Annotated in this window: 111 protein-coding genes (2 of these 111 cut by a window edge); 44 read left to right on the top strand and 67 right to left on the bottom strand. The window is 68.9% G+C overall.

What is annotated here, in order from left to right:
- The 6 genes in view from EV137_RS28805 to EV137_RS28830 are tightly spaced (at most 15 nt apart) and all read left to right on the top strand, a layout consistent with a single transcriptional unit that may run on beyond the window.
- On the top strand, window positions 1-82 hold the end of the coding sequence (locus EV137_RS28805; RefSeq protein ID WP_134131490.1) for a glutamate ABC transporter substrate-binding protein. The gene continues 914 nt to the left of window position 1, outside the view; only the last 82 of its 996 coding nucleotides appear in the window; its start codon lies off the left edge, out of view; its stop codon occupies window positions 80-82.
- Entirely contained in the window at window positions 79-1194 is a 1116-nt protein-coding gene (locus tag EV137_RS28810; protein WP_134131491.1) for a hypothetical protein, read from the top strand. The genes EV137_RS28805 and EV137_RS28810 overlap by 4 nt, the downstream gene beginning before the upstream one ends.
- Window positions 1191-3545 carry a serine/threonine-protein kinase gene (locus EV137_RS28815; protein WP_134131492.1) on the top strand — a complete coding sequence of 785 codons (2355 nt, stop codon included), beginning with the start codon at window positions 1191-1193 and terminating at the stop codon, window positions 3543-3545. Before EV137_RS28810 ends, EV137_RS28815 begins: the two co-directional genes overlap by 4 nt.
- Window positions 3530-4603, top strand: coding sequence for a PP2C family protein-serine/threonine phosphatase (locus EV137_RS28820; protein WP_134008846.1), 1074 nt, complete (start codon window positions 3530-3532; stop codon window positions 4601-4603). The genes EV137_RS28815 and EV137_RS28820 overlap by 16 nt, the downstream gene beginning before the upstream one ends.
- A gap of 15 nt (window positions 4604-4618) precedes the next feature.
- Window positions 4619-5896: a vWA domain-containing protein gene (locus tag EV137_RS28825; protein ID WP_134008844.1), complete on the top strand. Its 1278-nt coding sequence runs from the start codon at window positions 4619-4621 to the stop codon at window positions 5894-5896.
- The gene (locus EV137_RS28830; protein WP_134131493.1) at window positions 5893-6660 is read left to right on the top strand and encodes an FHA domain-containing protein; all 768 of its coding nucleotides are present in this window, start codon (window positions 5893-5895) and stop codon (window positions 6658-6660) included. Before EV137_RS28825 ends, EV137_RS28830 begins: the two co-directional genes overlap by 4 nt.
- Here the strand turns inward: EV137_RS28830 and EV137_RS28835 are convergent.
- Together EV137_RS28835 and EV137_RS28840 are read right to left on the bottom strand one after the other, a co-directional pair.
- On the bottom strand, window positions 6657-7118 hold the full coding sequence (locus EV137_RS28835; protein ID WP_134008840.1) for a hypothetical protein: 462 nt from the start codon (window positions 7116-7118) through the stop codon (window positions 6657-6659). The genes EV137_RS28830 and EV137_RS28835 overlap by 4 nt on opposite strands.
- A 75-nt stretch (window positions 7119-7193) precedes the next feature.
- On the bottom strand, window positions 7194-8126 hold the full coding sequence (locus tag EV137_RS28840; protein WP_134131494.1) for a GNAT family N-acetyltransferase: 933 nt from the start codon (window positions 8124-8126) through the stop codon (window positions 7194-7196).
- Between the two features lie 215 nt (window positions 8127-8341).
- On the opposite strand from EV137_RS28840, the gene EV137_RS28845 reads away from it, so the two are divergent.
- Together EV137_RS28845 and EV137_RS28850 are read left to right on the top strand one after the other, a co-directional pair.
- Complete coding sequence (locus EV137_RS28845) at window positions 8342-8755, top strand: guanyl-specific ribonuclease (protein ID WP_134131495.1); 414 nt, start codon at window positions 8342-8344, stop codon at window positions 8753-8755.
- A gap of 54 nt (window positions 8756-8809) precedes the next feature.
- Complete coding sequence (locus EV137_RS28850; protein WP_134131496.1) at window positions 8810-9760, top strand: glycoside hydrolase family 6 protein; 951 nt, start codon at window positions 8810-8812, stop codon at window positions 9758-9760.
- Window positions 9761-9937: 177 nt separating this feature from the next.
- Here the strand turns inward: EV137_RS28850 and groL (EV137_RS28855) are convergent, their stop codons facing one another.
- Window positions 9938-11563 carry a chaperonin GroEL gene (gene groL, locus EV137_RS28855; RefSeq protein WP_134008832.1) on the bottom strand — a complete coding sequence of 542 codons (1626 nt, stop codon included), beginning with the start codon at window positions 11561-11563 and terminating at the stop codon, window positions 9938-9940.
- Between the two features lie 235 nt (window positions 11564-11798).
- Between groL (EV137_RS28855) and EV137_RS28860 the strand changes: the two genes are divergently transcribed.
- Window positions 11799-12365 (top strand): GNAT family N-acetyltransferase, encoded by a 567-nt coding sequence (locus tag EV137_RS28860; RefSeq protein WP_134131497.1) that lies wholly within the window; start codon window positions 11799-11801, stop codon window positions 12363-12365.
- Here the strand turns inward: EV137_RS28860 and EV137_RS28865 are convergent.
- The 3 genes from EV137_RS28865 to EV137_RS28875 are packed head-to-tail and all read right to left on the bottom strand — an operon-like array spanning window position 12354 to window position 14061.
- Window positions 12354-12689, bottom strand: coding sequence for an MmcQ/YjbR family DNA-binding protein (locus EV137_RS28865; RefSeq protein WP_134131498.1), 336 nt, complete (start codon window positions 12687-12689; stop codon window positions 12354-12356). The two genes, EV137_RS28860 and EV137_RS28865, sit on opposite strands and share 12 nt — an antisense overlap.
- 35 nt (window positions 12690-12724) lie before the next feature.
- Window positions 12725-13573, bottom strand: a complete 849-nt coding sequence (locus EV137_RS28870) for a PASTA domain-containing protein (RefSeq protein WP_134131499.1) — start codon at window positions 13571-13573, stop codon at window positions 12725-12727.
- Window positions 13570-14061: a SigE family RNA polymerase sigma factor gene (locus tag EV137_RS28875; RefSeq protein WP_202871187.1), complete on the bottom strand. Its 492-nt coding sequence runs from the start codon at window positions 14059-14061 to the stop codon at window positions 13570-13572. Before EV137_RS28875 ends, EV137_RS28870 begins: the two co-directional genes overlap by 4 nt.
- Before the next feature lie 140 nt (window positions 14062-14201).
- Here EV137_RS28875 and EV137_RS28880 point away from each other — a divergent pair, with 140 nt between their 5' ends.
- Entirely contained in the window at window positions 14202-14543 is a 342-nt protein-coding gene (locus tag EV137_RS28880; protein WP_134008822.1) for a PspC domain-containing protein, read from the top strand.
- A gap of 75 nt (window positions 14544-14618) precedes the next feature.
- Here the strand turns inward: EV137_RS28880 and EV137_RS28885 are convergent, their stop codons facing one another.
- A complete protein-coding gene (locus tag EV137_RS28885) occupies window positions 14619-15584 on the bottom strand; it encodes a glycerophosphodiester phosphodiesterase (RefSeq protein WP_134131501.1) in 966 nt (321 codons plus the stop codon).
- A gap of 79 nt (window positions 15585-15663) precedes the next feature.
- Window positions 15664-16272 (bottom strand): lysoplasmalogenase, encoded by a 609-nt coding sequence (locus tag EV137_RS28890; RefSeq protein WP_134131502.1) that lies wholly within the window; start codon window positions 16270-16272, stop codon window positions 15664-15666.
- An 86-nt stretch (window positions 16273-16358) separates the two neighbouring features.
- Here EV137_RS28890 and EV137_RS28895 point away from each other — a divergent pair, with 86 nt between their 5' ends.
- Both EV137_RS28895 and EV137_RS28900 read left to right on the top strand, forming a co-directional pair.
- Window positions 16359-18080: an ABC transporter ATP-binding protein gene (locus tag EV137_RS28895; protein ID WP_134131503.1), complete on the top strand. Its 1722-nt coding sequence runs from the start codon at window positions 16359-16361 to the stop codon at window positions 18078-18080.
- Entirely contained in the window at window positions 18077-19813 is a 1737-nt protein-coding gene (locus EV137_RS28900) for an ABC transporter ATP-binding protein (RefSeq protein ID WP_134131504.1), read from the top strand. Before EV137_RS28895 ends, EV137_RS28900 begins: the two co-directional genes overlap by 4 nt.
- Before the next feature lie 241 nt (window positions 19814-20054).
- Here EV137_RS28900 and EV137_RS28905 read toward each other — a convergent pair whose 3' ends face one another.
- Window positions 20055-20597, bottom strand: coding sequence for a 23S rRNA (adenine(2058)-N(6))-methyltransferase Erm(C) (locus tag EV137_RS28905; protein ID WP_134008814.1), 543 nt, complete (start codon window positions 20595-20597; stop codon window positions 20055-20057).
- A 61-nt stretch (window positions 20598-20658) separates the two neighbouring features.
- Window positions 20659-21795 (bottom strand): CapA family protein, encoded by a 1137-nt coding sequence (locus EV137_RS28910; RefSeq protein WP_238175615.1) that lies wholly within the window; start codon window positions 21793-21795, stop codon window positions 20659-20661.
- A 77-nt stretch (window positions 21796-21872) separates the two neighbouring features.
- On the opposite strand from EV137_RS28910, the gene map reads away from it, so the two are divergent.
- Window positions 21873-22640, top strand: coding sequence for a type I methionyl aminopeptidase (map, locus tag EV137_RS28915; protein WP_134131505.1), 768 nt, complete (start codon window positions 21873-21875; stop codon window positions 22638-22640).
- Window positions 22641-22712: 72 nt separating this feature from the next.
- Here map and EV137_RS28920 read toward each other — a convergent pair whose 3' ends face one another.
- From EV137_RS28920 to EV137_RS28935, 4 genes are all read right to left on the bottom strand, one after another.
- Window positions 22713-23729: an Rv2578c family radical SAM protein gene (locus EV137_RS28920; RefSeq protein WP_134131506.1), complete on the bottom strand. Its 1017-nt coding sequence runs from the start codon at window positions 23727-23729 to the stop codon at window positions 22713-22715.
- Between the two features lie 32 nt (window positions 23730-23761).
- Complete coding sequence (locus EV137_RS28925; RefSeq protein ID WP_134131507.1) at window positions 23762-24685, bottom strand: SAM-dependent methyltransferase; 924 nt, start codon at window positions 24683-24685, stop codon at window positions 23762-23764.
- A 63-nt stretch (window positions 24686-24748) separates the two neighbouring features.
- Window positions 24749-25312 (bottom strand): DinB family protein, encoded by a 564-nt coding sequence (locus EV137_RS28930; protein WP_238175616.1) that lies wholly within the window; start codon window positions 25310-25312, stop codon window positions 24749-24751.
- Window positions 25313-25328: 16 nt separating this feature from the next.
- Window positions 25329-26162 carry an NmrA family NAD(P)-binding protein gene (locus EV137_RS28935; RefSeq protein ID WP_134131508.1) on the bottom strand — a complete coding sequence of 278 codons (834 nt, stop codon included), beginning with the start codon at window positions 26160-26162 and terminating at the stop codon, window positions 25329-25331.
- A gap of 71 nt (window positions 26163-26233) precedes the next feature.
- Here EV137_RS28935 and EV137_RS28940 point away from each other — a divergent pair, with 71 nt between their 5' ends.
- Window positions 26234-27028, top strand: a complete 795-nt coding sequence (locus EV137_RS28940; protein WP_134008806.1) for a TetR/AcrR family transcriptional regulator — start codon at window positions 26234-26236, stop codon at window positions 27026-27028.
- Window positions 27029-27139: 111 nt separating this feature from the next.
- Here the strand turns inward: EV137_RS28940 and EV137_RS28945 are convergent, their stop codons facing one another.
- The 8 genes from EV137_RS28945 to EV137_RS28985 form a co-directional block, all read right to left on the bottom strand.
- Complete coding sequence (locus tag EV137_RS28945; protein WP_134131509.1) at window positions 27140-28123, bottom strand: ArsR/SmtB family transcription factor; 984 nt, start codon at window positions 28121-28123, stop codon at window positions 27140-27142.
- A gap of 94 nt (window positions 28124-28217) precedes the next feature.
- Window positions 28218-29768 (bottom strand): glutamine-hydrolyzing GMP synthase, encoded by a 1551-nt coding sequence (gene guaA / locus EV137_RS28950; protein ID WP_134131510.1) that lies wholly within the window; start codon window positions 29766-29768, stop codon window positions 28218-28220.
- A gap of 363 nt (window positions 29769-30131) precedes the next feature.
- Window positions 30132-31220 carry a cytochrome P450 family protein gene (locus EV137_RS28960; RefSeq protein ID WP_202871188.1) on the bottom strand — a complete coding sequence of 363 codons (1089 nt, stop codon included), beginning with the start codon at window positions 31218-31220 and terminating at the stop codon, window positions 30132-30134.
- Complete coding sequence (gene bioD / locus EV137_RS28965) at window positions 31217-31873, bottom strand: dethiobiotin synthase (RefSeq protein ID WP_134008799.1); 657 nt, start codon at window positions 31871-31873, stop codon at window positions 31217-31219. Before bioD ends, EV137_RS28960 begins: the two co-directional genes overlap by 4 nt.
- Window positions 31870-32991, bottom strand: coding sequence for an 8-amino-7-oxononanoate synthase (locus EV137_RS28970; protein WP_134131512.1), 1122 nt, complete (start codon window positions 32989-32991; stop codon window positions 31870-31872). The genes bioD and EV137_RS28970 overlap by 4 nt, the downstream gene beginning before the upstream one ends.
- On the bottom strand, window positions 32991-34262 hold the full coding sequence (gene bioA / locus EV137_RS28975; RefSeq protein ID WP_445991798.1) for an adenosylmethionine--8-amino-7-oxononanoate transaminase: 1272 nt from the start codon (window positions 34260-34262) through the stop codon (window positions 32991-32993). The genes EV137_RS28970 and bioA overlap by 1 nt, the downstream gene beginning before the upstream one ends.
- Window positions 34263-34391: 129 nt before the next feature.
- Window positions 34392-35333, bottom strand: coding sequence for a zeta toxin family protein (locus EV137_RS28980; protein WP_134008789.1), 942 nt, complete (start codon window positions 35331-35333; stop codon window positions 34392-34394).
- Between the two features lie 2 nt (window positions 35334-35335).
- On the bottom strand, window positions 35336-35722 hold the full coding sequence (locus EV137_RS28985; RefSeq protein ID WP_134008787.1) for a hypothetical protein: 387 nt from the start codon (window positions 35720-35722) through the stop codon (window positions 35336-35338).
- Window positions 35723-35917: 195 nt separating this feature from the next.
- On the opposite strand from EV137_RS28985, the gene EV137_RS40790 reads away from it, so the two are divergent.
- Together EV137_RS40790 and EV137_RS28990 are read left to right on the top strand one after the other, a co-directional pair.
- Window positions 35918-36055, top strand: a complete 138-nt coding sequence (locus EV137_RS40790) for a hypothetical protein (protein WP_166680039.1) — start codon at window positions 35918-35920, stop codon at window positions 36053-36055.
- A gap of 110 nt (window positions 36056-36165) precedes the next feature.
- Window positions 36166-36360, top strand: coding sequence for a hypothetical protein (locus tag EV137_RS28990; RefSeq protein WP_134008785.1), 195 nt, complete (start codon window positions 36166-36168; stop codon window positions 36358-36360).
- Between the two features lie 61 nt (window positions 36361-36421).
- On the opposite strand, the gene EV137_RS28995 is transcribed toward EV137_RS28990, so the two are convergent.
- The 6 genes from EV137_RS28995 to EV137_RS29020 form a co-directional block, all read right to left on the bottom strand.
- Window positions 36422-37501: a hypothetical protein gene (locus tag EV137_RS28995; protein ID WP_134131514.1), complete on the bottom strand. Its 1080-nt coding sequence runs from the start codon at window positions 37499-37501 to the stop codon at window positions 36422-36424.
- A gap of 43 nt (window positions 37502-37544) precedes the next feature.
- Window positions 37545-37748 (bottom strand): hypothetical protein, encoded by a 204-nt coding sequence (locus EV137_RS29000; protein ID WP_134131515.1) that lies wholly within the window; start codon window positions 37746-37748, stop codon window positions 37545-37547.
- 72 nt (window positions 37749-37820) lie between these two features.
- Window positions 37821-38003, bottom strand: coding sequence for a biotin synthase auxiliary protein BsaP (gene bsaP, locus EV137_RS42140; RefSeq protein WP_134008776.1), 183 nt, complete (start codon window positions 38001-38003; stop codon window positions 37821-37823).
- Complete coding sequence (gene bioB / locus EV137_RS29010; RefSeq protein WP_134008773.1) at window positions 38000-38995, bottom strand: biotin synthase BioB; 996 nt, start codon at window positions 38993-38995, stop codon at window positions 38000-38002. The genes bsaP and bioB overlap by 4 nt, the downstream gene beginning before the upstream one ends.
- Window positions 38996-39512: 517 nt before the next feature.
- On the bottom strand, window positions 39513-41213 hold the full coding sequence (locus EV137_RS29015) for a GMC oxidoreductase (protein ID WP_134131516.1): 1701 nt from the start codon (window positions 41211-41213) through the stop codon (window positions 39513-39515).
- Window positions 41210-42802 carry a succinic semialdehyde dehydrogenase gene (locus EV137_RS29020; RefSeq protein ID WP_134131517.1) on the bottom strand — a complete coding sequence of 531 codons (1593 nt, stop codon included), beginning with the start codon at window positions 42800-42802 and terminating at the stop codon, window positions 41210-41212. The genes EV137_RS29015 and EV137_RS29020 overlap by 4 nt, the downstream gene beginning before the upstream one ends.
- Window positions 42803-42893: 91 nt before the next feature.
- Between EV137_RS29020 and EV137_RS29025 the strand changes: the two genes are divergently transcribed.
- Together EV137_RS29025 and EV137_RS29030 are read left to right on the top strand one after the other, a co-directional pair.
- Window positions 42894-44342 (top strand): hypothetical protein, encoded by a 1449-nt coding sequence (locus tag EV137_RS29025; protein WP_134008764.1) that lies wholly within the window; start codon window positions 42894-42896, stop codon window positions 44340-44342.
- A 46-nt stretch (window positions 44343-44388) separates the two neighbouring features.
- Window positions 44389-45297 (top strand): TIGR03086 family metal-binding protein, encoded by a 909-nt coding sequence (locus tag EV137_RS29030; protein WP_134131518.1) that lies wholly within the window; start codon window positions 44389-44391, stop codon window positions 45295-45297.
- 1 nt (window position 45298) lies between these two features.
- Here EV137_RS29030 and EV137_RS29035 read toward each other — a convergent pair whose 3' ends face one another.
- From EV137_RS29035 to groES, 9 genes are all read right to left on the bottom strand, one after another.
- The gene (locus EV137_RS29035; RefSeq protein ID WP_134008758.1) at window positions 45299-45697 is read right to left on the bottom strand and encodes a hypothetical protein; all 399 of its coding nucleotides are present in this window, start codon (window positions 45695-45697) and stop codon (window positions 45299-45301) included.
- Window positions 45698-45749: 52 nt separating this feature from the next.
- Complete coding sequence (locus EV137_RS29040) at window positions 45750-46460, bottom strand: acyl-CoA thioester hydrolase/BAAT C-terminal domain-containing protein (RefSeq protein WP_166680040.1); 711 nt, start codon at window positions 46458-46460, stop codon at window positions 45750-45752.
- Window positions 46457-47563: a GuaB3 family IMP dehydrogenase-related protein gene (locus EV137_RS29045; RefSeq protein ID WP_130384561.1), complete on the bottom strand. Its 1107-nt coding sequence runs from the start codon at window positions 47561-47563 to the stop codon at window positions 46457-46459. Before EV137_RS29045 ends, EV137_RS29040 begins: the two co-directional genes overlap by 4 nt.
- A 26-nt stretch (window positions 47564-47589) precedes the next feature.
- Window positions 47590-49104: an IMP dehydrogenase gene (gene guaB / locus EV137_RS29050; protein ID WP_133782225.1), complete on the bottom strand. Its 1515-nt coding sequence runs from the start codon at window positions 49102-49104 to the stop codon at window positions 47590-47592.
- Window positions 49105-49245: 141 nt separating this feature from the next.
- Window positions 49246-50691, bottom strand: a complete 1446-nt coding sequence (locus tag EV137_RS29055; protein ID WP_134131520.1) for a hypothetical protein — start codon at window positions 50689-50691, stop codon at window positions 49246-49248.
- Window positions 50684-51307 carry an RNA polymerase sigma factor ShbA gene (gene shbA, locus EV137_RS29060; RefSeq protein ID WP_134008749.1) on the bottom strand — a complete coding sequence of 208 codons (624 nt, stop codon included), beginning with the start codon at window positions 51305-51307 and terminating at the stop codon, window positions 50684-50686. Before shbA ends, EV137_RS29055 begins: the two co-directional genes overlap by 8 nt.
- Window positions 51308-51419: 112 nt before the next feature.
- Window positions 51420-51674 carry a GNAT family N-acetyltransferase gene (locus tag EV137_RS29065; RefSeq protein ID WP_202871189.1) on the bottom strand — a complete coding sequence of 85 codons (255 nt, stop codon included), beginning with the start codon at window positions 51672-51674 and terminating at the stop codon, window positions 51420-51422.
- A 238-nt stretch (window positions 51675-51912) separates the two neighbouring features.
- On the bottom strand, window positions 51913-53532 hold the full coding sequence (gene groL / locus EV137_RS29070) for a chaperonin GroEL (RefSeq protein ID WP_134008743.1): 1620 nt from the start codon (window positions 53530-53532) through the stop codon (window positions 51913-51915).
- Window positions 53533-53655: 123 nt separating this feature from the next.
- Window positions 53656-53952: a co-chaperone GroES gene (gene groES / locus EV137_RS29075; RefSeq protein WP_133782216.1), complete on the bottom strand. Its 297-nt coding sequence runs from the start codon at window positions 53950-53952 to the stop codon at window positions 53656-53658.
- A 264-nt stretch (window positions 53953-54216) separates the two neighbouring features.
- On the opposite strand from groES, the gene EV137_RS29080 reads away from it, so the two are divergent.
- Together EV137_RS29080 and EV137_RS29085 are read left to right on the top strand one after the other, a co-directional pair.
- On the top strand, window positions 54217-54831 hold the full coding sequence (locus tag EV137_RS29080) for a peptidoglycan-binding domain-containing protein (protein ID WP_134131521.1): 615 nt from the start codon (window positions 54217-54219) through the stop codon (window positions 54829-54831).
- A gap of 9 nt (window positions 54832-54840) precedes the next feature.
- The gene (locus tag EV137_RS29085) at window positions 54841-56010 is read left to right on the top strand and encodes a class I SAM-dependent methyltransferase (protein WP_134131522.1); all 1170 of its coding nucleotides are present in this window, start codon (window positions 54841-54843) and stop codon (window positions 56008-56010) included.
- On the opposite strand, the gene EV137_RS29090 is transcribed toward EV137_RS29085, so the two are convergent.
- On the bottom strand, window positions 55968-56945 hold the full coding sequence (locus EV137_RS29090; protein ID WP_134131523.1) for a zinc-binding dehydrogenase: 978 nt from the start codon (window positions 56943-56945) through the stop codon (window positions 55968-55970). The genes EV137_RS29085 and EV137_RS29090 overlap by 43 nt on opposite strands.
- Window positions 56946-56999: 54 nt before the next feature.
- Here EV137_RS29090 and EV137_RS29095 point away from each other — a divergent pair, with 54 nt between their 5' ends.
- Window positions 57000-57788 carry a helix-turn-helix domain-containing protein gene (locus EV137_RS29095; RefSeq protein ID WP_134131524.1) on the top strand — a complete coding sequence of 263 codons (789 nt, stop codon included), beginning with the start codon at window positions 57000-57002 and terminating at the stop codon, window positions 57786-57788.
- Between the two features lie 83 nt (window positions 57789-57871).
- On the opposite strand, the gene EV137_RS29100 is transcribed toward EV137_RS29095, so the two are convergent.
- The 10 genes from EV137_RS29100 to EV137_RS29145 all read right to left on the bottom strand — a co-directional run bounded on the left by EV137_RS29100 (window position 57872) and on the right by EV137_RS29145 (window position 66508).
- Window positions 57872-58582 carry a dienelactone hydrolase family protein gene (locus EV137_RS29100; RefSeq protein ID WP_134131525.1) on the bottom strand — a complete coding sequence of 237 codons (711 nt, stop codon included), beginning with the start codon at window positions 58580-58582 and terminating at the stop codon, window positions 57872-57874.
- Window positions 58579-59025 carry a GNAT family N-acetyltransferase gene (locus EV137_RS29105; protein WP_133782203.1) on the bottom strand — a complete coding sequence of 149 codons (447 nt, stop codon included), beginning with the start codon at window positions 59023-59025 and terminating at the stop codon, window positions 58579-58581. Before EV137_RS29105 ends, EV137_RS29100 begins: the two co-directional genes overlap by 4 nt.
- Window positions 59022-60074, bottom strand: coding sequence for a tRNA (adenosine(37)-N6)-threonylcarbamoyltransferase complex transferase subunit TsaD (tsaD, locus tag EV137_RS29110; protein ID WP_134008723.1), 1053 nt, complete (start codon window positions 60072-60074; stop codon window positions 59022-59024). The genes EV137_RS29105 and tsaD overlap by 4 nt, the downstream gene beginning before the upstream one ends.
- Complete coding sequence (locus EV137_RS29115; protein WP_134008720.1) at window positions 60071-60520, bottom strand: GNAT family N-acetyltransferase; 450 nt, start codon at window positions 60518-60520, stop codon at window positions 60071-60073. Before EV137_RS29115 ends, tsaD begins: the two co-directional genes overlap by 4 nt.
- The gene (gene tsaB / locus EV137_RS29120) at window positions 60517-61176 is read right to left on the bottom strand and encodes a tRNA (adenosine(37)-N6)-threonylcarbamoyltransferase complex dimerization subunit type 1 TsaB (protein WP_134131526.1); all 660 of its coding nucleotides are present in this window, start codon (window positions 61174-61176) and stop codon (window positions 60517-60519) included. Before tsaB ends, EV137_RS29115 begins: the two co-directional genes overlap by 4 nt.
- A gap of 1 nt (window position 61177) precedes the next feature.
- Window positions 61178-62104: a tRNA (adenosine(37)-N6)-threonylcarbamoyltransferase complex ATPase subunit type 1 TsaE gene (gene tsaE / locus EV137_RS29125; protein ID WP_134008714.1), complete on the bottom strand. Its 927-nt coding sequence runs from the start codon at window positions 62102-62104 to the stop codon at window positions 61178-61180.
- Between the two features lie 166 nt (window positions 62105-62270).
- Window positions 62271-63389: an alpha/beta fold hydrolase gene (locus EV137_RS29130; RefSeq protein ID WP_134131527.1), complete on the bottom strand. Its 1119-nt coding sequence runs from the start codon at window positions 63387-63389 to the stop codon at window positions 62271-62273.
- Between the two features lie 6 nt (window positions 63390-63395).
- Window positions 63396-64541 carry an alanine racemase gene (gene alr / locus EV137_RS29135; RefSeq protein ID WP_134131528.1) on the bottom strand — a complete coding sequence of 382 codons (1146 nt, stop codon included), beginning with the start codon at window positions 64539-64541 and terminating at the stop codon, window positions 63396-63398.
- 15 nt (window positions 64542-64556) lie between these two features.
- Window positions 64557-65198 (bottom strand): HAD family hydrolase, encoded by a 642-nt coding sequence (locus EV137_RS29140; protein WP_134131529.1) that lies wholly within the window; start codon window positions 65196-65198, stop codon window positions 64557-64559.
- Between the two features lie 65 nt (window positions 65199-65263).
- Complete coding sequence (locus EV137_RS29145; RefSeq protein ID WP_134008702.1) at window positions 65264-66508, bottom strand: GH12 family glycosyl hydrolase domain-containing protein; 1245 nt, start codon at window positions 66506-66508, stop codon at window positions 65264-65266.
- Between the two features lie 241 nt (window positions 66509-66749).
- On the opposite strand from EV137_RS29145, the gene EV137_RS29150 reads away from it, so the two are divergent.
- Complete coding sequence (locus EV137_RS29150; protein WP_238175617.1) at window positions 66750-67532, top strand: META domain-containing protein; 783 nt, start codon at window positions 66750-66752, stop codon at window positions 67530-67532.
- An 11-nt stretch (window positions 67533-67543) separates the two neighbouring features.
- Here EV137_RS29150 and EV137_RS29155 read toward each other — a convergent pair whose 3' ends face one another.
- From EV137_RS29155 to EV137_RS29175, 5 genes are all read right to left on the bottom strand, one after another.
- Window positions 67544-70474 carry a PIG-L family deacetylase gene (locus EV137_RS29155; RefSeq protein ID WP_238175618.1) on the bottom strand — a complete coding sequence of 977 codons (2931 nt, stop codon included), beginning with the start codon at window positions 70472-70474 and terminating at the stop codon, window positions 67544-67546.
- Window positions 70475-70567: 93 nt separating this feature from the next.
- Entirely contained in the window at window positions 70568-71998 is a 1431-nt protein-coding gene (locus EV137_RS29160; RefSeq protein WP_134131530.1) for an NAD(P)H-hydrate dehydratase, read from the bottom strand.
- Between the two features lie 2 nt (window positions 71999-72000).
- On the bottom strand, window positions 72001-72351 hold the full coding sequence (locus tag EV137_RS29165; RefSeq protein ID WP_130384581.1) for a holo-ACP synthase: 351 nt from the start codon (window positions 72349-72351) through the stop codon (window positions 72001-72003).
- Window positions 72352-72438: 87 nt separating this feature from the next.
- A complete protein-coding gene (locus EV137_RS29170) occupies window positions 72439-73443 on the bottom strand; it encodes a LacI family DNA-binding transcriptional regulator (protein WP_238175619.1) in 1005 nt (334 codons plus the stop codon).
- Window positions 73444-73474: 31 nt separating this feature from the next.
- A complete protein-coding gene (locus EV137_RS29175) occupies window positions 73475-75313 on the bottom strand; it encodes an alpha-glucuronidase (RefSeq protein WP_134131532.1) in 1839 nt (612 codons plus the stop codon).
- A 181-nt stretch (window positions 75314-75494) separates the two neighbouring features.
- On the opposite strand from EV137_RS29175, the gene coaA reads away from it, so the two are divergent.
- Window positions 75495-76448, top strand: a complete 954-nt coding sequence (gene coaA, locus EV137_RS29180) for a type I pantothenate kinase (RefSeq protein ID WP_166680041.1) — start codon at window positions 75495-75497, stop codon at window positions 76446-76448.
- A gap of 51 nt (window positions 76449-76499) precedes the next feature.
- On the opposite strand, the gene EV137_RS29185 is transcribed toward coaA, so the two are convergent.
- Together EV137_RS29185 and EV137_RS41570 are read right to left on the bottom strand one after the other, a co-directional pair.
- A complete protein-coding gene (locus EV137_RS29185) occupies window positions 76500-77360 on the bottom strand; it encodes an MFS transporter (protein WP_311136386.1) in 861 nt (286 codons plus the stop codon).
- 3 nt (window positions 77361-77363) lie between these two features.
- Window positions 77364-77612: a hypothetical protein gene (locus tag EV137_RS41570; RefSeq protein ID WP_238175621.1), complete on the bottom strand. Its 249-nt coding sequence runs from the start codon at window positions 77610-77612 to the stop codon at window positions 77364-77366.
- A 111-nt stretch (window positions 77613-77723) separates the two neighbouring features.
- Here EV137_RS41570 and EV137_RS29190 point away from each other — a divergent pair, with 111 nt between their 5' ends.
- The 6 genes from EV137_RS29190 to murQ all read left to right on the top strand — a co-directional run bounded on the left by EV137_RS29190 (window position 77724) and on the right by murQ (window position 85830).
- Window positions 77724-78284 carry a 4'-phosphopantetheinyl transferase family protein gene (locus tag EV137_RS29190; protein WP_202871190.1) on the top strand — a complete coding sequence of 187 codons (561 nt, stop codon included), beginning with the start codon at window positions 77724-77726 and terminating at the stop codon, window positions 78282-78284.
- 81 nt (window positions 78285-78365) lie between these two features.
- Window positions 78366-80939, top strand: coding sequence for a glycoside hydrolase family 3 N-terminal domain-containing protein (locus EV137_RS29195; RefSeq protein ID WP_238175622.1), 2574 nt, complete (start codon window positions 78366-78368; stop codon window positions 80937-80939).
- Between the two features lie 11 nt (window positions 80940-80950).
- A complete protein-coding gene (locus tag EV137_RS29200; RefSeq protein ID WP_134131534.1) occupies window positions 80951-82234 on the top strand; it encodes an exo-beta-N-acetylmuramidase NamZ family protein in 1284 nt (427 codons plus the stop codon).
- Window positions 82231-83955 (top strand): serine hydrolase domain-containing protein, encoded by a 1725-nt coding sequence (locus EV137_RS29205; RefSeq protein ID WP_134131535.1) that lies wholly within the window; start codon window positions 82231-82233, stop codon window positions 83953-83955. The genes EV137_RS29200 and EV137_RS29205 overlap by 4 nt, the downstream gene beginning before the upstream one ends.
- A 36-nt stretch (window positions 83956-83991) precedes the next feature.
- Window positions 83992-84879, top strand: coding sequence for a MurR/RpiR family transcriptional regulator (locus tag EV137_RS29210; RefSeq protein ID WP_131335130.1), 888 nt, complete (start codon window positions 83992-83994; stop codon window positions 84877-84879).
- Between the two features lie 66 nt (window positions 84880-84945).
- Window positions 84946-85830 carry an N-acetylmuramic acid 6-phosphate etherase gene (gene murQ, locus EV137_RS29215; RefSeq protein WP_134008677.1) on the top strand — a complete coding sequence of 295 codons (885 nt, stop codon included), beginning with the start codon at window positions 84946-84948 and terminating at the stop codon, window positions 85828-85830.
- Here the strand turns inward: murQ and EV137_RS29220 are convergent.
- The 7 genes from EV137_RS29220 to EV137_RS29250 all read right to left on the bottom strand — a co-directional run bounded on the left by EV137_RS29220 (window position 85822) and on the right by EV137_RS29250 (window position 93382).
- On the bottom strand, window positions 85822-86985 hold the full coding sequence (locus EV137_RS29220) for a low temperature requirement protein A (RefSeq protein ID WP_202871191.1): 1164 nt from the start codon (window positions 86983-86985) through the stop codon (window positions 85822-85824). The genes murQ and EV137_RS29220 overlap by 9 nt on opposite strands.
- Window positions 86986-86995: 10 nt before the next feature.
- On the bottom strand, window positions 86996-88441 hold the full coding sequence (locus tag EV137_RS29225) for a ketol-acid reductoisomerase (protein ID WP_134131536.1): 1446 nt from the start codon (window positions 88439-88441) through the stop codon (window positions 86996-86998).
- Between the two features lie 76 nt (window positions 88442-88517).
- The gene (locus tag EV137_RS29230; RefSeq protein ID WP_134008671.1) at window positions 88518-89609 is read right to left on the bottom strand and encodes a Gfo/Idh/MocA family protein; all 1092 of its coding nucleotides are present in this window, start codon (window positions 89607-89609) and stop codon (window positions 88518-88520) included.
- On the bottom strand, window positions 89602-90372 hold the full coding sequence (locus EV137_RS29235) for a ThuA domain-containing protein (protein WP_134008668.1): 771 nt from the start codon (window positions 90370-90372) through the stop codon (window positions 89602-89604). The genes EV137_RS29230 and EV137_RS29235 overlap by 8 nt, the downstream gene beginning before the upstream one ends.
- Before the next feature lie 23 nt (window positions 90373-90395).
- Window positions 90396-91199 carry a carbohydrate ABC transporter permease gene (locus EV137_RS29240; protein ID WP_134008664.1) on the bottom strand — a complete coding sequence of 268 codons (804 nt, stop codon included), beginning with the start codon at window positions 91197-91199 and terminating at the stop codon, window positions 90396-90398.
- Window positions 91200-91209: 10 nt separating this feature from the next.
- On the bottom strand, window positions 91210-92148 hold the full coding sequence (locus tag EV137_RS29245) for a carbohydrate ABC transporter permease (protein WP_133782148.1): 939 nt from the start codon (window positions 92146-92148) through the stop codon (window positions 91210-91212).
- A gap of 4 nt (window positions 92149-92152) precedes the next feature.
- Window positions 92153-93382 carry a sugar ABC transporter substrate-binding protein gene (locus EV137_RS29250; RefSeq protein WP_134008658.1) on the bottom strand — a complete coding sequence of 410 codons (1230 nt, stop codon included), beginning with the start codon at window positions 93380-93382 and terminating at the stop codon, window positions 92153-92155.
- Window positions 93383-93530: 148 nt separating this feature from the next.
- Here EV137_RS29250 and EV137_RS29255 point away from each other — a divergent pair, with 148 nt between their 5' ends.
- Window positions 93531-94595 carry a LacI family DNA-binding transcriptional regulator gene (locus EV137_RS29255; protein ID WP_134131537.1) on the top strand — a complete coding sequence of 355 codons (1065 nt, stop codon included), beginning with the start codon at window positions 93531-93533 and terminating at the stop codon, window positions 94593-94595.
- Here EV137_RS29255 and ilvY read toward each other — a convergent pair.
- Window positions 94519-95352 (bottom strand): HTH-type transcriptional activator IlvY, encoded by an 834-nt coding sequence (ilvY, locus tag EV137_RS29260; protein ID WP_134131538.1) that lies wholly within the window; start codon window positions 95350-95352, stop codon window positions 94519-94521. The two genes, EV137_RS29255 and ilvY, sit on opposite strands and share 77 nt — an antisense overlap.
- Before the next feature lie 349 nt (window positions 95353-95701).
- The gene (locus EV137_RS29265; protein ID WP_134131539.1) at window positions 95702-96571 is read right to left on the bottom strand and encodes a LacI family DNA-binding transcriptional regulator; all 870 of its coding nucleotides are present in this window, start codon (window positions 96569-96571) and stop codon (window positions 95702-95704) included.
- 73 nt (window positions 96572-96644) lie between these two features.
- Here EV137_RS29265 and EV137_RS29270 point away from each other — a divergent pair, with 73 nt between their 5' ends.
- From EV137_RS29270 to EV137_RS29295, 6 genes are all read left to right on the top strand, one after another.
- Window positions 96645-97853, top strand: coding sequence for an ROK family transcriptional regulator (locus EV137_RS29270; RefSeq protein ID WP_134008647.1), 1209 nt, complete (start codon window positions 96645-96647; stop codon window positions 97851-97853).
- Between the two features lie 136 nt (window positions 97854-97989).
- Entirely contained in the window at window positions 97990-99684 is a 1695-nt protein-coding gene (locus EV137_RS29275; protein WP_134131540.1) for an ABC transporter substrate-binding protein, read from the top strand.
- 13 nt (window positions 99685-99697) lie between these two features.
- Window positions 99698-100687, top strand: a complete 990-nt coding sequence (locus EV137_RS29280) for an ABC transporter permease (RefSeq protein WP_133789372.1) — start codon at window positions 99698-99700, stop codon at window positions 100685-100687.
- A gap of 12 nt (window positions 100688-100699) precedes the next feature.
- Window positions 100700-101611 carry an ABC transporter permease gene (locus tag EV137_RS29285; protein ID WP_134131541.1) on the top strand — a complete coding sequence of 304 codons (912 nt, stop codon included), beginning with the start codon at window positions 100700-100702 and terminating at the stop codon, window positions 101609-101611.
- Window positions 101608-102486 (top strand): ABC transporter ATP-binding protein, encoded by an 879-nt coding sequence (locus EV137_RS29290; protein ID WP_134008639.1) that lies wholly within the window; start codon window positions 101608-101610, stop codon window positions 102484-102486. The genes EV137_RS29285 and EV137_RS29290 overlap by 4 nt, the downstream gene beginning before the upstream one ends.
- Window positions 102483-103283, top strand: coding sequence for an ABC transporter ATP-binding protein (locus tag EV137_RS29295; RefSeq protein ID WP_134131542.1), 801 nt, complete (start codon window positions 102483-102485; stop codon window positions 103281-103283). Before EV137_RS29290 ends, EV137_RS29295 begins: the two co-directional genes overlap by 4 nt.
- A gap of 49 nt (window positions 103284-103332) precedes the next feature.
- On the opposite strand, the gene glmM is transcribed toward EV137_RS29295, so the two are convergent.
- Genes glmM through rplM form a run of 3 tightly spaced genes read right to left on the bottom strand, consistent with a single transcriptional unit; the run spans window position 103333 to window position 105687 of the window.
- Entirely contained in the window at window positions 103333-104679 is a 1347-nt protein-coding gene (gene glmM / locus EV137_RS29300; RefSeq protein WP_133789375.1) for a phosphoglucosamine mutase, read from the bottom strand.
- A 7-nt stretch (window positions 104680-104686) separates the two neighbouring features.
- Window positions 104687-105208: a 30S ribosomal protein S9 gene (gene rpsI / locus EV137_RS29305; protein WP_131286310.1), complete on the bottom strand. Its 522-nt coding sequence runs from the start codon at window positions 105206-105208 to the stop codon at window positions 104687-104689.
- 35 nt (window positions 105209-105243) lie between these two features.
- Entirely contained in the window at window positions 105244-105687 is a 444-nt protein-coding gene (gene rplM, locus EV137_RS29310; RefSeq protein WP_131286311.1) for a 50S ribosomal protein L13, read from the bottom strand.
- A 285-nt stretch (window positions 105688-105972) separates the two neighbouring features.
- Here rplM and EV137_RS29315 point away from each other — a divergent pair, with 285 nt between their 5' ends.
- From EV137_RS29315 to EV137_RS29350, 8 genes are all read left to right on the top strand, one after another.
- Window positions 105973-107259, top strand: a complete 1287-nt coding sequence (locus EV137_RS29315) for a citrate synthase (RefSeq protein ID WP_238157372.1) — start codon at window positions 105973-105975, stop codon at window positions 107257-107259.
- A gap of 153 nt (window positions 107260-107412) precedes the next feature.
- Window positions 107413-107991: an RNA polymerase sigma factor gene (locus EV137_RS29320; protein ID WP_238175623.1), complete on the top strand. Its 579-nt coding sequence runs from the start codon at window positions 107413-107415 to the stop codon at window positions 107989-107991.
- Window positions 107988-108821, top strand: a complete 834-nt coding sequence (locus EV137_RS29325; protein ID WP_134131543.1) for a hypothetical protein — start codon at window positions 107988-107990, stop codon at window positions 108819-108821. Before EV137_RS29320 ends, EV137_RS29325 begins: the two co-directional genes overlap by 4 nt.
- Before the next feature lie 76 nt (window positions 108822-108897).
- The gene (locus EV137_RS29330; protein WP_134131544.1) at window positions 108898-109899 is read left to right on the top strand and encodes a LacI family DNA-binding transcriptional regulator; all 1002 of its coding nucleotides are present in this window, start codon (window positions 108898-108900) and stop codon (window positions 109897-109899) included.
- 69 nt (window positions 109900-109968) lie between these two features.
- Window positions 109969-111237, top strand: a complete 1269-nt coding sequence (locus EV137_RS29335; RefSeq protein WP_166680042.1) for a sugar ABC transporter substrate-binding protein — start codon at window positions 109969-109971, stop codon at window positions 111235-111237.
- Window positions 111234-112085 (top strand): carbohydrate ABC transporter permease, encoded by an 852-nt coding sequence (locus EV137_RS29340; RefSeq protein ID WP_202871192.1) that lies wholly within the window; start codon window positions 111234-111236, stop codon window positions 112083-112085. The genes EV137_RS29335 and EV137_RS29340 overlap by 4 nt, the downstream gene beginning before the upstream one ends.
- On the top strand, window positions 112078-112917 hold the full coding sequence (locus EV137_RS29345; protein WP_134131546.1) for a carbohydrate ABC transporter permease: 840 nt from the start codon (window positions 112078-112080) through the stop codon (window positions 112915-112917). Before EV137_RS29340 ends, EV137_RS29345 begins: the two co-directional genes overlap by 8 nt.
- 9 nt (window positions 112918-112926) lie before the next feature.
- A protein-coding gene (locus EV137_RS29350) for a sulfatase-like hydrolase/transferase (protein ID WP_134131547.1) crosses the window boundary here: on the top strand, window positions 112927-113402 show its 5' portion. 865 nt of this gene lie beyond the right edge of the window; the window shows 476 of its 1341 coding nt (coding positions 1-476); the start codon lies at window positions 112927-112929; its stop codon lies beyond the right edge, outside the window.

The following is a 113402-nucleotide window of genomic DNA, read 5'->3' on the forward strand; positions in this document are numbered from 1 at the left end:
CGACAGATGGTTGGAGCCTGCTCTCGGTAAGGCGCCGGCGCCACCAGTAGCCCGTTACGGCCGACCGATTCCGCCGAAATGACCGTTCGTACGCCGATTGTTTCGGCGCCGGCGCCGCCGGGGCGGATGGGGAGCAGTGTTCCGGCTGCGGAGCTGCTTTCTTACCTCGGTGCGCTCGGGGAGTGGCGGGATCGGCGGAAGGCGGAGCTGGACGAGCTGGATCAGGCCGCCCTGCACTCGCCCGACGGGGATGCCCTCAATGCCGACATCGTGCTCAGCATGACGGTCTGGAAGGCGGTCTCGGACCGGTACGAGTTGATCCTGGTCACCTGGGACTCCGGCCGGGTCGGGCAGACCGAGACCGAGCGGATCTCCACGCTGATCTGGGGCGGCCTGGACGCCGGCGGCGCCGGTGGTTCGCTGCCCGTTTCGCTGCCCGAGGCCTGCAAACTGTCGGACGCGCTGGCTTCCAGCCTGCGCGCGAAGCTCGATCTCCAACCCGGCGACGCCGACCTGGCCGCCCGGCTGCGGCAGTTGCGCGCGCAGGTGGAGCGGATCAGCGACCTGGTCAAGCAGGAGCCCGCGAACGTACGCAACGACGCGCTCGCCAAGCATCACGACCTCGACCGCCGAGTGACGGACCTTGCCGAACGCAACAAACGCGGTGCCGACATCGGCGGGCTGATCGGCCCGCTGGACATGGACGCGGCGCGCACAGAGCGGGATCTGATCGTCGGCGCCGCCACCCGTAAGGAACGCGCCGCCGACGTTGCCCGGGCCCGCACCGTACGCAGCGAGCTGGAAGCTCAAGGAAAGGCGGTGCGCGCGTTGGCGGACAAGGCTGTCGCCACGGTCAGTCCGGCCCCGCGTCTCGCCGTACCGGATGTGACTGCGCTGGGGCCGGTGCCGAACACCCCTGCCGAGCTGGAGAAGTACCTGACCCGGTTGGACGCCGTACGGCGGGCGCTCGGTCAGGCGCAGGCGGCGTACGGCGCTGCTCTGCAACGACGTGACGAGCTGGCCCAACTGCTGGACGCCTATCAGGTGAAGGCGGCAAGTGTTGCCCCAGGCAACGAAGATCTCGCCGAGCTGTACCGGCGCGGCCGAGCGGTGATCGAGACCGAGCCGGTGGAACTGGCTCGCCTCGGCGCACTGGTAGCGGCCTACCAGGCCTACCTGGAAGGGACGAAATGACGACCAACACCGCCTGCACCCAGCCGGGCTGTACCGGCTCCATCGTGGACGGGTACTGCGACGTCTGCGGCTCCCCCGCCGCGGCGAGTGCCGCCGCGCCGGCTGCTGCTCCTGCGACTGGTGCGTGCACACAGCCGGGCTGCACGGGGACCTACGTCGACGGGTACTGCGACGTGTGCGGCTCGCCCGCGCCGGACGGCGGCACCGCGACGGCTGCCGAGCCGGACGCGCTGAGCACGGTGTCGACCGTCTCCCGCGCCTCCAACCGGCTGGCCTCCACGCCACTCGGCTCGGCGCGGGCGGCGCAGGCCGGCTCGAAGCTGACCCGCAAACTCGGTACGTCGTCCACCCGGCTGCGCGGCGCGCGGCTCGGCGCCGGACTGACCCACGTGCCGACGATCCCGGCGATCGACGCGAGCAAGGCGATCCTGGCCAACCCGATGGTCCCGGAGGACCGCCGGAACTGCCCGAACTGCGGCCACCCGGTCGGCCGCTCCCGCAACGGCCAGCCCGGCCGGACCGAGGGTTTCTGCCCGAACTGCCGCAACCGGTTCTCGTTCTCGCCGAAGCTGCAGGACGGCGACCTGGTCGGCGGGCAGTACCTGGTCCGCGGCTGCCTCGCGCACGGTGGCTTCGGCTGGATCTACCTGGCCCAGGACCAGAACGTGTCCAACCGCTGGGTGGTCCTGAAGGGCCTGCTGAACTCCGAGGACCCGGACGCGGTCGCGGCGGCGATCGCGGAGCAGCAGTTCCTGGCCCGCGTCGAGCACCCGCTGATCGTCGAGATCTACAACTTCGTCACTCACGACGGCGCCGGCTACATCGTCATGGAGTACGTCGGCGGCACCTCGCTGAAGACCCTGCTCAAGGAGCGGATGGCCGCCAACAACGGTCAGTACGACGCGCTGCCGATCGACCAGGCGATCGCGTACCTGCTGGAGATCCTGCCGGCGTTCTCCTACCTGCACGATCTCGGACTGGTGTACTGCGACTTCAAGCCGGACAACATCATCCAGGTCGGTGACGCGGTCAAGCTGATCGACCTCGGCGGTGTCCGGCGGATCGACGACCCGGACTCGGCGATCTACGGCACGGTCGGCTTCCAGGCACCCGAGATCGCCGAGGTCGGACCGTCGGTCGCCTCCGACATCTACACGCTCGGCCGGACGCTGTGCGTGCTCGCGATGGAGTTCCGCGGTTACCAGAGCCGGTACGTCGACACGCTGCCGCCGGTGGCCGAGGTGCCGCTCTTCCAGAAGTACGACTCGGTGTACCGCCTGCTGGCCAAGGCGTGCGCGAAGGATCCCGCGGACCGGTTCCAGTCCGCCGACGAGTTCCGCGTGCAGTTGCTCGGCGTACTGCGTGAGGTCGTCGCCGACAAGCAGGGCGTCAAGGCGGCACAGCACTCGGCGTCGTCGCTCCTGTTCGGGACGCCGGGTGACAGGGCCGCCGGACTGGGTGAGGCGGCCCAGCCGTGGCAGCAGCTGCCGTCGCTGGCACCGGACGACAGCGACAAGATGGCCGGCTGGCTCAAGACGGTCAGCGTGCCGGACCCCGTGAAGCGGCTCGAGTTGCTGGTCGACGCGCCGGAGCAGTCGCCGCAGACGCTGCTGGAGGTCGCAGAGGCGGCGCTGGAGGTCGGACCGGAGCGCTACGACATGGTCGACACCGCGGTGGCCGACCTGCTCAACGAAGACCCGTGGGAGTGGCGTGCGGTCTGGATGGCCGGACTGGTCGCCCTGGCCCGTGGCGACTCGGCAACGGCGCAGTCCGCGTTCAACGCCGTCTACGGCCAGGTGCCGGGTGAGCTGGCGCCGAAACTGGCGCTGGCGATCGCCTGTGAGCACAGTGGTGAGTTCGACGTTGCCGAGGGCCTCTACCTCACCTGTGCGCGCACCGATGCCAACTACATCGCGGCCTCGGCGTTCGGCCTGACCAACATCAGGACCTCCCGCAACGACGTGGACGGTGCGCTCAACGCGCTCGACCTGGTGCCACGGACCAGCGGCGAGTACGTGCGGGCCCGTCGCCTGCGAGCCGGTGTGCTGGCAGGATCGGGGCGTGGCCTTCCCGCGCTCGCCCAGGCGATGGACAGCATCGCGACGCTGACCATCGACCCGGTCGACCGGGCCAACCTGGCCGCGAACGTGTTCCGGACCGCGCTCGCCGAGGTCCAGCAGTCCGGTCCGCAGGAAGCTCTGCGGATCGACGGACGGGCAGCCACCGAGACCTCCCTGCGGGACGGGCTCGAGGCCACCTACCGGCTGCTGGCCGACCAGGCGCAGACCCGGCGGGAACGGATCGCCATGGTCGACCAGGCCAACGAGGTTCGAGGATGGACGTTGCGATGACGAGTACGACCGACACGGTCTGCCCCAGCTGCGGCGGGGCGGTGTCCGAGGCGGACCTGTTCTGCGAGGCCTGCGGCGCCGAGCTGAAGCCGGGGACCGCCCCGACCTCACCGGCACTGGACACCGACACCGAGCCGACCGTGGAGATCGGCGCGGTGGCCGGCCCGGAGGCTGCGGCCGCCGGCCCGTGCAGGTCGTGCGGCGGCACCGTCGGCGCGGACGGGTACTGCGAGACCTGTGGCACCAAGGCGGCCAAGCCGCGCGACCACTTCGAGGAGCAGCCTGCTCCGTGGGTGGCCGGGGTCTGCGACCGCGGCATCCGGCACAGCCGCAACGAGGACGCGATGGCGATCGCCGCGGACGCCGAGCCGGGCAGCCGGGCACTGCTGGTGGTGTGCGACGGCGTCAGCTCGTCACTCGACTCCGACGTCGCCTCGCTCGCGGCCGCCCGGGCAGCGCGTGAGGTGCTCGAAGCCGGTCACGCGCAGGGCCTGGGCACCGAGTCGTCGCGGGCGAGCGCGATCGGCGCCCGGCTCAAGGCGGCGGCCGACGCGGCGAGTGACGCCGTACTCGAGAACACGAGTCCGGACAGCCCGAACCCGGCGTCCTGCACGTTCGTCGCAGCCGTCCTGGAGAACGGCATGCTGGTGGCGGGCAGTGTCGGCGACAGCCGCGCGTACTGGTTCCCGGACGCGGGCGAGCCGGTCGCGCTGACGGTCGACGACTCGTGGGCAGCCGAGCTGATCTCCACCGGGGTCTCCCGTGAGGAGGCCGAGTCCGGTCCGCATGCGCACGCGATCACCCGCTGGCTCGGCAAGGACGCACCGGACCACACGCCACGGACCACGACGCAGCAGGTGAGCGGGCCGGGCTGGCTGCTGGTCTGCTCGGACGGCCTCTGGAACTACTGCTCCGAGGCGGCACCGCTGGCCGACCTCGTACGTCAGACTGCTGCGGACAAGGGCGGCGAGCCCTTGGCCACCGCGTCCGCCCTGGTTGACTGGGCCAACGCCCAGGGCGGTCAGGACAACATCACCGTCGCGCTCGCACGCATTTAAGGAGAGGGACCCGAGATGGCTGACTTCACCGCCTCCGTTTACCAGAACGAGTTCCTGCCGGACGGCGGGACCGACGTGCACGCCATCGTCACGGTGACCTGCACCGGTGCCGGCGCCGCAGGGCAGTCCGGCAGCGGCGACGCGGGCGAGATCATCATCGTCGACACCTCCGGCTCGATGGGTCGCGACGGTGTCCAGGCTGCCGCCTACGCCGCGCAGACCGCGCTCGACCAGATCCTCGACGGTGTCTGGTTCGCGGTGATCTCCGGCAACGACCGCGCGCAGCTGGCGTTCCCGCCGTCCGCGGAGCCGGTGATGGTCAAGATGGACCCGTACACCCGGCAGGCCGCCAAGGATGCCGTGTCCCGGTTCTACGCCGACGGCGGGACCGCGATGGGCACGTGGCTGCGGCTCGCGTCGCGGGTGTTCGCCACCGTGCCGTCGCTGACGCAGAAGCACGCCATCCTGCTGACCGACGGCGAGAACCAGCACGAGACGCCGGAGGCGCTGACCCAGACGATCGAGGCGGTGACCGGCCAGTTCCAGTGCGACACCCGCGGCGTCGGCGTGGCCTGGCAGGTCGACGAGGTACGCCGGATCGCGCAGGCCCTGCTCGGCACCGTCGACATCATCCCGGCGCCGGACCAGCTGGCCGCCGAGTTCTCCAAGCTGATCCAGAACGCGATGGGCCGTGGTGTCGCGCAGGCCGATCTGCGCGTGTGGGCGCCGCAGGGTGCGGAGGTGCTGTTCGTCCGGCAGGTCGCTCCGACGGTCGAGGACCTGACGTCCCGGCGTACGGCGATCAACCCGTTGACGGGGTCGTACCCGACCGGGTCGTGGGGTGACGAGTCCCGCGACTACCACGTGGCGATCCGGCTGGCCGCGAAGGCGGTCGGGCAGGAGCAGCTCGCGGCGCGCGTGCAGCTGGTGCTGGGCAACGAAACCGTCGCGCAGGGCCTGGTGAAGGCGCTGTGGTCCGCGGACGAGGCCCTCACCACCCGGATCAGCCCGGAGGTCGCGCACTACACCGGACAGACCGAGCTGGCGCAGGCGATCCAGGACGGTCTGGCCGCGAAAGCCGTCGGCGACACGGCGACGGCGACCACCAAGCTCGGTCGCGCGGTCCAGCTCGCGGCTCAGACCGGCAACGAAGAGGCGACGACGCGACTGCGGAAGGTTGTCGAGATCGACGACCAGGATACGGGTACGGTGCGGCTGAAGCGGACGGTCGAGAAAGCCGATGAGATGGCGCTCGACACGGCCTCCACCAAGACCACCCGGGTGCGGAAATGACCGTGAACTGTCCTAGCGGACACCCCTCCACCTCCACCGACTACTGCGACGTCTGCGGCCTCCCGATCCCCGCGGGGACACCCGCGGGCAGCACGGATCCCGCTGCGTCGGCGGCGCCCGCCGCAGCTGCTCCCGATACCTCGGCCACACCTGCTGCCTCCGGTGCGGCTCCAGCGGGACAGTTGTGCCCGAACTGCTCCGATGCGGCCTCAGCGGACGCTCTGTTCTGCGAGAGCTGCGGCTACGACTTCACCACCGGCACCATGCCGCGGCCGGCCTCGTCGCTCGACCTGTCCTCCGGTCCGGCTCGGGCGACACCACCGGCGACCCCGTCGGCACCGGCCGCGCTGGCCGAGTGGGTCGTCGAGCGCTGGGTCGACCCGGACTGGTACGCCGTACAGCAAAGCGACGACCCGTGTCCGTCACCGGGGTTGCCGACGGTGATCCCGCTGACCGAGAAGAGCCTGCTGATCGGCCGGCCGTCCCGCAGCCGCGGCATCTCACCCGAGATCGACTGTGGCGACGATACCGGCGTCAGCCGCCGGCAGGCCCAGCTGACCACCGACGGCCAGCGCTGGTGGGTGGAGGACCTGCAGTCCTCCAACGGCACGTACGTCGCGTCCGCCGCCGGACCCCTCCCGGAGACACCGATCATCCCGGGCCAGCGCCAGGAGCTGAACCCCGACGACCGCGTCTACGTCGGTGCCTGGACCCGTCTCGTGGTCCGCAAGGCAACCCCCGAAGAGCAGGCCGGGCAGGTCTAGGGTGTCGCGCCGGGCTGGGCCTGTCGGGTCCAGCTCGGCGACGGGTTGAAACACAGCCACTCGATCACGGCCGAACCGATCACGATCGGGAGCAGCCAGGCCCACCACTGGTGCGGCAGGGACACGACCGTGATCGCGGTCCACAGGGCTACCCAGCCGCCGCCGTACCCGCGCAGGACGCCGCGGTACCAGAGTCCCCCGGGCGCCTCGGCCGCGCGCTGGCCGAGGTACACGAACAGGTACGTCGCGATCGTGATCGGCCAGAAGTACCAGAGCCGGCCCCAGTCGTACGGGACCATCACGAGCGCGGTCAGGCAGACCAGCGCGAGCGTCCAGTGGTAGACCTCGCCCGCCCAGTTCAGCCCGCGGCGACGCAGCGTGAGCACGATCGCCACCGGGCCGAACACCACCGCGAGGACTCCGGCCAGGACATGCAGGATCAAAGCGATGTCACGCATCGCCCCGCTCCCCCGAACCTCTCTGACATGTCAGGGAGCATAGGGATTCGGGGCGTGCGCGTCTCTACCTCGCGCTCAGTTCGCCGGGAAGGCGAGAACTCGGCGTACGGCGAACTTGCGGTACCCCTGGCGCTCGAAACTCTTCGCCATCGGCACGTTGCCGAAGTCGGTGTCGGCCCGGATGTCCTCGGCGCCGGTCTCCGCCAGCTGATGCGTGATCTCGGCCAGCAGGTCGTCGCTCAGCCCCTGCCCGCGGTGCTCCGGCACGACTCCGAGGTATCCGACGACCGGCCCGCCCGCGTTGGCCGACGGGATCTCGAACCCGACCAGCTTGCCGTCACCGTTGTACGCGAGCCGCCACCAGTCCCGGTCACCCGGCATCGACTTGTAGATCGCCAGCTCTTCCCGCGCCGCGGCCTCGGCGCCGAGTCGCGCGATCTCCCGCGCGGTCCCGGAGTCCAGGCTGCCCTGGCTGACCCGCATGAACACGTCGACGAACGCCTCGTCGTCGGCCGGCTCGAACTTCAGCCGGGTGGACCGTTCCGGCAGGCCGTACGCCGGCTTCCACTCGTAGCGCAGCCGATCGGTGATCCCGGTCATCCCGACAGCGGCTGCCGCTTCGCTCCGGGCCTGCAGCGCCGCGACGACGTCCGGCTTGTCTTGCCAGTCGCTGTCCAGGAAGAAGTGGTACTCCGGCGGCTCCGCGTCGGCCGGCCGGGACGCGACGGCGTACTTCAGCAGCTCGGTCCACACCGGGACGGGGTCTCCGTCACCGCGGTAGTAGAGGCCGTCGATGCTGTACGGGTGGGTCTCGCCCGGGACGCCCCACCAGATCACGAGGGCCTGGATCGTGCCGTTCTCCTCGACGACCCAGTTCCAGTCGTGCTTGTAGTAGCCGCGGGCAACGTACTCGCGGTACCGCTCGACGGTGACGGTGTTGACGGACTTCTGCTCGATCAGAGCAAGGATGGTGTCGAGGTCTGCCTCGACGGTGTTGCGGATGGTCACAGATCCTCCAGCAGGAGGCGCGCCACTCCGCTCAGTGCGAGCTGTGCGAGCGGATCGGGCACGCCGGGAAACAAGTCAGTGTGTTCATCGGTGGCTCCTTCCGCTCCGGGATCTCTCTCGCCGGGCCAGACTTTAGGGGTACGGCGGGGTCATAGTCCACCTGTTATTCGCAGCTGGGATGTACCGGCGTCGTTGCGGGCGGGAAGCCTCCGGGCATGAGAACCCTCATCGCCGCCGTGACCCTCGCTGCTACCGCAGCCTTCGGCTCCACGGCCTACGCCGCCCCGACCCCTTCGCACACGTCGTCGTACGTCGCCTCGCCGTACGTCACCGCGATCGACACCTGCGCGCTCAGCTCGCTGCCGTCGCAGGCCGCCGACACCCTCGACCTCATCCACTCGGGCGGACCGTTCCCGTACGACCAGGACGGCACCGTCTTCTCCAACCGGGAAGGCATCCTCCCGGACGAGTCCAGCGGGTACTACCACGAGTACACCGTGATCACGCCCGGCTCACCCGACCGCGGCGCCCGCCGGCTGGTCGGCGGCGGCGCGATGACCACCCCCGACCACGTCTACTACACCGGCGACCACTACTCCTCGTTCTGCGAGGTCGACGAAGACAGTTGAGCTGGCTGCGAGTAATGTCGTCGGCACGTTGAGTGATCAGGAGGATCCTTCACGATGCCGACCACGCGTCCGGTTGTTGCCTTCCTTGTGCTGACCGCCGCGCTGCTCGTCTTCGGCCGGCCCGATTCCGGGCTGGCCGAGGCGACCGGCGATCCGTTGAAGCTGACCACCGGGTTCTACGTCGACCCGGCCTCGCCCGCGGTCGCTTACGTACGGCGGCATCCGGAGGACACCGAACTCGCGTCGAAGATCGCCGCGCAGGCGTCGGCGCGGTGGGTCGGCGCCTGGAGCGGGGACGTGAAGACGGGCGTCACGGCGTACACGACGGCAGCGGACACCGCGGACAAGTTGCCGGTGCTGGTGACGGACAACCTCCCGGGACGCCAGTGCGGGACCGGTGGCGGGGCCGCGACGGACGCGGCGTACCGGACCTGGATCGCGGCTGTGTCGGCCGGGATCGGGACGCGGCCGGCGGTCGTGGTTCTCGAGCCGGACGCGCTGGCGCGGCTCGACTGCTACCCGACGCCGGAGTGGGACGGGCGGATCGCGCTGCTGAAGTACGCCGTCGGCGTGTTCGCGGCGAAGAACCCGAACACGTGGACGTACCTCGACGCCGGGAACGTGACGTCCGGTGACGCGAAGGAGATGGCGCGCAGGCTGCGGCTCGCGGACATCGGCAAGGTCCGCGGGTTCGCCCTGAACACCGCGAACTACTTCACCACCGAGCAGTCGGTGTCCCGCGGCACCGAGATCCTGCAGGCCCTCGGCGGCGGCACCCATTACGTCATCGACACCAGCCGCAACGGCAACGGCTCCGACGGCAGCTCCTGCAACCCACCCGCCCGCAAACTCGGCACTCCCCCAGCGCGCACCTCCGCCCCCGTGGACCTCCACCTGTGGCTGCGTACGCCAGGCGAGTCCGACGGCCCCTGCGGCCTGACCCCGGACCTCCCAACGCGCACGTTCTCTCCGGTGCTCGCCCACCACCTGATCTCCGGCACCTGACCGCCGAGAGTCGGGGCAGCGCCCACGCGCCGGTGCCGTTGAACAGCTAGTAACCGGTGCACCGCCACCTCTTGGCGTACTGCGTGCTGTTGGACTCCCATCCCTACAACACAAAAGGTCCCGGGCGTTGGCCCGGGACCTTTTGTTCTTGCTGTGTGCTGTTGGACTACTTCTGAATCAGAAGTCCATGCCGCCCATGTCGGGCGCGCCGCCCGGAGCGGCTGCTGCCTTCTCCGGCTTGTCGGCGATGACGGCCTCGGTGGTGAGGAACAGGGCCGCGATGGACGCCGCGTTCTGCAGCGCCGAGCGCGTCACCTTGGCCGGGTCGATGATGCCGGTGGCGATCAGGTCGACGTACTCACCGGTCGCGGCGTTCAGACCGTGACCCGGCTCGAGGTTGCGAACCTTCTCCACCACGACGCCGCCCTCGAGGCCGGCGTTCACGGCGATCTGCTTCAGCGGCGCCTCGACGGCCTTGCGCACGATCTCCGCACCGGTCGCCTCGTCACCGTCGAGCTCCAGCTTCTCGAACGCCACCACGGACGCCTGCAGCAGGGCCACGCCGCCACCGGCGACGATGCCCTCCTCGACGGCCGCCTTCGCGTTGCGAACGGCGTCCTCGATGCGGTGCTTGCGCTCCTTCAGCTCGACCTCGGTGGCCGCGCCGACCTTGATGACCGCAACACCGCCGGCCAGCTTGGCCAGGCGCTCCTGCAGCTTCTCGCGGTCGTAGTCGGAGTCCGACTTCTCGATCTCGGCACGGATCTGGTTCACCCGGCCGGTGATCTGGTCCGCGTCGCCCGAGCCCTCGACGATGGTCGTCTCGTCCTTGGTGACGACGATCTTGCGGGCCTGGCCGAGCAGCTCCAGGTCGACGGTGTCGAGCTTGAGGCCGACCTCCTCGGAGATCACCTCGCCGCCGGTGAGGACGGCGATGTCGACCAGCATGGCCTTGCGGCGGTCACCAAAGCCCGGCGCCTTGACGGCGACGGCCTTGAAGGTGCCCTTGATCTTGTTCACGACCAGGGTGGCCAGGGCCTCGCCCTCGACGTCCTCGGCGATGATCGCCAGCGGCTTGCCGGTCTGCATGACCTTCTCCAGCACCGGGACCAGGTCCTTGATGCTGCCGATCTTGCTGTTCACGACCAGGATGTACGGGTCGTCGAGGACGGCCTCCATCCGGTCCGTGTCGGTCACGAAGTACGGCGAGATGTAGCCCTTGTCGAAGCGCATACCCTCGGTGAGCTCGAGCTCGAGGCCGAAGGTGTTGCTCTCCTCGACGGTGATGACACCTTCCTTGCCGACCTTGTCCATCGCCTCGGCGATGATCGAGCCGACCTGGGTGTCCGCGGCCGAGATGGACGCGGTCGCCGCGATCTGCTCGCGGGTCTCGACCGGCTTGGCCAGCGCCAGCAACTGCTCGCTGACGGCCTCGGTCGCCTTCTCGATGCCCTTCTTCAGGCCCATCGGGTTGGCGCCGGCGGCGACGTTGCGCAGCCCCTCGCGGACGAGAGCCTGAGCCAGCACGGTGGCGGTGGTCGTACCGTCACCCGCGACGTCGTCGGTCTTCTTGGCAACTTCCTTGACGAGCTCGGCCCCGATCTTCTCGTACGGGTCCTCGAGCTCGATCTCCTTGGCGATGGAGACGCCGTCGTTGGTGATCGTGGGGGCGCCCCACTTCTTCTCCAGAACGACGTTGCGGCCCTTCGGGCCGAGCGTCACCTTGACGGCGTCGGCGAGGGTGTTCATTCCCCGCTCGAGGCCGCGGCGCGCCTCTTCATCGAAAGCAATCAGCTTGGGCATTCTCCGCGAGTCCTCCCGCGTCGAGTCATTGGTGGTTCAGCCGGCCGGGATGCCCGCGACGGACGGCACCGACCCGCGACGCTCATGTCCCGCCGCGCTCCGGCACCTCATCGAGGCCGTCTTCTTGCACACTCCACCGGGCGCGAGCATTATCACTCTCACCCATGGAGTGCTAACCAAGTATTAGCACTCGACCCAACCGAGTGCAAGCCAGCCCTCGGGCTACGGTGCTCCCATGGTGCACGTACGCCCGGCCGGACCGGACTCCTGGCCCGACGTCGCGACCGTCATGGGCGAGCGCGGCGACCCGTCCCGCTGCTTCTGCCAGTACTTCCGCCTCCGCGGCAAGGCGTGGTCCGGCAGCAGCCCGGAGAACAACCGCGAGGCCCTCAGGAGTCAGGTCTGCGACGACGAGCAACCGCCAGGCGTTCTCGCGTACGACGGGAGCGCTCCGGTCGGATGGTGCGCTGTCGGACCGCGTACGTCGTACCCACGGGTGCTCGCCTCACCCAACTGGCGCACGGACCACCCGGACGCCTGGGTGATCACGTGCTTCGTCGTACCGGTAGGGCACCGCCGCCAGGGCATCGCCGGAGAGTTGGTCCACGGCGCTCTCGACCTGGCCCGCTCCCACGGCGCCCGCTCGGTCGAGGCATGCGCCGTCGACACCACGATCGCCGGCCGCATCCCGTCCGCCGACTTGTATCGCGGCCCGCTGTCCGTCTACCTGTCCGCGGGCTTCACCGAAGTCAGCCGCACCAGCCCGCAGTGGGTGCTGGTCCGCCGTGGTTCAGCTGGTTAGCTGGGCGATCAGGTACTTCGGGGCGGTGAGGCGCCAGGCTTCTGTGACCAGTTCGCGGAGCTCTTCCTCGTCGGCCAGGTCGACCTGGATGAGGAGCCAGGCAAAGCGGCCGCTCGCCCAGGACGGGGTGTAGACGTCCGGGTTCTCGGCGACGAGGGCCTCTTGCTCCTCGCGGAGTGCCTTCAGGTGCAGGCGGGTCTGGTCCTCGGACAGGTACGCGAAGCTCTTGTTGCGGACCTTGAAGACCGGCTGCCCCGCCCACCCTTCCTGCTCCTCGGCGCCCGGTAACCCCGCCATCACCTTCACCACCGCCTGCACGTCCATACCCAGCACGCTAGGCGGCCCCACCGACACTTTCCTCAGCCCGCAACCGTCACCGTCACCGTCGAGCCGACGGGCAGCAGCGTCCCGACAGCGGGCGAGACGCCGAGGACGGTGCCGTCCGGATAGCTGGGCGACATCACCCGCTTGTACTGCACCTTCAGTCCCGCGGCCGTCAGCAAAGGCGTGTAGCTGCGTGCGAGCGGTCCCGTTGGCGCGCCTCCGAGAGACGAGTAGCTGGGAACACCGGACCGGTCCCGCAGGATCTGGATCCGGTCCAGGATCCGATCGACGTCCTCGGCGCTCGTGGACGACTCGGCGTAGAACCACACCTTGAGCGACGGAATACCTACGGCACCGATGCACACCCTGGTGCCCTGCCAGCCGCCCATGCAGCTCGTTCGCTGACGCTCAGCCCGCACCCCGTCGACCAGGATCGTCTCGTCGGCGTGGTAGCCGAGGCTCGGCGGCACACCGGTCAGCTGCACGCTCTCGACACCCTTCGGCCGATCCGACTTACAGAGGTGCACTGCGCTGGGATCGTCTATCTGAACGGTGTCCTGGTACGGCGTGCCGCAGCTGCTCTTGTTGGTCGGCCAGGCGGCCGGGATGGCGATGGCTGCGTGGCCGAAGCCGACCAGGCGCATCGCCGGCGGTGGCGGGACTGGGGTCGGTGAGGTGACCGGAGCAGTCTGCGTGGGCGAGGTCAGCAGGCTCGAGCCGGCGATCACTGCACCCACTGCTACCACGGTCACCCCGGTGATTCCCGCAGTACGACGTCTGCGTCGGCGGGCGGCTCCGGCCCGGACGGCGGCCAGTGGCGGTGGGCCGACCGGGGTGTGGTCGGCGGTGTCTTCCAGCAACTCGGTCAGTTTGGTCTCGATCATCGGGGTTCTCGCAGTTCTGTCAGGTGTGGGTCCTGTGCCAGGGCCTTCACCGCGCGGGACAGTCGGCTCTTGACCGTTCCCGGGGCGATGCCCAGCACGGACGCCATCTGCTGCTCGCTCAGGTGCGCGTAGTACCGCAGTACGACGGCTGTGCGCTGGTCGCCCGGCAGGCGGTCGAGTGCGCGCATCACGGCGTCCGTGTCGTCGACCCCTGCCGTCTGGTCACCGCTCGGGGACTCCGGGAGCGACGCGGACGGCAGCTCGCCGTGCCAGCGACGTCTGCGGGAGGAGCGGAAGCAGTTGACCAGTACGCGGTGCACGTAGGCGTCACGGTCCTCGGCTGCCCGTACCCGGTTCCACTTCAGCAGGCAGCGCTCCAGCGCGGACTGCACGAGGTCCTCGGCTTCGGACGGCGTACAGCCGAGCAGAACCGCGGACCGCACCAGCGTGGGCCAGCGTGCGGTGACGTACTCGGTGAACTCGTCCATACCCCTCCTCATCCCCTCCTCACCCTTAGAGACAGGCTGGGGGACGCGGTGGGTTCCACGAAAGTCGTCGGGGTCGGCTCAGGGGTCGGTCGGTACCGATCCTGATGTGGCGCAAGGCCCCGGAGCGGGAGAGTAGAGCCATGACGAACTCCAACGCACCGTTCCAGAACCTCTCCGGCAAGGTCCTCCGTCGTTCCGCCAACCAGCGGATGCTCTCCGGGGTGTCCGGTGGCATCGCCGACTACCTGAACGTCGACGTGACCCTGGTCCGCCTCGGCTGGGTCGGCCTCACCCTGATCACCGGCGGCGCCGCAATGATCGGCTACGCGGTCGCCTGGATCGTGATGCCGGAATCCGACGGCAAGGCGGTCTGGCAGAACGTCCAGCAGTCGGTCAACCAGAACCAGACCCAGGACACCACCGAGAACGACATCGCCTCCCGCCTCTACGACGACACCAACAACAAGCCCCCGGCAGCGTGACGGTCCCTGCGCCCAGACCGGGCGCAGCTCCCCCAGCGGGGTGACCGCAAGCAGCGGGCACCCCGCTGCTGCTTGCTAGACGTTCAGCACCGATGGGCGGAGTGCTGCGACGGCCTGGTCCGGGTGGTCGGCGAAGATGCCCTGGAGGCCCAGGGCGGCGAAGCGGGTCAGTTCGGTCGGGAGGTCGGTCCCGGTCGGCAGGAAGCGGCGCTCGGCGCGGAACGTCCAGACCTGGACGCCCAGACCGGCGCGGTGGGCGTGGTCGACCAGGCGGGTGGGTTCCCCGAGGCAACCGTCCGCGCTCCGCGGCACGACCAGGTCCTTGCACGGCGCCAGCACCTGCGCGTACGTCGCGATCTCCCGGAGCCCCCGAGGCTCGATCAGGTCGGCGTACGTACGCCCGTCACCGGTCCGCAGGAAGTCGTTCGGCGCGCTCCCGGAGTCGACCAGCTGCACCAGCGGCACTCGCGTCATCACCGACAGCCGCCGCAGGCTCGTCGGCTCGAACGACTGGATCATGATCTCGTCCGGACGCAGCCCGAGCGCCAGGATGCGCTCGGTGAGCAGCTCCTCCAGCGGCAGGCCGAGCCGCCGGAAGTACGTCGGATGCTTGATCTCCGGCAGTACCCCGATCGGCCGTCCCAGCCGCGCCGACTCCCGGCGCGCGAGCGCGACCACCTCGTCGAAGGTAGGGATCTCCTCCAGCCCGTCGTACGCCGTGTTGCCCGCCCGGAGCGCGGGCATCCGCTCCCGGGCCCGGAGCGTCCGCAGCTCGGCGAACGTGAAGTCCTCGACGAACCAGCCGGTGACGGCGGTCCCGTCGACGATCTTGGTGATCCTCCGGTCGGCGAACACCGGGTGCTCCGCGACGTCCGTCGTACCGGAGATCTCGTTCTCGTGCCGGCAGACCAGGACGCCGTCGAGAGTGGCGACCAGGTCGGGTTCCAGGTAGTCGGCGCCCTGGGCCGCGGCCAGCCGGTAGGCCGCCGGCGTGTGTTCCGGGCGGTAGCCACTCGCTCCCCGATGCGCGATCACCAACATGGATCCAGGACAGGGGCCGGACATGACCCGGCGGGAACCCGTTGCCCAACGCAAGGTGAAGGTCTACCGACCGTCACCGTCACCGCGTGTGCTTCGCCCCCGGCAGCAGATTGCCGGCCAGCAGATACTGCGCGACGCAGTACGTCGCCATCACCAGATAGCCGCGTGCCGCGAAGTCATGCCCCGCCAGACCCGCGCCGATGAGCCCGTCCGAGATCAGGAACAGCGCACCGCCCAGTCCGGCCTGCCAACCGTTCCACCCGCTCGTGACAGCCGTGGCAGTGACCAGCAGCGAGTACACCGCCACTGGGATCCGGTTGTCCCCCAGACCAGGCCACAGCAGGACCAGTGCGCCCGCCCAGACCACGCCGTACGCCGTCAGCACGACCAGGGACCGTCGGCGCGCACGGCGTGCGTACAGCACCACGTAACAGACATGTGCCACGCCGAACGCCAGCATGCCCGGTAGCAAGTGGTCGATCTGCAGCAGGAAGTCACCGGCGAGTGACGCGGCCAGTGCGACCAGCAACGTGACCGGACCGCCGTTCAGCCGCGCCCAGACGGCCAGCGTCGGCATCAGCAGCACCTTGGTGATCGCCTGGGACCACGTCTCGCCGATCCCGATCGTCACCAGATGCGCCGCCGTCAGCGCGCCGTACGCGAGCAGCCAGCCCCGTCCCCTCGTCATGGCGTAGATGGTGCCGGTTCGGGGGGTCCACAGGTGCGATTAATTCGCATGCAACTGTCGGAGGCGGCACCTAGCCTGAGAAGGCTATGAGACAACTGCCGCTCGCCGATCCCGGCGTCCCGAACCATCGCTCGCCGGCTCGCTACCTGTGGTGGGTCGCGGGCGGTCAGGCACGCACGCTCGCGGGCGGGATGGCGTTCGGCATCCTGTGGATGGCGGCGCAGGCCTTCGTCCCGGCGATTCTCGGGCGGGCGATCGACGAGGGCATCGCGGCGCGCGACGGCGAGCGCCTGCTGCGCTGGACCGCGCTGCTGTTCGCGGTCGGCGTGGTGCAGGCGACGGCAGGCATCATGCGGCACCGGTTCGCGGTCACCAACTGGCTGACCGCGGCGTATCGGACGGTGCAGGTGGTGACGCGGAAATCGGCCGATCTCGGCGCGACGCTGCCCAAGCATCTGGCCACCGGCGAGGTGGTCAGCGTCGGCGCGGGCGACCTCGCGTACATCGGGAACCTGATGGAGGTCTCGGCCCGGTTCGCGGGCGCGATCGTCGCGTTCGCGGTGGTCGCGGTGATCCTGCTGTCGTCGTCGACCGTGCTCGGCCTTGTCGTGCTCATCGGCGTACCGGTCATGGTGTTCTGCCTGGGTCCGATGCTGCGGCCGCTGCACAAGCGGCAGTCCGCGCAGCGCGAGGCCGTCGGCGAGCTGAACTCGCTGGGCTCGGACATCGTGGCCGGACTGCGGGTCCTGCGCGGCATCGGCGGCGAGGAGTCGTTCTCGCGGCGCTACCGGAGCGAGTCGCAGCAGGTGCGGAAGGCCGGCGTACGGGTGGCCGGCATCCAGTCCGTGCTGGACGCGGCGCAGGTCCTGTTGCCTGGCATCTTCGTCGTGCTGGTGGTCGGCCTGGGTGCGCACTTCGCTCTGCGCGGTGACCTCAGTGCCGGCTCACTGGTCGCGTTCTACGGGTATGCGACGTTCCTCGTCCTCCCACTGCGTACGGCGACCGAGTTCGCCAACCAGCTGATGCGTGGACTCGTCGCAGCGGGCCGGGTCATCCGGGTGCTGAAGCTGGAGACCGACATCGTCGACCCGGCGACACCGGTGCGGCTGCCGGACCACGGCGACCTGGTCGACCCGGTCTCGGGCATCCGCGCACGCGACGGGCTGCTCACCGCAATCGTCTCCGCGGAGCCAGAACGCTACGACAAGCTCGCAGACCGCCTAGGTCGGTACGACGACGCCAGTGAGGTCAGGTACGGCGGTGTGACGCTGGCCAGTGCTACGCGGGCAGACGTCCGGGAGCGGATCCTGGTGAGTGACACGGGCTCCCAGCTGTTCACCGGTGTGTTGCGCACGGAGCTGGACCCATCAGGTCGCCGTACTGACGAAGAACTGATGGCCGCGCTCCGTACGGCGTCCGCCGAGGACGTGCTCGACGCGCTGCCGGACGGGCTCGACTCGGAGGTGGAGGAGAAGGGCCGCTCGTTCTCCGGCGGACAGCGCCAGCGACTGGTTCTGGTACGCGCACTGCTCGCGGATCCGTCCGTGCTGGTCCTGGTCGAGCCGACCTCGGCCGTGGACGCTCACACCGAGGCGCGGATCGCGGACCGGCTGCGCGACCACCGGTCCGGCCGCAGCACCGTCGTACTGACCGCGAGCCCGCTGCTGCTGGACCGCGTCGACGAGGTGATCTTCGTCGCCGGCGGCCGCGTCGTTGCCACCGGCAAGCACCGCGAGTTGCTCGAGAGCACACCGCAGTACCGCACGACCGTCACCCGCCAGACCGAAGAAGAGGAGGCCCTCCGATGAGGCAGATCCTGCCCGTGGCCGGGCCGGCCGAGATTCGGCGGCATGCCCGGCGACTGGCCCGGCGGCACCCGCGCAGCCTGATGATCGCGCTGGTGCTGCACGGGCTCGCGGCGGTGAGCGGGCTCGCGGCGCCACGGCTGATCGGCAACCTGGTGCAGGGCGTACAGAACGGCACGACCGCGGCCAAGGTCGACCTGGTGATCATCGTGATCGCCGGGTTCATCGTCGCGCAGTCGCTGCTGACCCGCTGGGCGCGGTACCGGTCGTTCGCGCTGGGCGAGCAGGTGCTGGCCGAGCTGCGCGAGGAGTTCGTCGACAACGCGCTCGCGCTCCCGATCGGCACGGTCGAGCGAGCCGGCACGGGCGACCTGCTGTCGCGGACGTCGCGAGACGTCGACACACTGTCCCGCACCGTGCGGTTCGCCGTACCGGAGACGATCATCGCGTTCGTCACCGTGATCTTCACCGTGGTCGCCACGCTGCTGGTCGGCGTCTGGGTGCTGGTGCCGATGGTCGCAATGGTCCCGCTGCTCTGGCTGAGCACGAAGTGGTACCTGCGCCGCGCCAAGGACGGGTACCTCCGCGAGAACGCGGCGTACGCGCAGATGACCAGCTCCCTCGCGGAGACGGTCGAAGGCGCGCGGACGGTCGAGGCTCTGCGCCGGTACGACGACCGCGTGCGGCGCGGTGACGCGGACATCCGCGGGAGCTATTTGGCCGAGCGGTACACGCTGTTCCTGCGCACGGTCTACTTCCCGGCCGCCGAGCTCGGGTACTTCGTGCCGCTCGTCGTAACGCTGCTGTTCGGCGGCTGGATGCACCTCAACGGTCACGCCTCGCTCGGCGCCGTGACAGCCGCCGTGCTGTACGTGAACCAGCTGCTCGACCCGGTCGACCGGTTGCTGTCCTGGCTGGACGAGCTCCAGTCCGGCGGTGCGGCGTTCGCGCGGCTGCTCGGCATCAGCGACGTACCGGACGACCGGACGCCGTCGGGGCGCGCGCCGTCCGGCGAGCTGGTCGAGGCGAAGGACGTTCGGTTCTCGTACGTCGAGGGCCGCGACGTGCTGCATGGTGTCGACCTGACGATCCAGCCGGGCGAACGGATCGCGATGGTCGGGCCGTCCGGTGCGGGCAAGTCGACGCTGGGTCGGCTGGTCGCGGGCATCCATCCGCCGCGGACCGGTTCGGTGACGGTCGGCGGTGTGGGGATGACTGAGCTGCCGCTGGACGAGCTGCGCAAGCAGGTCGCCCTGGTTACCCAGGAGCACCACGTCTTCGTCGGAACGCTGCGGGACAACCTGTCGATGGCTCGTCCGTCCGCGACGGACGCGGAGCTGCTCGACGCGCTCGGTGCAGTGGACGCACGTGAGTGGGCAGAGGCGCTGCCGGACGGGCTCGACACTCGCGTCGGGTCCGGACAGCTTGCGTTGACGCCGGCGCAGGCTCAGCAGTTGGCACTGGCGCGGCTGGTGCTGGCCGATCCGCACACGCTGGTGCTCGACGAGGCGACGTCGCTGATCGACCCGCGGGCTGCGCGGCACATGGAGCGCTCGCTGGCCGCCGTACTGGAAGGCCGGACGGTCATCGCGATCGCCCACCGTCTCTACACCGCCCACGACGCCGACCGGGTCGCTGTGGTGGAGGACGGCCGCATCTCGGAGCTGGGCAGTCACGACGAGTTGGTCGCCCGCCAAGGCTCGTACGCCGCCCTATGGAACTCCTGGCACGGCTGACAGCAACACACGCACCGATCACGACAACCCACCGCAACACACGCACCGGTCACGCGACAGCAACGCGTGGACCGGTCACGACAACCCACACCAACGCGCGCACCGGTCACGACAATCCACCGCAACGCACGCACCGGTCACGCCACAGCAACGCGTGGACCGGTCGCGGCGACCCACCGTGCTGGCGGCGGTCCTAACACCTCCCCCGCCCCCGAGCGAAGCGAGGGGGCGGGGGGTCTTTCTAGCGCTTGCGTAGTAGGAGAACTGCTGAATCGACATGCGGCGGTGGGGTGAAAGCTTTGCGGGGAAGGCGAAGTCCGAGCGACGGGTCGTAGTGGCGGAACCACCGGTTCGCCCCGGGTGCGTCACCGCGAACCCACCGATTCGCCACCTGCCGCTGCAGCACCAGATCCGCCGACACCAGGCGTGAACCCGGCGACAGCAAGCGCTTCAGCAACAAGGTAGAGATGTTGTACGGCGGACTCGACACCACCCGGAACGGCCGCGACGGCAGGCGCAGATCACCGGCATCGGCCCGGACGACCGTCACCGGCGCGTCCGCGAACCGCCGGCGCAACCGATCGGCACGACCGGGATGGAGTTCGACAGCGACCACCCGGGCGCCGGCCCGGACCAGCGGAGCGGTCAGCGCGCCGAGTCCGGCCCCGACGTCGAGGACGAGCTCGCCGGGCGTGATCCCGGCCGCGTCCACAACCCGTTGGGCCCAACGACTATCGAGCGGATGCCATCCCCAGGCACCCCTCGCCTGCCCGGAGGCGGGCACGACGGACCATCACGAAGTACGTAATCATGGGCCCGACCCTAGACCGCCGCGACGCCTTGACTCAAAGCATTTTCGGCGTCGCGCCCAGTGCCGTCACGGTCTCCGTCGTACGGCGCTGCGCCAGTTCGAGGCGACTACGCCGGGGCGTGTCCTTCGCGAGTTCCCGTCGAACATCGAGGACTCGCACCGGCAGGTCGTCCGTCATGAGCAGCGGCGCGTACTCGGCCGCGGTCGTCCAGCGGTCGCCGCTACGGGTGAACGTGAAGCGGGCCAGCTGACCTTCGGCCTTGGTGCTGTTCGGTTCGCGATGCGCTGCGACCAGGTTGCCGAGCCCGTACGCGACCCACTTGCCGTCGAACTCCTCCATCGGCTGCACGACATGTGCGTGATGCCCGATCACCAGGTCGATGTTGCTGTCGGCAAGCAGTTGCGGAGCGACCTCACGCTGCTGGTCGTTGAGCCTGTTCGAGTACTCCGTACCCCAGTGGCAGCTGACCAGCACGAGATCGGCGCCGCGGTCGCGAGCCTCTTGAGCCTTCAGCTTGATCGTCTTCGTGCTGATCTTGCCGGCCCGCCAGGTCTCACCGTTCGGGTACGGCAGCCCGTTGAAGCCGAAGGTGAAGCTGAGCGACGCGACCTTCACTCCCCCGACATCGACGATCGTGATCTGCTCCGCCTCGGCCCGCGATCGCGCCGTACCGGCATGCTTGAGTCCGACCTTGTCCAACGTGTCGAGGGTCCGGTCGATGCCGGCCGCGCCGCCGTCGAAGCTGTGGTTGCTCGCGGTCGTGCAGAGGTCGTAGCCGGTCTGCTTGAGCGCCGTGGCAATCTGCGGCGGACCTTGGAAGAGCGGGTAGCCGTGGTACGGACCGCCATCGCGAGCCAGCGGTGTCTCCAGGTGTGCGATCGCGAGATCCGCCTTCTGGACAAGGGGTTTCACGCTGCTCATCAGCGGCGCGAAGTCCCAGCGGCCGTTGTCGCCGTCGCGTTTCGCGGTGGTCCACAGGCGTTCGTGGAGCAGTACGTCGCCGGTAGCGACGACCGTGATCCGATCGGCCGGCTTGCTCTGCTTCGGTTGCGCACTCTTCGTCGGCTGACCGCCCGTGTCCGCGAACGTGTCCGCCATGCATCCGCTCGTCGCCACGGCCGCGGCTCCAGCGAGCATTCCCCCGAGCACCGCGCGTCGTCGTACTGCCATTCCCGTCCCCCAAAACCCTTGTTGTCGTTGAAGACGCTGCGCAGGTCCGGTTGGTTGGGGTTGTGGTAGAAGGAATCATGGTCGAGTTGAAGACCCCGGCGCAGATCGAGCAGATGCGCGCGGCCGGGCGGGTGGTCGGCACCGCGCTCGCAACGGTGAAGAAACAGGCCGCGGTCGGCGTCTCCTTGCGTGAACTCGACGAGGTGGCCCGCGAGGTACTGCGTTCCGCCGGGGCGGTGTCGTTGTTCGACGGGTACCAGCCCGGGTTCGCGACCTCGCCGTTCAGCGGCGTGATCTGTACGTCGGTGAACGACGCCGTACTGCACGGGCTGCCGTCCGATCAGCGGCTCGCCGACGGCGACCTGCTCAACGTGGACTGCGGCGCTTCCGTCGACGGGTGGTGTGCGGACTCGGCGATCAGCTTCTGCGTCGGTACGCCGCGGGCCGAGGACCTGGAACTGATCGCGACGACCGAAGAGGCGCTCGCCGCGGGGATCGCGGCCGCTGTCGAGGGCAACCGGATCGGCGACATCGGCGCCGCCATCGGAGAGGTCGGGAACCGGGCCGGCGTCGGCACCAACCTGGACTTCGGCGGCCACGGCGTCGGCCGCCGCATGCACGAGGATCCGCACATCCCCAACGGCGGCCGCCCCGGCCGAGGCCTCAAACTCCGCGCCGGCCACGTCTTCGCGATCGAGCCCTGGTTCTGGTCCGGCCCCGGATCCACCTACAGCATCGACGAGGACGGCTGGACCCTCCGCTCCGCCGACCGAACCCGCGGCGCCCACGCCGAACACACCATAGCCATCACCCCCGAAGGCCCCCAGATCCTCACCCTCCCGTAGCCGGACCCCGGCGGGTTGGGGAGGATTTTGTCCCCGATTCGGCACGAAATCCTCCCCAGGCCAGGTTGTACATCAGAACAACGGCTCCTGGGACGGTTTCGGAGGGTGCATGCCGTTGATGGGTCGGGTGCGGTGGGTGGAGCCTCGGGCGAAGCCGTGTTTGGCCAGTAGGGGGCGGAGCTTTTCTTCGAAGGCTTTGCGGTAGCTCGGGGAGGCGTTGGAGCCGTGGGCGTAGAGGGAGGTGTAGCGGCTGACGAGGTCGGGGTGGTCGTGGGCCAGCCATTGCATGAACCAGTCCTTCACGCCTGGGCGTAGATGCAGGACGAGAGGGGTTACACCGGTGGCGCCGGCCGCGGACAGTTGCTCCAACAGGTGGTCGAGCTGGTCAGGGGAATCGGTCAGCCACGGGAGGACCGGGGCAACCATCACGCCGCACGGGAGACCGGCCTCGCGGACGGCTCGGATCAGGTCGAGGCGGCCGCGGACCGAGGGGACGCCGGGTTCGAGGCGGCGCCGGAGTGCTTCGTCGCCGAGGGCGAGCGAGAGGCCGATGCCGACGTTGACCTCGGCGGAGGCCGCCGAGAGCAACTCCAGGTCGCGGCGGAGCAGGGTGCCCTTGGTGAGGATCGACAATGGCGTACCCGAGCCGGCGAGGGCCTCGATGATACCGGGCATCAGGCGGTAGCGCCCCTCGGCGCGCTGGTACGGGTCGGTGTTGGTGCCCAGGGCAACTTGTTCGTGACGCCAGGACGGACGGGCCAGCTCGCGGCGCAGGACGTCGGCGACGTTCGTCTTCACGACGATCTGCCGGTCGAAGTCCAGCCCGGTGTCGAGCTCGAGGTACTTGTGCGTCGGCCGCGCGAAGCAGTACCGGCAGGCGTGCGAACACCCGCGGTACGGATTGACGGTCCAGTTGAACGGCAGCGCCGTACCAGGCACCGAGTTCAGCGCCGACCGCGCCAGCACCTCGTGGAACGTGATCCCCTGGAACTCCGGCGTCGTCACCGACCGAACCAGCCCCGCAATCGACCCGAGCCCCGGCAACGTCCCCGGAGTCTCGGCATCAACCCGCTGCCCAGCCCACCTCATGCCTCATAGTCGAACACATGTTCCCACAACCGTCAAACGGCGGCGCGGGCGCCGAGGATGCCGCTGACGTAGAGCAGGCCGCCCATGCGCAACTCGTCACCCTCGAGGGATGGGAGGCCGTTGGCAGCGAGCAGGTCCCGGGTGCTGAAAGCATTCAGCACCCAGCCGCGATCCACGAGGTAAGGAGCTGCTTCGTTGCGTTCACCGAAGTAGCGGAGTCTCGCGTGGTCCAGGTCAAAGCCGCGCGCACGCCAGAGTTCGGAGATGCGATCCAGGCCCGCCTTCGTCCTGCGCTCGTCGCCGGGCCGTGGGTTTGGCCTGCTCTCGGTCGCCACGCGGCTTCCCGGCGCGCTGAGCTCGGTGATGGTGTCCAGCAAGCGGTCCTGCGCGTCGGGCGCCAGGTAGCCCAGCAACCCTTCGGCGCACCATGCGGCCGGCTGCGCCGGATCGAAGCCGGCGGCGCGAAGTGCGGTGGGCCAGTCGTCGCGCAGATCGACCCCGACCGCCCTGCGGTCAGCGGTTGGTGCAGCACCCAACTCGGCCAGTGCGCGGGTCTTGAACTCGATGACATCGGGTTGGTCGAGCTCGAACACCACAGTCCCGGACGGCCATGGCAGTCGGTACGCGCGGGAATCCAGCCCCGAGGCCAGGATCACAGCCTGCGTGATGCCCGCGTTCGTCGCGTCGAGGAAGAAGTCGTCGTAGAACTTGCCCCGTACCTTGGCCCCGTCGATCGTGGCCCGATCGACCAACTCGCCGGGAGGCTCTTCACCAGAAGCCAGCCGGGCGAGGAGGTCGACACCGACCGCCCGGACGAGCGGTTGGGCGAACGGGTCGTCGATGAGCCGACTGTCCGAGCGGGTCGCGATCGCCCGGGCCGTCGCGGCCAGGGTGGCGGTAGCGCCAACGCTCGATGCCAGGTCCCAGGTGTCTCGATCGTGCCTGGTGGAGTTCATGTTCCGCCTTCCGCGAGGATACGGAACAACACCCTTACACCCGTCGCCGACAACCCAGGAGCGTCAAACGGCGGCGCGGGCGGCCTCTTCGACGCGGGCGCGGTAGTTGGCCCACCAGGCGACGTCCTGTTCGGGGAGGTTCGAGTTGGTCGGGCTCAGGCCTGCCGTGCCGTCCAGTTGTTCGCGGAGGATGTCGGCATGGCCGGCGTGACGGCTGGTTTCGGCGAGGACGTGGACGAGGATGCCGTGCAGCGTCACTGTCGGGTTGCGCCACCACGGCACCTGGCCCTCCGCGTCCAGGTCGAGCGCCTCGATCGTCGCGTCGGCGTGCGCGCACGCCCGCTGGTACCGGTCGACGATCTCGGCGCGCGTCTCGTCGGCGGTCGCCCACATCTCGACGTTCGGTTCGGCGTCGTCGTCCCACCACGGCAGTTCTTCGGCGAACGGCCGGTCGAAGGTCTTCCCGAAGTACCAGGCCTCGACGATCGACAGGTGCTTGACCAGGCCGAGGAGGTTGGTCCCGCTGGGCGTCAGCGGCCGGCGGATGTCGTACTCGCCGAGTCCGTCGAGCTTCCAGACCATCGCCTCGCGGGCCTTACGGAGGTAGTCGTGCAAAGTTTCTTTCACAATCTCGAATCATGCCTCAGGAGAAGACCGCCGCGTTGGCCCGTGCCCATTCGCGGTACGTCGTACCCGGCCGGCCGGTGAGGTCGCGCACCGCCGGCTCCGGCTTCATCGGATGTTCGGCCATCATCCGGAAACCGTCCAGCAGCCACTGCGCCGTCTCACGTCCGATCACCGGCGCCAGCCCCTCGACGTACTCGTCCGGCGTCAGTTCCTCGAACCGCACCTCCCGCCCGATCGCCTCCGAGATCCACGCGACCTGCTCCGGCGGTGTGATCCCCTCCGGTCCGCTCATGGTGATCTTCTGCCCGCTGTACTCCTCCGACAGCAGCACCACCCGCGCCACGGCCGCGATGTCGGCGAGGTCGATCGGCGTCTGCACCGCGCCGGCGTACGGCGCCCGCACGACCCCGTCGGCCTTGATCGACGGAGCCCAGTCGAGCGTGTTGTTCATGAACTGCCCCGGCCGCAGGAACGTCCAGTCGAAGCCGCCGGCCTCGATCGCCCGCTCGATCCGGTAGTAGTGCCACGTCGACGGATCCCCTTGCGCCTCGTAGTCCGCAGGCTCCCCCGACAGTACGACGACCCGCCGCACGCCGGCGTCCCGCGCGCAGCGGACGAAGTCGTCGACGTACGCCGGAAGCGGCGCCAGGTACACGGTGTCGACGCCGGCGAGCGCCGCGGGCAGCGTCTCCGGCTTGCCGAGGTACCCGCGGGCGACCTCCACGCCGTCCGGCAGCGCGGCCCGGGCCGGCGTGTTGGTCAGCGCCCGCACCGGCGCGCCCGCTGCCACCAACTCGTCGACCAACAGCCGGCCGACGCTCGCGGTCGCGCCCGTCACCAGGATCGTCATCCCCAACTCCTTTCACCGATGAATTCCCGTAGGGTATACGAGAATTCAAGGAAGCGCCTATCGTTGGCCCCGTGAGCGAGCGGCGGAGTGGCGAGGGGCAGCCGGACAAGACGCTGGCGTTGCTGTGGCGCAACCACCGCCAGCCGACCGCGCTCGCCGACGAACCAGCGAGGAAGCGGGGGGCCGGCCGGCGGCCGTCCCTGAACGTCGACGACGTCGTCCGGACAGGGATCCAGCTCGCCGACGACCAAGGGCTGGCGGCGGCGTCCATGGGCGGGCTCGCGAAGGAGCTCGGCGTCGGCACGATGACGCTCTACACCTACGTGCCGTCGAAGGACGAGCTGCTCGACCTGATGGTGGACCAGGTGCTCGGCGAGCGCGAGCTGCCCGGGCCAGGCGAGCCGCGGCCGGACGACTGGCGGGAGCAGGTGGAGCTCTACTCCCAGCAGACCCGTGCGATGTTCCAGCGGCACCTGTGGTTGTCACAGGTCTCGACGATCCGCCCGCCGGTCGGTCCGGGCATGCTGGCCGGCCGCGAGTACCTCCTGTCCGCGTTGCTCGGTCTCGGACTCGGAGCGCTCGAGACGAATACGGCTGCGCTCGCAATCGCGACGTACGTCGACTCCGCGGCGAGCCTCGAGGCGGAGAGTCAACTGGTCGAGCGCGCGACCGGTCAGACCAACGACGCCTGGTGGTACGAGCGCAACGACCTGTGGGAGACGTACTTCGACGTCGACCGGCACCCCGCGATGACCACGATCTGGCACGCGGACGGCTACCAGTCGTCCACTCGCGAAGCCGCCGCCGAGTCCTACCGCTACGGCCTGGACCGCCTCCTCGACGGCATCCAGGCGATGAAGCCCTAGCCAGATCGGCAGCTCGACAGGAGGTGTCCGGCCGGCGCAGGCGCCGCCACGCTCAGCAGCACCGCCGACCAGGTGAAATCAGCCGACACATCCTGTCGAGCTGCAGGATTTTTAGGTCCGGGCGCCTGTCAGGACGTCGGCGCCGATCGGGTTGAGCATGTGGCGGACCGAGCTGCCGATGCGGTGTGTGGTGACCAGGCCGGTGTTGTGCAGGATCCGCGCGTGCTCGCTGGCCGAGGCCAGTGAGATCCCGGCCCGGGCCGCCAGCTCGCTGGTCGAGCATGCGCCGCTCGAGATGCTCTTCAGCACTCGTGCCCTGGTCTTCCCGAGCAGATCGGCAACGGCGCGATCGCGGTCAGCGTGGCGTACGACGGCCTCGGCCCGGTCGGCGTGCCGCACCGGGTACACCAGCACCGGTGGCAGCGCCGGATCGAGCAGCATCATCGGGTACTTCCTCCAGCAGAAGAAGGACGGCACCAGCCGCAGCCCACGACCGTTCAGGTACAGATCCCGGTCGATGTGCGGCAGGTCGACCGACAGCACCGGCGCCTCCCAGCGCAGCGTCGGGTGCAGCTGCGGGATCAGCGACTCGAACCCGTCGCCGGCGACGGTGCCGTTGTGCTTGGCAACCGTCGCCTCGATCGCCGGCGTGATCATCGGCATCTGCGGCGCGATCTTGGTCCGGTGGAACGACCGCAGCCCCTGCACGAGCCGGGTCATCACGCTGTTCTCACCGGCCGCGAGCCGCCGGCTCCAGGCCGGCAACCGCACGCTGTCCGACAACCTGCTCAGCTCGGATCTCAGCTGACCGGGCGGTGTGGCGGCGACCGCCGCCAGTCCCGCCTCGAGCCCTTGACCCGCGGCACGCGGTGTCAGGAAATCCGGTGAATAACCCACCGGCGGGGCCAGCGCGAGCAACTCCTGCTCCAGCGCGCTCAGCCGGGCCCTCGCCCGCTCCCGCCAGGTGCCGAAAGTCTCCGGCTCGTAGTCGGTCTGCAGGACGTGGAGACCCAGCAGGACCTCCCACAACGGATCGGGCTCCTGCGCGATCGTCGTCCTCGCCAGATCCGCACACTCGAAATGAACGCGGAACACCACGGTCTCCTCCCCCGAGGAAAGTCACCCGCCGTGGTCAACGGGCAACAGAACTACCGTAACAGCCCTCGGGGTCACTCACCGTGACGCAGAACTACTCCCACTCGATGGTGCCCGGGGGCTTGCTGGTGACGTCGAGCGTCACGCGGTTGACCTCGTCGACCTCGTTGGTGATACGGGTCGAGATGCGCTCGATCACGTCGTACGGCAGCCGGGCCCAGTCGGCGGTCATCGCGTCCTCGCTGGTGACGGGGCGCAGTACGACGGGGTGGCCGTACGTCCGGCCGTCGCCTTGGACGCCGACCGACCGTACGTCGGCCAGCAGGACCACCGGGAACTGCCAGATGTCGCGGTCGAGACCGGCCGCGGTGAGCTCGGTGCGCGCGATCAGGTCCGCGGCGCGCAGGATGTCCAGTCGCTCGCGGGTGACCTCGCCGATGATCCGGATGCTCAGACCGGGGCCCGGGAACGGGTGCCGGTAGACCATCGTCTCCGGCAGGCCGAGCGCCAGGCCGAGCTCGCGGACCTCGTCCTTGAACAGCGTCCGCAGCGGTTCGATCAGGCTGAACTGCAGGTCGTCGGGCAGCCCGCCGACGTTGTGGTGCGACTTGATGTTCGCGGCACCGGCACCGCCGCCGGACTCGACGACGTCCGGGTACAGCGTGCCCTGGACCAGGAACTCGATGTGCCGCTCGGCGTCCACCTTGCGCGCAGTCGCCTCGAAGGTCCGGATGAACTCGCGGCCGACGATCTTCCGCTTCTGCTCCGGGTCGGTGACCCCGGCCAGCGCGGTCAGGAACTGCTCCTCGGCGTCGATCGCCTCGAGCCGGATCCCGATCGCGGCGACGAAGTCCTTCTCGATCTGCTCCGACTCACCGGCCCGCTGCAGACCGTGGTCGACGTACACGCAGGTCAGCTGGTCGCCGATCGCCTTGTGCACCAGGGCCGCCGCGACCGCGGAGTCAACGCCGCCGGACAGCGCGCACAGCACCTGCTTGTCGCCGACCTGCTCGCGGATCAGCTCGACCTGCTCCTCGACGACGTTGCTCGTCGTCCAGTCGCCCTTGCAGCCGGCGATCTCGTACAGGAAGTGCTCGAGCACGGCCTGCCCGGCCTGCGAGTGCAGGACCTCCGGGTGCCACTGCACGCCGGCCAGCCGCCGGTCCAGGTCCTCGAACGCCGCCACCGGCGCGCCCTCGGACGCCGCGAGTACGGCGAACCCGGCGGGCGGCGCGTGCACCGCGTCACCGTGGGACATCCACACGTTGAGGTCCTCGGGGATGTCGGCGAGCAGCGTCCCTGCCTCGCTCACCGTGACCGGCGTCCGGCCGAACTCGCGCAGTCCGGTACGCCGGACCTCGCCGCCGAGCGTCTGCGCCATCGCCTGGAAGCCGTAGCAGATCCCGAACGCCGGTACGCCGGCCTCGAAGAGCCCGGAGTCGACCCGCGGCGCGCCCTCGGCGTACACCGACTGCGGGCCGCCGGACAGGATGATCGCCTTCGGCCCCTTCGCCAGCATCTCCTCGACCGGCATCGAGTGCGGCACGATCTCGGAGTACACCTTCGCCTCGCGCACGCGGCGCGCGATCAACTGCGCGTACTGCGCCCCGAAATCGACGACCAGGACCAACTCATGCTGCGTCACCTGGCAAAGCCTATCGGTGCAGGTCAGCAGGGCTGTAATCCACCGCTCGACCAGTCACCGCCAAGACCTCGCTGGTCACCTCCAGCCCCGGAAACCGCCGCCGCATCGCAGCCTCGTACCGAGCCGCACCCGCCTGGTCACCGATGTAGTCCGAAATCAGATGCACCCCGAACCACAACCGCACACGACACCGAGTCGGAAAGCTCACAACCCGACGCTAGCGACGCGAGTTGTCCGCCGTATTACGGAGAGTTACAACCCGAAGACACTTCAACTGTTCCGCAGGGATGCTTGGTGGTTCGGGGAGTCCTACCTACCTGAGAGGACCAGTAGAACTCCCCACTCGACCAGGCCAGCCGGAACTTACGGCGCCTTGTGGCGCGGAGCCACCAGCAACCGCGCCGGGGCGCGGAACGAGAGTAGGTCGATCATTGGTGGGGGTTCGGCGAGGTGCACGGTGATCAGTAGGTGCTGGGCGCAGTTGAGGGCTACTTGGGTTTCCATTCGGGCTAGGGCGGCGCCCAGGCAGCGGTGGATGCCTATGCCGAAGGCTAGGTCGGGTGGGCCGCCGTGGCCGGTCAGGCCGAGGAGGATCGGGGCGCCGGCCGGCAGCTCCACGTCCGCCAGGGTGGTTGGCTCGGCGGTGATTCGGCGCCAGGTCGGGACCGAGGACGCCTCTTGGAGGACCTGTTCCACTGTGGTGCCGGGGTCGTCCAGGCAACGCTGGAATGCGGTGGAGATGAGCTGGGTCGTGGTTTCCTGCCCGGCGATCAGCAAGAAGTAGCCGACCGCGCACACCTCTTCATCGGTCAGTCCCAGACTGACCAGCACACCAAACAGGTCGTCACCAGGCGCCTTCCGAGCGGCCGTCGTACGCGCGCGCAACCATGCGTAGAACTCGGCCGCGCTGTGCGCCAGCTCCAGCTGCCGGTCCTCATCGGGCCAGCCCCAGAACAGTTCCAGCGAGTCGAGACTCCAGGCCTTCAGCGCAGGTACGTCGACGTCCGTCAGGCCGAGCAGGTGCAGTACGACGAGGGCCGGCGGCTCCGCGGCGATCGCCTGCACCAGGTCAACCTGTTGGCCGTCAGCAAGGGCTTTCATGGCAACCGCAACTCGTGAGTCGTTGAGTTCTCGGGCCAGCGGTTCCGCAGCGGCGACGCGGGCGGGGCTGAAGAAGCGGGCGACGGCGGCACGGATCGGGCGGTGTGACTCCCCCGCGTTGTTGGCCAGCGTCGGCGGCAGCGCGAAGCCGACACCGGACAGGACGCGGAGCGCCTTCACGGACAGCGGCGTGTGGGCGAGTACAGCGTTGTCCGGGCGGAACGTCTGCGGGTCGAGCAGCACCTCCCGCGCCAGCGCCGGGTCGTCGACGACCCAGTACCCGAGGGTCTCGTCGTACCGGGCCGGGCAGCCGGCCACCGTCGACCCGTCACCGGAAGCGGAGGGCGTCACTCGAACCATCCCGGTGCGGCGGCCCGGAACTCCTCTCGGCTCCAGGCGCCGGCCCCGGCCGGGATCCGCCCGATCACCGGGACGCCGGTCGTCGCCGGAAGATCCTCGAGGTTGCAGCTCTCGGCGAGATCCGGCTCGGCCGGCCACGACCCGATCACCAGCCCCTCGACCGGCAGTTCCCGCGCGCGCAGCGCCTCGACGGTCAGCCCCGTGTGGTTCAGCGTGCCGAGTCCGGCGCGTGTCACCACAACGAACCTGAACGGTGACGTCAGGTGCTCCGCGAGATCCGCCAGGTTGTTGCCATCAGCATCGAGTCCGACGAGCAGTCCACCGGCGCCCTCGACCAGCACGGTGTCGTAGGTCCGGGCCAGGTCGTCGATCGATGCGGCGTACTCCTCGACCGACGGCAGCGGGATCCCGGCACGCCGGGCGGCGGTAGTGGGCGCGAGCGGTTCGGGCAGCCGGACGCCTTCATGCAGTGCGGTCACGCCGCTGAGGCGGACGACCTCGGCGAGGTCGCCCGGCTCGTCGGGGCCGACGCCGGTCTGGGCCGGCTTGACGACCGCGACCGACGCGCCGGCGCGCACCGCGAGCGCGGCCGTGACGATCGTCTTGCCGATCTCGGTGTCAGTCCCGGTGACGAAGGTGATCATGAAACCGTCCCGATCGCATCGACGATCACGGCGCAGGCGCGATCGAGATCGGCGGCCGACAGTCCCGCGTGCGCGGTGAGCCGGAGCCGAGAGATGCCGTCGGGGACGGTCGGCGGCCGGAAACTCCCCACGCGTACGCCGTTCTGCAGGCACAGCTCGGCCGCTCGGACGGTCTCGCGCGGTCCCGGCATCGGGACGGAGACGACCGCACCACGCGACGGCGGCACATCACATGCAGACGCCAACCGCGCCGCGGCCGCGTGAATCGCCGCAGGGCGGTCGGGCTCGGCCTGTAGAACCTGCAATGCCGCAAGAGCAGCGGCGCAGGCGGCTGGGTTCAGACCGGTGTCGTAGATGAAGGGACGTGCCCGGTTGACGAGGTGCTCGCGCAGCACGGACGGCCCCAGCACGACCCCGCCCTGCGAGGCCAAGGACTTGGACAGCGTCATGGTGACGACGACATGCTCCAGCCCGGCCAGACCCGCCCCATGCACGGAGCCGTGACCGTTGCCGCTGACCCCCAACCCGTGGGCCTCGTCGACCAGCAGTACGGCGTTGTGCGCGCGGGCGACCGCGGCCAGTTCGAGCAGTGGCGCCTCGTCGCTGAGCACACTGAACACCGACTCCGTCATCACCACCGCGTGCGGCTCGTTGCGCTCGGCAAGCATCTTCTCGACGGCCTCGACGTCGTTGTGCGGAACGATCTCGACCCGGGACCGCGCTAGGCGGCAGGCGTCCACCAGCGACGCGTGCACGTGTTCGTCGGAGACCAGCAAGGTTCCCGGTCCGCCGAGTGCGGTGACGACGCCGAGGTTGGCGAGGTATCCGGACGAGAACACCAGCGCGGACTCTTGCCCGGCGTACGCCGCCAGAGCGGATTCGAGTTCCTCGTGAAGTTCCGTCGTACCGGTGACGAGGCGGGACGCGGTCGAGCCTGTTCCCCAGATGCGTACGGCGTCGGCCGCGGCCGTCACCACCCGCGGATCGCGAGCGAGGCCGAGGTAGTCGTTGCCCGCGAGGTCGATCAGGTCACCGTCCGCGGCCCGCGCCCTGAGCCGCCGGGTCAGACCGCGGGCCTCCAGCGCGGCAGCCTTCGGGGCGAGCCAGTCCTCCAACATCAGCCGGCCTCCTCGACCGCGCCTGTGATTGCCGCGCCGATGGTGGCGATGTCGGCGTCGGTGCAGACGTACGGCGGCATTGTGTAGACGAGATCGCGGAACGGCCGGACCCAGACCCCGCGACGCAACGCGGCCTCGGTCAGCCGCGGCAGGTCCACCGGCCCACCGAGCTGTACGACGCCGACCGCGCCGAGCACCCGTACGTCCTTCACCGCAGGCAACTCGGCCGCTGGAGCGAGCCCCGCCGAAAGCCCCGCGGAAATCGCAGCCACCCGCGAAGCCCAATCCTGTGAGAGCAGCAGATCGATCGACGCGAGCGCGACCGAACACGCGAGCGGGTTCGCCATGAACGTGGGCCCGTGCATCAACGCACCACCCGGCCCGTTGGACACCGTGTGCGCGACGTCCGACGTACACAGCATCGCGGCCAGCGTCAGGTAGCCGCCGGTCAGCGCCTTGCCGACGCACAGGATGTCGGGGTCGACGCCCGCGTGCTCGGACGCGAACAACGTGCCGGTGCGGCCGAACCCGGTGGCGATCTCGTCGAAGATCAGCAGGAAGCCGTGCCGGTCGGCGAGCTCGCGGAGAACGCGCAGGCAGGCAGGGCTGTACGGGTACATCCCACCGGCTCCCTGCAGGACCGGCTCGACGATGATGCCCGCGATCTCACCCGCATGTCGCTCGGCCAGTGCCGCCAGCTCGCCGGCCCAGGCCTGCAGCTCGGGATCGGTGTCCGGCCGGTCGAAGCCGGCCGGCGGTTGCGGTCCGAACACCTGCTCCTTGAGCGCGCCGGTGAACAGCGAATGCATCCCGTTGACCGGGTCGCACACGCTCATCGGCGCGAACGTGTCGCCGTGGTACCCGCCGCGGACGGTCAGCATCCGCGTACGCCCATGGTTGCCGCGCGCAACCTGGTACTGCAGCGCGAGCTTGATCGCCACCTCGACCGAGACCGATCCGGAGTCGCAGAAGAACACGTGCCGCAACGGCTCCGGCGTGATCTCCACGAGCCGCTCGCCCAGCCGGACCGCCGGCTCGTGGGTCAGCCCACCGAACATCACGTGACTGAACTCGTCCACCTGGCGCTTCAACGCGGCGTCCAGCACCGGGTTCCGGTAGCCGTGGATCATGCACCACCAGGACGCCATCGCGTCGATCGCCTCGACCGTCCCGCCCGTACCGTCGTCAAGCTGCAGCCGTACGCCGTCCGCGCTCCGGACCAGCCGCACCGGCGAGGGCTCGGCCAGCGACGAGTACGGATGCCATAGCAACTCCGCGTCCCGCTGTAGCCACCCATTGACCGACTGTGACACCGCGCTCCTCCATCCTGAGGATCCCCAACGGTAATCGCTGCTTGCCGCGAAGGACGGCGCGGGTGGTCAGGATGTGGGCGACATCTCCTACTGCTGGGTGCCGGCAGTTGCGATGTGCAACGTCACCGCGTCGGGATGCAATCGCGGGCGAGCCAGCGCAGTGACCGTCTTCCCGCCCTCGACCGACTCGTCCCGGATCCACTGCACCGGCGCCGCCAGCCCGATCCGGGCGACCTGCGAAGTGGTGTCCAGGAAGTACCGCGACTCCACCACGGTCCACGGGCGGTCCCGCTCGTACATGATCGCCTCGGCGGTCCGGACCGGTCGCTGCCACTCACCGGCGGCAGCCCGCTGATTGCCGTAGAGCAGTTGGCCGTCCGGACGCAGTACGGCGATCCGGTCGGCCCACTCGCCGCCGTCGATCAGCTCGGCGGCCCGCAGTACACCTGCGTAGCCGGCATCGTGGACGCTCTGCGGGGCGAGCCGGCCGAAGCCGTAGGCCTCCAGTGCGCGTAGATGCCGCTCGAGCACGCCGAGGCGACTGAAAGCCTCGGGAACCGCAAGGATCGCGACCTCGACCTGGTAGCCGGCCGCCTTGAATCTCCGGGCCGAGTCCGCGAAGGCGTCGGGGTCGAGGAGCTCGGTCTCGACGATCCCGTCGTACCGCTGCTCGATCACGTGCGCCTCTGCCATCGCGTACCAGCGCCGGCCGTCGGCCTCGACGCCGGGGCTCGGTGTCGGAGGTACGTCGCTGATCGGCTGGTAGAAGCGTGGATGGTACGGCTCGTAGGCGGCCGGGTTGAGGACGACGGGGCGGCCGCGGTGGCGCAGGATCGCGGCCACCAGCGCGGTGATCGTGGCCTTGCCGTCGCCCGGCTGGCCCCCGACGAACACCACGACCGGATGCTCCTGCGGCCTCCCGGCGAGCTGGTCAGGCACGATCCGCTCGCGGAAGATCTGTGCGCTCTCCCCCGCATCCAGCGGTTCCCGATCAGCCCCCGCCGGCCCGATCCCCCACGGACTCGTCACGACTACTCCAGCGTCCCGTCGTCTTCGTCGTCTTCTTCGTCGTCCTCGTCGAGGTCGTCGTCCGCACCGGCCTCGTCGTCTTCGTCCTCATCGTCGTCTTCGTCATCGATGATGAGGAGGTCGTCGGCTTCTTTGCGGATCCGCTTGATCGCGCGACTGTCCAGTGGCGTGAGCTCCTGACCGCGCGCGGCCCAGGCCTCCTGCTCGGTCCGCCGGCTCGCGGCGGCATCAGGCTCGGCAGCAGCTTCCTCGGCCTCGATCGGCCGGGCGTAGAACCCGATCGCCTGCCGCACACCCTCCTGCGCGATCTCGTACGCCATCGCTTCCGTTCGCGACCAGCTCGCCTTACCGAGCTTGGTCAACACGTCCACGGCGGGGAGATCAACCACGCCGAAACGATAGCTGACGTGCCAGGTCACTACCCGAACGGCCCCGGCCCTGTGCGAACACACGATGAACCCCAGCCGTGGTTAGCCTTCCGATGCTTCAAACCACCGGGGAACCGGCCGGCGTCGATCAGCGTCTGCTGGAGAACAAACACCGATCAGCCGCGTTTCGCGGCTCTCGTCGACAGGAGCATCAGGGTGCCGTACGGCAGCAAGGACTCGAAGAACGAGAAGCCCAAGGCCAAGCCGGAGAAGGGCTCGAAGGCGACGCCGCCCAGGGACCTCCCGATCTTGACCCCGGCCCGCAAGCCGAGGGGTCAGGGCCAGGGCCGCTGACCTGCCACACCTTTGAACCCGCGGGGAACCAGCCTGCGGTTCTGAACGTCTGCTGCAAACACAACCGATCATGCGCCGCGTCTCGCGGCTTCGACAGGAGGAACGGGACCATGCCCTTCAGCAAAAAAGGCAAGCCGCAGGAACACACCAACAACCAGAGCCCGAGCAACGCGCCCCGGCACGAGAGGGGCGCGTCCCGGAAGCAGGCCGACCAGAATCGGTCCACGAACCCGAACACCCGTCGCGGACGCGAGAACGCCGCCCAGAAGAAGAACGAGAAGAAGAAGGGCAACGGCCGGGGCTAGGGCAACCGACCCGACGTGCCGGCGGCCGGGGAAACCGTTCAATCGGTTGCCCCCGGCCCCTTTATGTTCGGCGGCGGCGTGCCGCGTCGGGGCGGCTCGCTCCGGAGCGTTGGGGTTTCGGACGTCGCGGTGCGGCCTTCTGCTTCGGGTTCTTCGCCGCCGTCGGGGCCGGCGGCCGGGCCTCGAGGGCCTTCTTGACTGCGGTGAAAGCGTCGTTGGCGTTGCGGGCGGGCTTTACGCCGGTGAGTTTGGGGATGGCGGAGCGCTGGCGGCGGGTGTGGGTCTGGATGCGCTCGACGACGCGGGTGCGGACCTCGTCCAGGTCGGCGCCGGTCAGGTTCTCCACCGGTTTGCCGCGGTCCAGGGCGACGTCGAACCATTCGGTGTAGCCGTGCGTGTGGACGACCTGGTTCGGCGACTTCTGGCCGAGGCGGCGGTACTGCGTCAGTACGTCGTACCGCTCGTCGAGTCCGAGGACCTCGTCGCGGAGCCCGAGCTCGACCTGGCGGTCGTAGGTCGCGGCGACCCGCTGGTCGATCTCGGCGGCGGAACGGTCGACGGAGAACACGACCTGCCGGGTCGCCGGGGCGACGGCCCGTTCCGGATCGTTGCCCATGGCACGCGCCAGCGCGTTCACGATCGCGTCGTAGTTGTTCTCGTGGATCTTCGCGGCGGCCTTGGCGTCCAGCCGGCTCAGTACCGCGTAGGCGTCCTCGGCCATGCTGCGCGGGAAGTCACGCCGTACGGCGTTCCGCGCCTCCGCGACCGCGTCCACCTCCCAGCCCTCCAGCAGCGAACGCACGTACACGCTGGTGCCGCCGACCACGACCGGGACGCCACCCGCCTTCCAGCACTCGTCCATGTGCTGCCGCGCCTGCGCGACGAACGTCTCCAACTCGAGTTTCCGCACCGGCTCGGTGACGTCGATCATCGTGTGCGGGATCCCGCGCATCTCCTCCGGCGTGGTCTTGCTGGTGCCGATGTCCATGTACCGGTACACCTGCCGCGAGTCTGCCGACACGACCATCGGCGGCAGCCCGAGCTCGTCCCGGATCCGCAGGCACAGATCGACCGACACCGCGGTCTTACCCGCCGACGTCGGGCCGTACAGAGCGACCAGGAGCCGGGGCACGTTGGACATACCCCCAACCCTAGCCGGACCGGGCCCGACGCCGGCGCAGTCCTCAAACGCCGTGCTCGTTCGGCGCCCTCGGGGTCCGGCCCGCGAAGTTGCCGATCACCTTGCCCCGGGTGTCGCGAACCTTCCCGTCCTCACCGAGACGGCCGGCAACGGCCTCCTTGGCGGCCTTCCTCGCCTGGCGCCCCGTCAGCTTGCCGCCATTCGCCACCGCATCGCTGCGTGCCGCCTTCTTGCTTCCGAAAGCCATCGCGCTCACTTCCCTCCCGCGTCGAATGATGGAACGACGGTAGGACCACGCAGGGGCAAACGACCGTTCCAATCAGCTTGCGGTCAGGTTCCCGTGGACGGAGCATCGGGCCGACCAGCCCATGGGGTGGACCTGGACGATCATGCGGCGGCGGCAGCTCGCGCAGTACCTCGGCGGCTCGAGTTCGAGCGCGCGCCGGCAATCCTCGTGACTGCCGTCGGTCAGCTCGCGCCCGCATCTCCCGCAGTAGCTCATAGCGTCTTCTGGAGTTCCTTCACCGGCATCTTCAGCTCGGCGAGCAGGTCGAGGTCGGCGGTCGCCGGGCGGCCCAGGGTGGTCAGGTAGTTGCCGACGATCACCGCGTTGATGCCGCCGAGCAGACCTTCGCGGGTGCCGAGGTCGCCGAGGGTCAGCTCGCGACCGCCGGCGTACCGCAGGACCGTCCGCGGCATCGCGAGCCGGAACGCGGCGATGGTCCGCAGCGCGTCCTTGCCGTCCATGATCTCGAGGTCGCCGAACGGCGTACCCGGTCGCGGGTTGAGGAAGTTCAGCGGAACCTCGTGCGGGTCGAGCTCGGCGAGCTGCGCGGCGAGCTCCGCGCGCTGCTCGAGCGACTCGCCCATCCCGACCAGACCGCCGCAGCACAGCTCCATGCCGGACTCGCGCACCATCAGGCAGGTCTCCCAGCGCTCCTCGAAGGAGTGCGTGGTGACGACGTCGCCGAAGTAGGACCGGGCCGACTCGAGGTTGTGGTTGTAGCGGTGCACGCCCCACGACTTCAGCTCGTCGACCTGGTCCTGCGTCAGCATGCCGAGTGAGCAGGCGATGTTGATGTCGACCTCGGCGTTGATCGCCTCGATGCCGGCCTTCACCTGCGACATCAGCCGCTCGTCCGGCCCGCGGACCGCGGCGACGATGCAGAACTCGGTGGCGCCGGTCTTCGCGGTCTCCTTGGCGGCCTCGACGAGCTCGGGGATGTTCAGCCAGACCGCGCGCACCGGCGAGGTGAACTGGCCGGACTGGGAGCAGAAGTGGCAGTCCTCGGGGCAGCCGCCCGTCTTCAGCGAGATGATCCCCTCGACCTCGACCTCCTCGCCGCACCACTTCACCCGGACGTCGTGCGCGAGCGCGAGCAGTTCCGGCAGCCGGTCGTCGGGCAGGGTGAGGACCTCGACCAATTGCTCCTGGCTCAGCCCCGTGCCCTGCTCCAGAACCTGCTCACGTGCCACGTCCAGGATCTTGCTCATGGTTCTCCTGCCTCATCTCGACGGTCGGCCTCACAGTAGGTCAGACAGGTACGGCGGGGCTGCGGCGGGCGTCACGTGGAACACCTGCGGCCGAAGTGCCTCACCGCCACTCTCCGCACTCCCCGGAAAAAGTTTCTGGGTTTTTCTGCGGAACCTCGTAACCCCCTGTAGATGGGCTCGTTGATGTGTGCAGAGGCGGTTACCGCAAGGAAGACCGCCACCCGGTTACCAGGAGCTACAAATGCTGATCATTACGATCAGCACGCAGAGTGGTCACAAGCCCTGAAGCGCCTGGAAATCGGATGTAAGGTAGTAACCAAGAGCTCGGGTCGCCAGCCATGGTTGGCGATCCGATCCCAAAGCGCCGGGCGCCTCACCCCGGCTTGAGTGGGTCCCTCGGGAAACGATTTGGGCGGAAACGTTCCCGAGGGACCTGCTCCCTTTTCCGGACCTTTGCACAAAGCCTCAGCAACTTACTGCTGAGGCTTTTTCATTTGCGCAATTCTTCGCTGTTCCGTTACGAATCCGTCACAGCCTGCTTCGGGAAGATCGGGAGTCGCAGCGCACCCGGGGCATCCGTCGGGACGACCGGGTGCTCGGGCTTCACCGGCTGGATCCGCTGGTACGCCGTACCGACCGCCGGGCGCGGGTCCGCGGCACCCTTGTTCGGCCAGAACGAGAGCGCCCGCTCGGCCTGGGCGGTGATCGTCAAGGACGGGTTGACCCCGAGGTTCGCGGAGATGGTCGAGCCGTCGACGATGTGCAGGCCGTCGTACCCGTAGACCCGGTGGTACGGATCCACGACCCCCGACGACGGTGAGTCGCCGATCGCGCAGCCGCCGATGAAGTGCGCGGTCATCGGTACGTTGAACGGCTCCCCGATCGTGCCGCCCGGCGTACCGTTCATCAGCTTCGCCATCCGCCGGACCACCTGGTTCGCGACCGGGATCCAGGACGGGTTCGGCGCGCCGTGCCCCTGCTTCGACGTGAGCTTCCACCGGCCCAGCCGGTCACGCTTGCCGTACGTCGTGATCGAGTTGTCCGCGGTCTGCATCACCAGCGCGATCACGGTCCGCTCGGACCAGTGCTTCAGGTCGTACAGCTTCCGGATGTTCTTCCGTTGGACGCCGAGCTCGCGCAACCACGTCCGCCAGCGCGGCCTGTCACCGTCGCCGTCGGTCAGCACGGTCTGCAGCAGCGACATCACGTTGCTGCCCTTCCCGTACCGCACCGGCTCGATGTGAGTGATGTCGTCGGGGTGGAACGACGACGTGATCGCGACCCCGCGGCTGTAGTCGACGTCGGTGTCGCGGGAGATCGCGCCGAGCAGCGACTCCGAGTTCGTCCTGGTAAGCACCCCGAGCCGGTCCGACAGCCGGGGCAGTTTGCCCTCGTCACGCAGCCGGTGCAGCAACTTCGCCGTACCGAGAGCCGACGCGGCGAAGATCACCTGTCCCGCGGTGAAGCGGCGGGTGGCCTTCTTGTTCGACGTACGCCGGGTGTCGATCGCGTACCCGCCGTCCGGCAGCGGCTCGACCGACGTGACCGTGGTCAGCGAGTAGACCTCGGCTCCGGCCTTCTCGGCCAGGTAGAGGTAGTTCTTCGTCAGGGTGTTCTTCGCGTTGTGCCGGCAGCCCGTCATGCACTCGCCGCAGTCGATACAGCCGGTACGGCGGGGGCCCGCGCCACCGAAGTACGGGTCGTCGACCTCGACACCCGGCTCACCGAAGAAGACACCGACCGGTGTCGGGTGGAACGTCTCCCCCACGCCCATGTCCTCGGCAACCTGCTTCATCACCTTGTCGGCCGGCGTGAATCCGGGGTACGTCGTGACGCCGAGCATCCGCTTCGCCTGGTCGTAGTACGGCGCCAGCTCGGACTGCCAGTCGGTGATGTGCGCCCACTGGCGATCGGTGTAGAACGCGGGCAGCGGTTCGTACAACGTGTTCGCGTAGACCAGGCTGCCGCCGCCGACCCCGGCGCCGGACAGGATGATCACGTCGCGCAGCGCGCTGATCCGCTGGATGCCGTACCAGCCGAGCTTCGGCGCGAACAGGAACCGTTTCTTGTCCCACGAGTTCTTCGCGAACCCCGCGTCGTCGAACCGGGCACCCGCCTCGAGTACGGCGACCCGATAGCCCTTCTCGGTCAGCCGCAAAGCCGAAACCGACCCGCCGAAGCCGGACCCGACGATCACCACGTCATAGTCGAAACTCACGGGCGGCCGATCTTCTTCAGGATGCGTAGTGCGCCGGTCATCAGCTCCGCGAACTGCTCGTCGGAGAGGCCGTGCGAAGCGGCGATCGGGATCAGCCGTTGGGTGGCGATCGCCTGCGGTTCGACGTACCGGCGGATGCCCTCGACACCCTGCCGCCGGCCGAGACCGGACGACCGCATGCCGCCCATCGGCGTGTCGATCGAGCCGAACGTGGCGCCGTACCCCTCGTTGACGTTGACCGTGCCGGCCATCAGTTGCGCGGCGACCGCGCGACCTCGGCGGCCGTCGCGGGTCCAGACGCTCGCGTTCAGGCCGTACTCGCCCTCGTTCGCGCGCTGGATCGCCTCGGACTCGTCGGAGAACCGGTAGATCGAGACGACCGGCCCGAAGGTCTCGTTGTCGAAGCACTCCATCGCGGGGGTGACACCGGACAGTACGGTCGGCTCGTAGAAGAGCGGGCCGATGTCCGGGCGAGCCTTGCCGCCGGCAAGCACCGTGGCGCCCTGCTCACGGGCGTCCTCGACGTGCCGGGTCACCGTCTCCAGCTGCGCCTTCGAGATCAGCGAGCCCATGTCGACGTCCCAGCCGGTGCCGGCCGAAAGGCGGAGCTTCTTCACCCGGTCCACGAACGCCGTGACGAAGGCGTCGTACACCTGGTCGGCGACGTACAGCCGCTCCATCGAGACGCACAGCTGGCCGGCGTTCGCGAAACACGCCCGTACGGCGCCCTCTGCCGCTCGGTTGATGTCGGCGTCCCGCAGTACCAGCATCGGGTTTTTACCGCCGAGCTCGAGGCTGCAACCGATCAACCGCTCGCCGGCCTGTTTCGCCACCAGCCGGCCCGTCTTGGTCGACCCGGTGAAGCAGATGTAGTCGGCGTTCTGGATGAGCGCGCCGCCGACCGTCGGGCCGTCGCCGTTCACTGCGAGCCAGGCCTCCCGCGGCAGGCCGGCCTCGTACAGCAGTTCGATGCCGCGCAGGGCGGTGAGCGGGGTCTGGCTGTCGGGTTTGTGGACGACGGTGTTGCCGGCCAGGATCGCGGGCAGACCGTCGGAGATCGCCATCGTCAGCGGGTAGTTCCACGGCGAGATGATGCCGACGACACCCTTCGGGACGAACCGCTCCTCAGCGCGGGTGAGCAGCGGGAAGATGCCGAGCTTGCGCTGCGGCTCGAGCAGCTCGAACGCCTTGCGGCCGTAGTACCGCGCCGTCAGCGCGACGTGCGCGAGCTCCTCGAACGCCTGCTTCCGCGCCTTGCCGGACTCGCGGATGATCAGGTCGACCAGCTCGTGCCGGTGATCGAGAACGAGATCGTGGTATCGCAGCAGGATCGCCGCGCGCTCCGCGAGCGGCACCCGCCGCCAGGTCTGCTGGGTCCTCCGAGCGGCCCGGACGGCCGCGACCACGTCGTCGTCACTCGACACCGGCAGGTCCGCGATCGGCTGCCCGGTGGCCGGCGCGTACGACGTACGCGTGCCGGCCGTGGCGCGCAGCAGCCCCGACAACCGGCGGATGACCGACTGATCGGTCGCGTACGACGCGGTCGGGTCGAGCTCCGGATCCGCAGGAATCGAAGTCTGCTCGCTCATACCCGAAGGCTACCTGCCAGTAATAGCGGCTGTCAGTATCAAGAGACCGTTAAGCTGAGCGGCTGAACCTGCGAAGGGGTGGAACGTACAGATGGTGGACAGCGGGGGGCTTTGGACGCCTCCTGAGGACGAGCTCGGTGAGGCACTGCAGACAGCTCAGGTGCTGATCGAGGAGGGCCGCGCCGACGAGGCAGGGCCGTACCAGCAGCGGGTCATCGAGCTGGCCAGGGAGCGCGCCGAAGGGCACCCGAACCACTACGAGGCCAAGCACCTGATGGCCGCGACCCAGTACGAGCTGGCCGGATCACTGAACGCGTCCGGCCGCCACGAGGAGGCCCTCGCCGCGCTGCACGAGGCGCAGCTTGGGTACACCGAGCTCCAGGATGCCGGCGTACTCGACGCGACCTGCTTCCTGGCCGACGTCCGCGCCCGGCGCGCGATGACCCAGGCACACCGGGGTCACGGCGCCACCGCCGTACTGGAGATGGACGGCGCGGTGATCGCGTACGGCCAGCTCGTCGGCGGCGAGGACGGTCTCAAGCACCAGCCGGACTTCGCCCGGGTGCTCGCGATGAACGCGCTGATCCTGCGGCGGTACGGCGACCCCGCGCTGGCGGTCGCGTCCGCGGACGCGGCGACCCAGCTGTTCCTGCAGCTCGCGGACCAGATCAACGAGAGCCCCCAGTCACTGTCCTACGCGCGCTATCTCTGCACGGCGACCGCGGTGTCGGCCGACGTCCACGCTGCCGAAGGCCGGCTGGACCTTGCGCTCGAGGCGGACGAGATCGGACTGACGACAGCCGACACACTCGCCGACTCGGACTCGGCGACCGACATGCGCACGCTGGTCGCCGCCCTGGTCAGGAAAGGCAAGCACCTCGGCATCGTCGGCCGGTTGGAGGGCGAGGCCTGCTTGCGGACGGCGTACGACACCGATGCCGAGACGGCGGCCCGCGTGGTCGAGGAGCTGGACCGCGGGTTGCCGCTGACGCTGGTCGCGGCACTGGAGAACGCAGAGATCAAGCTCGGGCCGTTCGAGCAGTACCACCGGCTGGTGGCGCTGAGTGAGCCCGCGCCCGGGATGACGCTGGCGACCGTGTCGGGCCGGACCGACCCGGAGTCGGCGGCGCAACGCGCGACCGAGCTCGCGGAGTTGGTGAAGCCGCTGCTTTCGCAGGACGGCAACGCCGCGCTCACGCTGGGCATGGAGGCGCACTACCTGTTCGCGATCTCGTCCGAGCGGGAGTCGCACCGGATGCGGTTCCAGACCGAGATGTACGTACCGATCTGGGCGCAACTGCTGCTCGACATCTCCGAGGCATACTTCCAGGCCGGGCGGACCGACCTCGCGCTCGATCTCGGGGGCTGGTGCGCGGAGGTCGCGACCGCCCTGATCCCGTACGCCGACGACAACGCGCTGATGAAGGACCTGGCCGGCGCCTGCTACCGGCACCACGGCAACCTCCTGGCCGCCACCGGTGACCTGGCCGCGTCCCATCACGCCCACGAGGCCGCGGAGCAACTCCAGCTCGGCCGTTGACGTCCCGGCCTCCTCCGGCCCACGCTGACGCTGGGAGGGGGATGTCATGGACGTTGTGGAACTGCACAATCGCACGGTCGCCAACTTCGCGGACCTGGTCTCGGAGGTGCCGGCCGATCAGTGGTCGGCGCCGACACCGTGCTCGGACTGGGACGTCCGGGCGCTGGTCAACCATGTCGTCGGCGAGGAGCGCTGGACCGTGCCGCTGATGGCGGGCAAGACGATCGCCGAGGTCGGGGACACCCTCGACGGTGACCTGCTCGAGGACGATCCGGCCGCCGCGGCCTCGTACGCCGCGCGCGAGGCGGAGGTCGCCGCAACCTGGTCGATCGACAAGGTGCACCTGTCGTACGGCGACGAGGATCCGCACGAGTACCTGCGACAGCTCGCGGCGGACCACCTGATCCACGGCTGGGATCTGGCCGTCGCGATCGGTGCACTGCCGCGGATGGACCCCGAGCTCGTGGACGAGGTCGCGGACTGGTTCGCCAAGCGCGAGGACCTCTACCGGTCGGCCGGAATCATCGGCAAGCATCTGGAAGGCTTCACCGATCCGGCCGAGGCCCTGCTCGCCGCGTTCGGGCGGGATGCCCGGTGGACGCCGGCGACTCCGGTGCTCGAGCGGTTCGGGACCGCCTTCGACGAGGGCGACCTGGAGACGGCGATGTCGCTGGTCACCGACGACATCGTGTTCGAGTCCACGTCGCCGGCGCCGGACGGCGGGCGCTTCGAGGGCGCGGACGCGGTCCGGGCGGTGTGGGCGACGCTGTTCGCGGACACTGCCGACCCGCACTTCGAGACCGAGGAGACCGTGCTGCTCGGCGACCGGGCCGTCGTACGGTGGCGGTACTCCTGGCGCGAGCCGTCCGGCAACCGAGGCCAGGTCCGCGGTGTCGACGTACTGCGACTACGAGACGGCAAAATCGCTGAGAAGCTGTCCTACGTCAAAGGCTGAATCAGTCCTGCAGGTCGGGGCGGAGGGCGCCGACGAACAGGCCCGCTTCGGCCTCGGTCATGCCGGTCTCGCTGACGACGAGGGCGGTCGCCTGGTGGAGTTCGCCCGCGGCCTTGAGGGCGCGGGTGCGCTCGGCCAGGTTGGTACCCGGGCGGCGGACCAACGGCGTACCGGTCGTCGGCGGCACGTACCGCCCGAGGCGGATGTCGTCGACCAGCTCCTTGGACTGCCTGAGGTCGAGGCCGGTGCGGTCCCGGATCAGCTTGACCGCGTGCACCGCCTTCTTCGTGGTGATCAGGAACCGCACCTGATCGACGTCGTCCGGGGACAGTCGGCCTCGCGCTGCGGCGAGGGCAACATTGTCCGTGTCCTGGCTGCTCCGGCGGCTGAACAATCCCATGCGGCAATCCTTCCAGAACCCGTCAAACCGGGTGAACTCGACGCAAGTCGGCTCAAGCTCCGAGCAGTTCCAGGATCTCGGGCCACGCTCGGGCGCCCAACTCGCGGTCGGCTGCCTCGGTCCCGCCGCGCGCCATCCGCTGTCCCGCGGTCTTCGGCTCCTCCCCCGGCAGCACCGCACGATGCCCGGCGTCCGGGACCATCACGATCCGGGTCGTCTGCTCGGCACGACGCCGGGCGATCTCCTCCGCGAACTCGACCGCCGGCCACACCTTGTCGTCACCGCCGGCGATGAGAAGCACCTGGTTGATCCGCTCCACCGGGATCCGCGCCTGCTCCGGAGCACGCCGCAGGCTCTGGCGATACAGGCCGGTGTAGCTCGGCGGATCGTCCTCGGACTTCCAGTCCAGGTCGAGCGGTACGAACGGGAGGGGCTCTCCCTGCCAGGTCCAGGCCGACCGCTGGCTGCCGTCCTCCAGGTTTCGGCCCCACACGTAAGCGCTCGGTGCGAACGCGACCACCGCGTCGACCCGCTCGTCGAGCGCACCCAGCAGCAACGCGGCCTCGGCACCCCAGGAACTGCCCATCACAACCAGCCGATCGTGGTGCGCCAACTCAGCCAGCGGGAACGACTCCAACGGAACCTCATGCGTCACGTTCCATCGCGGCGCGAGTACGTCGTACCCCTCGGCCTCGAGCAGACGAGCCCGATCCAAGTCCGGCGTACCACTCGAACCGTGCAGGAGCAGTACGCCGGTACTCAACCTACGACGACCTCGACTCGCTGGAACTCCTTGAGTTCCGTGTAGCCGGTGGTGGCCATCGCGCGTTTGAGGGCGCCGACCAGGTTCATCGTGCCGTCCGGGACCCAGGACGGGCCGAACAGGATCTGCTCCATCGTGCCGGTGACGCCGACCTCGACCCGCTCACCGCGGGGCAGGTCCTGGTGCCAGGCCTCGGCGCCCCAGTGGTACCCGCCGCCCGGAGCGTCGCTCGCGCGGGCCAGCGGCGAACCGACCATCACGGCGTCCGCGCCGCAGGCGATCGCCTTCGCCACGTCACCGGACCGTCCGACCGAGCCGTCCGCGATGACATGCACGTACCGGCCGCCGGACTCGTCCATGTAGTCCCGCCGCGCCGCCGCCACGTCGGCCACCGCACTCGCCATCGGCACCGCCACCCCGAGCACCTTCCGCGTGGTGTGCGCCGCACCGCCGCCGAAGCCGACGAGTACGCCGGCCGCACCGGTCCGCATCAGGTGCAACGCCGCCTGGTGCGTCGCGCAGCCGCCGACGATCACGGGTACGTCGAGGTCGTAGATGAACTGCTTCAGGTTCAGCGGCTCCGCCTGGCCCGACACGTGCTCGGCGGACACCGTCGTACCGCGGATGACGAACAGGTCGACCCCCGCGTCCACGACGTGCTTGGCGAACTGCTTGGTGCGCTGCGGGGACAGCGCTCCGGCCACCGTCACACCGGAGTCGCGAATCTCCTGCACCCGCTGCGAGAGCAGCTCGGGCTTGATCGGCGCCGCGTAGATCTCCTGCAACCGGTGCGTGGCCTGCTGCGTCTCGAGGCTGGTGATCTCCTCGAGCAGGCTGGTCGGGTCCTCGTACCGCGTCCAGAGACCTTCGAGGTTCAGGACGCCGAGACCGCCGGCCTTGCCGATCGCGATGGCGGTGGCCGGCGACATCACCGAGTCCATCGGCGCGGCCAGGATCGGCAGCTCGAACCGGTACGCGTCGATCTGCCAGGCGACCGAGACCTCCTCGGGGTCCCGCGTGCGGCGCGACGGCACGATCGCGATGTCGTCGAACGCGTACGCCTGCCGACCCCGCTTCGCGCGGCCGATCTCGATCTCGGTCATCTGGTGTCCTTACAGGTAGCAGGCGGTCAGCGGCCCGAGTAGTTCGGGGCTTCGACCGTCATCTGGATGTCGTGCGGGTGGGACTCCTGCAGGCCGGCGGAGGTGATCCGCACGAAGCGCCCCTTCTCCTGCAACTCCGGCACGGTCCGGGCGCCCGTGTACCACATCGACTGCCGCAGGCCGCCGATCAGCTGGTGCGCGACGGCCGACAGCGGGCCCCGGTACGGCACCTGGCCCTCGACGCCCTCGGCGATCAGCTTCTCGTCGGAGCCGCCGTCGTGCTGGAAGTAGCGGTCCTTCGAGTACGACTTGCGCAGGCCGCCGGCCGACGACATCGCGCCGAGCGAGCCCATCCCGCGGTACGCCTTGAACTGCTTGCCGTTGATGAACACCAGGTCGCCCGGCGACTCCTCGCACCCGGCGAGCAGCGAGCCCAGCATGACCGTGTCCGCACCCGCGACGAGCGCCTTGGCGATGTCACCGGAGTACTGCAGGCCGCCGTCGCCGATCACCGGGACACCGGCCGGCTTGCAGGCCAGCGACGCCTCGTAGATCGCGGTCACCTGCGGCACGCCGACGCCGGACACGACCCGCGTCGTACAGATCGAACCGGGGCCGACGCCGACCTTGACGCCGTCCGCGCCCGCCTCGACCAGCGCCTGCGCGCCCGCGCGGGTGCCGACGTTGCCGCCGACGACGTCCACGCCGCGGGTGGCCGGGTCGGCCTTGAGCTTGCGGATGATCTCGATCTGGGCCCGGGAGTGACCGTGCGCGGTGTCCACCACGAGCACGTCGACACCGGCCTCGACCAGCGTCATGGCCCGCTTGTAGGCCTCGCCGAAGAAGCCGATCGCCGCGCCGACCATCAGCCGGCCGGAGCCGTCCTTGGTGGACAGCGGGAACTTGTCGCGCTTGACGAAGTCCTTCAGCGTGATCAGCCCGGTGAGCTTGCCGGCGTCGTCGACCAGCGGCAGCTTCTCCACCTTGTGCTTGCTGAGCAGCGCCATCGCGTCGTCGGCGGCGATGCCCTGCCGACCGGTGATCAGTGGCTGCTTGGTCATCACCTCGCGGACCGGCCGGGACAGGTCGGTCTCGAAGCGCATGTCGCGGTTGGTGACGATGCCGACCAGGACACCCGCGTCGTCCACCACCGGGACGCCGGAGATCCGGTACTGCCCGCAGAGCGCGTCGGCCTCGCCGATGGTGGCGTCCGGGCCGATCGTGATCGGCTGCGCGATCATGCCGGACTCGGAGCGCTTGACCAGGTCGACCTGCTGGGCCTGGTCCTCGATCGAAAGGTTGCGGTGCAGCACGCCGAGACCGCCCTGGCGCGCCATGGCGATCGCCATCCGGGCCTCGGTGACGGTGTCCATCGCGCTGGACACCAGCGGGATGTTCACCTCGACGTTACGACTCAGCCGGGACCGCGTGACGGCCTCGGACGGGATGACGTCGGACTCGTTCGGCTGCAGCAGTACGTCGTCGAAGGTGAGGCCGAGGACGGCGAACTTGTCGGGAACTCCAGCGGGGGTGATGTCCATGGGGAAAGCGAGCACCTTTTGTACGGCGACAACGGAACCCCATCCTATCCGCGCCGCCACCAGGCCCCGAATCCGCCGTCCACAGGCCACCACAAGCAACCGCCCGCCACGGTTCGCGGCGGGCGGTCGGTGGTCGAACGGTTACTTGATGGGCGCGTTCACGACGTCCAGGATCTGCAGCAGGCTGGCGTCGGTGGTCGAGCCGTACGTCCGGGCGATGGCGGCGTGCCTGCCCTCGGCGTACGCACCGCTGGAATGCTTGCCCTTCGGGTAGGCCTTGCGGACCGAGCCCGTGCTGACCGTCCCGCTCGCATGCTTCCCGGTCGCCTTGGCCGCCGCCTTCTTCGCTGTCGCCTTGCTCGTCGTGACGGACTTCGCCGTCGCGTCGGGTGTGCCGAAGAACCGCTCGGTGGTTTCGTTCGCGACCGGCTCACCGCTCGGCGTCGGCAGGACCGGCGCCACGATCGTCTCGACCACGTCTGCGATTTCCTTGACCTGGTCCGGGACCTGCGTGACATCGCTACCCGGCGTCTCACCGGCGCCGGAGGTGTCGGTGCCCGACGTGTCCGAACCGCTGGTACCGGCGGGAGTGGTGGTGCTGTCCGAGCCCGGCGTGGTCTCCCCGTCGCTCGTCTGACCCTCTCCGGAGCCGGCGCTCGGCGTCGACGTCGGCTCACCGGTCGACGTGTTGTTGTCGCCCGTGCCCGTGTCGCCCGTACCGGTGTCGACGTTCGTCGGCGGCGTCGTGGTGGTCGTCTCCGTCGGCGTCGGAGTCGGCGTGGTGGTGCCGGGCGGCTCGTCGGTCGGGGTCGTCGTCGGGGTGTCCGGCGGCGTCTCCGTCGTCTTCGTGTCCGTCGGCTCGGTGGTCTTGGTGTCGGTCGGCTCCGTCGTCTTGGTGTCGTCGGTCGGCGTCGGCGTCACCTCGGTCGTCGGCTTGACCGGGTCCTCGGTCGGCTCCGGCTTGACCGGGAAGGCGTCCTTGTCGCGGATCGCGAACGGCTTGTCGTCCGCCGGCAGTCCGAGCGCGTCCGGCTTCTCGGTGCCGTCCTGCGACAGTTCGCCGTCGCCGGCCACGTTGGTCTTGCCGGCGTTCTCGGCGGCGTGCTCGGCCTTCGCCTTCTCCTTGAAGTCCTTGCCGACCTTGACGATCTTGCTCCGGTCCACGACCGGCAGTCCGTCGAGGTCCTCCTTCGGGAAGCTGGTCTGCGGGCGGACCGCGTCGACCATCTTCTCGATGACCTTCTCGTACGGCGACAACGGGTCACCGGTGACGGCCGCGGCCACCCCGGAGACCGACAGCGCCGCCACCGCGGCAACACCGAACGCCAGACCGCGGGTCGCCACCTTACGGGCGAACGGGTCGGTGACCGGGTTGAGCGCGGCGCACCGCGCCAGGAAGCTCTCCGGATCGTCGATGGTCTCCACCGGGAGCTCGTCCTCGACCTCGACCGCCAGCCGTAGATCGGCCAGCAGTGCGACGGCCGGGTCGTGCTCGCCCGCCGCTCGGGCGGACTCCCCACCGGCGGCGAGCAGATCGAGCAGCGCGTCATCGGCCTCGATCGCGTCCAGGTCGAAACGGTCAGCCATGATGCCCCTCCCCTGCTCTTCCTCGTTCCAGCTCTGCTTCATGCCCCACAAACCCCCTGAGCGTGTTCAACGCCCGATGCTGTGCGACCCTCACCGCCCCCGGTGTCATCCCCAGTGCCCGGCCGGTCTCCTCGGCTGACATCCCCGCAACGACGCGAAGGCGCAAAATCTCCCGCAGTTTCTCCGGCAACTTGTCCAGCAGGCCCATGATGTGCTGGACCTCTGAGTGCCGAACCGCGCGCTCCTCCGGCGTCGGTGACTCGTCCGCGCCGTCCGGCAGGTCCGGCGTCGAGACGTCGGCGACCGCGAACGCACGCTGGGCATCGGCGACCTTGCGGGCCGCGATGCCGTAGACGAAAGCCTCGAAAGGCCTCCCCTCGTCACGATACCGGCCCAGCGCGCCGAACACCGCGACACATACTTCTTGTGCGACGTCGTCGACCATGTCGGCGCCGCCGGGATAGGTCCACAAACGGGACCGTACGTAACGGTGCGCTACTGCGCGCACCCTGGTGAGCAGGTCATTGAGAGCTGTACGGTCCCCGTCGCCGGCCAGCGCGGCAAGATCCCTGAGCTCGACCCGGTCGTGGGTGTCAGGTACTCGGACCTCTGTCACCCCTTGCCCCCTCGTGTTCGGACCGGTCAGCCGTGAAAGATGGTACGGCGCTCAACTCTCATTGCATAGTGGCAATTCGTGATCAAGCCCCCCAAATGATCACAATCTGTCACTACTGACCAGTTCGACCTACGCGGTCGAGCAGCTGCCGCCCGATCCCCTGCCGGGTCGCCCGCGGATCCACGAACAACCGCTCCACCTCGGCACCATCACCGACCGCCGTCAGCACCACATGCCCCACGACCCGCGCACCACTCACCGCGACCCAGCAACCCAGGCTGTTCTCCGGCGTCAGCCAAGTTCGGGGGTCGGCAGGCCAGTTGATCGGGTACACCGCCTGCTCGTGCACAGCCCACAACAGCTCCACGCAAACACCCAGATCCTCGTCACCCCGCGCCCGTACCAGCACCCACCCATCCCACCAGATCCCCCGACGTCCCCCGCCGTACGGGGGTGGAGACAGGCGCCGGGGACTGGGGACAGGCAATTGCCCGTTCCGACTCACCGGGGGCTATGCCCACATGTCTCGCCGTACAGCAGAGCACCGCCCGGCAGAGTCTGCCGGGCGGTGCTTGGTGTGCTGTCGAACTCTTAGTACTGAGGGATCAGTGGCCGTGGCCGTGGCCGTGACCGGCTGCGGCGGGCTCTTCTTCCTCGGGCTTGTCGACCACCAGGGTTTCGGTGGTCAGCAGCAGCGCGGCGATCGAACCGGCGTTGGCGAGCGCGGACCGGGTCACCTTGACCGGGTCCAGGACGCCCTGCGCCAGCAGGTCACCGTACTCACCGGTGGCGGCGTTGAAGCCGCTGCCGGACTCGAGCTCGGCAACCTTCGCCGTCACGACGTAGCCCTCGTAGCCGCCGTTCTCCGCGATCCAGCGCAGCGGCTCGACGACCGCCTTGCGGACGATCCGGACGCCGGTGGCCTCGTCACCGTCGAGCTCGAGGTCCTTGTCCAGCACGGTGGACGCGTGCACGAGTGCGGAACCGCCACCCGCGACGATGCCCTCCTCGATCGCGGCCCGGGTCGCGGACACCGCGTCCTCGATCCGGTGCTTCTTCTCCTTCAGCTCGACCTCGGTGGCCGCGCCGACCTTGATGACGCAGACGCCGCCGGCCAGCTTGGCCAGCCGCTCCTGCAGCTTCTCGCGGTCCCAGTCGGAGTCGGTGCGCTCGATCTCGGACTTGATCTGGCTGACCCGGCCCTCGATGTCCTCGGCCTTGCCGGTGCCCTCGACGACGGTCGTGTTGTCCTTCGAGACCACGATCCGGCGTGCCGAACCGAGCACCTCGAGGCCGACCTGGTCGAGCTTCAGCCCGACCTCGGGGGCGACGACCTGCGCGCCGGTGAGCGCGGCCAGGTCCTCCAGCATCGCCTTGCGGCGGTCACCGAAGCCCGGCGCCTTGACGGCGACCGAGGTGAAGTTGCCGCGGATCTTGTTGACCACCAGGGTCGACAGCGCCTCGGCCTCGACGTCCTCGGCGATGATCAGCAGCGCCTTGCCGGACTGCACGACCTTCTCCAGCAGCGGCAGCAGGTCCGCGATCGCGGAGATCTTGCCCTGGTGGATCAGGATGTACGGGTCCTCCAGCACCGCTTCGCCGGCCTCGGCGTCGGTGATGAAGTACGGCGAGATGTAGCCCTTGTCGAACTGCATACCCTCGGTGAACTCGAGCTCGGTCCCGAAGGTGTTCGACTCCTCGACGGTGATCACACCGTCCTTGCCCACCTTGTCGAACGCGTCCGCGATCAGGCCGCCGATCTCGGCGTCCCGGGCGGAGATGGTGGCGACGTGGGCCATGTCGCCCTTGTCGTCCACCGGCCGCGCGGTCTCGACCAGCTTGGCCGACACGGCCTCGACGGCCGCCTCGATACCGCGCTTGAGGCCCATCGGGTTGGCGCCGGCGGCGACCGCCCGCAGGCCCTCGTGCACCAGAGCCTGCGCCAGCACCGTCGCGGTGGTGGTGCCGTCACCGGCGATGTCGTTGGTCTTGGTGGCGACCTCCTTGGTCAGCTGCGCACCAAGGTTCTCGAACGGGTCGTCCAGCTCGACCTCACGGGCGACGGTCACACCGTCGTTGGTGATGGTCGGGGCGCCCCACTTCTTGTCCAGGACGACGTAGCGGCCCTTCGGGCCCAGCGTCACCTTCACCGTGTTCGCGAGCTTGTCGACGCCACGCTCCAGCGCGCGCCGCGCGTTCTCGTCGAACTCGAGGATCTTCGGCATGAAGAAAACCAGTCCTTTTCCGTATGTCTCTCGTTGCAGGAGCGAGGCCCGCTGTCCCGGACCCACTCCGCCCCGGCGCCAGAGGGCTCCGGGGCGGTGTCAGTCAGGAACAGCGGGCGTTCGTCACTTGCTGACGACTGCGAGGATGTCGCGGGCGCCCAGGATCAGGTAGTCCTGACCGTCGTACTTGACCTCGGTGCCGCCGTACTTGGAGTAGATGACCTTGTCGCCGACGCTGACGTCCAGCGGGACGCGGTTGCCGTTGTCGTCGATCCGGCCCGGGCCGACGGCGAGGATCTCGCCCTCCTGCGGCTTCTCCTTGGCGGTGTCCGGGATCACCAGGCCGGACTTCGTGGTCTGCTCGGCTTCGAGCGGCGCGACGAGGACACGGTCCTCGAGCGGCTTGATCGTGACCGACACTTGCTGACCTCCACGGTCGAATTCGCTTGTCTGTGACATGTGGTCGCGCTCCCCTGCCGTCGCGGGGGTCAGGAGGCCGGACCGTTGGCACACTCACACCGAGAGTGCCAACACCGAATCTAGGCCGCGATTAGCACTCGGTCAACTCGAGTGCCAAACAATCTCGGCAACCCGGTGATCGGGCGGGTACGGAATGTGGCCGAACGCTGGGCCGGACCCGCCGGCACGTGCGACCGTTCTCTCAGAGCGATCAGAGGAGGGGCCATGGCGTTCAAGTTACCGGCGCTGCCGAAGCCGTCGGGGCGGACGATCGCGCTACTGGCCGCGGTCGGCGCGGTCGTCGTCGGGGCCGTCGCCGCCAACGCGTCGAAGAACCCGTCACCACCCGCCGCAGCGCCGGTGTCCACAGCGCCGGTCTCCGAAGCGCCGGCGGCCAAGGCGCCGGCCGACCAGCCTGTCGCCCACGACGCCACGGCCGCCGAGCTGAAGGCAGCAGCCGCTCTGCCGCAGTGCAGGTCCGCGCGCCTCGTGCCGGTGAACCGCAGCTGGGGCATCCCGATGCCGTCGATCCTGGGCAGCACCAGCACCACCTGCAACCTGATGTACGGCGACGACCCGTACCGCGGCTCCAGCCGGACAGGTGACCCGGAGACCGCGATCCAGGTCCTCCAGCGCAACCTGAACTTCTGCTACGGCTCCAAGCTCGCCGTCGACGGCATCTACGGCAGCAACACCCGCGCGGTCGTCAAGACCGTCCAGCGCAAGCACCACCTGGTAGTGGACGGGATCTACGGCCCGAAGACCCGCTCTGCGATGAACTGGCGGTTGTACTCGATGGCAACCCGTAGCTGGAGCAGGAGCTGTTCGAGCCCCCTCTAAAGTTGCGGGGTGAGTGTCACCGCGCTGCTCGAGGGTCCGGGCGCTGAGGTACTGGCTGCTGCCTGCGCCGAGTACCGCCCTGGCAACGAGCTCCAACTCGTCGAGAAGCTCAGACGCCGGTACGACGCACCGCTTGTCACGACTGCGGTCACCCAAGCCGCACTACGCCACCGCGCCGTCGCCAAGTTCGGACCGGACGCAGAACGCATGTACTTCACCCCAGACGGCCTTGAGCAAGCCACCCGCACCACGGTCAGCACCCACCGAGCCGCACGCCTCGCAGCCACCCTGCCCGGCGCCCGCGTGGTCGATCTGGGATGCGGAATTGGCGGCGACCTCATCAGCGCCGCACGCGCCGGACTGCACGTCACCGGAGTCGAACGCGATCCAGAGACGGCAGCCACCGCCCGCGCCAACCTGTCCGCACTGGGGCTGTCCGGCGAGGTACTGGTAGGCGAAGCCGAGTCCACCGACCTCACGCCGTACGACGTGGTTTTCGCGGACCCCGCGCGCCGGGCCGATGGACGGCGCGTGTTCGACCACAACGCCTACTCGCCGCCGTGGTCGTTCGTCACCCAGCTCCTCCAGCGGACTGCATGCGTGAAGGTCGCGCCCGGCATCCCGCACGACGCGATCCCCGAAGGTGTGGAAGCCGAATGGATCAGCGACTCCGGTGAGGTCAAGGAGGCCGCCCTCTGGTCGGGGCAGCTCTCCCCAGGCACGTCCCGGCGGGCCACGCTGCTCCCCGGCGGTGCGAGCGTCACCGACGCACCGGAGGCCGACAGCGGTCCGGTCGGCAAGTACATCTACGAGCCCGACGGTGCAGTGGTCCGCGCTGGTCTGGTCACCGCCGTCGCCGCAGCGGTCGACGGTTGGCTGCTGGATCCCCGCATCGCCTACGTCACGGCGTCGACGTACGTCCCGACGGCGCTAGCCTCGGCGTACGAGGTGCTGGAAGAGCTGCCCTACAAGGAGAAGGCGTTGCGCTCCTGGGTCCGCACCCAGGGCATCGGGACCCTGGAGATCAAGAAGCGCGGCGTCGACCTCGACCCGGCCCAGCTACGCAAGAAGCTCGCACCGAAGGGATCGGCGTCGGCGACCCTCGTCATCACGCGCATCGGCCGCGACGCCGTCGCCTACTCGTGCCGCAGGGTGACGACCAGCTTCCCGGTCGCCTGATCGTCCTCCATGTACCGGTGCGCCGCGACGATCTCGTCCAGCTCGAAGACACGGTCGACGTTCGGCCGGTAGACGCCGCCCTCGACCTCGCTCACGATCCGCTGCAGCACGTCCGCGCGACCCTTCATCGTCTCGCTGTGGAACGCGGTCAGCCGAGTCCCGGACGGGATCATCGCGATCGGCTCGAAGTCCTGGATCAACCACCCACTGAGTGAACCCGCCACGCACACCGTGCCGCCGCGACGGACGAGCCGCAGCGAGCCCACAGCCGTACGCGCGCCGACCAGGTCCAGAACGTACTCCGGTCCGTCAGGCCAGATCTCCCGCAGCGATCCGCCCAGCGATTCACCGGCGTCGACCACCACATGGTCTGCGGTCAGCGCATCGACCTTGCTCGCCTGCCGCGTCGTCACCGCGGTCTCGACCCCGGACCCGGCCGCGATCGCCGCGGCAGCCATCCCCACCGACGACGTACCACCGCGAATCAGCAGCCGGGCGCCGCGCTCGATCCCCAACGCGTCCAACGCGCCCTGCGCCGTCAGGTACGTCTCGGGCAGCGCGGCCAGCACGTCCCACGGCAGCGTCGTGGCCACCGGCATCAACGTTGCGTTCGGCAACAATGCGTACTCCGCATAGCCGCCGTCGTACGCGCGGCCCATCTCCCCCATCACCGCCGCGACCGTCGTCCCTTCCGGTACGGCGGGATCGGTCGAGGCAGCCACAACGCCGACACATTCGATCCCGAGGACCCGCGGGAACCGCACCGACGGCGAATGCCCCTGCCGGGTCCGCAGCTCCGACCGGTTCAGACCGGCTCCGTGTACCCGCACCAGACTCCAGCCGTCCCGAACCGCCGGCACCGGTAGCTCGCGAAGCTCCAGTACTTCGGGACCACCCGCCCGGACACACACCGCGGCACGCATCGTCGCACTCATGCCTTCACTCTCGCCGCAGAGCGGCATGGCCGACCACCGATAGAATGCCAAGCTATGCCCGTTAGCCGCCAACCTCTCCGCTCGGAACTCTTCCCGTCCGCCGGCGCCCACCACTGGGCCTCGGGCGGCACCAGCTCTGTGCAGACGCACGACGAGGGACACCTGGTGTACGCCGCCCGCGGCGTCCTGGCCGTGCAAACCGATCGGGGTACGTCGATCGTGCCCGCCAACCGGATCGCCTGGACGCCGGCCGGGTTCACCCACCAGCACCGCGCCCATGGCGAGACCGACATGCGGATCGTGTTCCTCCCCGCACCACTGGCCGAGAGCATCCCGGACCGTCCGGCAGTGTTCCTGGCCTCCGGTCTCGCCCGGGAGGTCGTACTCGCCCTGACGAGCCGCCACCTCGAGCCCGACGCCCGCACCCGCCTCCAGCACGTTCTCGTCGACGAACTCCACGAGGCGACGGAGCAGCCACTGCAGCTACCGGAACCGCGGGACGACCGCCTGCGCAGCATCGCCGAACTCCTCCGCGAGAACCCCGCGGACAACACACCCCTAGCCGAATTGGGGCGCAAGGCCGGAGCCGGCGCCCGCACTCTGAGCCGCTTGATCCGCAACGAGCTCGGCATGACGTACTACGAATGGCGCACGCAGCTCCGCATCTACCACGCTCTCGTCCTGCTCGCGGACGGTCACGACACCACGTACGTCGCACACGCCTGCGGATGGGCGAACCCGAGCGGCTTCATCGCAGCCTTCGCCGCTGTCGTCGGCACCACACCCGGCCGCCATCGCGCCCAACAATCAGGACTTGCGTTCGCCGCACATTCGAACATATGATCGATCTCGCGAGCGGGTCTCCGGGCGACAAGCCGGCGGGCGAGGTGCTGCGTCCGCTGCCGCAACTCCCCGGAGACCCGCCACTAACCTGCCCGGAACCGTTCCTTCACGGCCATCCGGAATCGAGCGATCGCGATCTCGCCGATCGCCGACGCCGTCTGATCGCGCACCGTCGGCAAGTGCTCGTCGCCACCACCGGCAGGGATCCCGGCGACGAACTCGGCCACCAGCCGGTTCCAGTCCTTCGGCCGCCGCAGCATCGCGTGCCCTTCCCCGGCGAGCGAGTACGTCGTCACCGCTGTCCCGGCCGCACGCAACCTCTGCACGTACGCCGTCGTGCCCTCGGGAGACGTGATCGTGTCGTCGGTCCCGTGCACGAACGTGACGGGCGGGCGAAGCGCGACGAGCGGCTCGTCGCGCGGCAGCCACGGCGCCAGCGCCAGGACGCCCGCCACCCGCGGATGATCGCCGCCGGCGACTACGGCTCGCCCGCCCATCGAGTGCCCGATCAGTAGCACGCGCGAGATCACCGGCGGCAGCTCGTCCAGGACGGTCCGCAGATCGGTCGCCGCGTCGCCGGCGTCGTTCCAGCCGCGGAAGCGATACCGGAGGAACCCGATGGCGGCGTTCGGCGCGACCGACCGCGCGGCCCGCGCGAACGGCCACAACCGCAGCACCGCGGGGCGCCACAGGTGCGGGTCGGCGAGCGAGTGCTCCTCGCCGCCGTGCGCGAGCAGCACCAGCTCGGTCGCTCCCGCCGGGTGCCGGACGAGATCGACACCCGGACGCCTCACGGCCGCACGTACAACTCGGCCGGTTCCCTGCGGATCGCCATCATCCGTCCAGGCGGCGTTTCGCTGAAGCCGTACGACCGGTAGAGCTCGTGCGCGTCGGCGGTCGCCAGCAGGATCTGCCGCAGGCCCTTCAAGTCCGGATGCTCGAGCAAGGTCGACACGACGAACCTCCCGAGGCCGTGCCCACGGTGCGATTCCAGCACGAACACGTCGGCCAGCCAGGCGAACGTGGCCCGGTCCGTCACCATCCGCGCGTACGCGACCATCGCACCGTCCGCGCCGTACACGCCGAGGTTCAGCGAACCGGCGATCGCTCGGTCCACCACCTCCCGCGGGATCCCCTCGGCCCAGTACGACGTACTCAGGAAGCCCTGCACCACATCGACGTCGATCCGCTCGGCGTCGTCGTCCGCCTCGAAGCCGTCCGGGCCGGTCCACCTCATTTGTTCAGTACCTCCGTGATCGGCATGGACGAGTCGGCGGGAAGATCGAGGGGCGACGGGGCCTTCCCGGACCGGACCAGCTCCGAGCCCAGCGCGGCGACCATCGCGCCGTTGTCGGTACACAGGCCGGGCCGCGGCACCCGTACGGCGATACCCGCCGCGGACGCACGCTCCTCGGCCATCGCCCGGAGCCGCGAGTTCGCCGCGACACCGCCGCCGATCAGCAGGTGCTCGAAACCGCGGTCCTTGCACGCGTCGATCGCCTTGCGGGTCAGTACGTCGCAGACCGCTTCCTGGAACGCCGCCGCGACATGGTTCACCGGCACGTCCTCGCCGTCCCGCCGCCGAGCCTCGACCCAGCGCGCGACCGCGGTCTTCAACCCGGAGAACGAGAAGTCGAACCGGTGCCGCTCGAGGTCCCGCTGCGACGTCAGCCCGCGCGGGAACGTCACGTACAGCCGGTCCCCGCCGTCGCGCGCCGCCTTGTCGATCCACGGCCCGCCCGGGAACGGCAGCCCGAGCACCCGCGCCACCTTGTCGAACGCCTCACCGGCCGCGTCGTCGATGGTGCTGCCCATCGGTACGACGCCGTCGGTGATGTCCTCGACCGCGAGCAGCGACGAGTGCCCACCGGACACCAGCATCGCGACGCAGCCCTTCGGCAGATCGCCGTGCTCCAGGGTGTCCACCGCGACATGCGCCGCGAGATGGTTCACGCCGTAGATCGGCTTGTCCAGCGACAACGCCAGCCCCTTGGCCGCTGCGACACCGACGAGCAAGGCGCCGGCCAGGCCAGGCCCGCTGGTCACCGCGACTGCGTCGACGTCGGTCGGTTTGACACCGGCCGTCTCGCAGGCGCGCCGGATCGTCGGCACCATCGCCTCGAGGTGCGCCCGGCTGGCCACCTCGGGGACGACCCCGCCGAACCGTGCGTGCTCCTCGACGCTGGACGCGATCGCGTCGGCGAGCAGCGTCTGCCCGCGCACGATCCCGACCCCGGTCTCGTCACACGACGTCTCGATCCCCAGAATCAGGGGCTCTGTAGTCACTGTTCCTCCCGCCACCGCATGATCACCGCATCCTCGCCGGCGCCGTAGTACCCGCTGCGCCGGCTGATCTCCTCGAAGCCGAAGCCCCGGTACAACCCGATCGCCGATTCGTTGCTCGCAGCAACTTCCAGCAACACCGTCCGGCCGGCACACCGGTCCAGCGCCGCCGTCAGCAACTGCCCGCCGATCCCGGTACGGCGCTCTGCCGGGGTCACCGCGATCCGCAGCACCTCGACCACATCAAGCGCGACCGGAGGCAGCAGCAGGACGACGTACCCGACCAGCGCGCCCTCGTCCGCGACCAGGACGACCCGGTCCTCGCTCAGCCGGTCGAACTCGTCCGCCCAGGCGCCCGCGCTCCAGGCAGCCGGGCCGAAGCACAGCTCGTCCAACGCGACCAGTTCAGCCTGGTCGTCCGGACGCGCCGCTCTGATCGCAGGTCTCACAGCACGCTCTTCGGCCCGCTGGACATGGTCACGTCCGGCCGGCGCAGGTACAGCGGATCCGGCGCGACGACCTCGAGCGTCCCGGTTGCCACGCCCGTCGCCAGCACATCGGCCGACGGGTACTCCGGGACCTCGACAGCGGTCACGCCCAGCGCCTCGGCGTACAGCACCGCGCCGCGGCCGATCACGGGCAGCCCGGACAGCACGTGGGCGACCTCGGCAGGCTTGTCGACCGCAGGTCCCTCGAGCCGCCGACGGCTGCCGTCCGCGGCCGGGCCGTCGTACAGCGCCCAGTAGATCTCCTTGCGCCGCGCGTCCGTCGCGACCGCGACGGGCAACGTCAGCGTCGACTGCCGCGCGATGATGTCGAGGCTGCACACGCCGGAGACCTCGATCCCCAGCACTTCGCCCATCGTCCGGGCCGTCACGAGTCCGACCCGCAGCCCGGTGAACGGACCCGGGCCGACGCCGACCGCGATCCCGGTCAGGTCGCGCGGCGTGACTCCTGCCGTTTCCAGCGCCGCTGCGATCGCGGGCGCGAGGAGTTCCCCGTGGCGCAAGGCGTCGACGGTCGTCGACGAGGCGACGACCTCGCCGGCCGGCGTGGCCAGTGCGACGGTGACAGCGGCACTCGAGGTGTCGAAGGCAAGCAACATGTCAGTTCTTCTCCAGTACGGATACCTGGACGCCGGATGCGGCCCATCGCGGACCCACCGGAGTGATCCGCAGCGACCGCGTCTCGTCGGTGTCGTCGTCCCCACGGGTCACCACGATGTCCAACCGATCGGGCGCCAGCGCCTCGGCCAGCCCATGACCCCATTCGACCACTGTGACCGCGTCCTCCAGGCTCGCATCCAGGTCGAGATCGTCGAGCTCCGCGAAGCCGCCGATGCGATACGCGTCGACGTGCACCAACGCCGGGCCGCCGGACAGCGACGGGTGCACGCGCGAGATCACGAACGTCGGCGACGTGATCGCCCCACGCACCTTCAGCCCGACGCCGAGTCCTTGCGTGAACGTGGTCTTGCCCGCGCCCAGGTCGCCGGACAGCACGAGTACGTCGCCCGCCCGCAGCTGACCGGCCAGCTCCTCGCCGATCGCCTGCATCTCGTCGGCGGTCGGCACGGTCAACTCGATCGGCATCGCCTTGGCGAAGGTCAGGTTGTGCGCCTGCTGGTCGACGACGGAGTACCCCCGCCGCCTCCAGAACTCCACGGTGTCCGGCAGTTCGACCCGCGCGATCAGGTTCACCCGGCTGAGCCCCCGACGTACGGCGACCTCCTCCGCGCAACCGACCATCGCCGAGGCGACGCCACGGGCTTGGTACCGGGGGTCGACGGACACCCGGCGCAGGTTCAGGACGTCACCGACCTGCTCGAACAGCACTGCCCCGAGCGGAACGCCGTCGCTCAGCACCAGCAACCCGCCGTGCTCGGCGATCGCCGCGGCCACGGTCGTCGCGTTCTCGGACAACGCCGTCGCCGGCGGGTCGAGAACCCGGCGCGCGGAGAAGGCGTGGTGGATCACATTGACGATGTCGTCGACGTGTTCCTGGGTGGCGTCGACGACGTGCAGATCTGTCATCAGGAGGGTCCTAAAGGGGGTGTCTGATGGTTCCACGCCGTCGCGAGGAGGTGCTCGGTGCGGTGCATCGGCGTGCGGGGGCGAAGGTCTCGATGCGGAGCATCGTGGCCTTTGCACCCGTGCGGCGAGGTGCCGTGCCGAGTGCCCCGCAGTAGGCGGGGAACCATCAGACACCCCCTAACGATTGTTCGGCTCGCTCGATCATCCCAAGGAGGGCCGCGGTGAATTCACGGTGGTGCTCGATCAGGCCCAGATGACCGCAGTTCTTCACCTCGACCAGCTCGGCGCCGGGGACCCGCCGGACGATCTCCTCGGCGTGGGCGAACGGTGTCAGATGGTCCTTGTCGCCGCCGACGACCACGCACTCCACCTTCTGCAGCGGCTCCAGGGAGTCGTACTTGTCGTGCAGCGCGAAGATCGGGTAGAACTCCGCGATCACCTCGATCGGCGTCGCCGCGATCATCTCGTTGACGAACTCGGTGAACGCCGGCGGCACCTCGGACCCGAACGAGTACTTCCGGGTCAGCAGGTAGCTGATGTCCGTGCCGGCCTTCCGGCTGCGCTCGACCACGTCCGGGATCCGGGCCAGCGCGGCGACCGTCGGCGTCGCGAGCGCCCGCGCGAGCATTCCGACCTTGCCCGGGAACACGATCGGCACCTGGTCCAGCCCGCCGGCGCTGGTCGAGCACAGGCCGACACCGATCACCCGGTCGCCGAACAGCTCGGGATGCTGCTCGGCGAGCGCCATGATCGTCATACCGCCCATCGAGTGACCGATCAGGATCACCGGCCCGGTCGGCGCGAACCGCTCGATGATCCCGTACAGGTCCCGGCCGAGCTGGTCGATGCTGACGTTCGCCTTCGCGGACCGGCCGGAGCGTCCGTGCGAGCGCTGGTCGTAGAACACCATCGTCCCGATGCCGGCCAGGTCACGGCGCTCGAAGTGCCAGGCGTCCATGTTCAGGCCGTAGCCGTGCGCGAAGATCACGGTCAGGTCCTCGGGCGGCAACGGCAGCTTCCGGCCGAGCCGGCGCTTCGGCGGTGGTGCGGGTCGCCGTGAGCGCTTCAGCTCGTCTACTTCGACATACAGCTCGACACCGTCGTCGGCGGTGAAGATGTACGGCGTCCCGCGCTGGGACCCGAACGGCTCGGCCTCGAGCTGTTTGCGTTGCCCTGAGCGCCGGCCGATCACCTGGCGCTCGACCGCGACCCCGGCCGCGGCTCCCGCGGCCAGCACTCCGACCGCGGCCCCGATCAGACCAGCAGTCCGCCCTGCTTTGGACATGCCGGTCTACCTTTCGCTGTCGATGTACCTGCGTGGGATCCGGACGCCCAGGCGAGTGACGATCTCGTAGTTGATGGTCCCGGCCGCGTCGGCCCAGTCGTCCGCGGTCGGCTCGCCCGACGCACCCGGGCCGAACAGCACGACCTCGTCGCCTGCCGCGGCCTGGTCGTCCTCGAGGTTCACGACGCACTGGTCCATACAGATCCGGCCGACGATCGCACGCCGCGCGCCGTACGCCTGGACCGGTCCGCCGTTCGAGGCGTGCCGCGGCAGCCCGTCGCCGTACCCGAGCGGGATCAGGCCGAGCGTCGACGGCCGCGGCGCGGTCCAGGTCAGCCCGTACGAGACGCCGGCGCCGGCCGGCACCCGCTTCACCATCGCCAGCCGCGCCTTCAGCGTCATCGCCGGCCGCAGCCCGAGCTCGGACGACGGCAGCGCATGCCCGAACGGCGACAGTCCGTACGTCGCGACGCCCGGACGGACCAAGTTGAAATGGGTCTCCGGCAACGCCAGCGTGGCACCCGAGTTCGCGAGGTGCTTGAACTCGGCGTCGATACCGAACGACTCGGCGACCTCGATCGCCTCGGTGAAGGTCGCCAGCTGGGACTCGTTCGCCGGGCTCTTCGGCTCGTCAGAGGAGGCCAGGTGCGACCAGATGCCCTTGATCTCGATCTGCCCGGTCGCCTGCGCGCGGACGGCGGCGCGGATCAGCGCCGGCCACGCCTCCGGTACTGCGCCGCCGCGGGACATCCCGGTGTCGATCTTGAGGTGCACCCGCGCCGGGCGGTCCCGCACCCCGGCGACGACCTCGTCGATCTCCCAGGGCGCACCCGCGGACAGGTCGATCCCGGCCTCGATCGCGTCGGCCAGCGGCTCGCCCGGGGTGGTCAGCCAGCAGAAGATCGGCCCGGTGTCACCGGCCGCGCGCAGTCCGAGCGCCTCCTCGAGAACCGCGGCGCCGATCCAGTCCGCACCGGCCTCGCGGGCAGCCCGGGCGACCGGGACCATCCCGTGCCCGTACCCGTCGGCCTTGACCACAGTCATCAGCTGCGCACCCTCGGCACGGGCACGCAGCGTGCCGACGTTGTGACGAATCGCAGCCAGATCGACCACGGCCTCAGCACGGACCGGACGTGACTCAGGAGTAGACATGGTCATTCCAGTGTCTCAGGCTCCGTCGATCAGGGCCGCGAGGGCCGTCATGTTGTGGAAAACCGTGTCGGCTTCGGAGAGTTTCGCGGGGTCGGTCATACCGGCGTACCCGAAGACCTTCATGCCGGCGGCGACCGCGGCGGCGACGCCCAGCGGGCTGTCCTCGACGACCAGGCAGTCGGCCGGTTTCACGCCCATCGAGGCGGCCGCGTGCAGGAACAGATCCGGGGCGGGCTTGCCGTGCGCGACGTCCTCGGCGCTGAAGATCCGGCCCTCGAACCGGTGCAGGAAGCCGACCGCGGTCAACGCCGTACGGATCCTTCGATGGGTGCCCGAGGAGGCGAGGCAGTACCTGACGCCGCGCTCGTCCAGGTGGTCGAGAACGGCCTCGACCCCCTCGATCGCCTGCAGGTTCGCAAAGCCGTCGAACAGCCGCTGGTGGTACCGGTCCTCGAGATCCGCCGGCAGCGGCCGCCCGAGCTGAGCCTCCGCCTTCTGGCGCATCGACGCCATGGACCCGCCCATGAAGTCCCGCACCGCCTCCTCGAAGGTGTACGGCAGCCCGGCCTCCGTGAGCAGCTCGGCCAGAATCGTGTTGGCCAGCCGCTCGGAGTCCACCAGCACACCGTCGTTGTCGAAGATCACGAGTCCCGTCACACCGAAACCCTAAGCGGCCACCGCGTGAACGCGGTGGCCGCCGGGGTCTGCGAGAGCGAGCTGGGTCAGGACGTGGTGAGCGAGTAGTCGTCCAGCCGGAAGGTCTGCGGGCCGTTGGTGGAGGAGATCTCCACGCCGTACTCGATCGCGCTGACCTTGTCCGTGCCGGACAGCCAGCCCTTCGAGACCAGCCAGTCGAAGACCGCCTTCAGGTCGACGGAGCTCACGGCCTTCTGGTCGGTCATCGCGAGCGCGATGTACCTGCTGCCGACGGCGCCGCGCTTCCAGGCGGTGAACGTGTGGCCGCCGATGGTCGCGGTCGCCTTGTCCTGCGCGTCACCAGGCGGCAACGAGCCGGGGTACCGGTAGTTCGTCCAGATCATCAGCTCTTCGTTGCCGAGTCCGTTCAGCCAGATGTCGTAGGACCAGTTGTACTCGCCGGACGACGGGGCGGACTGGGAGTTCGCGTACGTGCTCTTGATGCTCCCGAACGAGCTGATGGCCTTGTCGGGGAAGTTCTTCTGGGTGTCCGGGTAGGTCTTGACCGATCCCGGGTTGCTCGCCAGCTCCTTCTGGTCCGAGGTGACGTACCAGCTGTTGAACCCGCAGGCGTGGATGCTCTGCGGCCCGGCCTCGCCTTCGTTCCACTTGTTGTTGTTGACCAGGTAGCCGCTGGTGTTCCAGGTCCCGAAGGCGTCCGAGGACGACCAGACCGGGTTCTTGCAGGTTCCGGCCGCCGGCGGGGCGGTTGTCGTCGGCGCCGTGGTCGTCGGGGCGGACGTCGTCGGCGTCGTGGTGGTCGGAGGCTTGGTGCTGGTTGTCGTGCTGGTCGGCGTCGGCGACGGCTTCGGGGTGCTTGTCGTCGGCGCACTGGTCGGCGCTGTGGTCGGGGCCGGGATGGTCGGCTGACCCGCTACGGCGGCGAAGTCGTAGTGGACGGTGTAGCTCAGCTTGGTGCCGGCCTGGTACCTCTGGCCGTCGTAGCGGAGCGCGCGCAGCCGGTAACTCTGATCGGTGGTGCGGCGCGGGTCGATCGACAACATAGCGGGGCCGGAGGCGGTCGCGGTGATCGCGACCGGCTTCTGTCCGAAGCCGTGCAGGACGGTGCACCCGGAATAGGCATCGAGGACGCAGGTCTCCACGCGTCCGACGTTGGGCAGGGCTGTCACCGTGCTGTCCGCGGCGTTCGCGGTCGCGACCGGCGAGTCCTTGGACGCGTGTACGACGATCGGTACGGCGACCAGACCGGCGACAGCGACGAGGGCCGCAGGCAGAATCGCGCGACTCCGGGCAGTTCGGGTGAGGGGCATGCGAAAAGTTTCCTTTGTGTGCTCGACGGGTCGCGCTGCATGCCCCAGAACTCCAGCGCGGCCCTCAACTGATCGATTGGACGGATCCCCAGAAGGGCCAGTTCGACTGGCCTTGTCGTGCTGTTCGCTCTCGCGTACGGCGGTGACGTTATCGAACCGTGATCAGATCTGCCAACTCCGGCCCCTGAATTAACGAACCCTTCACCTGCAACGTTAGCGTCCCAGGCGGCGTCCTGTAGTTGTGAACAAACGGATGATCGCGCTTGCCGCGACGGTTCTGCTGGCCCTGACCGCCTGCGGCAACGAGTCCGCGGCCCGGCCCGACTCGGGCGCGTCGTTGACCGGGCGGACGTTCCTGTCCACGTCGGTCACCGAGAACGGGAAGCCGCGACCGCTCGCCGCGAATACCCGGGTCCGGCTGCAGTTCACCAGCGGCCGGATCTCGTGGAACGCCGGCTGCAATTCGTCGGACACCACGGTGTCGGCGTCCGACGGCCGGCTGAGCCTCGGCAAGGAGATCACGTCGACGGCGATGGGCTGCATGGGTGCTCTGCAGAACCAGGACACCTGGATCGGCAGGGTTCTCCTGTCGAAGCCGACCTGGAAGCTGGACGGCGACAAGCTCGTACTCAGCACCGAGACCACGACGATCTCGCTGCTCGACAAGGAGACCGCGGAGCCGGACCTCGCTCTCGACGGAACGAAGTGGAAGCTCACCTCGATCGTGTCCGGCCAGTCAGCGTCGTTCCCCGCCGGCTTGGAGAAGGTCTGGCTGACGCTGAACGGCGAACGCGTCACCGGATCGACCGGTTGCAACGAGTTCCAAGGCGTGGTCGCACGCGCCACCGGCAAGGTCACCTTCGGCGAACTGGCCACCACACGCCGGGCGTGCGCCGGGGACGCCGCTACGATGGAATCCCTTGTCCTGAAGGGATTGAAGGGCGAGCTGACCTACCAGATCGACAGCTCGACACTACAGCTGCGCTCCACCGCCGGCGGCCTGGACTTCACCGCGGCCCGCTGACAGTCGACCCGCTACGCGATGCGGATGTCGAAGGCTTGGACCTCGTTCTTCGCTGTCTCGTAGGAGATGAGCAGGTGGCCGCGGTCCTTCAGTTGCTGCTGTTGGGTCGCGGTCAACGGGATCGTCCAGTGCTGCACGCCGCGGGTGACCTGCCGCGTCGCCTGCTTCACCAGGTGACCACTCATGTCCGGTGACCACGGCGGCGTCGCGCCGTCGGTGATCGCACACGGCGTGAACCCGTAGTCCGGAGGCGGGTCGGTCGTGCACGACGTCGTCCACACCAGGATCGCGCCGAGCTCACCACTGGTCAGGAAAGCGCGAGCAGTGCCGTTTCCCTTCGACGACGTGACGAGGTGTACGGCGTCGCCACGCACGGCGGAGGACAGAATCTCGAGGTCGTCGGTCGGCACCCGGCCGGAGATCGGTACGCCGTTGCGCGCGGACTGCGCAATCGTTTGCGGCGACAGGACGCCGTTGAGGTTCGGGTTCGACACGTCCGGCGGCGCCGGCGTGGTCGGGCGGTCCGCCGGCGGTGTGTACCCGGGCAGCGTGGCGAGCCCCCAGCGGTACGGGTCGGACTGCACGGAGCCGAGCGCCGACCACCCGAGTCGCGTACTCATGTCGATATGCCGCAACGTCGTCGTACCGGCAGCCGAGGTGTCGTCGTTGTCGTACGGCGTGATGTTCAGCCCGAGCCGTGCCGGGTCGACGGCGGACGGGAGGTCGGCGAGCGGGATCTTCACCTCGAGGTCGTAGCCTCCGCCGGCGTACGCGTGCGGGACCGTGGTCTGGTTGCTGCCGACCCACTGCGCGGTCGACGCAACCTGCACGCCGGGCGCGTTGCCGGTGTCGAGGGCGCCGCTCGAGTAGCCCTGGTGGTTGTCCGCGTCGCGTTCCCAGCACGGGCCGCCGCTCTGGCTGAACGGGAAGATGCCGAGCTTGAACGTGTTCGCGGTGTCTTTCAGGTCCTGGGACGCGGTGCCGCGCGGGTCGAGCAGGATCTCGACCGAGTCGGCCTGCCAGTGACCGACGCATTCGGCCGGCGTCACGGCGTACGACTGGTAGTCGTCGCGGACGTGGATGAAGAAGTAGAGCGCGTCGCCGGACCAGCTGACCTTGGCCGTATTGCCTTCTCCTGTTGACGAAACGCCACAGTCGTCGACGCCGGTGCAGGTGCTCGCGCCCTGCCAGATCCGGCCGAGGTCGAGCGTCGGGCCCGGGTACTCACCCGGGTTCGCCTTGCCGTCGACGACCGGCGTCGCCTGCTGGATCACCGTCGTCGGAACGAGCGTGAGGGTCAGCGTTTCACTCCCGGTCGCCGTCCGAATGGGAATGCCGACGTTCTGCTGGGCGGGCAAGGTCGTATCGGTGTTGGTCAGCTTGAACGTGACGGTGGCGTCCGCGCCCGGTGCGAGGTCGTACGGCTTGGCCTGCGCGTCGACGGTGAAGTTGGCCGGGAGGTCGAGGGACACGGCGCCGGTCTGCTGCTCGGCGGACCAGTTGTGGACGACGACCGGTACGTCGATGGTCTGGCCGATGCCCATCGACTGGATCGCCTGCGAGCGGCCGAGACGGTTCGCCTGCGGTGCGGTGTTCCGCAGCCACTCGTCGTACTCCTGCCAGTTCCCCCAGCGCTGGAAGCGGCCTTCGGCCGCGGAAACGATCCGTACAACGTTTTCCGTGTAGCCGGTCGCGTGGTCGGTGGTGGTGTAGAGCGCGGAAACCTTCGCGTTCTGGTCGACGGTCGCGGTAGCGGCAGGGGTGACCGTGAAGGTGATGTCGGCGCTCGATCCCTTGCTGACCGGTTTCGGGCCGTCGGTCGACCAGCCCGCCGGCACCGTCAGCGCGACGTTGCCCTTGGCAAGCTTTCCGCGGAGATGCACGGTGGCCTCGAAGGGTTCACCGGCGACGTTGTAGAACCTTTCGAAGGTCAGGTACTCGAGCGTCCCGAGCGGCAGTCCGCCCGGATCGGGTTTGGTCGCTCCGAACAGGATCGCGTCGTCGCGGCCCGCTGCCGCGTTGCTGTTCGGCTGGAACGGCACGAACGACTCGGTCATGCCGAACCGCGGACAGGCGGGAACCGACGTGCCCTTGTACATCACGCGGCTCTGGGTCGGGTACGCCGCGCGGCCCTCGTCCGCGACCTGCTGCCAGATCTTCGGCGTACCAGCGGTCTGCCCTTGCGTGTTACCGGCCGGCCAGGTGTACGGCGAGTTGTAGCCGGTCCACACGCCCGCGACGGTATCCAGGCCGGTCGGGGTGAATCCGGTGGTGCAATTGGCCGAGGTCGTCGTACCGCCGGTACCTGCGGTGGCTCCGCCGGAGAAGACCTTCTTCACCTGCCAGGTGCTGAGCGCGTCCGGACCCTTGAGTTGCTCGGGGAACATGTTCGGGTCGGCGGCCGCGAGTACGCCTTCCCAGATCAGCCGGCCGGCCTGCTGATGGTTTCCGTGGCCGGCCGCGAGGGTCGGGGTGAAGCCGATGTAGATCTCCGGCTGCGTCTCGCGGATCACCCGCGTGACCCGCCGGAGCGTCTCCTGCTCGTCCCAGAAGTACTGCGTCAGCGGCGCGCTCTGGTTGTAGAAGAAGTCGATCCGGTCCAGGTTGAAGATGTCGACCGTGCCGGAGCGGTAGTGCGCGACGCGGTCCTCGTTCTCGCGCCGCAGACCGAGCTCGGGCCCGAGTTCGGGGCCGGTCGCGTTGCCGCCGCCTTCACCTCGGGTCACCATGATCACGCCGCACTTGACGCCGTACTGCTGATGCCAGACACCGCACGGCCCGATGATGCTGGTGTCGTCGTCCGGATGGGCCCACTCCCCCATCACGTCGATCTTCGTCTGCCGATCAGCCACGTACGGCTGGGTCGTCTGGGATGTGGCCACGGCCGGCACCGGCAGCGCGGCGAGCAGGACAAGCATCACGAACCCGGCGAATCGCTTCACGTGCACACTCCCAAGGCGGCGGAGGCAACGCTCCAGTCCTACGTCCGCACCACAGAGCCGCGCAACCGCTTACCGCGCGTCCCTCTGCTGGGTTCAGCTCAGGAGGCGGCGGGTTGCTTCGGGGAGGGCTTGGGCGACGGCGATGGCAGTGATGGGTCCGCCGCCGGATGCGAGGTTGGCCGCGGCGGCATGCAGGTACGCGCCGACGCTTGCCGCGTCGAGCGCGGTCAGGCCGCCGGCGAGGAGAGCGCCGCAGAGTCCGGCGAGCACGTCGCCGGCACCTGCCGTCGCCAGCCATGGAGTGGCGTTCGTGTTCACCCGGACCTCGCCGTCCGGACCGGCGATCACGGTGGTGGAGCCCTTGAGCAGGACGGTCACGTCGAAGGTCTCGGCCGCGAGCCGCGCGTACTTCAGCCGCTCGGCCTCGACGGTCGCGCGATCGACCCCGAGCAGACGAGAGAGCTCGCCGGCGTGCGGTGTGATCAGTACGTCGACGTGGTCGCCGGAATCGTCGAGCGCTTTCAGACCGTCCGCGTCCAGGACCACGGGCTCCTCGGCGTCGAGCAGCTCGCGGATCCGGGGGACGTCGAGCTCGTCGCCGAGTCCGGAGCCGATGGTCCACGCCTGCACCCGGCCGTCGCCGACGACCTCCGGGTGAGCTTCACGGACGGCGCTCGCCACCGCGTCCGGACCGACGTACCGCACCATGCCGACGGGGCCGGCGAGAGCGCCCGCAGTGGCGATCACCGCAGCGCCTGGGTACTGAGCGGAGCCGACCATCAGGCCGAGTACGCCGCGGGAGTACTTGTCCGACTCGCCGTGCGGGACGGGATAGAGCGCTTTGATGTCCGCGGCTTGGAGCGCCTGCACTTGCGCGGGTGGGAGGTCGAGTCCGATGTCGACGAGGTGAACCGGGCCGCAGGCCGTGGCGGCTGGGTCGACGAGATGGCAGATCTTGTGCGTGCCGAACGTCACGGTGAGCGCGGCGTTCACGTGCGGCTCGGGCGTCTCACCCGTGTCCACGTCGACACCGGACGGCGTGTCAACAGCCACGATCGGTACGCCGTACCGCTCGGCAACCTGCACCACAGCAAGCGCCTCAGGCCGAAGCCCCGGCCGCCCACCGATCCCCACAATCCCATCCACCACAACGTCAGCCCCGGCAACAGCACTCTGGGCGGCCGTGGTGCCGTTGGAGGCGGAGGACGCGGTGACGGGGATCGCTTGGCCGCCCGCTGTTTCGAGGGCGGCGAGGCCTGCTGCGTGCGGCTTGTCCGACAGCAGGACGGCGGTGACCTGGGCACCGCGGCGGGCAAGGTACGCGCCGGCGTACAGGGCGTCGCCGCCGTTGTCGCCGGAACCGATCAGGAGAACCACGCGGGCGCCGTACGTGCCGCCGAGGAAGTTGCTGATGGCAACCGCCAGCCCGGTCGCCGCGCGCTGCATCAGCGTGCCCTCCGGGAGCCGCGCCATCAACGCCGCCTCAGCCGCCCGAACCTGCTCAACGGTGTGCGCGTGACGCATGGTCAGCCCTCCAGGACGACTACTGCGGAAGCGATGCCGGCGTCGTGGCTCAACGAGAGGTGCAGGCTCTGTACGCCGAGTTTGGCTGCCTGCGCCGCGACGGTACCGGTGATCTCCAGCCACGGCCGCCCGGTCTCGTCGGTCTGCACCTCGGCGTCGTGCCAGTGCATGCCCGCGGGCGCCCCGAGCGCCTTCGCCAAGGCCTCCTTGGCGGCGAACCGTGCCGCCAGCGACGCCGGCGGCTTCACCGCCTCCACGGCGGTGAACACCCGATCCCGCAACCCCGGCGTACGCTCCAGCGTCCGCATGAACCGATCCACGTCGACCACATCGATACCCACGCCGACGATCATGCAGCCCACCCTAACCGCCCCCTTCGCCCCGCACCTTCCGGGTTGGGGAGGGTTTCCCGCCCGATTCGGCACAAAACTCTCCCCAACCTAGCTAGAGGGAGACGCTGTGGACTGGCGGATTCGCAGGTCGACCGCCAGGTCCAGGCGGAGGGCGGTGGGGGTGCGGCCTCGGGAGAGATCGAGTACGACGCGGGTCGCGAGTTCGGCCATCTGCTGCAGGGGCTGGTGGACCGTGGTGAGGGTCGGAGTCACCCATTGCGCCACCGGAAGGTCGTCGTACCCGACGACCGACAGGTCCCGCGGGACCTCCAGCCCGAGTTCACGGGCAGCCTGGTAGACGCCCAAGGCCTGCATGTCGCTGCCGGCGAAGATCGCGGTGGGCCGGTCGGGGAGCCGGAGAAGGGCAAGCGCCTCGCGATGGGCGCCGGCGACCTCGAAGTCGGCCCACCGGATCAGCCCCGGATCCACATCGACACCGGTCGACCGCAGCGCATCGGTGTACCCGTCGACGCGTTGCCGCGAGCACAGCGTCTCGATCGGACCGCCGATCATCCCGATCCGGGTGTGACCGAGCGTCCGCAGATGTGTCGTCGCCAGGCGGCCGCCGTTCCAGTTCGCGGAGCCGATCGACGGTACGTCGTCCCCCACGTCACCGACCGGATCTACGACCACGAACGGGATCCGCCGCGCCTCCAGCTGCGCACGCTGGTCGGCGTCCAGGTCCGAGAACACCATGATCACGCCGAGCGGCCGCCGGTTCAGCACCGACTCGATCCATTCCTGCCGCGGCCGGAGCGTCCCGCCGCACTCGGACAGCACGAGCTCGACGCCCTCGGAACGTACGACCTCCTCGACGCCGCGGATCAGCTCCATCGCCCACTCGCCGCCGAGCTGGTTGAACACCAGGTCGATCATCGGGCCGGCAGATGTACTCGAGCTCCGCCGCCGGTACCCGTGCTCCTGGATCAGGCTCTCGATCCGGGCCCGGGTCGCCGCCGCCACGTCCGCGCGCCCGTTCAGCACCTTGGAGACGGTCGGCACCGATACCCCGGCCTGCTCCGCAATTTTCGCAATGGTCGGCCGCTCGGCCACGACGCCTCCCGATCCGAAACTTTCGAACAGCCTACCTATGGATCGTGCGGCCGTCGGCATCCGGTACGCCGGAAAGCCGGTAGAAGAACGTGTTGACCTGGTCGCGCCACTCACGGGCGTTCGACAGCTGGGCCTCGAAGCGGGCGGTGATGTTCGCGCGGATGGCCGGCTCGAAGCGCTCGGCGATCACCTGCCAGCGCGCGACCATCGCCTCTACCTCGGCGTACCCCTGGAAGTGGGTGTCGTAGATGTGTTGCAGCACGGTGCTGCCGCTCTGCAGCACGTGGTCGTAGGGCACGTGGTGGAAGAACAGCAGCAGCTCGTCGGGGCAGGTGTACACGTCCTCGTACAGACTCGCGAGGGGTTCCGGGTACTGCCCGGTGAACCCCGATCCCGTCTTGACCGTCCGGTCCACGCCGACGCCGTACCGATCCGCGAAGTGGTACGTCCCCGCGCCCGAGTACTCGTACCCGTTCACGCTCGGCCCGTAATGCGTTCCCGGCGTCACCATGAACCCGACGCCGAGCGGTGCGGTGTACCGCTCGTACGTCTGCCACGACCCGGACAGGATGGTCACCAGCTCGCTTCGGGTCCGGTCGTCCATCGCGAAGGTCGCGGCCACCCACTCGTGCAGCAGGCTGATCGGGTCCGCGGCCGGGTCCCACGCCAACCGGCCGAACGCGTAGAGGTTGCTCTGCGCAAGCTTGTGCCCGGTCCAGTTGGGGTCGTCGCCGACGTTCGACACGGCAACGATCGCACCGATGCGGTCGGCAACGGTCACGCCCCCGCCACCGGTCGTGTCGAACTGCAGGATCTCCCGCCACCAGGGCCCCAGGTAGCAGAGGTCCTGCTGCTGGCCGGAGTACTCCTGCGTGACCTGCAGCTCGACACCGAAAACGGTTTCCTGGAGTTCCCCGAGCAGCGGGGCGACCGGCTCCCGGACCTGGAAGTCCAACGGCCCGTGTTTGACCTGCAAGACAACGTTTTCCTCGAACCGCCCGTCCAGCGCGATGAACGAGTCGTACGCCGCTCGCGCCCGATCCGCCCGCCGATCCCGCCAGTCCTGTTCGGGCTCCGCGCCGGAACATCGCCAGAAAACGCTTCCGCCGTACGGCGCCACTGCCCGCGCCAGCAGGTTCGCGCCCTCGGGATCACGGGCCGTCCGCACGACGAGACCGCCGAGATCCGGTACGACGTCGTACACCCGGGCGATCGTGGCGTCCCACCAGCGCGCGACCCGCTCGTCGCGCGGGTCGTCGATGAAGTCGACCGCGAGGCTCAGCGCGATCCCGTACTCACGGAAAGCGCCGGCCAACCGCGCCACGTCGGGCAGTTCGGCGGTGGCGAGCGCGACCGCGTTGATCCCGATCGACGCCAGCAACCGCGCGTACGCCCGAACCCGTGTGAGGTCAGGTACCACCGCACCGTCGCGGAAAAAGATCGATCCGCCCGCGTATCCGCGCCGTACGACACCGGACAGCTCGTCCCAGTGATCCAGCATCCGGATCGGTACGGCGGGCTGCTCGACGACGGTGAAGTCGCCGCTCATCCACTCGAAGTACCGCAGCACGTAGAAGTACCCGTACAGCAAGCCGTGCCCGCCCTCGGCCGCGACCACGAGATCGTTGCCCCGTCGCACCACCACGAACCCCTCGACGCCCAGCCCGTGCTCGGGAACCGCGGCCTCGACCTCCTGCCAGAGAGCCGTCTCCCGGACCCGGGTCAACGTGCACACTGCGATCTGTACGTCGGTGCGGAAACGACGGATCTGCCGGACCTCGGCGCGGATCGTCTGCGCGAGCACGCCCGAGGCATGCACGGTCACCTCGGGCAGGCGTTGCGTACCAAGCCAGGCGGAATCGGCGGTCATCGAAGGGTGATACTTACACACCACACGGTCACGACCTGGTGACCGAAAGTTTCGAGACCGTACCGTAGCTGAGACACACTGAGACACACCGGGACACACCGGGACACTCCGGGACACTCTGAGACCAAGGCCACGCCCTCCCGATGTGGTGCATCCGGCGCCGATGGGAAGAATGGGCCACATGCTGCAGCCGTCGCGGGAGGTGACTCCCTACACCGAGCTCGACCGGGCCACCTGGGCGCAACTGGCCGAGACCACCGTCTCCCCGCTGACGGCGGACGAGGTCGAGCGGTTGCGCGGTCTCGGGGACGAGATCGACATGGACGAGGTCCGCGAGGTGTACCTGCCGCTGTCGCGGATCCTCTCGCTCTACGTCCGGCACGCCCGCGCGCTGCACGCCGACACCGAGAGCTTCCTCGGCAAGCAGGTCGAGACCCGCACCCCGTTCGTGATCGGGATCGGCGGATCGGTTGCCGTCGGCAAGTCCACGACCGCGCGACTGCTGCGCGAACTGCTGGCTCGCTGGCCCGAGCACCCGCGGGTCGCGCTCGTCACCACCGACGGGTTCCTCTGGCCGAACGCCGAACTCGAACGCCGCAACCTGATGCAGCGCAAGGGCTTCCCGGAGTCGTACGACCGCAAAGCCCTGCTGCGTTTCGTGGTCGAGGTGAAGTCCGGAATGGACACGGTCGAGGCGCCGGTCTACTCCCACCTGCACTACGACCGGATGGAAGGCGTACGGACAACCGTCGAGCAACCGGACATCCTGCTGCTCGAGGGCCTGAACGTCCTGCAGCCCGCGCCCCGGCACGCGGACGGCAAGAGCGGTCTCGCGGTCAGCGACTTCTTCGACTTCTCGGTGTACGTCGACGCGGCCGCCGACGACGTCCGCTCCTGGTACGTGGCCCGCTTCCTCAAACTCTGGGAAACGGCGTTCCGCAACCCCGAGTCGTACTTCGTCCGGTACGGCGAACTCAGCCGCGAGGAAGCAATCAAGAAAGCCGAGTCGCTCTGGGACGGCATCAACGGCCCGAACCTGCGCGAGAACATCCTCCCCACCCGCTCCCGCGCCACCCTCGTCCTCCGCAAAGGCCCCGACCACGCCGTCCGCTGGGTCAGACTACGGAAGCTCTGACTACGGAAGCTCTGACGGCCGGTACGACGGCCAGTGCTACGACCGCGGCGGTCAACGCGAACGCGATGGGATAGCCGGTGCCGCCGACGATCGCGCCGAAGGCCAGTGCGCCGAGGCCCCAGCCGCCGTCGTACGCGAGGTTCCAGAGGGCGCTGACCTGGTCTGGCCGTAGCGGGAGCGCTCCACGCGGTTGTACATGAGGGTCAGCGTCAGGTTCTGCGCCGCGCCGAAGCCGGCGCCGAAGCAGGTGGAGCCGATCAGGATCGCGATCGGGCTGGGCAGGAAGATCAGCGATCCGGCCCCGACGGCAGCGAGCAGGAGGGCAGGCGCGAGGAGCTTCGCGGGACCGATGCGGTCGGCGTACCGACCGGCCAACCAACGCGCCGCCGGCGCCGCGATCGCCTGCAGCAGAAGGGCCGACGCGACCATCGACTGCCTGTCCCCGGCAACGGCCAGCGGCAGGAACGTGACGCTGATCCCAGCCGCGACAGTCACCGCGGCAAACACGAGAGTCGGCATCAACAGCCCACTCCGCCGTACGCCGCCCAGCACCTTCACGTGCTGCTCTTCGACAGCGATCCGCGCCGGCAGACCGACCAGCATGACCAGCCCGGCGAGCGAAGCGACGGCCGCCAGCACGAACAGCGCACCGAACCCGATCACGTCGATGAGGTAAACCCCGAGCGGCAGCCCGATCACCGCAGGCACACCAACGGCCACGCCGTACACCCCAAGCGCCTCACCCCGCCGAGCCGGCGGCGTCAGGTCGGCAACCAGCGCAACCGCCCCAACCACCAGAATCGCCAGCCCCGCACCACGCACGATGCACACAGCCAGCACAACCGGAAGCGACGCAGACCCCAGCAGCACAAGCGAAGGCGCCCCCAGCAGAACCAGCCCCAACCCCAACACAACCTAATAACCCCGCCGCGCCAACATCCGCGGCACCACCAACTCAACCCCCACCGCAGCAAACATCATCGCCGCAGTAGACAGCCCCGCCCCCACACCCCCAGACCCGTTGGCCGCCAGATACATCGGCACCACCGAGGTCAGCAGATACATGCTCAGCCCCGACCCAAACACCATCACCAACAACCGCACGAACTGCCTACTCAGAAGCGGGCTAACACTGACTGCAGGAACCTCGCACACGGTGGCCATACCAAGAAGCTAAAGCCAAACCGGTACGCCCCACAGATCCAGTTCCCCACCACCAGACAGGACCAGTTACCACATCACTTTGTCGACATGACGCTCAGATACGCTCTTCTCGTGGGACGTCCCGTCCAGGTGTGGCTGGCGCCGGTCGGTGCTGAGCCGCGGCTCGCAGCCCACAACCTGCTGCGCACGCTCGGGAGCACGCTCGTCGACAACCCGACCCTCCGTCATGACCAGAGCGGCCGACCACACATCCCCGGGTTGGCGGTGAGCATCTCGTACTCCCGCCACCTGATCGCTGTTGCTGCGTCGTACGGCGGGCCGGTTGGGGTGGATGTTGAGGAGGTCCGGGCGAGGGATGTCGCGGGGCTTGCTGGGCGGTGGTTTGCCCCGCGGGAGTTGGAGTGGATGGGGCGGCAGGACGACGAGTTGGTCGCGTTTCTTCAGTTGTGGACGGGTAAGGAGGCTGTGGGGAAGGCGCTCGGGGTTGGGCTTGGGGAGGCGGGGTTGCGGCGGGAGATGCCGCTCGGCGGTGGTGCGGTCGAGTCCGTGCCTGGGCTGGTGGTGACACACCTGCGCTGGCCGGATGCGGTGCTCGCCGTCGCGGCGCCGGCGGGCGAGGTGGAGGTCAGCCGGCGGTCACCGACTCTTGACCCACCGTGCGCGCGTGGGTAACTTTCGCGTCGCGGGGGAATATCTGTAATTCAATTACCTTGGCGCTCGCCCACGCCCGCCCGGACTGAGTTGGGGACACCGATGGAACTGACCCGACGCCAAACCCTCGGACTAGCGGCGGCCGCCGTCGCTGGATCGACGGTCGCAGGCACCATGACCGCAAACGCCCAGCGCGACCCCTGGGTCCGCGACACGCTGAGCCGGCTGACACTGGAGCAGAAGGTCGGCCAGTTGTTCGTCTGCTACGCCTACGGACCGACCGCCGACACAGCCGACGCCCGCAACACCAGCCTGTACGGCGTGGCCACGCCGGCCGAGGTGGTGGCGAAGTTCAACCTCGGCGGCGTCATCTACTTCGCCTGGACCGATTCGGTCCGCGACCCGGACCAGATCGGCCGGCTGTCGAACGGACTGCAGGCCGCCTCGCTCGCCGCCAGCGGCGTCCCGCTGCAGATCAGCACCGACCAGGAGTACGGCGTCGTCTTCCGTTTCGGACCGCCCGCGACCCAGTTCCCCGGCGGGATGGCGCTCGGCGCGACCCGGTCGGCGGCCTTTGCGCGATCCGCGGGGCGGATCGGCGGCCGGGAGATGAAGTCGGTCGGCATCACCACCGACTTCGCACCGGACGCCGACGTCAACGTGAACCCGCTGAACCCGGTCATCGGGGTCCGCTCGATCTCGTCCGACCCGGCGCTGGTCGCCGAACTCGTCGCTGCCCAGGTCAAGGGCTACCAGCGCGACGGCGGGATCGTCTCGACCGCGAAGCACTTCCCCGGGCACGGCGACACCGACACCGACAGCCACGTCGGCATCCCGGAGATCCACCACACCCGCGAGGAGTGGACCCGGATCGACCTGCCGCCGTTCCAGGCCGCGATCCGGGCCGGGATCCACTCCATCATGACCGCGCACATCGTCGTACCGGCACTCGACCCGTCCGGTGACCCGGCGACGCTGAGCAAGCCGATCCTGACCGGGATCCTGCGACAGCAGCTCGGGTTCGACGGCGTGGTGATCACGGACTCGCTGGGGATGAAGGGGGTCCGCGACAAGTACGGCGACGCGGAGATCCCGCTCCGGGCGATCGAGGCCGGTGTCGACCAGCTCCTGATGCCGGTCGATCCGGGGCTGGCGTACAACTCGGTCCTGAACGCCGTCCGCGGCGGCCGGATCAGCGAGGCCCGCATCGACGAGAGCGTCGCGCGCATCCTCTGGCTCAAGCGCGCCACCGGCGTCGTCGACGCGCCGTACGTCGACCTGTCCCGGATCGCCACCGTCGTCGGTACGCCGGCCAACTACGCCGAGGCCCAGCGGATCGCGGACCGCAGTATCACGCTGCTGCGCAACGACGCGGACCTGCTCCCGCTCTCCCCCGCGCCCCGCACGATCGTCGTTGCGGGATACAGCCCCAAGACGCTGGCGACCGCACTGCAGAGCCGGGGCGCGACCGCGATCGTGAAGGACACCGGCACGACGCCGACCGATGCCAAGATCGCCGACGCGGTGGCCGCCGCCGCGAACGCCGACCTGACCGTCGTCCTCACCAACAAGGCCTGGGACACCACGGTCACCGACAAGCTGGCGAAACAGCAGAAGCTCGTCAACACGCTGCTCGCCACCGGCCGTCCGGTGATCGTGGTCCCGGTCCGCGACCCGTACGACGTCGCGTACTTCCAGACCGAACCGCCGACGTCGCTCGTCACGTACGGCAATGCGGCCGTGTCGATGGAGGCCGTCGCCAAGGTCCTGTACGGCGAGATCGCGCCGGCCGGAAAGCTTCCGGTGGAGATCCCGGCCAAGCCGGATCCGAACCGTCCCGGTCCGGCTCCCACGCTGTACCCGTTCGGCCACGGGCTCACCTTCGACCCCGAGGTCACCCGGCTGACCGTTGCCTCGTACAACATTCATGCCGGCGCCGGCGAGGACAACGTATTCGACCTCGACCGGACCGCGCAGGCGATCAAGGCGCTGGACGCGGACATCATCGGGCTGCAGGAGGTCGACGTGCACTGGGGCGACCGCAGCCAGTGGCTGGACACGCTCGCCGAGCTGGCCGGCAAGCTCGGGATGTACCCGGCGTTCGCACCGATCTACGACCTCGACCCGCCTGCAGCCGGTCGACCGCGGCGCCAGTACGGCGTCGGCGTGCTCTCGCGGTTCCCGCTGGTGCGCTTCGAGAACCATCCGATCACACGGCTCTCCACCCAGGACCCGAACCCGGTCCCCGCGCCGGCACCCGGTTTCCTCGAGGCGGAGGTCGATGTCCGCGGCCGCCGGCTGCACGTGTACTGCACCCACCTCGACTATCGCGCCGATCCGTCGGTCCGGCGGGCCCAGGTCGACGACACCCTGAACATCCTCGCCGCCGACAGCCGTCGCGACCTGCAGGTCCTGGTCGGTGACTTCAACGCCGAGGCCACCGCACCGGAGCTCGCCGGGCTCTGGACCCGGCTGACGGACTCGTGGACCGCTGCCGGTAAGACGAGCGGCGGACCGAACACCTACCCGGCGGTCGCCGCGAACAAGCGGATCGACTTCGTCACCGTCGGCAAAGGCCTGACCGTGCGGAGTGCCGAAGTACCCGCCGAGGTCCCGGTCGCCGAGGCAGCCAGTGACCACCGTCCGATGATCGCCGACCTCTCGTTCCGTCCCTGAGGAGACCTCTCATGAAGCGACGCAGTTTGCTTGCCGGCGCCGGTGCAGTCGCCGCCGCCCCGCTGATCGACATACCCCAGGCACACGCTGGGCAGGCCGTGACCAGCCGGAAGGTGATGACCGGCGCCGAGGTACTCGCGAACGACGGCTGGGGCGCCCTGGCCGGCCAGAAGGTCGGCGTGATCAGCAACCCGACCGGGATCCTGCCGGACTTCACGCACATCGTGGACACCATGCACGCATCCGGGAAGGTGAACATCGTCGCGGTGTTCGGTCCAGAACACGGTTTCCGCGGCAGCGCGCAGGCCGGCGGTTCGGAGGGCGACCACGTCGACCCGCGCACCGGGATCATGGTGTACGACGCGTACGGCGCGAACGCCGACAAACTGGTGAAGCTCTACACCCAGTCCGGTGTGGAAACCGTTGTGTTCGACATCCAGGACGTCGGCGCCCGGTTCTACACCTACATCTGGACGATGTTCGAGGCGATGCTCGCCGCGGTCCGCACCGGCGCCCGCTTCGTGGTCCTCGACCGCCCGAACCCGGTCGGCGGGTACGCGCGCGGCCCGATGCTGAAACCCGGCTACACCTCGGGCGTCGGCAAGAAGGAGATCCTCCAGCAGCACGGCATGACGGTCGGCGAGCTGGCCCGGATGTTCGACGCCGAGTACCTGCCGCTGGAACCGAACGGCGGCCGGCTGAAAGAACTGACCGTCATCGAGACCAAGAACTGGAAGCGCGACCAGCTGTACGACGACACCGGCCTCACCTGGGTGATGCCGAGCCCGAACATGCCCACCCCGGACACCGCGCTGCTGTACCCGGGCCTGTGCCTGTTCGAGGCGACCAACATGTCCGAGGGCCGCGGTACGACGCGGCCGTTCGAGCTGATCGGCGCGCCGTACGTCGACCACCGCTGGGCGGAGGCGCTGCAGGCCCGGAACATTCCGGGCGTGGCGTTCCGCGAGGCGTACTTCACGCCGACGATCAGCAAGAACGCCAACGTCCTGTGTGCCGGCCTCCAGGTGCAGATCCTCGACCCGCACCAGGTCGAGGCGATCACCGTGGCGACGCACATGATCGTCGAGGCCCGTAAGCTCTACCCCGGATTCACCTGGCGGGCGGAGACCCCACCCGGCCGGTGGATCGACCTGCTCACCGGGTCCGATCGGTTCCGCACCATGCTGCTGGCCGATGCGACCGCGGAGGAGATCGTCGCCGCCTGGAGGTCCGAGACCGACGCCTGGACGGCCCGGCGGGCGAAGTACCTTCTCTACAAGGGAGCGCACCGATGAAGCGGTGGGCTGCGGTCACGACGACGTCTGCGGTGATACTCACGATGGCTTCCCCTGCTGTTGCTAGCGGCAACAACTCCGGCCGGTTCGACCAGCCGTACGACGGCTATGCGCCGAAGACCACGCTGCTGCGCGACGCGACCCCGGCGAAGGCCGGCCTGGACCCCGCGCCGATCGACGCCGCGCTGGCCCAGGTCGCGGCCTGGACCCAGCCGAGCGGAGCGACGAAACCGCTGTACGCCGGCGCCGTCACGCTGCTCGGCCACAACGGGAAGATCGTCACCCGGACGGCGACCGGCCTGGCGCTGAAGTACGCCGACGGGCAGGGTACCGAGCTGCCGCCGGACCAGCAGCTCCCGATGCGCACCGACACGATCTTCGACATGGCCTCGGTGTCCAAGCTGTTCACGTCGATCGTCGTGCTGCAGCTGGTCGAGAAGGGCAAAGTCGACCTGGACGCGCCGATCGCGACCTACATCCCGGAGTTCGCGGAAAACGGCAAGGAAACCGTAACCGTGCGGCAAGCACTTACGCACACGAGTGGATTTCCGTCCTGGCTCCCGCTGTGGAGCGCCCAGCCGGATCCCGCGTCCAGACTGCATATGGCGCTGACCGCGAAACTGCAGAACCCACCGGGTTCGACGTACCTCTACAGCGACCTGAACCTGATCGCGCTCGGCGAGCTGGCGCACCGGGTGACCGGGAAAACGCTGGACAAGCTGGTCGCCGACGGGATCACCAAACCGCTGCAGATGCGCGACACCGGCTACAACCCCGACCCGAAGAAGAAGCAGCGGATCGCCGCCACGGAGTACCAGGCCTCGCCGCCGCGCGGCATGGTCTGGGGCGAGGTGCACGACGAGAACGCCTGGTCCCTCGGCGGTGTCGCCGGCCACGCGGGCGTGTTCAGCACGGCCGACGACATGGCCGTGCTGGCGCAGACGTTCCTGAACGGCGGGAGCTACCGCGGCGCCCGGATCCTCAAGGAATCCTCGGTGACCGCGATGATCACGAACTTCAACCAGGGCTTCCCCGGCAACGACCACGGCCTCGGCTTCGAGCTGAACCAGCGCTGGTACATGGGCGGCCTGTCCGGACCCCGCACGGCCGGCCACACCGGCTACACCGGTACGTCGCTGGTGATCGACTTCGACTCCCGCTCGTTCGCGATCCTGCTCAGCAACCGCGTGCACCCGAGCCGCAACTGGGGCAGCAACAACCCGGCCCGCCGTGCGGTTGCCCAGGGCCTCGCACTCGCCCTCGGCGTCGGCCCGCGGCACGGCAAGGACGCCTGGTTCTCCGGTACGACGGACAACGCGACCAGCACGCTCGACGCGAAGGTCGCCGTACCGGCCGAAGGCGCGAAGCTCGCGTTCGACCTGTTCGTCGACACCGAGGTCTCCAATCTGCTGTACCTGGAGACCTCCACGGACGGAACGACCTGGACGAAGGTTCCGTTCTCGGTGCGCGACCGGGGCTCGGTGATCGACACCGACGGCTCGATCAGCGGCTCCGGTGACCGGCACTGGCACCAGGTCACCGCCGAGCTCCAAGCCGGCGAGCAGACCGTTCGCTGGCGGTACACCTCCGACCCGCTGTACCAGGGCCGCGGGGTGTACATCGACGGTGTGAAGATCACGAGCGGGGCTGGTCAACTTCTCGACGGTGAACGATCGCCGGAATCATTTACCGCAACAGGTTGGAGACTTTCGCGTCGATGACCCCATCTCGTGCATAGTCGCCGTACCGTGGCTGCCATGAATTCAACAACCTCTCCAGAACCCACGGGGCCGCTGCTGGTCCGGGTCCGCGCGGTGATGCCCGCGCTGGCGCCGGCCGAGCAGCGGGTTGCGAACGCGGTCCTCGCGGACCCGGGCGGAGTGGCGGCGATGACGATCTCCGAACTGGCCGAGGTGGCGTCCACCTCGGAGACCACGGTCATCCGGTTCTGCAAGCAGATCGGCGTCCCCGGCTATCCGCAGCTCCGCCTGCAACTGGCGGCCCAGTCGGCGCAGGAGAGCATCCGGCCGGAGGTCGGCGGGGACATCGAGCCGGGCGACTCGCTGGCCGACGTGGTCAGCAAGGTCGCGTTCGCCGACGAGCGCGCGGTCCGCGAGACCGCGCAGCAGGTCGACGTGGACGCGCTGGCCAAGGTCGTCGACGCGGTGGTGAACGCTTCCCGGGTCGACCTCTACGGTTTCGCCGCGAGCGCGTTCGTGGCCCTTGACCTGCAGCAGAAACTGCACCGGATCCGCCGGGTCGCGTTCGCCTGGTCGGACGTGCACATCGCGCTGACGAGTGCCGCGCTGCTCGGCGAGGGCGACGTCGCGATCGGCATCTCGCACACCGGCACCACGGTCGAGGTCGTCGAAGCGCTCGAGGAGGCGGCCAAGCACGGCGCCACCACGGTCGCGGTGACGAACTTCCCGCGCTCGCCGCTGGCCCGTACAGCGGACCTCGTCCTCACCACGGCCGCGCGCGAGACGACGTACCGATCGGGCGCGATGGCCAGCCGGATCGCGCAACTGACGGTGATCGACTGCCTGTTCATCGGAGTCGCGCAGCAGGTGCTGCCGGACGCGCGGAAGGCCCTCGAGGAGACCGCCAGCGCGGTCCGCGGGCACCGGCTCAAGGGATCCGACTGAGGTCGATCAGTTCCGTCAACGATGAACGGAATTGAAAAACCTTCAGTAGAAAACTAACATAATCTCGTGACCTCACCGACCGAGCAGCGCAACCCGAGAACGCTGGCCATCGATGCGGTGGGCACGTCCGAGATCCTCCAGTTGCTGAACAACGAGGACGCCCTGGTCGCCGGGGCCGTCAGCGCGGTGATCCCGGAGCTGACCAAGGCCGTGGACGCCGCCGTCGAGGCGGTCCGTGGCGGTGGCCGGGTGCACTACTTCGGCGCCGGTACGTCGGGACGCCTGGCGACCCTGGACGCCGCCGAACTGCTGCCCACGTTCCACGTCCCGGACGGGCTGGTGGTCGCCCACCACGCCGGCGGCACGGAGGCGTTGCTCCGCGCGGTCGAGAACGTCGAGGACTCCGAGGAGGGCGGCGCCCGGGACGCGGCCGCCGTCACCGGTCAGGACCTCGTCGTCGGCCTCGCTGCTTCCGGGAGCACGCCGTACGTCGCCGGTGCCCTGAAGGCCGCCCGCGCGGCCGGGGCGACCACCGTGCTGGTCACGTCCAACCCGGACGCCCCGCTGGCGCCGCTGGCCGATGTCGTGATCGCCGCGGACACCGGCCCCGAGGTGATCGCCGGCTCGACCCGGCTGAAGGCCGGCACCGCGCAGAAGATGATCCTGAACGCGTTCTCGACGACGCTGATGATCAAGCTCGGCCGCACCTGGTCCAACCTGATGGTCGACCTGGTCGCCACCAACAAGAAGCTCCGCGGCCGGATGCTCCGCATCCTCGCCGAGGCCACCGGCGCCGACGACGCCGCCTGCGAAGCCGCCCTGGCCGAAGCCGACGGCGAACTGAAACCCGCGCTCGTCCACCTCCTGACCGGCACTCCCATCCCCGCCGCCCGAGCCGCCCTGGAGGCAGCTCACGGCCGAGTAGCGACCGCCCTCGCCGAACTAGGCTGACCGCTCCACCGGTGGTCGCAGGACCAGGGTGACGACGATCAGGGCCATGAAGACTGCGGTCAGCGCGAACGGGACCGGGATCAGGGGGTCCAGCAGCACGAGTACGGCGCCCACGGGTACGACGATGTTGACCACGCGGTCCGCGTTGTCGCGCAGGGCGATCCACCAGATGCCGAGGACGAAGATCGCGATCGGGATCGTCACCGTGTAGGACGCGGCGAGCTCACTCAGCTCGGTGTGGTGGGTGATGCTGTCGATCTCCACCTCGATCCCCGCCGAGAACGCGCCGGCCGCGGCGAACACGAAGTAGTGCACGTACCCGTAGCGGATCGAGCGGGCGAACGACGTGATCGCGGTGTGGTGCGGCGGCCAGAAGTAGATCCACCAGAGCGCGGCGGTGACCACCAGCATGAGCACCGACAGCGCGATCAGCTCGCCGAGGTGCTCGTGCTCATGGACGGCGTCGAAGATCGCGTTCGCCGAGGCGAGCAGGCTCTCGCCGAGCAGGATGAGCGTGAACAGGCCGTACCGCTCGGTGATGTGGTGCGGGTGCCAGGGTGTCGTCCAGCGTCGCTCCGCCACCACCGGTACGGACAGCTCGGCCAGCACGAACACGAACCAGGCGACGACGACGATCTTCTCGGACATCACCAGCGTGGTCAGCCACAGCACCTGCACGATCGCGATCCCGGCGGCGTACCGGAGGGTCGCCTGCCGGCTCTCCCCTGCCGTGTGGGAGGCCCGCAGCCACTGGGCGATCATCGCGACCCGCATCACGATGTAGCCGAACACCACCACGGTGAAGTCGCGGTCGGTGAAGACCGGCTCGATCCCGGCGGCGAGCACCAGGACACCGCTCATCTGCACGATCGTGAGGACCCGGTACAGCCAGTCGTCGGTCGCGAAGGACGTGGCGAACCAGGTGAAGTTCATCCACGCCCACCAGATCGCGAAGAACACCATCCCGTAGGACAGCAGGCCCTCGGCGATGTGCTTCTCGGACAGCGCGTGATGGAGCTGCGCCGCGGCAACACTCACCGCGACCACGAACACCAGATCGAAGAACAACTCCAGCGACGACGCGGTCCGTCCAGGCTCCTGCGGATCCCGAGGCCGCATCGGAACCAGCCGCAACCGCGTCGTAGAGGGCGTCATGGCGCCTAGGCTAAACGGAGATGTCCACGGATGGGCGGAGCTCGGCCGCCGCGGCGAGCGCTTCGTGGGCGGGATTCTCCAAGAAACCCTTCATGAGCTCAGGATCGGCGGGGTGGTCGAGGTTCGGGAGGGTGAGCTGTTCGTACGCCGCCTGGAAACGGGGCCCCCAGCGGCGGGTGCCGAGGCGGGCGGTGCGGGAGCAGTTGTCGACCATGTAGGCGACGTCGCGGGCGTGCATGTACGGGAGGAGCGAGTCGACGGCCTCGATGACCGACTCGTTGACGATCTCGGACCACGCGTGACCGCGGGCCGCGAACTCGTCCACCTGCGCCGTCATCGTCGCCACGAACAACCCGGCGGTCAGTGGATCGATGCGGGCCGGCGCAGTACCCCGGCGGGCGTGGGCCTCGGCGCTGTGCGACCACATCGGACTGCCGCCGATCTCGGTCATCGGACGGGTGGCGAGTCGGCGTTCGGCGAGGATCACGCTGCGCAGTTCGGTGCCGTCGGCAACCTCGTCGTACACCTCGGCGACCAGGTCACGGGCCGGTCCGTACGCCGCGGAGTACGCCCGGTCGAACAGCTCCTCGTCCCCGCTTGCCGCCCGCACGGCCGCGAGACCTTCGGTCGAGATGGTCCGCGCGATCGGCCCGGTGATCGCCTCGGTGGACCGCTCGTACGCCGTCACCGGGTCCGCGCCCTCGATCCGGAAGTACCGGTACAGCGCCTCCACCAGACCGTGCACCGCTCCGAGCAGGATCGCCCGCTCACCGACGATGTCCGACAGGTACTCGGACCGCAACGTGGTCGCGAACGTGTACGGCGACCCGAGCCCGATCGACCACGCGAGCGCCCGGTCCCACGCGTGCCCGTCCGGATCCGCATGTACGGCGATACTCGCGTTGATCCCGGCCCCGTTGACAGTGGCGCCCTGCTGGTACAGGCGCCGTACCGAGTCCCCCATTCCCTTCGGGCACACCGCGACGACCGGATGCCCGTCAGGGAAGGCGCTGCCGATCGAGGTCAGATGACCCAGCAGGAAACCGTGGGACAGGCCAACGGTCGCCCCGGGCTTCAGGACCGCGAAGATCTCCTCGTGATGTGCCGCCAGCGCCGCGTCCGCGATCAGCAGGATCACCAGGTCCGAGACCGCGGCCACCTCGAGCCAGTCCCCCAGCGTCCCGTCGTCCTCGCTGAACCCATGCCTCCGTGCGTCCTCCGCCGATGCCGACCCCGGCCGCAGACCGACCGACACGACCAGACCGGTCCCTTCCAGCGAGTCCCGCAGATTCAGCGCCTGCGCGCGTCCTTGCGGTCCCCAGCCGAGGACGCCGATCCGCTCCACATCGTGCAACGCCGCAGGCAGCAGACCGAACAGGTCCCGCCCGCCCCGCACGATGTCCTCGGACCCGCCCGGCACCTGCATCTGCTCAACCCGAAACACCGAACTCTTCATGCCCACCAGTCAAAGGGCGGCGCGCACATTGCAGCAAGCGCAATGTCCGCACCGCCCCGTTGCAGGAACTGAAAGATCAGGGTTCCAGGCCGACTGCCTTCAGCGGATTGGGCCACGCCGTGAGCGCCGCGTGCAGCGCTGCGTCCTGGGTGGTTGCCAGGGCTTCGGTGTAGGCGGCGGCGATGACGTCAGCGATACGGACGGGTACGCCGGTGTTGGCCGAGAGTACGGCGGCCTCGACCATGGCGATGCTGACGACGTTGGAGTGCACCTCGGACTGCGGGATCGTCGAGCTGCGGACCGCGTCGACGAACTCGACCAACGAACCGGCGATCTCCTGTGGTTCGTCGGCCATCACCGCGGGCAGTGCCTCGCCGGACGCCAGTTCGGCGACCGGTCCGTTGTCCCCGTCCCAGGTCGCCGTACCGCCGGGGGTGCTCGCGCGCCAGCGGCCGTTCCACGATGTCTCCAGTCCCGCCGCGCACCAGCTGCCGGTGAAGGAGAAGCGGGTGCCGTCGGCGTACCTGAAGATCGCGGACGCGGCCGCGTTGCCGTCGAACCAGCTCCAGGACGGGTTGTACGACTCGCAGTACACCGACACCGGCTCCGACCCGATCAGCTTGCGGGACAGGTCGAACTGGTGGATCGCCATGTCGACCAGGAGCGGCTCGGCCATCCGCTCCCGGAACCCGCCGAAGTGCGGAGCCTTGTAGAACTCGCACGACAGCGTCCCGATCGGGCCGAGCTCGGCGAGCTGACGCTGGAACGCCGCGACGGCCCGGAAGTACCGGCGGGACTGCGAGACCATCAGCAGCTTGCCGCTCACCTCCGACGCCGCGACCATCTGCAGACACTCGCGCACCGTCTCGGCCAGCGGTTTCTCGCAGAGCACCGGAAGCCCACGCAGCAAGGCGTCCACGCTGACCTTCGGATGCGCGAGCGGAACTGTCACGTCGATGACCGCATCCGCCCGGTCGGCCAGCTCGCCGAGCGAGGCGGCCACCGGTACGTCGCCGAACCCGTGCTCGTCGGCCGCGGCCCGGGCCACGTCGACGTCGAGGTCGACGAGTCCCGCGAGGACGACGTCCGGGTTGGCGGCGATGGTGCGCAGCCAGGCGCGCCCCATCCCGCCGGCGCCGACCTGCAGCAGTCGCAAGGGTTCAGGCATCGGCAGGCTCCTCGATGGGTCCGGTGTACCCATGTCCGTTGAAGAAGTCGCCGGTCTCGTAGCGCAGCAGCGTCGGCACCGCGCGCTCGGGCCGGTCGGAACGGGCCCAGGCGACGCCGTTCGCAATCACCTTACGCACGTCCTTGTGGTGATAAACCGGGTAGTCCTGGTCACCGGGCGAGAAGTAGAAGATCTTCCCGTGCCCGCGGCGGAACGTGCAGCCGGAGCGGAACACCTCACCGCCGGAGAACGACGACACGAAGACCAGTTCGTCCGGGACCGGGATGTCGAAGAACTCGCCGTACATCTCCTGCTGGTCGATCACGATCGGGTGCGGGACGCCCTGCGCGATCGGGTGGGTCGGGGCGACCGTCCAGACCAGTTCGCGGTCCCGTTCGCTGCGCCAGCGCAGGGTGCACGTCGTACCCATCAGCTTGCCGAAGATCTTCGACCAGTGCCCGGAGTGCAGCACGATCAGGCCCATCCCGGCCAGCACGTGCTGGTACACGCGGTCGACGACCTTGTCCTCGACCTCGCCGTGCGCGGCGTGGCCCCACCAGACCAGTACGTCGGTTTCCGCCAGCACCTCTTCGGTCAGACCGTGCTCGGGCTCGTCGAGGGTGGTCGTGGTGACAGTCGCCTCGAGGTTCTCGCGGATCCCGGCGGCGATGGTCTCGTGCATGCCGTCGGGATAGATCTCCCGGACATGCGGTTCCACCTGCTCGTGCCGGTTCTCGCCCCAGACGAGTACGCGAATCGTCATAGTTCTTCCTTGTGTGTAAAGGGTTATTTGACGGCTCCGCCGATGGCACCGGCGGCGATGTACTTCTGCGCGGCGATCAGCAGCACGATGGCCGGGACCGCCGAGAGGACCGCGGTGGCCATCACCGCGTTCCAGTTCTGCACCTGCGTGCCGAGGTACTGGTAGATCCCCAGCGTGACCGGCCGGACGCCGCCCTTCGTGGTCAGCGTCAGCGCGAACAGGAAATCGCTCCAGGAAAACAGGAAACTGAACAACCCGGCCGTGATCAGCGAGTTCTTGCTGATCGGCAGCACGATCGCGACGAACGCCCGGAACAACCCGGCGCCGTCGACCCGCGCCGCCTCCACCAGCGACGGCGGCAGCGAGAGCATGAACGACCGCAGGATCAGGATCGCGAACGGGATCCCGTTGCTGCAGTTGGCGACGATCAGCCCCGGGATCGAGTTCAGCAGGCCGATCCGTTCGTATGCCGTGTACAGCGCGTTCGCGATCACGATGCCCGGAATCATCTGTGAGATCAGGATCGCGAGCAGCCCGACCGACACCCAGCGGGACCGGAACTGCGACAACGCGTACGCACACGGGGTCGCGATCGCCAGACTCAGCACCACGGTCCCGGCCGCGATGATCAGGCTTGTGACGAGGTTTCCGCCCTGCTCGTCGAGGGCGCGTTTGTAGCCGGAAAACGTCGGATGCAGCGGCAGGAATCCAGCAGTGAGCGTGTTTCCGGACGGCTGCAGCGAGGCGTTCAGCATCCAGTAGACCGGGAACAGCATCACGCACAGGATCAGTACGCCGATCACGGTGTACGCCGTACGTCGCATCATGCTCTTCCCCCTACTCGTCGACGGCACGACGGGTGCCGCGCAGGTAGAAGATCGCGAACACGAACGAGATCGCGATCAGGATGTTGGACAGCGCCGCACCCTGGCCGAACTTGAAGTCGACGAAGGACTTCTCGTACGACTGGGTCGCCAGCGTCTGGGTCGCGTTCGCCGGTCCACCGCCGGTCAGACCGAGGATGATGTCCAGGACCTTGATCGTGTAGACGACGCCGAGCATCAGCACCACGCTCGCGACCGACCGCAGGTTCGGCCAGGTGATGTGGAAGAACGCGCGCCAGCCGGTGGCGCCGTCGAGCTGGCCGGCCTCGTAGAGCTCGTCGGGGATCTCCGCGAGACCGGAGTACAGCAGGGTCACGTTGAACGGGATGCCGATCCAGATGTTCACGCCGATCACCGCGATCAGCGCGACCGACGGCGAGTTCAGCCAGGGCACCGGATCGCCGATCAGGTGCAGCTTCAGCAGCGTGCGGTTCAGGATGCCGCTGTCCTGTTCGAGGATCGACCGCCAGGTCGCGCTCGACACGATCAGGGGCAGCAGCCACGGCAGCAGGAGCAGCGAACGCAGCAGACCGCTCAACGGGAACTTCTTGTGGAAGAACAGCGCCAGCCCCAGCCCGATCACGAACTGGAAGGCGATCGACCCGATGGTGAACAGCGCGGTGTTCACCATCGCGTCCGAGAACAGCTTGTCCGTCACGACCGTGCTGTAGTTCTTCAGCCCGACCCACGGCGCGACCCCGGTGAAGAAGGTCTTCAGCCCGTAGTCCTGCAGGCTCATCAACAGGTTCTTCACCACCGGGTAGCCGAACAGCGCCACCATCGCCACCACGGCCGGCAGGACGAACAGGACCTTGGTGAGGGTCTCGCCCCGGTGGCGCCGGCCGCGCGTCTTCGCGCGGCCGGCCACCGTCGTACGTGTGAGCGTCACCATGCCGTCAGCCGCCGGAGGCCTGCTTGAAGGCGTCCTGGGCCGAGGCCTTACCGGTCAGCGCCAGCTGGATCGCCTGGTAGATCACCTTCGCGGCGTCCGGCCACTTGTCACCCAGCTTGCCGGTCCGGGCCCGGGCCGTCTTCACCTGCTCGGCGAACGCCTTCATCGACGGCACCTCCTTGGCGTACTGGTCCAGCAGCGCCGTCTTGGTCGGGAGGGTGAACCGGGCCTTCGCCCAGGCCAGCTCGTTCTCGTCCGAGTTCAGGCACTTCACGAAGTCCGCGGCCTTCTGCTGCTTGGCCTGGTCCTTGTTCAGCGGGACCGTCCAGGCCTCACCGCCGAGCGGCGCGACCGGCGTCTGGTCCGGCTTGTTCAGCGGGAACGTGACCACGTCCCACTTGACGTTCGGGACCTTCTCCAGCGCCGGGATCTGCCACGGGCCGTTCACCATCATCGCGGCCTTACCCGCCGCGAACTGGTCCTTCGCGTCGCCTTGCGTCCAGTTGATGACGCTCTTGGACGCCGACCCCGACTTCACCAGATCGACCCACAGCTGCAGGGCTTCCGCCACCTGCGGGCTGGTCAGATCGGTCTCGTCACCGCCGTTGGTCCACATCGCCGGCAGGAACTGCCAGGAACCTTCGTACGTCGCGTTGGCGTTGAACGCGATCCCGTACCGGCCGGGCTTGGTGAGCTTCTTCGCCGTGGCCTTCAGCTCGTCCCAGGTCTTCGGCGGCTGGACGCCGGCCTCGGCGAGCATGTCCTTGTTGTAGAACAGCGCGATCGTGTTCGTCACCGGCGCGAGTCCGTAGAGCTTGCCCTGGTACGACGTCGCGTCGACCATGCCCTGAATGACGCCGTCGGCGTTCAGACCCATGTCGTTCAGGGGCGCGAGCGCACCGGTCGCGGCGATCTGCTGTACGTCGGGATTGTCGAGCATGAGCACGTCGGGAAGCGTCTTGGACGACGCCTGCTGCAGCACCTTCTGGATCAAGGTGTCACCAGGCACCGTCTCCCGCTGGATCGTGATGCCGAGCTTCGACGCGCAGGAGTCGAGTCCCTTTTGCACAAGGGACTTGTCCGGGTCGTTGTTGTAGTAGTCCAGGATCGTGAGGCTCTTGACGCTGTCGCCGGACGAGGCGGGCGACTGGCCGCCGTTGTCACCGCAGGCGACCAGCAGGAGCGACACCGTCGTCGCACCCGCCAGCGCGGCGGCGATCCGCTTGCTGATCATGACATCGGACTCCTTCAAAGCGTTTAACCGAGGAACGTGCGGACTGCAGAGAAGCTTGTGGATTGTGCGGTAAACCGCTTAACTGAGGCGTTGAAGGACTATGTTCCGTACGTCACACCGCTGTCAAGAGTTCGGAGGGGGTCGATCGATGGTCACGATGAAAGACGTCGCTCAGCGGGCCGGGGTCTCGATCGCGACCGTCTCGTTCCTGCTCAACGACACCAAACCGGTGACGGCGGCGACCCGGGCGCGGATCGAGCAGGCGATGCTCGACCTCGGGTACCGCCGCAACATGGTCGCCCGCGCGCTGGCCAGCCGGCGGACCCACATCATCGCGATGGCCTACCCGGCGCTCGAGCACCGGTTCGGGATGTCGACCTCGGAGTTCTTCACCAGTGCGGCCGAGGCGGCGCGCAAGGACGACTACCACCTGGTGCTGTGGCCGGTCGGCAACGACGGCGTCGAGCTACGCGAACTGCTGGGGCAGGGCCTGGTGGACGGCGTCGTACTGATGGAAGTCCAGTTGGACGACCCACGGATCGACGTACTGCAACAGGCCGGCACGCCGTTCGCGCTGATCGGGCGTACGACGGAGCTCGAAGGGTTGTCGCACGTGGACATCGACTTCGACACCACGGTCGAGGACGCGGTCAGGCACCTGCGCGAGCACGGGCATCACGAGCTCGTGCTGATCTCCGGCGATCTGGACGATCCGCGGTTCCACGACTACGGCCCGTGGGTCCGCACCGAGGAGGCGTACCGTCGCGTGGTCGCGTCGTACGACCTGCCGATCAGGATCATCCCCTGCTCCGACACCACCCAGGCCGGCAAGGCCGCCGCCGCGCGAGTGCTGACCGAGTACCCGGAGGCCACGGCAATCCTGGTCCTCAACGAGTACGCCGCCCTGGGGGTCGTCGCCGGCCTCAAGCACACCGGTCACGACATCCCCCGCGATTTCTCCGTCTTGTCCCTGCTGACGGTCCCCGAAACCGCCGCGATGGCCGATCCCGAACTCACCATGATGCGCACCCCCGGTCCCGAACTCGGCCAGCTGGGCACGCAGGCCCTCCTCCGCCAGCTCGAAGGCGACGACCCGCTCCCGCCGCAACTCGTCCCCGCCAAGCTCTGCCCCGGCGCTACGGTCGCAGGTCCCAGAGCGCCGCGATCAAAGGGCGGTGCAGGTCGGCGCGGCGCGCGCAAAGCCCGATCGTGAGCGGTTTCAGGTCAGCCGGCAGTTCGGTCAGCTGATCGCGTACGGCGGACGACTCGAGCACCAGCCTCGGGACCACCCCGGTTCCGCAACCCAACGCCACCAGCGCGAGCAGCGCCTCGTGCCCGTCCGGCTCAGCCGCGATCACCGGCTTCACGCCAGTCTTCCGGAACCAGCGGAACGCAGCTTCGCGAACCAGCCCCCGAGCAGGTACGACGTACGGCACGTCGGACGGGCTCTCCCGGGCTTTCACCAGGACGAGGTCGGTGACTGCGACGGGCCGGCTCACCAGGGTCTGCGGGAGGCGCTTGGGAATGCCCGCGACCGCGGCATCCACCTCACCTTCGTCCAGGCGGGCAAGGGCGGCGGCCGCATCACCGGTGCGGATGTCGAGACGAATCTGCGGATGTTCTTCACGCAGCGGCGCCAGCAGGTCCGGCAACAGGGTCTGACAGGCGGTGACAGTGGCGAAGATCCGGAGCTCGCCGCTGAGACCGGTCGGTTCGGCGGAGCCGGATCGGTAGTCCGCCCACAGTTCCAGCGCTTGCTCGGCGTACGCCGAGAAGCGTCGCCCCTCCGCAGTCAGCACGACGCCCCGCGGCCCGCGATCGAGCAACTGCGCACCGGCCCGGGTCTCCAACCGCTGGATCGTCCGAGTCAGCGTCGCCGCACTGACATGACACTCCAGACTGGTCCGCCCGTAGTTGAGCGTCCGAGCCAGATGCAGAAACAAGTCCAACTCACGATGCTCTGCACTCACGTCAGGGTCACCTCTGGCCTCGACCTTCACGCGGTCCTGCCGACACGCGCACCAGCATCGTCGCAGCCACCCAGATCGCACCGAACACGAGGGGATATCCGGCTGTGCCCAGTCACCAGCGCCTGTCCCCACTCCCCACCATCGCCCCGCGTCGAGCAGACGACGGGTTATCCGGCCGTTGCTGTCCTGCTCGGTGTGTGGGCGATTCAGGTGTGCAGTTTGGACAGGAGGTGTCGGGTGGCGGGGTAGTGCACCTGAGCGTGAACGTGTCCGTGCGTACAGCGTCTCACCGGTGCACTACCTGTCGACCGTGCACATCACACAACCCGCGACGAGCACGACCAAGCCGTCACGCATCTGCCGGGAGTCGTGTCCCCGGCTCCGCGGTTGACTGAGCAAGCCGGATCGTCGGTTTCGGGACCTGGTACGTCGTGACCTCGCCGCCCTCCATGACCGTGAGGATCGCCTCGCCGACGATCGTGCCGAGGCCGTGGACGTCGACGGTGACGACGCTCAACGGCGGATGCGCCAACCGGGCGACGGCCGTGTCGTCCCACGCGATCACGGACAACTGATCGGGGATGCGGACGCCCAGGTCCTTGGCCGCGGCGAGACCGCCGATCGCCATCAGGTCGTTGTCGTACACAACGGCCGTCGGGACCTGGCTGCCGGTCAGCAGCCGTCTGGTCGCCTCCCGGCCCGCGTCCTCGGAGTAGTCGCCTTCGATGACCCGGCCCTGCACGTCCCGCTCCGCACACGTCTCCATGAACGCGTCGTCACGCGCCTGGCAGTGCAGCATGTCCCGCGGACCGCTCACCCGGGCGATGTCGCGATGCCCGAGATCCGCGAGCGCGCGAACGGCCGCCCGGGCGCCCTCGGCGTTGTCGACGAGCACGTTCGTGATCGGCGCCTGCAGTTCCGGCCCGCCGAGCAGCACGGCCGGCACCCCCAGCCGCTCGAGCTCGGCGAGCCGCGCGTCGTTCGCCCGGAGGTCGACCATGACGATGCCGTCGACGTGGTCATTGGCCACCCAGCGCTGCCAGGTCGCGATCTCGTCGGCGATATCGGCCGCGAACTCGATCAGCAGACTCACCCGCCGCCCGTCGAAGACCTCCTCGATCCCCTGGACGACGTCGGCCATGAACGGCTCCATCCCGAGCAACCGCCCGGGACGCGCCAGCACCAGCCCGGCGATCCGCTCCCGCGTCACCTGCTGCATACACTGCCCTCCAAGGCCATCTGAGCCACTATATTCACAGACCTAACAAACTCGGCAGAGAGCGGATGTCCCGATGCAGCAGGTCAGCGACGCTTCGCGGTCACCGGGTTACGACCCGGCGCCGACGAACAGCCGTGCCCTCATTGTGGACAGCATCCGCTCCGCGGGCACGGTCAGCCGGGTGGAACTCACCCAGATCACCGGCCTCACCGCCCCCTCGGTCACCACGCTGGTGCGGCGCCTGATCGACGACGGGCTGGTCGACGAGGCCGGTCGCGGCTCGTCCACCGGTGGCAAGCCTCGCACGATGCTGCGGATCAGGGCAGCAGCCCGGTACGTCGTCGGCGTCCATCTGAGCGCCGACAGCCTGACGTACGTGCTGGTCGACTACGCCGGCGCGGTCGTGGCCCGCTGGCGGCGCGCCGGGCCGGGCGAGGACAGCGATCCGGAGCAGGTCGTGGAGCGGATCGCGACCGAGACCACCGAGCTGATCGAGCGCTCGGGCATCGACCCCTCGCTCGTCCTCGGACTCGGCTTCGTGTGTCCCGGGCCGCTGATCCGCAACCGCGGCGTCACGTCCGCGCCGCCGTCGATGACGCACTGGGTCGGCTTCCCGATCCATCGGCGGCTGGAGGAACGGCTCGGCCTGCCCGCGCTGCTCGAGAACGACGCGACCGCGGCCGCCGCGGGCACCCGGCTCACCACCAGCCACGACGTCTCGGTGATGGCCGCGCTGTTCATGAGCGAGGGCATCGGATCCGGCCTGCGGCTGAACGGCAACGTCTACCAGGGTGCCCACGGCAACGCCGGCGAGGTCGGGCACATCTGCGTCCAGATCGGCGGTCCGCAGTGCTGGTGCGGGAGCACCGGCTGTCTGGAGGCGATCGCCGGTCCGGCCACGGTCGTCGCCAAGGCGCGCGCGGCGGGGCTCGATCTCGGATCACCACGGCGTACCGGGGTCGCGGCCTTCGCCGCCATCGCCCGGCTGGCGCTGACCGGCGACTCCCGGGCCGAGGCGATCCTGCGGGACTCCGCGTCCTGGCTCGCGCTCGGCGCGCAGACGATCACCAACATGTACGACGTCCAGCTGCTGGTGCTGACCGGGCCGGCGTTCGCCGTCGCCGGGACGATCTACCTGCCGATCATCCAGGAGCGGATCCTGAGCTCTGCGTTCGGGCGTGCCGTGGACACCGAAGTGGTGCTCGACGAGCGCGGTCACGACGCCGCCGCGATCGGCGCGGCACTGATGATGCTGCGGTCCGAGCGCGCGATCTCGGCCTGATTCCACACCCTTCGCTGTCGAACCGTTACTGGTCTAACCCTTGCGCCTTGTTTATTAGGCGAACTAAGTTACGGCCAGCTTCCCTGGCGGGTGCCGGGGCACGCGTTCGACGACCGCGTTGGAAAGGAATCGATCAATGCTCCGGAACCCGACGAACCGCCCACGGGTGCGGCGCCTGGTGAGCGCCGCAGCCGCTGCGACCGCCACGGCGCTCCTGCTCGCCGCCTGTGAGGGCGCCGCGGCCGGCAACCAGACCGCCAACAAGGACGCCTCGATCACTGTCGCGGCCGGCGACATCACCACCGAGAACTTCAACCCGTTCAGCAGCACCGCGCTGCAGCCGACGCTGGGCGTCATCTACGAGCCGCTCTACTGGTACAACTTCGCGAAGCAGTCCGACCCGACGCCAGTGCTCGCCACCGGCTTCTCGTGGAACGCCGCCGGGACCGAGCTCACCATCAAGCTCCGGCACGATGTGAAGTGGAACGACGGCCAGCCGTTCACGGCGAAGGATGTCGCTTTCACGTTCAACCTGGTCGCGAAGACACCGGCGCTGAACCCGTCCGGCCTCGCCGCGACCGCGAAGGCGACGTCGGACGACACCGCCGTACTGACCTTCAAGACGAAGTCCCTGATGCAGGAGCCGGCCGTGCTCGCCAACCAGGCGATCGTTCCCGAGCACATCTGGAAGGACATCAAGGATCCGACGACGAACCTCAACAAGAACCCGGTCGGCACCGGTCCGTTCAAGGTGAAGTCGTACACGCCGCAGAGCTTCGTGCTGACGAAGAACGAGCAGTACTGGGAGGCGGGCAAGCCCACCATCAAGGAGGTGCGCTACCTCCCGGTGACGTCCGCGGACGCAGCCAGCGCCGCACTCGTCGCGGGCAAGGTCGACTGGGCCAGTGCCTACCTGCCCGGCATCGACAACATCATGAAGTCCGGCAAGAACCTCACCTACGTGAACACGCCGGTGATGACGACCGTCGTCGTGACGTGTTCCAACGCGGCCCTGGGGTGCACCGGGCCGCAGACCGATCCGGCCGTGCGCAAGGCGATCTACCTGGCGATGAACCGCGAGCAGCTCGCGAAGCTGGCCGGCGGTGGCGTCGCGGGTGTCGGCTCGCCGACCATGCTGCTCCCGGGCCGCGACGACAACTGGATCGCGGACGCCGGTACGGCGAAACTGCCGCAGAGCGCGAACGCGGACGAGGCCGGCCAGCTCCTCGACGCGGCCGGGTGGACGAAGGGCAGTGACGGCGTACGGGCCAAGGACGGCAAGCGGCTGTCGCTGACCGTCCAGACCGTCACCGGGTGGAGCGACTACATCCTGATCAACGACACCCTCAAGCAGCAGCTGGCCGCGGTCGGCATCGAGCTCAAGCCGAGCCAGGTGTCCTGGAACGAGTGGAACGCCGCCCAGACCAACGGCAAGTTCCAGCTGTCGCTCGACTCTGTCGGCCTCGGCGCGTCCACGAACCCGTACTTCACCTACGACAGCAAGCTCGCCACGACGAACACCGCCCCGGTCGGCAAGTCCGCATCGGCCGGCAACCAGTCCCGGTTCTCGAACCCGGCCGTGGACGCCGCGCTCAAGACGGCCGCCGGTACGACGGACCAGGCCGCGCAGAAGGCGGAGTACGCGAAGATCCAGTCGATCATCGCCGACCAGCTGCCCTACATCCCGGTCTACGTGAACTCGATGCTCACCGAGTTCAACACCTCGCGCGCGACCGGCTGGCCGACCAAGGACAACATGTACGTCCTGCCCGCGGCCTGGAAGGCGTGGGACGCCGGCATCGTCCTCAAGACGATCAAGCCCGCCAGCTGAGCGCGGGGCGTCTGTGCGCTATCTGCTGCGGAAACTCGCCTTCTACGTGGTCGCCCTCTGGGCGGCCCTGACGCTGAACTTCCTGGTTCCCCGGCTGATGCCGGGGAACCCGGTCGACCTGATGCTGTCCAAGCTCGCGACCAAGGGCCCGGTCACGCCGACCACCCGGAACGCGATCGAGGCTCTGCTCGGCACGGACACTCATTCGTCGCTGTGGAACCAGTACTGGACCTACCTGCACCACCTGGTCACCGGCGACCTCGGTACGTCGATCGCGTACTTCCCGGCGCCGGTGTCCCAGGTCATCGGCCAGACACTGCCCTGGACCGTAGGCCTGATCGGTCTCGCGACGGTGATCTCGTTCGCGATCGGCATCCTGCTGGGACGCGCCGCCGGCTGGCGGCGCGGTTCCTGGGTCGACAACCTGATCCCGGTCACCACGATGCTGCAGTCGGTGCCGTACTTCTGGCTCGCCCTGCTGCTGCTCTTCCTGCTCGGCAGCACCTGGCCGGTCTTCCCACTGAGCGGCGGGTACGACGTGTACTCCGTGACGCCGGGCTGGAGCCTGCCGTTCGCGCAGTCCGTGCTGTACCACGGAGCCCTGCCGGCGTTGACGATCGTCATCTCGTCGGTCGGCGGCTGGATGCTCGGGATGCGCAACATGATGGTCTCGACGATGTCCGAGGACTTCGTCGTGACCGCCGAGGCGAAAGGTCTGACCCCACGCCGGATCCGGTCCCGGTACGTCGCCCGGAACGCGGTCCTGCCGTCCATCTCCGGGTTCGCGATCTCCCTCGGTTTCGTGGTCGCCGGCTCGATCGTCACCGAGGCGGTGTTCTCGTACCCGGGAATCGGCTCGGCACTGCTGCTTGCCGTCGGCAACAACGACTACGCGCTGATGCAGGGCGTCTTCCTGATCATCACGCTCGCGGTCCTCGGCGCGAACCTGCTCGTCGACCTCCTGTACGGCGTCATCGACCCACGCACCCGTGCGCGGTCCTAGAGAGGGGCGACCATGACAGCAACCACTGAAGGCGCAGTCGCCGTGGCGGCGCCGATCCGCCGCCGGTCGTTACCGCCGATGACGCTCAAGCTGGCCGTCGGTCTGGGTATCGCCGGCCTGATCATCCTGTTCGGGGTGCTCGGTCCGCTGCTGGTCGGCAACCCGTCGACGGTGCGGGACGTCGGCCTGACCGGTCCGGGGAACGGTTTCCTCCTCGGCACCACGCAGAGCGGTCAGGACGTGTTCGCCCAGCTCGCCTACGCGACCCGCGGCTCGCTGATCATCGGCGTCGTGGTCGGCGCGATCACGCTGCTGCTGTCGTCGTTCTTCGGCGTCGTCGGCGCATTCATCGGCGGCTCGACCGACGAGGCGTTCTCGCTGTTCACCAACATCATGCTGGTGATTCCCGGTCTGCCGCTGGTGATCGTGATCTCCAGCTACGTACCGAACAAGTCGATCTGGCTGGTGGCGGCAGTCCTCGCGATCACCAGCTGGGCCGGGTCCGCGCGGGTTCTGCGCGGCTTCACGCTCAGCGTGCGCAGCCGCGACTACGTGCTCGCTGCCCGCATCGGCGGTGAGAAACGCTGGCGGATCCTGCTCGTCGAGATCCTGCCGAACCTGATCCCGCTGCTCGCGTCACAGGTGGTGTTCGCGGTGATCTTCGCGATCCTCGGCGAGGCGGGCCTGTCGTTCCTCGGGCTCGGTGCGTCCGGATCGTTCACCTGGGGCACGATGCTCTTCTACGCACAGAACGGGCTCGCGCTCCGGCTCGGCGCCTGGTGGTGGTTCGCGCCGCCCGGCCTGGCGATCGCGCTCTTCGGCGCGGCGCTGTCGCTGATCAACTTCTCGATCGACGAGATCATCAACCCGAAGCTTCGCGCGCAGACCCGTGCCGAACGCAAAGAGTGGAGCGTGAAGGCATGAGTGTCCTGAGTATCGAGAACCTGAGCATCGACTACCGCGCCGAGACGACCGTGCACGCCGTACGCGAGGTCTCGCTCACTCTGGAACGCGGCGAGATCCTCGGCCTCGCGGGTGAGAGCGGCTGCGGGAAGTCGACGCTGGCGTACGGGATCACCCGCCTGCTCAAGCCGCCGGCGGCGATCACCGGCGGGCGCGTCGTGTTCTCGTCCCGCGAGGGGTACGACATCGACCTGTCGACCCTGGCCGGCGACGACCTGCGCGCGTTCCGCTGGGACAAGATCGCGATGGTCTTCCAGGGCGCGATGAACTCGCTCAACCCGGTACTGCGGATCTCCGAACAGCTCGAAGACGTGTTCATCACCCATCGGCCCGAGCTGAGCAAGGCAGAGCGGCGCATACGCTGCGGTGAGCTGCTCGAACTCGTCGGCGTCGACCGGAACCGGCTTCGCGCCTATCCGCACGAGCTGTCCGGCGGGATGCGGCAGCGCGTGATGATCGCAATGGCACTGGCCCTCGATCCGCAGGTGCTGATCATGGACGAGCCGACCACGGCGCTCGACGTCGTCGTACAGCGGGAGATCCTCCGGGAGATCACGCGGCTGCGGTCGGAGCTGGGGTTCGCGGTCATCTTCATCACCCACGATCTGCCGCTGCTGCTCGAGATCAGCGACCGGATCGCGGTGATGCGGGCCGGGCTGATCGTCGAACTGGACGACGCGCTGACGCTCTACACGAAGCCCAAACACCCGTACACGAAGCGATTGCTGTCGTCCTTCCCCAGCCTGACCGGCGAGCGCGGCGGCTTCGTACGGACCGGCGAGATCGCACTCGACGTCGCCTTGGACGAGACCGATCAGACCGTGGAGGCACTATGAGCGTGCTGGAGATGCGCGATGTGGTGAAGGAGTACCGGCTGCGCAACGGTCTGCGGAGCACGCGGCTGCGCGCCGTCGACAAGGTGAGCTTCGAGCTGACGCCGGGCCGGACGATCGCGCTGGTCGGACAGTCCGGGTCGGGCAAGTCGACGATCGCCAAGTTGCTGATGCAGCTCGAACGGCCGACGTCCGGGGCGATCCTGGTGGACGGCGAGCCGATGCGTTACCACGGTGCGCCTGCCGCGGCGTACCGGAAGGCTGTGCAGATGGTGTTCCAGGACCCGTTTGCGTCGCTGAACCCGTACCACACGATCAGCCATCACCTGGAACGGCCGGTGAAGCTCCATCACCCGGACTTCACCCGCGAGCAGGTCGGCGAGCGGGTGCTCGAACTGCTCCGCCGGGTCCGGCTGGACGAGGACTTCGCGCACCGCAAGCCGCACGAGTTGTCCGGCGGTCAGCGGCAGCGCGTCGCGATCGCCCGGGCGCTCGCCCCCGAACCAGCGATCCTCGTCGCGGACGAGCCGGTGTCGATGCTCGACGTGTCGATCCGGCTCGGCGTACTCAACCTGCTCGGGACCCTGCAACGCGAGGAGAACCTCGGCGTCCTCTACATCACCCACGATCTCGCGACCGCACGGCACTTCAGCGACGAGATCATGGTGCTGTACGGCGGTGTCGTGGTCGAACACGGTCCGGCGGACGACGTGATCCTGAACCCGCAGCACGAATACACCCAACTTCTCGCCGAAGCCGCCCCGGCCCCGGAACGCCGCCTGGCCGAACTACACCCGTGAACAACAAGTACGCCGGAGAGGATGACCTCTCCGGCGTACTCTGCTGTCTTCAGAGCTTCAGCGAAGAAGCGACAACGTCCGCGAGCGAGTGCGCGATCTCGTCGGCCGTGTCCGAGGACTCGGCCTCGACCATCACCCGGACGAGGGGCTCGGTGCCCGACGGGCGGAGCAGCACCCGGCCGGTGTCGCCCAGGCGCGTGGTGGCCTCGGCGACGGCGGACTGCACCGCGGGGTCGGTGCCCGCGCGGGACTTGTCCACGTTCTTCACGTTGACCAGGACCTGCGGGAGGCGGGTCATCGCACCGGCCAGATCGGCCAGGGTCTTGCCCGTCTGGGCCACCCGGGCGAGCAGCATGACCGCGGTCAGCGTGCCGTCACCGGTGGTCGCGTGGTCGGACAGGATCACGTGCCCGGACTGTTCACCGCCGAGCTTGTGGCCGCCGGCCTTCATCGCCTCGAGCACGTACCGGTCGCCGACCTTGGTCTGCTCGACCGCGATCCGCTCCCGGACCATCGCCTGCACGAAGCCCAGGTTGCTCATCACGGTCGCGACCACGGTGTCGTTCGACAGCCGGCCGCTGTCCCGCATCGCCAGCGCCAGGATCGCGAGGATCTGGTCGCCGTCGACGAGCTCGCCGTTCGCGTCCACCGCCAGGCAGCGGTCCGCGTCCCCGTCGAGCGCGATCCCGACATCGGCGCGGTGCCCGACGACCTCGCGCTGCAGGCCCTCGATATGCGTGGACCCGCAGTTCAGGTTGATGTTCAGCCCGTCCGGGGCGGCGGCGACCGTGATCACCTCGGCGCCGAGCCGGCGCAGTGCCTCCGGCGCGGTCTGCGAGGCCGCGCCGTTCGCGCAGTCGATCACGACCTTGAGACCGTCGAACCGGTTCGGTGCCGAGCGGACCAGGTGCGAGACGTACGTCTCGAAACCCTGCCCGTCGTCGGTCACCCGGCCGACGGACGCGCCGGTCGGGCGCTGCCACTCCTCGCCCATCCGGGCCTCGATGGCGTCCTCGATCACGTCGTCGAGCTTGATCCCGCCGCGGGCCAGGAACTTGATGCCGTTGTCCGGCATCGGGTTGTGGCTGGCCGACAGCATCACGCCGAGATCGGCGCCGGTCGAACCGGTCAGGTGCGCCACGGCCGGGGTCGGCAGCACGCCGAGCCGGACCACATCGACGCCGGCGCTGGCCAGGCCGGCCACCACGGCGGCTTCCAGGAACTCACCACTGGCACGCGGATCCCGGCCCACAACGGCGCGTGGCCGGTGCCCTTCGAAGGCACCGGCCTCGCCGAGTACGTGAGCTGCCGCGACCGAGAGGTCGAGCGCCAGCTCCGCGGTCAGGTCCACGTTCGCCAGGCCACGGACTCCGTCCGTGCCGAACAAACGCCCCATCAGGTGATCAGCGCTTGCTGTACTGAGGCGCCTTACGGGCCTTCTTGAGACCGGCCTTCTTGCGCTCCTTGATCCGCGCGTCGCGGCTGAGCAGACCGGCCGACTTCAGGCCCTTGCGGTTCGCCTCACGGTCGGCGTCGTTCAGGCAGCGGGCCACGCCGAGCTGCAGAGCGCCGGCCTGGCCGGTGATGCCGCCGCCGTTGATCCGGGCGATCACGTCGTACGAACCCTCGAGGCCCGCGACGACGAACGGCTCGTTCACGTGCTGCTGGTGGACCTTGTTCGGGAAGTAGACGTCGAGGTCCTTCCCGTTGATCTTCCACTTGCCGGTGCCCGGGACGATCCGAACGCGAGCGACGGCCTCCTTGCGACGGCCGGTGGCGCCGGCCGGGTTGATGACCGCGACCCGACCCGTCTCGGCGCGCTGCTCCGGAGCCGGGTTCGTCTCGGAGGTGTAGGCGACCGGGCCCTCGGTGTCGATGGGGACCTCGGTGTCGAACTCTTCGGTCTCGGTGGTGATGTCGCTCACGCTGTGAATCCTCGTTTACCTGGTTCGTCGATCGCTTACTGGGCGATCTGGGTGATCTCGAACGGCTTCGGCTGCTGCGCCGTGTGCGGGTGCTCCGGACCGGCGTACACCTTCAGCTTGGTCAGCAGCTTCCGGCTCAGGCGGTTCTTCGGGAGCATGCCCCAGACGGCTTTCTCGACGGCCTTGCGCGGGTCCTTGTCGAGGATCTCGCCGATCGGCGTCGCCGTCAGACCACCCGGGTGTCCCGAGTGGCGGTACGCCAGCTTGTCGGTCCGCTTGGTGCCGGACAGGGCCACCTTGGAGGCGTTGACGACCACGACGAAGTCGCCGCCGTCAACGTGCGGAGCGAACGTCGGCTTGTGCTTGCCGCGCAGCAGGGTGGCGATCTGGACGGCGAGCCGACCGAGCGTGACGTCGGTGGCGTCGATCACGTGCCACTCGCGAGTGACGTCAGCAGGCTTCGGGCTGTACGTGCGCACGGTCGTTGACCTTCGTTTCTCAGAGGTTGAACAAAACTGGACGTCGGCGAGCGGTCAGCCGACAAGACAGTGTCTGTACCGGACCTGGAACGCACAACAGCAGCCCAGAATACCGGCGCGGCCACGTTCGGGTCAAAGCGAGCCCACACGCCGAGGGGCCCCCGGCTTGGAAGCAGCTGAGGACAGCACTAGTTTAGCGGTGAAGATTGCAGTCCGAATCGCGTCCCGCCGGCTGATCTACCCTCATTCATCCAGGCGATGACGCCAGCTTCCGAAGAGGGCATTGTGACCGAACAGTCGCTCACCGTCCGGGACAACCGGACCGGCAAGGACTTCGACCTTGCCATCACCGATGGCACCATCCGTGCCGCAGACCTCAAGCAGATCAGCGCATCCGACGGCGACGGTGGCCTGGCCACCTACGACCCCGGCTTCGTCAACACCGCGTCCTGCCGTTCCTCCGTCACCTTCATCGACGGCGACAAGGGCATCCTGGAGTACCGCGGGTACCCGATCGAGCAGCTCGCCGAGCAGTCGAACTACCTCGAGGTGGCCTACCTGCTGGTGAACGGCAAGCTGCCGAACAAGGCGGAGTACGAGGCCTGGGCGCACGACGTGACGTATCACACGTTCGTGCACGAGAACCTGAAGACCTTCATGCAGGGCTTCCGGTACGACGCGCACCCGATGGGCATGCTGCTGGCCTCGGTCGGCGCGCTGTCCACGTTCTACCCGGAGTCGCGCAACATCTTCGACGAGGAGTCCCGGGCGCTGCAGATCCGGCGGCTGATCGCGAAGATGCCGACCCTCGGCGCGTTCGCGTTCCGGCACGCCCAGGGCAAGCCGTACGTCTACCCGGACAACGAGCTCAGCTACACGGCGAACTTCTTGTCGATGCTGTTCAAGATGAGCGAGCCGAAGTACGCCGCCGACGACCGCCTGGTGCGGGCGCTGGAGATCCTGTTCATCCTGCACGCCGACCACGAGCAGAACGCCTCCACGAACGCGGTCCGCGCGATCGGCTCGACCCAGGTCGACCCGTACACCGCGGTGGCCGGCGGGATCGGCGCGCTCTACGGCCCGCTGCACGGCGGCGCCAACGAGGCGGTGCTGAAGATGCTCCGCCGGATCGGCTCGATCGACAACGTGCCGTCGTTCATCGAGGGCGTGAAGGCCGGCGAGGAGCGGCTGATGGGCTTCGGCCACCGGGTCTACAAGAACTACGACCCGCGGGCCAAGATCATCAAGAAGGCGGCCGACGACGTCTTCGAGGTCACCGGCATCAACCCGCTGCTGAAGATCGCCGTGGAGCTGGAGAAGATCGCACTGGAGGACGAGTACTTCGTCTCCCGCAAGCTCTACCCGAACGTCGACTTCTACTCCGGCCTGATCTACGAGGCGCTGCAGTTCCCGCCGGACATGTTCACCGTGCTGTTCGCGATCCCGCGGACCTCCGGCTGGCTGGCCCAGTGGCTGGAGATGCTCGGCGACGGCGACCAGAAGATCGCCCGCCCGAAGCAGATCTACACCGGCGCCCGAGGCGTCCAGTACGTCCCGATGGGCGACCGCTGACCCCGGAAGAAGATCTCGACCAGCCGCCGCGAAGCGCACCTGCTTCGCGGCGGCTGTTTTTTGCGGCCGCGGAGAAATGCCTGTCCGACCGGGAACCCGCCCGCTCGCACCGACACCTAACGATCGCAAGGGCCATCGTGAGGGGAGTGCTGAGTGAGCGGCATACGGGCTTTGCCTGTGGTCTCGGACCGGGTTCTGTGGGATCAAGCCGCGGCCGGCGACTCCGAGGCGTTCGCGCGGCTGTACGACAGGCACGCGCGGGCGATCTACAACTTCCTGCACCGCCGGACCGGGTCCTGGAGTGACGCGGAGGATCTGACGTCCGCGGTGTTCCTCCAGGCCTGGCGGCGACGGGCCGACGTCGTACTCGATCGTGACTCGGCCTTGCCCTGGCTGCTGCGGACGGCCGACTACACCGTCCGCAACGAGTGGCGGAGCAAGCTTCGCTACCGGCGCGCGCTGGCCGCCGCGCATCTCATCCACAGCGAGGTCGAGGACCCCGCGGACAACGTGGCGCGGCGCCTCGACGACGACAGCCGCATCCGGGCGGTCCAGGCGGCGCTGAAACGCCTGCCCAGACAGGAACGCGAGATCGTCGAGCTGTGCGTCTGGGCAGGACTCGATCAGGCCGCGGCGGCGGTAGCGCTCGACGTACCGATCGGCACGGTCAAGTCGCGGCTGTCCCGCGCCCGCAAGCACCTGCGCGCACTCGATCTGGAGACCCAGGCATGAACATTTTGCTGCCCGACGGCGACCTGCGCCCGTCGACCCGCGACCGTCAGCGTGACGAACTGATCGCGATCCTCGAGAGCGAGTCGGGTACGCCGTCACGCCGCCGACTGCTCGTTCCACTGGCCGCGGTCGCGGCAGTCGCCCTGATCGTGGCTCTCGGCTTCGCTCTGAGGAACGGCAAGCCGCGCGTCGAGGAGGTTGCGTCGGCACCCGCGGTCGAGCCGTTGAGCGCGGCGGAGAAGGCGCATCTCGGTCAGCGCTGCCTGGTCAGGTACAACCTCGCGACGTCCACGGGCCACGCGGTCCTCGACGGCTTCCGGTTCGTGAACCCGCCCAGCGACGCCGCTGTCCGGACGTGGGTCGTGGGCTACGGCGACGGTCTCTGGGTGAACTGCGGGTTCGACCAGGCAGGAGTCGTGGTCTCGGGCACCGCGGCCGCACCGCGGCTGGGGTTGTTCAACGAGGTGCAGGCCGGTGGGCAGGGCAGCGGCGCCTACGTGAAGTCGATCGCGCGGATCACCGTCACGCCGGTCGGCAGCAGCCCGGTCGAGGCCGTGCTCCGCAACGGCTTCTACTACGCCCCGGTCAGGGCGGTGCCGGCCGGCAAGGCGCCTGCCGGCAGCAACCCCCGCCCGTACGTCGTTCGCGGGTACGACGCAGGAGGGAACCTCGTCTACGCCAGCGCCGAGACCGAGGCCGACCGCAAGGCCGAGCAGATCGCCTGCCGCGCCGACCCGAAGGGGCGTACGTACTCCTGGATCGGCTCGGAAAGACCCCTCCCCGCAGCCAAGGACTGCCGTCCCAACCTCCCCTGGACCTGGCTGCCCTGACCTGCTGGTTAATGTCTAGCAAATTAACCAACTATGGGGTGTTGACCGGTTGTGGGACCAGGTTAATGCTTTCACCATGAGCAGGGAAGGTCGTACGACGCTTCGGGACGTGGCTGAGGCCGCGGGGGTCTCCGTCGCGACGTGTTCGTACGTGCTGAGCGGGCGGGCGGACCGGACCACCCCACTGCCGGAGCCGACGCGGCGGCGGGTCGAGGAGGCGGCAGGGCGGCTCGGCTACAAGGGCAACACCGCCGCCCGGAGTCTGCGGCGGCAGCGCTCGGAGCTGGTCGCGATCGTCTACGCGCCACCCGTCGGACCGTGGCTGGACCACCTCACCGCGCAGTCCGAGGACATCGCCGCCGCCCACGGCTACTCGGTGATCGGAGTTCCGGTACGCCGCTTGGACCGGGCCGCCCAGTCGCTCCGGGTCATCACCCGCGGCCACGTCGACGGCGCGATCTTCGTCGGCGGACTGAGCGACGAGCTCGACCTCACCGCGGCCCGCCGGTCCACCCGTGCCCTGATGGCCTTCAGCGACACCCTCGAGATGCCGGGTGTCGACGTCGTCCGGAACAACGCCCGGACAGCGCTCGCGGAGGCCACCACCTACCTCATCGACGCCGGCCGGACGCGCATCGCGTTCCTCTCCCACACCGGCGCCCAGGAGGACCGCTACCTCGGGTACGTCGACGCACTGCGGCGCGCCGGCCGCGAGGTGGATCCGGGTCTCGTGCGGATCGGTGCCGCCGCCCGTGAGGACGCGGTCCTCGTCGTGCGCGAACTGCTCGACGCACCGAATCCCCCGGACGCGATCGTCTCGGAGTCCGACCGCGGTGGATTCGCCGCGCTGCAGGCCGCCGTCGACCGGGGCGTCAAGGTGCCGGACGACCTGGCCGTGATCGGTACCGGCAACACCCGGGAGGCGTCGTACTCCCAGCCGCCGCTGACCAGCGTCGGCATGCATCAGCTCGACTTCACCGAGATGGTCGAGGCGCTGTTCGCGCGCATCGACGATCCCACGCTGCCCGCCCGGGAACTGAACATGTCCTGGGTGCTGAACCACCGCGCATCCGCGTAGCTCGCGCCCGAGCCTGCGCCGTGTCCGCCGTTCGAAAGGTTTGTCATGCCCCCTGTCATGCACCCAGCCATGCCCTCTGGCACGCCCACGTACAACCGCCGCTCGTTCCTCCGGCTCGGCCTCGGCGTCACCGTGCTCGGCGCGGTCGGGGCGGGCTGCGCACCTGCCAAGCCCGCCTCCAAGAAGGCGGACAGCCGGACGTTCACGATCTACTGGAACGCCGGCCACGGGTACCAGGCCTACAAGGAAGTGATCGACCAGTTCGGCAAGGACCACGACCTGCAGATGAACTGGCAGAAGTTCCAGTGGCCGGACCTGACCACGAAACTCACCGCGGATTTCCGTTCCGGAAACGTTCCGGACCTCGTCGAAGAAGTTTCCGCCGGCACCGGAACGCAGTACGGACTGGCTGGCAACGTGCTGGCCCTGGACGACTTCGCGGCCGCGGACAAGGAATTCGGTTTTCCGGGTGATTTCCTGGACCAGGCGGTCGTCGCCCGCCAGTACGAGGGCAAGACCTACTCGATCCCGCTGCACCTGACGGCGAACGGGCTGCTGTTCTACAACAAGGCGATGGTCGAGACGCCGCCGGCGACCTGGGACGAGTTCCTCGAGGTCGCGAAGTCCACCACCAAGGACAAGGTGTCCGGCTGCGCGCTGAACTCGGACGCCAGCTACGCCGCGCCGTACTACAACCAGCAGAAGGTCGACTTCAGCGATGTCGCCGCGAAGCAGTTCCTGCAGCCCGCCGACGCGGCACTCCAGGCCATGCAGTGGATGCAGGACCTGGTCTACACCCACAAGGTCTCCCCCGCGCCGGTCGCGACCACCGACTACTCCGGCCCCCAGAAGTTGTTCTCCGCCAAGCGGGCCGCGATGTTCGTCTCCGGACCGTGGGACATCGGACCGATCCGGCAGGGCAGTCCGGACATCGAGCTCGGTCTCGCCGTACCACTGACCGGCGCCGTGCAGTCCGCCGCGATGGCCGGGTCGGGTCTGATGATCCCGGCGAAGGCCAGGGACCCGAAGCTGTCCTGGGAGCTGATCACGAAGCTCGCCGCCGTGAAGGTCGAGCTCGCCGCGACCAAGGAGGCCGGGATGTCGATGCCGCGCAAGAGCTGGGCCGCCGACCCGTCGGTCGCCGCCGATCCGAACCTGGCAGTCATCGCCAAGGCCCTTGCCGTGGTGGCGAAACAGGACGTCGCGCTGTCCGCGAGCGGGAAGGCCGCCCAGATCAACGAGCTGTGGAAGAAGGCCTACCAGCAGATGATCATCCAGCACGCGCCGGTCGGGCCCACGCTCGACGACTTCCGCAAGCAGGCCGGGGCCGCGCTGTGATCCGTCGCCGGCAGGCGCTGACCGCATGGCTGTTCCTCACCCCGGCAGTGCTGTTCTTCGTCCTGCTGTTCTTCCTCCCGATCGGCAACCAGCTGCTCACCGGGCTGTACGACTCCGACGGCGCCTCCTTCGCCGGGCTGGGCAACTTCAGCCGGGCGTTCCGCGATCCGGAGGTCCTGCACTCGTTCCTGATCACGCTCGCCTACGCGGCCGGCACTCTGGTCGTCGGTACGGCGGTAGGCCTCGGGCTGGCCGTGATCCTCAACCAGTCCCTGCGCGGCCGCACGGTGTTCCGCTCGGTGCTGCTGATCCCGTACCTGACGTCGGTGTCGATCATCGGCCTGCTCTGGCGGAACATCCTGGACCCGCAGGTCGGCATCCTCAACCGGCTGCTCGAGGCGGCGGGCCTGCCCGGGCAGACCTGGCTCAGCACGCACCCGCTGGCCACGATCGTCGGGATCACGGTCTGGTCGGGCGCCGGCTACACGATGGTCCTGTTCCTCGCCGGGCTGCAGGGCATCCCGGGCCTGTACTACGAGGCCGCGCGGATCGACGGCGCCGGGCCGTGGCGCCGGTTCTTCGCGATCACGCTGCCGCTGCTCGCCCCGACCACGGTCTTCGTCTCGATCATCGGGCTGATCAGCACGCTGCAGCAGTTCGCGCTGCCGTACATCGTCACCGGCGGCGGTCCCGGCAACGCGACCTCGCTGTACGCGCACCGGCTGTTCCTGGTCGCGTTCAACGACAACGACTTCGGGTACGCGTCGGCGCTGTCGCTGCTGCTGCTGATCGTCGTACTGATCCTGTCCCTGGTGCAGCTGCGGATCGGGGACCGGGCCCATGCATGAACAACTGCGTGAACGACTGTTCCCCGGCGACCGCGTCGCGGCGTACGTCGTGCTTGTCGTGCTCGGCCTGGTCACGGTGCTACCGCTGCTGTACATGATCGTGCTCGCGCTGCAGAGCGACGGCGAGGTGCAGTCCGGCGACCCGGTGCTCTGGCCGGATCACCTGCAGTGGCAGAACTTCAGCCGGTTGTTCGACGCGGCGCCGTTCGGGCGCTTCTTCGTGAACAGCTTCGTGATGGCCGGTGCGATCACCGTCTCGCACCTGATCTTCGACCCGCTGGTCGGCTATGTATTCGCGAAGCTGGACTTTCCCGGCAAGCGGATCGCGTTCGTCGCGGTCCTGTCGACGCTGATGGTGCCGTTCTTCGTCCGGATGCTGCCGATCTACTCGATCTTCGCGAGCCTGGGGTGGATCGACAGCTACCAGGGCCTGATCGTGCCGTTCCTGATGGATGCCTACGGCATCTTCCTGATGCGGCAGTTCATCCGGCCGCTGCCGGACGAACTGATCGAGGCGGCCCGGGTGGACGGCGCCGGCGAGTTCCGGATCTACCTGCGGGTGATCCTGCCGCAGTGCAGGCCCGCCCTGGCGGTGCTCGGCCTGTTCACGTTCGTCTTCCAGTGGAACGAGTTCCTCTGGCCGCTGATCGCCACCAGCCGCACCGAGATGCGCACGCTGCCGATCGGTCTGACCCTGTTCAACCAGGAGTACTTCACGCAGTGGAACCTGACGGCGGCCGGCGCGCTGATCCTGTTCGTGCCGACCGCGATCTTCTTCGTGATCACCCAGAAGTTCCTGGTGGAAGGCATCGCCCTCTCCGGACTGAAATGAGACCTCTTGATGCGCCCCAATGTGATCGTCTTCTTCACCGACCAGCAGCGCTGGGACACCGTCGGCGCGGCCGGATGCCCGCTCGGGCTGACCCCCAACCTCGACCTGATGGCCCGCCGCGGCACGTTCTTCGAGACCGCCTGCACCACGAACCCGGTGTGCGCTCCGGCCCGGGCCGCGATGCAGACCGGAATGTTTCCGACAAACACCGGCGTTTTCCGCAACAACGTTCCGCTGCCGACCGACACGGCCACGCTGGGCCGGCTGTTCGGTGACGCGGGCTACCGGACCGCCTACATCGGCAAGTGGCACCTGGGCACGCAGGATCCGGTCCCGGCCGAGGAGCAGGCCGGGTACGAGTACTGGCTGGCCTCCAATCTGCTCGAGTTCACCTCCGACGCCTACCGGACGGTGGTGTACGACGGAAACGAGGAACCCGTTTTCCTCCCCGGGTACCGCCCGGACGCGCTGACCGACGCGGCCAT

The organism is Kribbella pratensis, from assembly GCF_004366075.1.
GTDB classification, from domain to species: Bacteria; Actinomycetota; Actinomycetes; order Propionibacteriales; family Kribbellaceae; genus Kribbella; species Kribbella pratensis.

Excerpts from the sequence above, each read along its gene's own strand:
- EV137_RS29295 (WP_134131542.1), top strand. The coding sequence starts at position 102,483 with ATGAGCGTGCTGGAGATGCGCGATGTGGTGAAGGAGTACCGGCTGCGC.
- EV137_RS28815 (WP_134131492.1), top strand. The coding sequence starts at position 1,191 with ATGACGACCAACACCGCCTGCACCCAGCCGGGCTGTACCGGCTCCATC.
- EV137_RS28895 (WP_134131503.1), top strand. The coding sequence starts at position 16,359 with ATGAGACAACTGCCGCTCGCCGATCCCGGCGTCCCGAACCATCGCTCG.
- EV137_RS28820 (WP_134008846.1), top strand. The coding sequence starts at position 3,530 with ATGGACGTTGCGATGACGAGTACGACCGACACGGTCTGCCCCAGCTGC.
- EV137_RS29045 (WP_130384561.1), bottom strand. The coding sequence starts at position 47,563 with ATGACCGAGATCGAGATCGGCCGCGCGAAGCGGGGTCGGCAGGCGTAC.
- EV137_RS28835 (WP_134008840.1), bottom strand. The coding sequence starts at position 7,118 with ATGCGTGACATCGCTTTGATCCTGCATGTCCTGGCCGGAGTCCTCGCG.
- tsaE (WP_134008714.1), bottom strand. The coding sequence starts at position 62,104 with ATGACAGATCTGCACGTCGTCGACGCCACCCAGGAACACGTCGACGAC.
- EV137_RS29275 (WP_134131540.1), top strand. The coding sequence starts at position 97,990 with ATGCTCCGGAACCCGACGAACCGCCCACGGGTGCGGCGCCTGGTGAGC.
- map (WP_134131505.1), top strand. The coding sequence starts at position 21,873 with ATGGTCGAGTTGAAGACCCCGGCGCAGATCGAGCAGATGCGCGCGGCC.
- EV137_RS29035 (WP_134008758.1), bottom strand. The coding sequence starts at position 45,697 with ATGGGATTGTTCAGCCGCCGGAGCAGCCAGGACACGGACAATGTTGCC.
- EV137_RS28885 (WP_134131501.1), bottom strand. The coding sequence starts at position 15,584 with ATGTTGGTGATCGCGCATCGGGGAGCGAGTGGCTACCGCCCGGAACAC.
- EV137_RS29200 (WP_134131534.1), top strand. The coding sequence starts at position 80,951 with ATGAAGCGACGCAGTTTGCTTGCCGGCGCCGGTGCAGTCGCCGCCGCC.
- EV137_RS28990 (WP_134008785.1), top strand. The coding sequence starts at position 36,166 with ATGCCCTTCAGCAAAAAAGGCAAGCCGCAGGAACACACCAACAACCAG.
- EV137_RS29195 (WP_238175622.1), top strand. The coding sequence starts at position 78,366 with ATGGAACTGACCCGACGCCAAACCCTCGGACTAGCGGCGGCCGCCGTC.
- EV137_RS29160 (WP_134131530.1), bottom strand. The coding sequence starts at position 71,998 with ATGCGTCACGCGCACACCGTTGAGCAGGTTCGGGCGGCTGAGGCGGCG.
- EV137_RS29090 (WP_134131523.1), bottom strand. The coding sequence starts at position 56,945 with ATGAGTGCGACGATGCGTGCCGCGGTGTGTGTCCGGGCGGGTGGTCCC.
- EV137_RS29145 (WP_134008702.1), bottom strand. The coding sequence starts at position 66,508 with ATGCCCCTCACCCGAACTGCCCGGAGTCGCGCGATTCTGCCTGCGGCC.
- EV137_RS28970 (WP_134131512.1), bottom strand. The coding sequence starts at position 32,991 with ATGTTGGAGGACTGGCTCGCCCCGAAGGCTGCCGCGCTGGAGGCCCGC.
- EV137_RS28875 (WP_202871187.1), bottom strand. The coding sequence starts at position 14,061 with ATGGACGAGTTCACCGAGTACGTCACCGCACGCTGGCCCACGCTGGTG.
- EV137_RS29285 (WP_134131541.1), top strand. The coding sequence starts at position 100,700 with ATGACAGCAACCACTGAAGGCGCAGTCGCCGTGGCGGCGCCGATCCGC.
- EV137_RS29175 (WP_134131532.1), bottom strand. The coding sequence starts at position 75,313 with ATGACCGCCGATTCCGCCTGGCTTGGTACGCAACGCCTGCCCGAGGTG.
- EV137_RS28900 (WP_134131504.1), top strand. The coding sequence starts at position 18,077 with ATGAGGCAGATCCTGCCCGTGGCCGGGCCGGCCGAGATTCGGCGGCAT.
- EV137_RS28870 (WP_134131499.1), bottom strand. The coding sequence starts at position 13,573 with ATGATCGAGACCAAACTGACCGAGTTGCTGGAAGACACCGCCGACCAC.
- EV137_RS28860 (WP_134131497.1), top strand. The coding sequence starts at position 11,799 with ATGGTGCACGTACGCCCGGCCGGACCGGACTCCTGGCCCGACGTCGCG.
- EV137_RS28925 (WP_134131507.1), bottom strand. The coding sequence starts at position 24,685 with ATGAACTCCACCAGGCACGATCGAGACACCTGGGACCTGGCATCGAGC.
- EV137_RS29255 (WP_134131537.1), top strand. The coding sequence starts at position 93,531 with ATGGTCACGATGAAAGACGTCGCTCAGCGGGCCGGGGTCTCGATCGCG.
- EV137_RS28890 (WP_134131502.1), bottom strand. The coding sequence starts at position 16,272 with ATGACGAGGGGACGGGGCTGGCTGCTCGCGTACGGCGCGCTGACGGCG.
- groL (WP_134008832.1), bottom strand. The coding sequence starts at position 11,563 with ATGCCCAAGCTGATTGCTTTCGATGAAGAGGCGCGCCGCGGCCTCGAG.
- alr (WP_134131528.1), bottom strand. The coding sequence starts at position 64,541 with ATGTCTACTCCTGAGTCACGTCCGGTCCGTGCTGAGGCCGTGGTCGAT.
- EV137_RS29105 (WP_133782203.1), bottom strand. The coding sequence starts at position 59,025 with ATGAGGTGGACCGGCCCGGACGGCTTCGAGGCGGACGACGACGCCGAG.
- EV137_RS29290 (WP_134008639.1), top strand. The coding sequence starts at position 101,608 with ATGAGTGTCCTGAGTATCGAGAACCTGAGCATCGACTACCGCGCCGAG.
- EV137_RS29225 (WP_134131536.1), bottom strand. The coding sequence starts at position 88,441 with ATGAAGAGTTCGGTGTTTCGGGTTGAGCAGATGCAGGTGCCGGGCGGG.
- EV137_RS29210 (WP_131335130.1), top strand. The coding sequence starts at position 83,992 with ATGAATTCAACAACCTCTCCAGAACCCACGGGGCCGCTGCTGGTCCGG.
- EV137_RS29345 (WP_134131546.1), top strand. The coding sequence starts at position 112,078 with ATGCATGAACAACTGCGTGAACGACTGTTCCCCGGCGACCGCGTCGCG.
- EV137_RS29265 (WP_134131539.1), bottom strand. The coding sequence starts at position 96,571 with ATGCAGCAGGTGACGCGGGAGCGGATCGCCGGGCTGGTGCTGGCGCGT.
- EV137_RS29250 (WP_134008658.1), bottom strand. The coding sequence starts at position 93,382 with ATGATCAGCAAGCGGATCGCCGCCGCGCTGGCGGGTGCGACGACGGTG.
- EV137_RS29220 (WP_202871191.1), bottom strand. The coding sequence starts at position 86,985 with ATGACGCCCTCTACGACGCGGTTGCGGCTGGTTCCGATGCGGCCTCGG.
- EV137_RS28850 (WP_134131496.1), top strand. The coding sequence starts at position 8,810 with ATGCCGACCACGCGTCCGGTTGTTGCCTTCCTTGTGCTGACCGCCGCG.
- EV137_RS28880 (WP_134008822.1), top strand. The coding sequence starts at position 14,202 with ATGACGAACTCCAACGCACCGTTCCAGAACCTCTCCGGCAAGGTCCTC.
- EV137_RS29055 (WP_134131520.1), bottom strand. The coding sequence starts at position 50,691 with ATGGCTGACCGTTTCGACCTGGACGCGATCGAGGCCGATGACGCGCTG.
- EV137_RS28830 (WP_134131493.1), top strand. The coding sequence starts at position 5,893 with ATGACCGTGAACTGTCCTAGCGGACACCCCTCCACCTCCACCGACTAC.
- EV137_RS29030 (WP_134131518.1), top strand. The coding sequence starts at position 44,389 with ATGGACGTTGTGGAACTGCACAATCGCACGGTCGCCAACTTCGCGGAC.
- EV137_RS28910 (WP_238175615.1), bottom strand. The coding sequence starts at position 21,795 with ATGGCAGTACGACGACGCGCGGTGCTCGGGGGAATGCTCGCTGGAGCC.
- EV137_RS29095 (WP_134131524.1), top strand. The coding sequence starts at position 57,000 with ATGCCCGTTAGCCGCCAACCTCTCCGCTCGGAACTCTTCCCGTCCGCC.
- EV137_RS29330 (WP_134131544.1), top strand. The coding sequence starts at position 108,898 with ATGAGCAGGGAAGGTCGTACGACGCTTCGGGACGTGGCTGAGGCCGCG.
- EV137_RS28865 (WP_134131498.1), bottom strand. The coding sequence starts at position 12,689 with ATGGACGTGCAGGCGGTGGTGAAGGTGATGGCGGGGTTACCGGGCGCC.
- EV137_RS29025 (WP_134008764.1), top strand. The coding sequence starts at position 42,894 with ATGGTGGACAGCGGGGGGCTTTGGACGCCTCCTGAGGACGAGCTCGGT.
- EV137_RS29000 (WP_134131515.1), bottom strand. The coding sequence starts at position 37,748 with ATGGCTTTCGGAAGCAAGAAGGCGGCACGCAGCGATGCGGTGGCGAAT.
- bioD (WP_134008799.1), bottom strand. The coding sequence starts at position 31,873 with ATGATCACCTTCGTCACCGGGACTGACACCGAGATCGGCAAGACGATC.
- EV137_RS29230 (WP_134008671.1), bottom strand. The coding sequence starts at position 89,609 with ATGCCTGAACCCTTGCGACTGCTGCAGGTCGGCGCCGGCGGGATGGGG.
- EV137_RS29205 (WP_134131535.1), top strand. The coding sequence starts at position 82,231 with ATGAAGCGGTGGGCTGCGGTCACGACGACGTCTGCGGTGATACTCACG.
- EV137_RS28810 (WP_134131491.1), top strand. The coding sequence starts at position 79 with ATGACCGTTCGTACGCCGATTGTTTCGGCGCCGGCGCCGCCGGGGCGG.
- EV137_RS29270 (WP_134008647.1), top strand. The coding sequence starts at position 96,645 with ATGCAGCAGGTCAGCGACGCTTCGCGGTCACCGGGTTACGACCCGGCG.
- EV137_RS28845 (WP_134131495.1), top strand. The coding sequence starts at position 8,342 with ATGAGAACCCTCATCGCCGCCGTGACCCTCGCTGCTACCGCAGCCTTC.
- EV137_RS29020 (WP_134131517.1), bottom strand. The coding sequence starts at position 42,802 with ATGAGCGAGCAGACTTCGATTCCTGCGGATCCGGAGCTCGACCCGACC.
- EV137_RS29245 (WP_133782148.1), bottom strand. The coding sequence starts at position 92,148 with ATGGTGACGCTCACACGTACGACGGTGGCCGGCCGCGCGAAGACGCGC.
- EV137_RS29080 (WP_134131521.1), top strand. The coding sequence starts at position 54,217 with ATGGCGTTCAAGTTACCGGCGCTGCCGAAGCCGTCGGGGCGGACGATC.
- EV137_RS29325 (WP_134131543.1), top strand. The coding sequence starts at position 107,988 with ATGAACATTTTGCTGCCCGACGGCGACCTGCGCCCGTCGACCCGCGAC.
- bioB (WP_134008773.1), bottom strand. The coding sequence starts at position 38,995 with ATGAGCAAGATCCTGGACGTGGCACGTGAGCAGGTTCTGGAGCAGGGC.
- EV137_RS28935 (WP_134131508.1), bottom strand. The coding sequence starts at position 26,162 with ATGACGATCCTGGTGACGGGCGCGACCGCGAGCGTCGGCCGGCTGTTG.
- EV137_RS29165 (WP_130384581.1), bottom strand. The coding sequence starts at position 72,351 with ATGATCGTCGGCGTGGGTATCGATGTGGTCGACGTGGATCGGTTCATG.
- EV137_RS28920 (WP_134131506.1), bottom strand. The coding sequence starts at position 23,729 with ATGAGGTGGGCTGGGCAGCGGGTTGATGCCGAGACTCCGGGGACGTTG.
- guaB (WP_133782225.1), bottom strand. The coding sequence starts at position 49,104 with ATGGACATCACCCCCGCTGGAGTTCCCGACAAGTTCGCCGTCCTCGGC.
- bsaP (WP_134008776.1), bottom strand. The coding sequence starts at position 38,003 with ATGAGCTACTGCGGGAGATGCGGGCGCGAGCTGACCGACGGCAGTCAC.
- EV137_RS41570 (WP_238175621.1), bottom strand. The coding sequence starts at position 77,612 with ATGGCCACCGTGTGCGAGGTTCCTGCAGTCAGTGTTAGCCCGCTTCTG.
- EV137_RS29130 (WP_134131527.1), bottom strand. The coding sequence starts at position 63,389 with ATGTCCAAAGCAGGGCGGACTGCTGGTCTGATCGGGGCCGCGGTCGGA.
- EV137_RS28995 (WP_134131514.1), bottom strand. The coding sequence starts at position 37,501 with ATGTCCAACGTGCCCCGGCTCCTGGTCGCTCTGTACGGCCCGACGTCG.
- EV137_RS29240 (WP_134008664.1), bottom strand. The coding sequence starts at position 91,199 with ATGATGCGACGTACGGCGTACACCGTGATCGGCGTACTGATCCTGTGC.
- coaA (WP_166680041.1), top strand. The coding sequence starts at position 75,495 with ATGCTGCAGCCGTCGCGGGAGGTGACTCCCTACACCGAGCTCGACCGG.
- glmM (WP_133789375.1), bottom strand. The coding sequence starts at position 104,679 with ATGGGGCGTTTGTTCGGCACGGACGGAGTCCGTGGCCTGGCGAACGTG.
- EV137_RS29235 (WP_134008668.1), bottom strand. The coding sequence starts at position 90,372 with ATGACGATTCGCGTACTCGTCTGGGGCGAGAACCGGCACGAGCAGGTG.
- EV137_RS28825 (WP_134008844.1), top strand. The coding sequence starts at position 4,619 with ATGGCTGACTTCACCGCCTCCGTTTACCAGAACGAGTTCCTGCCGGAC.
- tsaB (WP_134131526.1), bottom strand. The coding sequence starts at position 61,176 with ATGTTGCTTGCCTTCGACACCTCGAGTGCCGCTGTCACCGTCGCACTG.
- groL (WP_134008743.1), bottom strand. The coding sequence starts at position 53,532 with ATGCCGAAGATCCTCGAGTTCGACGAGAACGCGCGGCGCGCGCTGGAG.
- EV137_RS29335 (WP_166680042.1), top strand. The coding sequence starts at position 109,969 with ATGCCCTCTGGCACGCCCACGTACAACCGCCGCTCGTTCCTCCGGCTC.